Origin of the sequence: Mesonia ostreae, from assembly GCF_031845265.1 — a bacterium.
Classification (GTDB): domain Bacteria; phylum Bacteroidota; class Bacteroidia; order Flavobacteriales; family Flavobacteriaceae; genus Mesonia; species Mesonia ostreae.
Genome location: NZ_JAVRBG010000008.1, coordinates 1 through 115,343 on the forward strand (window position 1 = coordinate 1; position 115,343 = coordinate 115,343).

The window sequence follows — 115,343 nt, forward strand, 5'->3', positions numbered from 1 at the left end:
GCTGGGGTAGCATCTATAACTACTCCACTAATGTCACAAGTAGAAATATCACTTCCCAAATCTATAGAGGGGGTGTTATTATAACTCACTTCCACATCATCTGAAGCTACACAACCATCAATCGTTACCGTTACCGTGTACAAATCTGCTTGGGTTACTGTTATCGTTTCTGTACTCCCTACCGTATTTCCTGCAGAATCTACCCAGTCATAAGTTGCATTTGCAGTATCTGCTCCAGCTACTGCTGCCGTTAGAGTAATCTCTTCTGCATCACATGCAGATTGATCTGCTCCAGCATCAACGGTAAAGTCTGCTGTGGTAACTTCTATAGTCATAGAAGATTCACAGGTTTGACTTGTTGGATTCCCATCTTCATCTAATACCACTCCAGCAACGTCTACTGTATAGAATCCTGCTTCTGTTACGGTTAATGCAGCTTGAGTTTCTCCTGCTAAAGGACCGTTTTCATCTGACCATTGGTAAGTTACCGTGTCAAAAGCATTAGGGTTAGCTATGGTAGCGTCTAAAGTGGTAGATGTAGTACCACAGAACGAAACTGTATCGTCAACATTGGATAGATCTGGCTCTTCAGAATAAATTACCGTAAATATCTCTTGCTGTAATTCTCCTGTATTGTTAAACGTATCTAATCTATAGATACCTCCTTCAGTTACGGTTAAATCCATCGTGGTTTCTCCATCTATTTCGATATAATCACCATTTACATCTTGCATATACCATACGTAAGCCAATGCCGTTGGGTACTGAGAAGTCAAGGTAACTGGATCATCACCACAAGCATAGGTCGTGTTTTCATCTATAATACTACAATCTGTAGAACCATCTCCATCAATTTGATTAAGCGTTATAAAACCAGCATCACCATTAAAATTGGTAATTAACAGCACATATACGTCTCCTTCTTGCGCATTCTCAATTCCAAAAGTTTCTTCAGGAGCTGCAGAATAGCTACATCCATCTCCAGCATCACTATCTGGGACTTGATTTTGTACTGTTAAGCCATTACAAGCACTATCTACATCATCAAAAGGACCCCAAGCGATGAAATCTACATCCAACTCATCTCCAGTAGGATTTCCATTTTCGTCAAAGGATGTGTTTTGAACCATTTCTATGGATAAATCTCCCGGATCCTCAATTTGCAAAAAGTACCATACGGGATTAGGCTGCGAACCTAAACAACCGTAATCTATCCCTGGAGGTGCTGTGGTACCAGAAGTATCATCTACGTTGGCAAAGATTAGACCTTCATCTGAACAAAAAGGTTCTGCTTCTAAACAAGGGATTGGAGGACACTCATCTGAAGTAATTGGCGCACTAACTATTGTACAGTTAGCATCGTCTAAATTCTCTGTAGTAATCACTACCTCTGTATCATAAGCGAAAGGACCAAAAGAAACTATACCTACTGTAGTTAAAGTTTGAGAAGCACTTCCTTGATCATCACTAATTTCTACAGAACCAGCAGAACCTAAATCGGTTATCTCTACATCTATAGAAAACTCTTGATTTGTTGGGTCACAATCCTTAAAGTAGGTCACTTCAGGATTAACACACGTAGCACAAGCCACTGTAATATCTATTGGAGTATAATCATTAGACTCACAACTTGTAAAACCATTAGAAATTAATCGTACCGTGATGTTATCTCCTGTAGATTGAAAAGTAAGACCTGTAAGATCTCCATTATTACCTGTTCCATTATACAATTGGGTAGTACCATCACTATCTAAAATGATAAAGTCATCTCCAAAAGTTGACATTTGTCCAGCATTAATAGTAAGGTTTAACACCGTCCCATCATCACTGGTAAATACAATTTCATTGGTTTCGTCGTTACCATAACAAAAACTTGCGTTTTGTGGACCAGCAGCACATTCTACAGTTAATGCCGTACAATATTCTTGCGTAAGATCACCGCTGTTAATTTCACAGTTTATATCGTCTGCATTTAAGACAGAAATATTTATCAAGTCTCCATTCACATAAGGACCAAAAGTATAAGTACCTGTCGCAGCAATCGTTTGATCATTAGCTGTATCTCCGTCTGAAAGGATCAAATCTGTTGCACTTCCTAAATCTGTAATCTCCACATCAATTAAGAACTGAGGATCTACAGCACAATCTGCAACCACCTCAAAGTTAACTTGAGGATTTACACAAGTGGCACAAGCCACCGTATAATCTAAAGAATCATAAGTACTATTTGATTGACAAGAACCACTACCATCTGGTGTAATTTTTACTGTGATCTCTGCTCCTGTAGATTGAAAACTCAATCCAGCTAAATCTCCTGCATTACCATACCCATTGTACAACTCTGTCGTACCATCACTATCTATTACAATAAACTCATCCCAATTATTCTCTACATTTCCTGAGTTTACGTTTAAATTTAATGGGGTTGTTCCGTCTGTACTTATATAAGTAACTTCATAATCTTCACCACTATCATAACAGTAGACCGCATTAAAAGGACCATCTACAGCACAATCTAAGTAAGTCTCTATACATAATTCTTGCGTAAGAGAAGAACTGGTTTTTACACAATTGGCATCATCATCATTCGCTATGCTAATCACCACATCGGTTCCATTTACATAAGGACCTAATTGGTAAACTCCTGTTGCTGTAACCGTTTGTGTCTCTGCAGGAGTTTGATCATCAGTTAGCGTTATACTTGTTGCACTTCCCATATCAGTCAAATCTACTTCTACAAAAAACTCGGGTCCAACACTACAATTTCCTTCTACGGCAAAAGTAACTTGAGGATTCACACAGGTAGCACAAGAGATTGTATAGTCTATAGGATTAATAGTACCACTTGATTCACAAGAATTAATAGTATCTGGAGTTATGATAACCGTTATCTCTGCTCCTATAGATTGAAAACTCAATCCAGTTAAATCTCCAGCGTTTCCGTAACCGTTATAAAGCTCTGTACCATCAGTATCAAGTACAATAAATTCATCCCAGTTATTTTCTACATTACCCGAGTTTACCTCTAAATTTAATGGGGTACCATCTGTACTTACATACGTAATTTCATAATCTTCCCCATTATCATAGCAGTAAACTACATTAAAGGGGCTATCTACGTCACAATCTATATAAGTTTCTGTACAAAATTCTTGAGTAAGAGAAGGACTGGTCGCACTACATCCTGCATCAAGGTTGTTTTCTAAGGTAATAACTACATCGGTTCCATTATCATAAGGACCAAATTGGTAGACTCCTGTTGCTGATACCGTTTCTGTTTGTGCGGGAGTTTGATTGTCTGAGATGATAATATCATCTGTACCACTCATATTAGTTAAGTCTACTTCTACAAAAAATTCTGCTCCTACCATACAATTTCCAACCACTTCATAAGAAGCGATAGGGTTGGCACAGTCTGGCATTTGTATAAAAGTAACATCATCTAATAGAACATCATTATAATAGGTAGAACCTCCATTACTATTACCCGTAACAGTAAATCTAACCTGCACTGCACCTGTTATGGTATAAGGAGCTAAATCAATTACATATTGATTCCAACTACCACCCAATAGAGTACTTACATTTAAAACTGAGTTCCAATTGGCACCATCAAAAAATTCTACATCAATTAAGTTAACAGCAGCATCGTCAGTATTATTACTAAACAAAAAGAACTCCAAAGCAGGTTCAGTTAGTGTAGAAATATCAATTAAAGGGGAGGTTAACGAACTCACCTCTCCGTCTGTATTATCACCACCGTCCATCCAAGCGTAGTTGGTTCCTCCGCCAGGAGTGTTATCCAGAATATCTTGAGCAGCGTAATCTGCATTTAAACTATAGTCCCAAGAGTTATCACCCGTTTCTTCCCAGCAAAGCGGAGTTGTATCTGCAGCAAAATCTTCACTCCAAGGTAAAGAAATCACATCACAAGAGGTATTAAAAGAATACGGCCCAACCCATACACTTTCTTCTGAGGCTGAACAAATTGCTTTTACATAAACATCGTATGTTTCTACTGCCGTTAAAGAGGTAATCGTTTCTCCTAGCGTACCATCATTGTCTATTACTGAGGTTCCTTCGGTTTCAGGATCAAAACCTGCAAGACCGTACAGAATCTCCCACTCTGTCTCTGTTGCCCCAGCAGTCCAAGTTATATCTGCCGAATTAGGCCCAATATTATTGGCCACGATAGCTGACGGCATAGGACAAGTTACTTCTATAATCTCTACGTCGTCTAAAAACCATCCAGCTCTATTGGCCGAACTGTCTGAATCTAATCTAAATCTGATTACTACAGAGTCTGTCATATAATCAGACAAATCAAAAAACTCTCTTTTCCACCATGTGTTATCTGGGGTAACATTTGTAGTACCCCATAATGGATAAGAATCTTCATCAAAAATTCCTGGCCCTTCTAAAACACCCCCACCTTGATAGTCTTCTGCTAGAAAAGCATTCCAAGTAGTTCCTCCATCGGTAGAAATCTCTACAATTGCTTCATCCCAACCTCCTTCTGTTTTTGCAATATGCCAAAAAGAAAGTTGCGGGTTGGTTACGCCTGTTAAATCTACAGGCGTCGTTAAAAAAACTGAATTGTTATTAGTTTCTGTATAGGCATTAGATATAGATTGCATGCCACTTTGGAACAGTGAGGTGTTTACCAACCAATCTACGTTATTGCCTGTTGCATTTTCATAGGTCCCGAGACCCGATTCAAAATCTTCTGAAATGACCTGAGCGCTTAACTGATAGCTAAACAGCCCCATACATAACAAAAAGACTACAAAAGTAATTTTCTTCATATCTAAGGTTTACTAAAATTTGGATTCATCTATTAACAATTGGTTGCCAATAATGCGCTAAATATACAAATAATTAGGTATTCATTAACATAAATATGTTAAAATATTTTCATCAAAATATTTCTCGGCTATAAAAATGCTTTTCGTATTTTTGAATATAAATAAGAGAGAAATGATAGAAAAAGAAGAAATTGAATATGAAAAATCTGTCTTGATTGGGATTATCCATAAATTTCAAGATGAAGAAAAATCCGAAGAATATTTAGACGAATTAGAATTTCTTACCTATACCGCTGGAGGTGAAGTTTTAAAACGATTTACCCAAAAACTGGATGTTCCCAATCCAAAAACCTTCATAGGAACTGGAAAGATGGACGAGGTGAGAGTTTTTGTAGAAGAAAATGATATAGGAACGGCCATTTTTGATGATGAATTAAGCCCAGCACAGCAAAAAAATATTGAGAAAATATTAAAATGTAAGGTGATAGATCGTACGTATCTTATTCTCGATATTTTTGCACAACGTGCTAAAACCAGCTATGCCCGCACCCAAGTGGAACTGGCGCAATACGAATATTTACTACCTAGATTAACTGGTTTATGGACGCATCTAGAAAGACAACGTGGTGGTATTGGAATGCGTGGACCTGGAGAAACCGAAATCGAAACAGATAGACGTATTGTAAGAGATAAAGTCTCACAGCTTAAAAACAAGCTAAAAACCATCGATAAACAAATGGCAGTGCAGCGTGGAAATCGCGGCCAGCTAGTACGAGTTGCCTTGGTGGGTTACACCAATGTAGGGAAATCTACTTTGATGAACGTAATTAGTAAAAGTGAGGTTTTTGCAGAAAATAAGCTTTTTGCGACTTTAGACACTACTGTTAGAAAGGTGGTCATTAGAAATCTTCCTTTCTTATTAACAGATACTGTTGGATTTATTAGAAAATTGCCCACCCAATTGGTAGAATCTTTTAAGTCTACCTTGGACGAGGTGAGAGAAGCCGACTTACTTTTACACGTAGTTGATATTGCTCATCCCAATTTTGAAGATCATATTGCCTCGGTAAACCAGATTCTAGATGAAATTGAAAGTGCCGATAAACCTATACTCATGGTTTTTAATAAAATTGATGCTTATGAACCCGAAGTAATCGAAGAAGATGATTTAATTACTGAAAAAACTCCCGCACACAATACTTTGGAAGAGTGGAAACGAACTTGGATGAATCGTTTGGGTGATAATGTGTTGTTTATCTCTGCTATTAATAAAGAAAATATAGAAGAATTTAGAAAGAAAGTATACGAAGCCGTTAGAGAAATTCACATTACGCGTTTTCCTTATAACAACTTCTTATATCCCGAATATGATAAATATACTGGAGAAATAGAAGATGAGGAGTAGATGTTAGGTTGTAGGTCGTAGGTCATAGGTTGTAAGTTGTAGGTTTTAGAATAGCAGAAAAAACCTACAATTGAATTTAATTGAAACAAAAAATCCGCTTCAAATTTGAAGCGGATTTTTTGTTTCTAAGATTTTAAACTACTTAGTCTTCCGTAATACTAAGGTTATCAATTTGGTAAGTAGTCGTTATTCCGCTTGAAGCTCCAGAATACTCAAAACCAATATAAACTACCTGTCCAGCATAGGCTGATAAATCTACATCACCAGAAGGCAAGAAATTATCTGCATAACCTTCTGTATTTCCCGTAGAATAATTAATATCTGTTAACTCTACCCACGTAGCTGTGGTAGGATCTCCATCGAAATCTGTAGAGGCATAGGTTTTTAAAGCTTGCCCATTATAATAACCGTCTTTTGTTCCAAAAGAAAGTGTAGCCGAAGTTGACGTGGTCATATCTACGCCTGGAGTTACTAACCAAACCTCGTAAGGGTTCTCTTCAGAATTGAAAGCAGAGGTTTGCGTATATTTATTACCATCAAAATCTCTGATGTCAAAAACTCTTTCTCCACCGTTGATGTTTACATTTACCCAACCATCAATACTAAGTGGCACTCCTACTCCTGCAGTTTCCCCTTGAAAATCTTCACTATAAGGAAGTGATACCGTTCCAGTAGTATCTGGTTCACCGCCGTCACCACCATCTTCGCCACATCTTTCACCGTCAAAGTCTACATCATTCTCATTTCTTAAAGTTAACTGGTATGTCGTGTTAAAAATACTTAATACAGCAGTTAAAGAACCATTACCTTCTGGTAAATCTATATTTTTAAAATCAGAAAAACCACTTATTCTCATGGTTGCGGTTTGTCCATCACAATTTTCAATATCTCTATTTACGCTAAATGTATCGTCTATATTTCCAAAATATTGCCCTAAAAGAGCCTCAGGAAATTGCACATTTTCAAATTGTACTAAGGTATTTAAGTATTGTGGAGAGATATCAGCAATAGAAATTACGGTAGGAACAATTTCTGCTTTTTCTGTAGAACGTAAAATTCTTCCGTAGAAATCATCTACTCCTATTCTTCCTACATCTGCACCTTCATATGTTCCTATTGTGGGTAATCCTGCATATTCTCCTACATAAAGATCATTTACTCTAAAGTAGATTTTTCTTCCTATACCGTAGGTTAAATAGGTATCTGTAGCTTCCGTAGAAATAGAAATTCCTGCGGTTGGATTTTCAGGACTGTCTTGAATCACTATAGATTTGTATACATTACCAGATTCATCACTAGAAACCACATAGCCTTCTAAGTATAACTCTTGATCAGAACCCTCTCCTGCTTCAATCTTTACGGCATTAAATCCGCCAAACATAGCTTTAACAGAAGAAATGCTAGTATTTACCGTAACATCTGGCTCTTCATACGTAACATCGGGAGCACTAAAGTCATCATCTTGTACACAAGAAGTTATCGCTAAACCTGCAAGAAACAGGAAACTTACTGTAAAAAATTTATTGATATTTTTCATAATTCTATTTTTTTAAAATCTAACGTAAACATTTAAATAATAAGTAGTTCCATAACCGTACCAGTATTTAGGCCCAAATACTCTCTTTTCATTTCCCATATCCTCTGATACAGTTCTATAATTGGCACTTCTACCCTGCTCAAAACCACCAGTTTTATATTCTTTATCTAATACATTATTGATGGTAGCAAAAAAGCCTACAAAATAATCATCTATTTTCCATGATTTTCCTCCTACTACATTCACTAACATATAACTATCAAATTTCTCTTGCTTTAACAACTCTCTAGCCACCGCAGGATCGTAATCATTAAATGGCGCTCCATCAAAATCTGTATAGAAATTTTTAGTTCTTGTAATGGGAGAAACATCTAAATAAGCATTAGAGAAAAAGTTGGAAGTTGCTCCAAACCACCAGTAATCTGGATCTCTATATTCAAACCCTATTTGATACGCTTGCTGCGGTCCTCCGGCAATTTTATAATCTTTAAGGTAAGATTTTCCGAAAACTCTTCTACGCTGTTCATCTATTTCATTGTCACCCGTAAATTTAAAATCATCTGAAGTTAAATACACATCTGGGTTATTAGTATAGACATACTGTCCATAAGAAGCTGCTCCTTTTAATTTAATGGTTGGCGTTACTTGCGCTTCAATTCCTAGTTCTGCCCCTACGTGTCTTTTGTCGACGTTGGTTAATACTTCTTGCACAAAAGCAGTAGTTACATTCCTACCTATGCCAGAAATACCATCTGCATAATAAAACGAAATTTCACTAGCGTCATCCATTTCAGTATAATATCCTGTAAGTCTCGCTTTTACTTTAGGAGATCTAAATACATAACTTAAATCTACATTTTTAACGGTTTCTTCTTCTAACCCAGTAACTGTACTATTATTTTGTCTCGAGTTAGAAAACGAGTTTCTTAACGTTGGTGCATTGGTGAAATAAGCTCCATTAAGGGTTACTAAGTGACGTCCTGTAATTTTATACGTGGCACCCGCCTTTACACCATACGTAGTAAAATCTAATTCTTCGCTTTTACCTAAAGAATTTTCCTTAAAACTTCCGTTTTTATACAATCCATTTCTTTGATAGGTGGTTTTTTCTAAATTTGCGCCTACATAGAAATCTACCTTACTGTAAGAAAATTGGGCTTGCGCAAAACCATTATATTCCGAAGCATCTAATTCGTAGTTGTATTTAAAGGTATCATCTTCTCCAACAATTCTATTAGGATTCTCAAAGTTATTTTGAGCCGCATCCCCTTGATTAAACGTATCTATATCTAAGTATCCTGTTCCTCCCAATAAATCGATCATATTGGCAAAATTATGAGATTTTAATCTCTTATACCCCAAAGACCCGTTTATAGTAATGTTGTTGGTAATGTCTGATGTTAATATGGTATTGGCCGTCAACTGTTTATCATCGTTACGGTCTTCGTATAGGTAATACTTAGAAGTTCCTCCACTAAAAATATTTTTTTCGTACATATCATCCCAATCTATCTGTCCATCGTTCTGAAATTTCTGTGTCGCTAAATAAGCTCCAGCATAATCTGCTCCATTTGGATTGGCTAAAAAGTAGCTAGGCAGTTTTTGGTAATACGAAGGATCTGGATTAGGAGCATTATCGTAACCTAACCTACTATTTCCTGTCTTTCCAAATTGATAGGCTACATTGGTATTTAACCTTGTTTTTTCTGAAATATCCCAGTAATGGTTTAACATAATTACTGGCTCTTTAATCTCTTTAATTCTTGAGTTTCTAATTTCTCCATCTTGCTTTCCCCAATATGAGTTATAGCTAATGTCTTTTAAATCATAAATCTCTTGCGTATTAGGAGAAGATTTTCCTCTTCTATTGGCCGCATAAAAGGTAGTTAAGTTTAAGCTATGTTTATCATTGATTTTTTTCTCTACGGAAGCAAAAAATGAATTGGCATCATATAAAGAACCATCATTAAAACCTTCTTCTCCAAATCTTCTAGAAGCTAAAAAGCTATATGCCCAACCTCCTTCTGTAAGACCAGAGTTATAAGAAGCCATTACTCTTCCTGTGTAACTTCTATTGGAAGAAGCATAAGAAATACGACCTCCTTTTTGGTACTGAGAAGCTCTCATCACCATATTGGTTGTCCCAGCTAAACCACCAAACGTATTTTCGTTTGGAGAAAGCCCCATGGTAAAAACTTGGTTGCGCATCACGTCGTTTAAACCTCCCCAGTTTCCCCATTGCGGTCTGCCGTTGTACATTTTATTCATCTCAATTCCGTTAATGAGAACTTTTCCATGTTCAGAATCATATCCTCTAGGCTTAAAGAAAGTAGCACTAAAGTCGTATGAAGCTGCATTTAAAAAAACATCTTTGGAAGCTTGTAATAAACCAGATAAGTTATCTGAAGCACTTTCGTCACTACTCAACTCATTATCGGAAATACTAATCGTATTGATTCTAAAATTTTCTTCATTGATATCTACCTTCAGAGAAATTACATCTAAATCTAAGATTTGGTTTTCATTTACAATAATAGGATATCTCTTAGAAATATACCCATTCTTGCTGAAAGTTACAATTTGCTCCCCTAGCGGAACCTCAAAAGCACTAAAATCAAATTCACCAGATGCGTTGGTTTTTACAGATAAGTTACTACGTTCTATAGCAACTTCAACATCTGGTAGATTTTCATTAGTTGTTGCACCTACTACACTCCCTACAATGTTCGTTTGTGAAAAAGAAATTGTACAGAAAAGCAATAGAGCTAAAAGAATAAAACTCTTTCTCATTTCTAAAATATTGATTAATATAAATTTAACGTAAGAAATATAATTTTCTCTTAGCAAATGTACATTTTTTCTTAATAAAACCTAAATTTGTTATCTCTTTTGAGTGAGATTTGATGTTTAAATAATACTACTATGATGAATAAACTATTGTATTTAGCTGCCATTTTATTTTTAGTAAGCTGTGGCTCAACCCAACAAGCAAGCCCAGGGAGCACTAGTGAAGAAAAAACCTTTAAAGTAAACACCATTGCTTTCTACAACTTAGAAAACTTGTTTGATGCCGAAAATGATGAAACCATAAGTGATGAGTATTCTCCTATTATGGAAATGAGCGAAGGTTTAAGAGAAGGAGTTTATCAGAAAAAATTAAAAAAAATGGCTTTTGTAATTCCGCAGATTGGAGCTGATGTTTCCAAAAATGCTCCTGCCGTGATTGGAGTTTGCGAAGTGGAAAACAGAAGAGTGCTAGAAGATTTAGCCAATCAAGAAGAAATGCTTCCTTTTGATTATGGAATTGTACATTACGATTCTCCAGATAGAAGAGGAATTGATGTGGCCTTAATGTATCAAAAGGAATTATTTAAGCCTACCCATACTAATTCTCATGAATTGCTAATCTATGACAAAAATGATCCCGATAAAAGAATTTTTACCCGAGATCAATTGGTAGTTTCTGGAAAATTAGATGGAGATATGATTCACTTTATTGTGAACCACTGGCCTTCTAGAAGTGGCGGAGAAGCAAAAAGTAGATCAAAAAGAGAAAGCGCCGCAGCGCTTAACAAAAAAATAATAGACTCCTTACACGGCATAGACCCTTATGCGAAAATCATAACGATGGGAGATTTTAACGACGGTCCTTATAATACCAGTATTAAAGAGGTTTTAGGCGCTAAATCGGAATTGGAAGAAGTAGAGCTAAAAGGTTTATATAATCCTATGGAAAATATGCAGAAAAAAGGCATAGGAACTATTGCTTATAGAGATAGTTGGGATCTATTTGATCAAATGATTGTCACCAAACCCTTAATTGAAAAAGATTACTCCACATATCGTTTTTACAAAGCAGGGGTTTTTAATCCTAATTTTTTAAGCACTCCTAGAGGAAAGTACAAAGGCTACCCGTATAGAAGTTTTTCTGATGGCGGATTTTCTGGTGGATACAGTGATCACTTTCCCGTATATGTACACTTGATTAAAGAGGCAAAGTAATTTTTTCACACAATTACACGTAATCAAAAAAACCCGCTTTAAGGCGGGTTTTTTTGATTCTTATTTTTTTGCTTTAGAACCAAATAGACCAAGGAATCATATACAATATCGCTGCAAGAGCCAAAGTATAAAAGATAGCTAAAGTTTTAAATTTTGGGGCAGAAGACAACTTCTTCTTATGTTTAGAATACCCTATCGTAATTAAAATTACGGCAATAATCATAAGTAAAGGATGCTCTACATTGTAAAGTCGCATCATCTTATTCTTCATCACCAATGACATATCTACGTTTTCTGAAAACCAAACAATTTTATCAGATACGAAGAACAAAACCAGCCCTATCAATAGTTGAAGGTGTGTGCAAATTAAAGCAAATAAGGAGATTCTAAAATCTTTTGCCCCATAAGGTTTCTTAGTAAAAACGCCTATAAGTGCATTTATAGTCGCTAGAAAAACAATTAAGACTACTAAATATGCCCAATACGAATGTAAAAAAAAGACTGCTCTATACATTTTTTAAAATTTTTATTTAAGTGGTAAAGATACTTATTTGCATAAAAAAACCGCTACTTATCGTAGCGGTTTTTCAATTGGATTATTTCATTACTCTTGTAATACCCAAATACCATCTTGTTTGATTACATATTGAGTTTCGGTACCGCTGCTACCGTCATAGATATCATAAGTAACCGCATATTTTTGTCCTTCTTCTGCATTAGGATCTATATTGTCTAAAACAATATCAATCGCTTCTACAATCATTTCTACACTCCAGTACTTATTATTACCTTCTCTTCTATCAAAATTGGCATAGTTACCTGCACTATCTGCCGCATCTGGATAAGCATCGGCTAATCCCGCTGCTAATAATGTAAAATCACTAGAGGTTAATGTATATGCAATTGTGTTGTCTGGAACCCAAGTTTCTCCGTTATGACCAAACTGAAGTTCTGTCTCCATAACTTGATTGTGTCCTTCCCAAGTACCATTTGTATACGTGTAAGAATTACCGCTTAATACCGTTTCTTCTCCATTGTAAAACTTATAAATAATAAATATCTGATCCTCTTCTTGCGCATAAGGGTATTTATTATCTAAGAAAGTAGGGATGTAATTTTCTGGATCTATAGAACCGCTAAAATTATCATACTGCCCTGGAGCTCCCATCGCATCATAATCTGCCGGACTTAAAAGATAAGCATTATCTACTAACTCCCAGTTACCATCTGTATACATAAAATATTTAGCCTCTATAAGGTTAGCTCCTGTAATACCTACAGTTTTAACAAATACATTTTCAACTCTCCACCTTCCAGCATCTGTATCTGTAGATTTGTATTCTAAAGCTAAATGAATAGTTTCTCCTTCATACGCCGTAAAATCGTACTCTTCAGAAAGAATAAAATCATTGCTATCTCCTGCTGGAGTTGTCGTTAAATTAATTTCATCCCAAGTAGTAGAAGTTACGTCTCCTGTATAGTTTGTAGAAACATAAATTTTCATAAACGATACATCATTTGCATAATTGATCGCTTGACTAATTTGAAATTTCAAATCTGATTCATTGGTTAAGTCGATTTCTGGAGAAACCACCCAATCTTCATTTTCTACTTGTCCGTTGTCAAATCCACTCGCTTGAATGTAATCTGTTTGCGCTTCCCATTCTTGCGCTCCTAAAATATTTACAAATGTCCAACCTTCAAAACTATTTTGAAAGTTATATTCTACTAAATTGGCATAACCTACCGTTGGCTCTTCAGTATATTGCTTGTATTTTGTCAATACAATTTGTCCTTCCGTAGGGTTATTGATGTTAGCATCTAATACCGTTATTAAATCACTTTCTACATTCGTGTTTGGATAAAAACCATTGGCATTGTTTCCTAAACTAGCGTAGTCACTATTGTCTAACTCATACTGCTCACTATTTGTAAAGTCACTTAATCCTTCAGCCTCACCTACGTAAAGGTTATAGCCTACTAATGCGGTTGAACCTTTTCCCCAATACGGAAATTTTTCAGTTAGTAATCCAGGAATTAATTCTTTTGCCTGCTCGTTAGAGTCAAAGCTTCCAAAGCCTAAATCTAGAGCTTCATAATCCTCATCTGTCATTACAAATTCTGTAGTTCCTGCAATATCAGAAGACTCCGCATTTGCATCTAACTCCTCATATACATCGTCCATAGGTTCACAACTAAAGAAGGCGAAACCTAATACTAGTGTTAATAAATAAAATCTATTTTTCATTTTTTGAATTTTTTAAAATTTGATTTTAGCTCCGATAGTATATGTTCTTCCGAAACCGTAAAAAACTGTAGCATCCCCAGCAGAAGAAAGGGCTCCATCTCTAGCATCAGCAATATATTCTGTATCTAATATATTATTGATGTTACCTATAATTGTCGCGTTAAAAGCTCCAAATGAAAAGCCGTGGGTTAATCCTAAATCTAGTAATCCATATGCAGGAGTTTCCCAAGCTTGTGTACTGTTTATAGAGGTTCTACTGTTAGGCTCAAAATCTGCGAAAAACTTATCGTAATAATTGAAATCTAGCCTTAATGTAGTTCTTTCTAAAACGCTATAATCTAAACCTAAACCAAAAGTAGTTTGTGCAGCATCTCCTACTTTTAAATCTTCGATATAAATGTCTATTGTATTCACTAATTGCTGCTCGTCATCAAAAACCTGAACTCCCGTTACATCATCTTGCCAAGTCCAATCTCCTATAGAAACCATACCACGAAGTTTTAACTTATCAAACGGCTTGTAATCTACGTCTAACTCTATACCTTGGTGAAGAGCATTAATTCCTAATATGTTTGCACTACCAAAGGTACCGTCTGGATTTTGAAAACTTCTAGTTAAAGTTCTGTCGTTCCAACTGGTTCTATATACGTTAAAATTAACACGTAGGTTTTCTGCTCTAAAGCCGTATCCTAATTCTGCACTAAATATTTTCTGATTCTCTGCTTCGTCATTAACATCATTTTGGTAGTTCAAGAAAATAGCATTAAAGAAAGGAGCTCTTTCAAAGTACCCTACATTAGCAAAAACATTATGATGATTATTAATATTATAGTTAGCGCCTCCTTTTGCACTGTATCCAAAGAAATTTTCAAAATCTGTTTCCTGTTGATCGTCACTATCTAAATAGTTAAAGTAATCAATTCTTTTATAAGATGTGCTTGAAGCTGCAACCGAGATAAATGCAGATAAATCTTCTTTAGAATATTCTACTTGAGCAAAACCTCCACCTCTCAAAACAATACCATCATTGTTGAAGCTTACGTTATCTCCTACCTGTGCATTATTTATAGGATTGTTTACATCGCTATCATCGTAGTAAAATTGTCCTCCTAATAAATCTTTTACTTCTCTATAGTGTTCTCCTTTATAGTATCTAAGGTCTATCCCTGCAAGTAAATCTAGCTCTGAAGTTAACTCTGTAGTGATCGTAGATAATACTCCGTACCAGTTGTGGTTATTAATATCTTCTGTGATCACACTTTCAGATCCTAAAGCACCAAGCGCCACGTTTTCATCTACAATTTTATCAAAGTTGATGGGCTGAAATTCTCCACTACGGTAATCTGTTCCTAATCCAAATTTGTTTTCTCCAGAAGATCTGCTTCCTGCACCTCTACCAAATGAAGCATATAATGCTGTAGATAAACTAGTTTTATCACTAATACTCCAATAATGGTTTAAAGATATTTGAGGTTTGTGGTAACGGTTTTCGTTTATATTATAAACCTGACCGTTTTTATATCCCCAATCGCGATTAAATTTAAGCTCGCGATCATTGCGACGAAAATCTTCTATACTTTCTCTGTTTCTACGTTGACCGTGTACTTGCGGCGCTCCAAAAGCAGAAAATGAAAGTTGGTGATCGTCTCCAAAATCTTTAGATACATTTAAGAAGTAAGAATAGGCTTCAAAAGAAGTAGCATCAATAAAACCATTTCCTGTAGTTTTAGAACCAGAGGCAGTAATGGCAAATCCATTCTCTAATTTCCCAGTAGAGACGGTAGCTCCAAATTTTTGGTATCCGTCGTTACCAGTAGTTGCGAAGAAGCTTCCTCCTTCTTTAGTATCTGTAGTTTTAGTTACGATATTTACAGTACCTCCAATAGAAGGAACGGCAACTTTAGAAGCTCCTAGACCTCTTTGTACTTGCATTGTTCTGGTTACATCAGAAAGACCTGCCCAGTTACTCCAATATACACGACCATTTTCCATACCATTTACAGGTACTCCATTAATCATCACGGCAATATTTTCTGAATTAAAACCACGTAAACGAAGCTCTGCATCTCCAAATCCTCCTCCTTTTTTGGTAGCGTAAACTCCTGGAGTAGATTTTAAGATCTCAGGAAATTCTTGGTTTCCTAATCTCGTTTCAATGTCTTTTGCTTTAATCGTAGAGACTGCCACTGGAGTTTTACGATCTATTGCTAGAGAAAAGCTTGTAATTACAATTTCATCTAGCGCACTATCGTCTGCTTCTAATACGATTTCTCCTAAGTTGAGTGTTTCTCCATTAGAAACCGAGAATTGCATCTCTTTTTTAAGAAACCCTACATAAGAAATTACGATTTTACCAGATGCATCATCTACATTTAAGGAGAAATTCCCATCAAAATCTGTTGTTGTACCATTGTTGGTCCCAACAACCAATACGTTAGCTCCTGGCAAAGGTGTTTTCATTTCAGAATCAGTAATTGTACCTTTTACAATACCTTGAGCGAAAAGAAAAGACGTTGAGAGCAACATCAAAACTAAAAATACATTTTTCATTTCTAAGACTTTTATTTATTTTTTTTTCGGTGCAAAATTAGTAATAAAAAGTCTTTTCTATTAGGAAATACTTAACATTAATATTATTAAAATGTTAAGAGCCATTTGGAGCTATTAATGCTCATTTTTAGATGCTTTTAGATTTCACAGCATCCAACTCGGTTTTCAGTGAATCCATTTTTGCAAAATACATAGGCTTTAAAGATTGCTTCAGCGGTTCTGAGCTTGGTAAGTTTTGTTTATATGGATCTTCTTGTCTTCCATATACCCAAAAACGATAACACACATGAGGACCTGTAGCTAAACCTGTACTACCAACATAACCAATTACATCTCCTTGTTTTACACGCTGCCCTACTTTTGCATTTCGTTTGGACATATGCAAATACTGCGTGGTGTATTTATCATTGTGACGCACTTTTACGTAGTTCCCATTTCCTCGCGTGTAGCTAGATTTAATTACAACACCATCTGCCGTGGACCAAATTGGGGTTCCTGTTGGGGCTGCATAATCTGTACCCTTATGCGCTTTCCATCTTTTTTGAACCGGATGAAATCTTCGCTTGGTAAATCGCGACGAAATTCTAGAGAATTTTAAGGGAGCTTTTAAAAAGAAGCTTTGAAGTGAATTTGCTTCTTCATCATAAAACTTAGCAAATCCGCTAAGAGAATCTTGACCAAATTCAAATGCATAATAAGGATTGTTGTAATGCGTCAATACGGCAGCTTCAATATTATCTAAACCGGCGTAAATAGTATCATTGATATATTTTTCATTATAGATAATTTTAAACTGATCTCCTTTCTGAATTTTAAAAAAATCTATTTTCCACTGATAGATGTCGGCTAATTTATCTGCCAATAAAATGCTTAAACCTTCATTATCCATCGCTGCGGAAAGTGAGGAGGTAATTACACCCGTAGCAGTTCTCTTTTGAATCGTTACAGGCCTCTTATTTTTACTTATAGAAATACTATCTTTAAAATTGACCACCGTATAATTAATGCGGTTTTCTTCATAAATAAAAGCTTGCACCTGAGCCAGAGAGTCCTTAGACTTTAAAATGGTGTATGATTTACCAACATTGATTCTTGCAGGATTAAATTTAGCTTTCACCTTTTCTGCAATCTCAAAAACTTTCCCCCTACTTACACCGTGGGTATCCATAATAGCTCCAAAGCTATCTCCAGGCCTAACGGTATCTCTATAAACTTCATAATCATTTAACGTAAAGCCATACTCCGTTATAACAGGCTCTGGCTTTGGTTTAACTTCTTTTATCGCTTCTTTTGGAGCTTCATCCTGTTCACATCCAAAGCTTAGAAGCAATACAAGGAATAGAGTTAGGTAAGGTAATTTTTTCAAGGGTGGGCGTTTATTGTTCTCAATATTTTACCAAAAATATTTAATGCTATTCTTTTACACAACTATTAAGAGTCTTTATTTACGAGGAAAATTCTTTAGAAGCTTTTTTTAACCTAGGAAAAAATTATTTCATAATAATTTCAAAAGGATTTTTTAATCCTTTATAGGCATCCAAGTCAGCTTCTAACGCTCCTACTGCAAGTTCTGCCTTAATTTTAATAGGCATTTTATTATCATCATCGCTTACCCAAAAAGTAAGGCTTTCTTCTTCGTCAAAAACACGATCTGCTTGTACATAAGGTCTAAATTTTAGACAACGTACTTTTCCGAATTTAGTTTTTAACACTTCTCTTTTCAAGAATACAGTTTTAAAACGATAATTTTCATCATCAAAAAATAAATCTAAGACAATCTCATCTCCCTTTTTTATATTTTTACGGTCTATTTTATTCCGAAGAAAATAAAATACAGATAGCATGTCTTGTACATTATTCTTTGTCGTAAAACTCTTTACCGTTTGGTGTTTATTATCAATTACTTTGGCTTTATGATTCTTTTGGTCAAAAAGAATTTCTTTATCCTTAGTATGTCCGCCTTCATTAATTTTTCTCACAAATTTTAAAGGCTGCCCCGTTTTTTTATTAATATAGGTTTGGTAATCGTCATCTACTTCAAAAAACAAGTGCAACAATCCAGTAGATTTCCCTCTACCAAGTATGTGATGAACCTCCTTATTGTCATAAATTTCATCTTTCACTTCTAAGGTAGCAAAGCTGGCATTAAACCACCCGTAATGAATTCTAAATTTAAACCATTCTCCAGCATCATAAGCTTCTTTTGATTGCGCAAATGCGGAAACACTAAACAAACAAATGACTATAAGTATAACAGATTTTTTCATAGGACATACATTAAATGATTTCATAGCAATTAACCATTTACAATTTCTATTCCAAAAGTAATAAAAACAAAAAGCCCCATCAAATATAATGATGGGGCTTCATGCTTATTAACCAACTAAAACTTAAATTTATGAAAAAAAATTTCCAAATTTACAAATCTAGTAACCACTCCAGAAATGCTGCGCAAAAGTACCACAACTTACAAGAGTAAATACGCTAAAAATTAACTTTAACTCTTTTCTTTGTAAATCAATGTTTTTAATTAAGTTTTAATGATTAAAATATATCTATTTAATGATTAATTAAGGGTTCCTCGTAATTCTTGCTCTCTTTCAATAGACTGAAAAAGGGCTTTAAAGTTCCCTGCACCAAAACCTTTTGCTCCCATTCGCTGGATAATCTCAAAAAACAAGGTTGGTCTGTCTTGTAATGGCTTGGTAAAAATTTGCAATAGGTAACCTTCTTCATCGGCGTCTACCATAATTCCCAAACTTTTTAATCTGTCTAAGTCTTCATTTAACTCGTGACTAAACTCCTCTAATCTTCCTGGAATAGCATTGTAATATTCTTCTGGTGGAGTAGATAAAAACTCTACACCTCTAGATCTTAAATCTAAAACCGTTTTAAGAATATCATCTGTAGCTACAGCAACGTGTTGTACTCCAGGTCCTTCATAAAAATCTAAATATTCTTCAATCTGTGATTTTTTTGCTCCTTCCGCAGGTTCGTTTATAGGAAACTTAATTCTTCCGTTTCCATTACTCATCACCTTACTCATCAAAGCAGAATATTCTGTATGAATTTGCTTGTCATCAAAAGAAAGGAAGTTTACAAAGCCCATCACGTCTTCGTACCATTTCACCCAAACATTCATTTCATTCCAACCTACATTTCCTACCATATGGTCAATAAACTTAAGACCTACTGGCTCTGGATTATAATCTGATTCCCACTTCACATATCCTGGTAAAAAAGTTCCTTTAAAGTTTTTACGCTCTACAAACATATGTACCGTTTCTCCGTACGTATAAATACCTGCTCTCACCACCTCGCCATTTTCGTCTTTATCTACGGTTGGCTCCATATAAGATTTAGCACCACGTTTGGTAGTTTCTTCATAAGCAGATCTAGCATCGTCTACCCAAAGCGCCACTACTTTAACTCCGTCGCCGTGTTTTACAATATGCTCATTAATTTTTTCTTTAGAATTTAATGGAGACGTGAGCACCAATCTAATCTTATCTTGCTGCAATACATAAGAAACGGTATCTCTACTTCCTGTTTCTAGCCCTTTATAAGCCATCGACTTAAAGCCGAAAGCTGTTTTGTAAAAATGCGCTGCTTGTTTGGCATTTCCTACATATAACTCTATATAATCTGTTCCTAAAAGTGGCAAGAAATCTTGCGCGCCTTCAAATATTTTTTCTAATCCGTAGTTTACTGATTCTACTTTCTTCTTACTCATTATCTTTATTTTTTAAATCGTTCTAGTTTCCCTTTTAAGCGTCCATTTCACATCTAATTTACCACATCGCTCTCGCTTGCGCGGAAGTGTTTAGTTGTAATATTTCGTTAAGCATGATTTTCATCTAACCAAGATTTATGATAGGTTTCATCGGCAATTTTCATTCCTTCCTCTGTTACTTGTAAAGGTTTAAAAGTATCTACCATTACGGCAAGTTCTTCGGTTTCGGTTTGCCCGATGCTTCTTTCTACCGCTCCTGGATGTGGACCGTGAGGAATCCCGGCAGGATGTAAAGAAATATGCCCTGCTTCAATATCGTTTCTACTCATAAAATCGCCATCTACATAATACAAAACCTCATCACTATCTATATTACTGTGATTGTAAGGTGCTGGTATAGATTCTGGATGGTAGTCATATAATCTAGGACAAAAACTACACACCACAAACGTATCGGTTTCAAAAGTTTGGTGTACCGGTGGCGGTTGGTGAATTCTTCCAGTTATAGGTTCAAAATCGTGGATAGAAAACGCATAAGGATAATTGTAACCATCATAACCAACTACATCAAAAGGATGCGTTGCGTAAGTCACTTCAAAGATTTCTCCTTGTTTTTTGATTTTCATTAAAAACTCCCCCTTTTCATCGTGAGCCTCCAACTCATAAGGTCTTCTAAGGTCGCGTTCACAAAACGGAGAACTTTCTAACAACTGTCCAAACCAGTTTCTATACCTTTTAGGCGTATAAATGGGACTCTTAGATTCTACGATAAATAGCCTGTTATTTTCATCAGCAAATTCTATTTTATAAATCGTCCCTCTTGGGATAACAATATAATCCCCGTATTTAAAATCTAAATTCCCAAATTGAGTTCTTAACTTCCCTGTACCTTTATGTATAAAAAGAAGTTCGTCTTCATCGGCATTCTTATAAAAGTAATCGTCCATAGATTCTTGCGGAGCCGCAAGCGCAATGGAACAATCAGAATTCATTAAGACTACCTTTCTACTTTCTAAATAATCTGGTGCAGGAACGGTTTGAAATCCGCGAAAGCGATACGATTTTATATTATTTTCTACGGCAATCTTTGGTTTGATACTATACGGCTCCTTAACGCTTTTTATTTGCGTGGGCCTGTGCTCGTGATATAGATTGGTAGACATCCCATCAAAACCTACGGTTCCAAAAAGTTGTTCATAATATAAGTCTCCATTCGGTTTTTTAAAAATCGTATGGCGCTTGGGTGGTATTTTTCCTAATTTGTGATAAAATGGCATAATAAGGGTGCTTTTCACAAATATCGGAAATTTTTCTATTCTATTGATTTTTATAAGCTTGGTTTTTAGAAAATACGGTTTTTGACTGAAAAAATGCAAAAAAAGGTTGAAGTTGAAGCTGAAATCGAAGTTGAAGTTGAAGTTGAAGTAATACTCTTTACGCATCCCCCGCCCGAATGAATTCGTTCAGGCGGGCTAACCCCTTACTTCGACTACGCTCAGCACAGGCTTTATTAGAAGTCAAAATAATAATTAACTTAAAATGCTTCTGATAGAATTAAGAGCGTGAGCAGAAAGTGAAGTTGAAATTGAAAATCTCTAAAAATAATACCCTAAACTAAAAAACCACTCGCTTTCACCACGTTCTGGGGAGTAGGTGTATTTTATTTCTATGGGCCCTAAAATGGTTTCTAAACCATAACCAAGACCTAATCCCGTAAAATCTGGTGTAGAAAGCAAATTACCGCTTTTGTATAAATCGTCTCCTACATTCGCAATATTATAGCTGGCAATAAAGTGGTTCTTTTTTAAAAATTCATAATCTACATCTATCAATCCTTTTACATAACTATCTCCTGTAATACTTAGAAAATCGTAGCCGTAGAAAGGCATAATATTATTCATGGGCTGGCTGCCATATCCGCCAAGGGAAAAATTTAAAGCGCGCATATCATTGTTTCCAACTCTAAAACCTGCGTCGGTTTGCAATCGCATACTTAACTGGGAAAACGGACTAAAAGCATACCCCACTTTACCTTTTGCAATAGAAAATTCTGAAAAATTAAAACTTGATTTAGCCTCAAATAAATAAAGATGAAAATCTGCCCTAAAATAAATACCTTTACTGGGAAAGTAAGTATTGTCGTAGGTATCGTAAGCAACATATCCCATTGCGCTAAAGAGGTTACTTTGTTCTAAAATAGTAAATGGTAGTTGTTCTGTAGCTTCGTTATCTACTATGGTTTCAGTTTCAATTTTTGAGTATTTATGCTCTGCGCCCACACCAAATTTAAAAGACTTAAACAAAAAGGTTTCTGCATAAAATTGATTTGTAAAATCAAAGTTTTCTAATTCTACTTTATTCACATTAAAATCGCCAATATTAGAATTTTGTTTTAAAAAATCGAAATCTACGTCTATATTAAATTGATTCACACGAGACTTAAGACCAATACTCCAATACTTTCCCTTATCGATATAATATTGAAATTCATACCTAAAATTATCGCCGGCAATAAGGTCTAAAGAAATAATATCGTTAGTGACCAAAAAACTTTTCTTTGTAAGATTTACTAAAGCCGCGCTTCTATACAGGTCATCATAATGCAAGCCCAAGCGCAAAAACATATTGTTTTCATTTTCAGCTACCTTTACTCTTAAGTTGTACTTATTTTTAGAATTGGGCTCTAAGGTATATTCTACACGTTTAAAATTTCCTGTAGCCGAAAGCGTGTTTACGCCTGTATTTAAATCTTTATAAGAAGTTTTGGCTTCGGTCTCTAATTTTAATTTCCCCCGAATGTAGTTTCTGGGATAATCGTGATTTCCCGTAATTTCTATCTGATTGATATAAACCGAATCCTGAAGCCTTACCGGCATTCTTTCTTTAAAATTATTAGGGTGTTGCCATTTTGCCACAGCTTTTAGCTCTTCCAACTTTAAGTGAGCTGCCTCTTCTCCATTTTTTATAATTTTCTCTCCCTTCTGAAAAGAAAGTACAGAAAAATCTGCAATATTGGGTTTAATATATAAGTCTGTTTTCTCCCGTTTCTCTTTCATATCACTAATCGTTCTAAAATTATTGACCTGCGTCATAATTTCAAAAACCGATTGTAAATTTTCTCTGTCTACCAAGCTGTCTTGTACATCTACGCCAATTATAAAATCTGCACCTCTCGCTTTTAACTCCTCAATGGGATAGTTATTGGCAATACCGCCATCACTTACCAACCTGCCATCTATTTCTACGGGACTAAATATAGTAGGAATGGCTCCACTAGCCGAAACTGCTTGTGCCAAAGAGCCACTTTCTAAAATAATAGCTTCCCCAGTTTCAATATCGGTTCCCATACAGAAGAAAGGAATAGGAAGGTTTTTAAAATTTTGAATGTCATTTACATGAACCGTCAACTGAGAAATGAGATTATATAAATTTTGCCCTTTCGATAATCCCGAAGGAAAAGAAAGTTTAAAATCATCAAAGGGCAGGGTTAAAGTGTACCGCTCTGAGTCTTTTCTTTCATAAAAGGTTTTTACACTTCTTGGAAGATCATCCTGTATTAAAGTGTTGAAATTGGTTTCTTTAAAAATAGAATCTAATTGATTTGGTGTATATCCCGCAGCATAAAGCGAACCTACAATGGCTCCCATGCTGGTTCCTGCAATATAATCTACCCGAATCCCTGCTTCATCAATTTTTTTTAACGCCCCAATATGTGCTAAACCTTTAGCGCCTCCTCCGCTTAAAACCAGACCTACTTTCAAATCTTTTTGGACAAGAGAGTCTTGCTGCGCGAAAGCACTTCCTGTTAAAAATAAAAATAGGTAAAAGAGGATTCTCATTCGGTTTCCTTTTTCTTCTGATAAAACTGATGCACCAAATTTCCTTTAGAAACACCTACTACATCCACCAATTCTTTTTTACTGGCTTCGGCAATACGTTTGATAGATCTAAATTGCTTTAACAATTCTACCGCTGTTTTTTCTCCAATGCCCGTGATAGATTCCAATTCTGTTCCCAAAGCGGCATTGCTTCTTTTGTTTCTATGGAATGTAATCCCAAACCGGTGCGCCTCATTTCTTAATTGCTGAATGATTTTTAAAGTTTCAGATTTTTTATCTAGGTACAAAGGGTATTGATCTCCCGGATAAAACAATTCTTCTAATCGTTTGGCAATTCCGATTATGGCTATTTTTCCGCGTAAGCCTAAATCATCTAATGCCTTTAGAGAAGAAGATAACTGCCCTTTTCCTCCATCAATAATAATGAGTTGTGGCAAAGGCTGGTCTTCGTTAAGCAATCGTTTATATCTTCTAAATACCACTTCTTCCATCGAAGCAAAATCATCTGGGCCTTCTACGGTTTTAATGTTGAATTTACGGTAATCTCGTTTGCTTGGCTTTCCGTTTTTAAACACCACACAAGCAGCAACGGGATTGCTTCCTTGAATGTTGGAGTTGTCAAAACATTCTATATGCCTAGGTTCTTCTTGCAAACGTAAATCTTTTTTCATCTGCGCCATCAATCGGTTTACGTGACGGTCTGGATCTACAATTTTCATTTGTTTAAAACGATCTTGACGGAAGTACTTGGCATTCCGTAAAGAAAGATCTACAATTGCTTTTTTATCTCCTAGTTTAGGAACAGTAACTTTAATATCCCCGCCTAAATTGATAGGGAAAGGAACATAAATTTCTTTAGACTGCGAATTGAAACGTTGCCGTATTTCTATAACGCCCAATGCTAACAATTCTTTATCGCTTTCATCCAGCTTCTTCTTCATCTCAATGGTGTGCGATCTAATGATAGAGCCGTGGGAAAGTTGTAAGAAATTGACGTAACCATAACCTTCATCGCTGGTTACAGAAAACACATCTACATTATTAATTTTAGGATTCACCACCGTAGATTTAGATTGGTATTTCTCTAAAACATTAATTTTATCTTTAATGCGCTGGGCTTCTTCAAACTCCATCGCTTCGGCATGGGTTTTCATTTGTTCTTTAAACTTCAGCAAAGAATCTTTAAAGTCTCCCTTTACAATTTGCCGAATGTGTTCAATATTTTTGTGGTATTCTGCCTCTCCTTGAAAGCCTTCGCAAGGCCCTTTGCAGTTTCCCAAATGATATTCTAAACAAACTTTATATTTTCCTTGCTGAATTTTCTCTTCGGCAAGATCATAATTGCACGTTCTTAATTGATATAAACCTTTAATGAGATCTAATAAAGTATGGACGGTCTTAAAGCTGGTGTACGGACCGTAATATTCGCTCCCATCTTTTATTATTCTTCGCGTAGGAAAAACCCGCGGAAAGCGTTCGTTTTTAATGCAAATCCAAGGGTAGGTTTTATCGTCTTTCAGCATCACGTTAAAACGAGGCTGATATTTTTTTATGAGGTTATTTTCTAGAAGTAAAGCATCGGTTTCAGAATTTACTACAATATGTTTTATATCGCGTATCTTCTTCACCATAACCCCAATACGGTGGCTATCGTGCTGCTTATTAAAATAAGAAGTTACCCTTTTTTTAAGGTTCTTCGCTTTCCCTACGTATAAAATTCTTCCGTTTTTATCGTAATATTGGTAAACCCCCGGACTCGAAGGAAGGGTTTTTAATTGTACCTCTAAAGATGCCTGCTCCATGTCCTCAAAGATAAAGTATGTTTTATACTTTTAAAAGAAACTGCGACTATCCTTAAAAACTATTTATTTTAAAACATTTTAGTTTACATTTGACACCTTATTTCTTCTGAATCTTTTACAATTCCGAAGAAAATTTGCACTAGACTTTTTGCTTTATAGATTTTTAATTAAATTGAATGGTGGTTCGCTTGCTAAAAAAGTTAGTACTCTAACCGCTATAGTGTTACATTTACCCTATGTATAAAACAAATAAAAAGATTATTGGCCGAAGCGATATCGTCAATTTCCCCGATTTACAACTTGAGGAAATTGCCATAAAGATTGATACCGGTGCCTATACCTCTTCTATTCATTGTAAAGACATTAAAGAAGAGAAAGGGGTACTTACGTGTACTTTTTTAGATGAAGACCACCCGCAGTATAACTCTATGGTATTTACATTTAAAGATTATAAAAAAATAACCGTAAGAAGCAGTAATGGCTTGGCCCAAAAACGCTACGAAGTAAAGTCAACTATAGAATTATTTGGCAAGACCTATAAAATTTCGCTTTCGTTAAACGACCGACAAGAAATGAAGTTTCCTGTCTTAATTGGAAGAAAATTTCTAAATAATAAATTTATTGTAGATTCTCAATTAAAAGATATATCCTTTCATCAACAAGACCAATAACAAAACTATGAACATTAAAATACTATCTAGAAATAGCAACCTATATTCTACCAGACGTTTGGTAGAAGCGGCGAAGAAAAGAAAACATGACGTAGAGGTTATTGATCCGCTTAAATGCGATATCGTAATCGAAAAAAGAAATCCCAATGTATATTATAAAGGCGCATACATAGAAAACGTAGACGCTATTATACCAAGAATAGGATCATCGGTTACTTTTTACGGTACGGCTGTGGTACGTCAATTTGAAATGATGGGCGCTTTTACCACCACCGAGTCTGAAGCTTTGGTAAGAAGTAGAGATAAATTAAGAAGTTTACAGGTATTGTCTCGAGCAAAAATAGGTTTGCCTAAAACGGTTTTCACTAACTATTCTAGAGATGTGGAAGGAGTAATCAATCAAGTGGGAGGAACACCTTTGGTTATTAAACTTTTGGAAGGAACACAAGGTGTTGGCGTAGTATTGGCTGAAACTAAGAACGCAGCACAATCTGTAATTGAAGCTTTTAATGGTTTGCAAGCTCGTGTGATTGTTCAAGAATTTATTAAGGAGGCAAAAGGAGCAGATATTAGAGCTTTTGTAGTTGATGGGCACGTTGTGGGTGCGATGAAAAGACAAGGAAAAGAAGGAGAATTTAGATCTAATTTACACCGTGGCGGTTCTGCGGAAGTGATTCAACTTACAGATGAAGAAGAAATTGCAGCTGTTAAAGCTTGTAAAGCGATGGGATTAGGTGTTGCCGGAGTAGATTTATTACAAAGTACACGCGGCCCTTTAATTCTTGAAGTAAATTCTTCTCCAGGATTAGAAGGCATCGAAAAAGCTACCGGAAAAGACATCGCAAAAACCATTATTAGATACATCGAAAAAAATATTTAAAACCTATGGCTTACATCGACAAGAAAAATGTTCTTACCATTTTAGAGCAGCGGGTGAAGCCAGGCGAAAGCGCTAGAATCAATTTTAATACCGCTAAGCTTTTCACGACAAGTCCTGTAGAAGTGCCTATTATTATAGAGCGCTCCAAAAATCCAGGTCCTATTGTGTTACTCACTGCAGGCGTACACGGCGATGAGATTAATGGAATTGAAGTGGTGCGCCAAATTATTTCTAAAAAAATTAACAAACCCAAACGAGGTACAGTGATTTGTATCCCCGTGGTTAACATCTTTGGCTTTCTCAATTTAAAAAGGGAATTTCCTGATGGTCGCGATCTTAATCGCATGTTCCCTGGATCTCAAAAAGGAGCTTTAGCCAGTAGATTTGCCTATCAGTTTGTACAAGAAATTTTACCCGTGGCAGATGTTTGTATAGACTTTCATACTGGTGGTGCCAGCCGATTTAACGCAGCTCAAATTCGAATACGAAAAGACGATGAAGAGCTCATGAAGTATGCTCAAATTTTTAACGCTCCATTTACGGTTTATTCTGCAAATATTGCTAAATCATTTCGAGACGCTTGTACTAAAATGGGAAAACCTATTCTTTTGTTTGAAGGAGGAAAATCGTTAGATAGCAATAGAGATATCGCTAAAGAAGGCGTAGAAGGCACCATGCGTATTTTAGATCACCTAGAAATGCTTCAGGATTATATTGAAACCCCTAAAAAACAAGAACCAACGATATTGATTGAGCATAGTATTTGGGTGCGAGCCAAATATAGTGGTTTGCTTCACATTAAAGTTCCTATTGGGAAAGCGGTAGAAAAAGGAGAATACATTGCAATTATTACAGATCCTTACGGCGAGTTTAGACACAAAGTAAAAGCCAATACCACGGGGTATATCATCAATGCCAATCAAGCGCCCATAGTTTATCAAGGAGACGCCATTTTTCATATTTCTAAACATTCTTAAATTGACTAAAAATCAAATCCGTAAAGTTTATAAAGCAAAGCGAGCAAAACTATCTGCTGAAGAAATAGAAGAAAAAAGTATGGCTATCGCCAATCAACTTTTGGCTTTGCCTGTTTGGGAGTATCAATTTTATCATCTTTTTTTAAGCATTACCCAACACAAAGAGGTAGATACCGAGTTTGTTCTCCATATTCTTAGCGGAAAAGATAAAAACATCGTCGTTTCAAAAAGTGATTTTAAAACCTTAGAAATGCAGCATTTTTTACTTACAGATGCTACTCCCATAAAAATAAATGAGTGGGGAATCCCCGAGCCACAAAACGGAATCGAAATTAAAGCGCAACAAATAGAAGTGGTCTTTATTCCGCTTCTTGCTTTTGACCTTCACGGAAATAGAATTGGCTACGGAAAAGGTTTTTACGACCGGTTTTTAGAAAATTGCTCGCCAAAAGTTATCAAAATAGGCCTTTCTTTCTATGAAGCCGAAGCACAAAAAATTGAAGCTTCTTCATTAGATGTTCCGCTGGATTATTGCGTTATGCCGGAGAGGGTCTATAGGTTTTAAATCTTTTAGCAAATACTAAAAAAGACCTCGAGTTTGTTCGAGGTCTTTTTGAAGTTTGATTTATAATAATTTACAGATTAGTTAACACCATTATACTTGATGGCACAAAGATTACCGCCATTAATGTTAAAATAAAATTGTATTTAATTCCTTCTTTAAAATAATGATATATCATTAAAGCAAAAAGAACAATTCCAGTTACCAATAATATATTATAAAATAAACCTGAATCTTCCTCCATTAATATCAATATACCTGAAAATATTACTTGTATACTTATAATAAAATAAGTGAATATAGAGATTACAGATAATTTCTTTTCTTTTTTAATTAATATACCTAATAAAATTTTACCAGGAAAGAAGTAAAATGCTACAATTATACATAATAATAAATTTATTGAAGCTGGTATAAACTGTTTTAATGCAATAAAACCTATAATACCTATTAGTATTAGAATATAATAATCTTTTCTTAAGAATTTAAAAATATTCATAAACATAATTTTTAGTCTGTCATTAAACAATCCCAAGAACACGAAAGTAACATTTGAATCGTCTCAGTTGCAGCATCCAATACAAAAGCTAATTGATCTATCCAGTTAGATTGTTCTATTGCTTTTAATTTCCAATACATACAACAATCTAAACAATCTCTGTGACCACATTCCGAAATATTACCACCTGTTGGATCAACCCTTGCACCATAACTTGTAAGAACCATTAAATCATGATGAAAATCCATAAATTCTACCAACTTATTTTCCTGAATATCTATATTCTCAAGCGCTAGGATTTCACGTTTATATAATTCATTTATTAAAATGGGATCATTTTTTTCGTCATCAATTTGTAAAAGAGAAAAATATTGTTGAAAAATGGTTATTTCGTCTTCGGTGAGTTTGTCCCCGTTTTCCATATCATAACCTTGATATGCTTCAATTAATGAATTATATTCATCCTCTTTAGAACTTATATTGTTATTTGAAGTATTTATTATTAAATCATTATTTATTAATTCAGGTGAGAAATTGGAAGTATTTTGATTTAAAATATTTTGTTTTATTTGCGTAAGATTAGATTCTACGCTGCTAATATCATTTGAAAGTTCACTCTCATTACAACTAATCAGGTTAATAAAAAGTAAACAGAGTAAAAGTTTTAATGTTTCGTGTTTTCATAAATATTAAATTTTTGTTAAGATACAGACAAAAATAATTTTAAAATTTTACATATAAATATCCAAACGGATTTTTGTGTACCACTAGAAAAGATTTATTGATTTTAGTTTACTACTTTCTCTTCTTCCTTAGGGAAAGCCCTTTTATTAAAAACAATTAATAAAATTACGCCTAAAGTAATGGCAGAATCGGCTACGTTAAATACAGGATCAAAAAAGGAGAAGTGCTCTCCGCCCCAAAACGGAATCCATTCGGGTAGAATACCGCTCCATAACGGAAAGTAAAGCATATCAACTACTTTTCCGTGAAAAAGCGTACCATATCCGCCGTCTGCAGGCATAAAAGTCGCTAATTGATTAACGCTGTCGTTAAATATAAGTCCGTAGAAAACAGAATCGATGATGTTCCCCAAAGCTCCTGCAAAAATTAAAGAGATAGAAAAGATTAAAATCCTAGAGGCATTTTTTCTTACAGAATCCCACAGCCAATAGCCTATTCCTACAATCGCAACCAACCTAAATAAGGTTAAAAACAATTTACCATACTCACCTGGAATTTGAGCTCCCCAAGCCATTCCGTTGTTTTCAACAAAAAGAATTTTAAACCAATCGAAGACAGGAACATCTTCTCCCAATACAAAATTGGTTTTAATATAAAATTTAGAAATTTGATCTATCAATAAGATCAAGATGATAAGGAGTGTCGCTTTCTTAATGGACATGAATTTTGCATTTTAAGGCGGTAAAAATACATTTTTTATTTTTCATGCTTCACATTTATATCTCCATCTATGCTTTTTAAAGAAATATCATCTCCTTTCTTAAAATAAGTATCTATATGCACTTCGCCGTGATTAGAAATTGCTTCTACAGTTCTCTCTTTGGTCTGTACTTCAATATCTCCTTTAAAGGTGCATAGGATTGCTTTTCCTGAAAAATGTGTCAATTCACATCTTCCTGAATTTAATTCTGCTTCAAAAGACTTGTAATTTCCATTTCCGTAAACGGAAGCCAAATTAGATTGGATCACTACTATTTTATTTTCAGGGATTTCAATTTCTAAACGTACCGAAAATACCTTATGCGCACTTAATTTGTCATAACCACCGCTCAAGTTCTCAGGAAAAACAGCCTCAATACGCATTTCTTTATTTCCTTCCGTAAAGTGAAAGCCTATATTTTGTGCATATTCCCCTTCAGAAAATGACTTGATTTTTAAAGAATTTGTTTTCGGGTTGGTAGAAATATGCACCTTAAACACCTCATCTATTTTAAAATGGAATCGCTGTATATGACTCACTTCCATCTTTTTCGCTTCGACAGACTGTGCTTTCGTAGAAAAAGTGATTCCAAAAAGAAGAAAAATATACAAGTACCTCATCCCTAAACTACATCAAAAGAGGCTGTCTAAAAAGTTTTGAAAACTGCCATTCTCAACCTGCCGTACCATTCAGGCGGGTTTATTTCAGAATTTCATCATATTGATTCGCAAACCAGTATAAGAACCTAAATTAAGCTCGCCTGAATGAATTCACTTCAGGCAGGTTCAGGTTGACAGAAATCGACTTTTTAGACAACCTCTTAAAGACAAAATTTTATAAATTGCTATTGAAGATTTTTCGCTTCAATGCTCAAGGTGGCGTGAGGCACCAATAGCAATCTTTCTTTTTGAATAAGTTTACCTGTAACGCGACAAATCCCGTAAGACTTATTTTCTATGCGAATGAGCGCATTTTTAAGATCTCTAATAAACTTCTCTTGACGAATGGCCAACTGTGAATTCGCCTCTTTGTTCATCACCTCACTACCTTCATCAAAGGCTTTGAAGGTAGGAGAAGTGTCATCTGTACCATTAGAACTATCGTTCATGTAGGCACTTTGATACATTTCTAATTGGGTAGTTGCTTTAGAGATTTTTTCTAAAATTATACCTTTAAATTCGGCTAAATCAGCGTCACTATATCTTTCTACTTTATTTGTACTCATAATATTATTGTTTTTCTATGGCTAGTATGGTATTTACATCATCAAAAGCAACTTCCATACCCTTTTCCATAGTATCTGCTAGTTCGAGCTTTGCAGTGAGGGTTTCACTTTTTATATACTCTTCATTATCCAAGACTGCTTGCTCGACCACGCCATCTTTTTTTATGGTAACGAAAATTTTATCGGTAACTTCAAAACCAGAATCTTTTCTTAGGTTTTGAATTCTATTCACTAATTCCCGGGCAATTCCTTCTTTTCTAAGATCTTCATTAATGGTAGCATCTAAAGCAACTGTTATTCCTGCGTTGCTTGCAACCAACCAACCTTCTATATCTTCTGAAGAAATTTCTACATCAGTGAGCTGCAAAGTAGTCATTTTTCCATTGATATCTAAAGAAATTTCGCCATTCGTTTCTATGCTAGATATATCGCTAGCTTCCAGCTTATTTATCGCTGCTACCACCAACTTCATGTCCTTTCCAAAACGCGGACCTAAAGTCTTAAAGTTGGGCTTTATATTCTTAACTAAAATCCCAGAAGTATCATCGATTAGCTCAATTTCCTTTACATTTACTTCAGACATAATAAGATCTTTTACCGCTAGAATCTCTTCTTTTACTTGGTCATCCAGTACTGGAATCATAATACGTTGCAAAGGCTGACGTACTTTAATCATTTCTTTTTTACGCAAGGATAACACCAAAGAAGAAATAATTTGAGCTTTTTCCATTTTGCGTTCTAAAGCTTTATCGATAAAACTTTTGTCTTGCTCTGGGAAAGCTGCCAAATGCACACTTTCAAAACTTTCTTTTTGCGTCGTATGGGTCAAATCTTTGTATAACCTGTCCATATAAAACGGAGCGATAGGCGCACTTAATTTTGCTATAGTTTCCAAACAGGTGTATAAAGTTTGGTAGGCAGATATTTTATCTTGCTCGTAATCGCCTTTCCAAAATCTTCTTCTGCTTAAGCGTACAAACCAGTTGCTTAAATTCTCTTGAACATATTCAGAAATGGCTCTTGCGGCACGAGTGGGTTCATATTCTTCGTAAAATTTATCTACTTTCCCAATAAGCGTATGCAATTCAGATAAAATCCAACGATCTATTTCTGGTCTTTTTTCTAAAGCGATATCGTCTTCTTGGTAAGTAAACTCATCGATATTAGCATATAAGATAAAGAAAGAATAGGTATTATACAAGGTCCCAAAGAACTTTCTTCTTACTTCGGCGATTCCTTCAATATCAAATTTTAAATTATCCCAAGGGTTGGCATTAGAAATCATATACCAACGCGTCGCATCTGGACCAAAAGCGGCAATAGTCTCAAAAGGATCTGCTGCATTTCCTAAACGCTTAGACATTTTTTGGCCGTGTTTATCGAGTACCAATCCGTTTGAAACCACATTTTTATACGCCACATCATCAAAAATCATGGTTGCAATAGCGTGCAACGTATAAAACCAACCCCGGGTTTGATCTACACCCTCTGCAATAAAATCGGCTTTTCGATCTCCGTTTTCTACTTGTTCTTTATTTTCAAAAGGGTAATGCCATTGAGCGTAAGGCATAGAACCAGAATCAAACCAAACGTCTATCAAATCTGCTTCTCTTTTCATAGCTTTCCCAGAAGGAGAAACAAGAATGATTTTATCTACCACGTTTTTATGTAAATCTACTTTCTCGTAGTTCTCATCAGTCATATTACCTACTTCAAATTCCGCGAAAGCGTCCTTATCCATCAAACCTGCTTCTACAGATTTTTTCATTTCTTGTTTCAATTCGGCTATCGAACCTACAAGAATTTCTTCTTTTCCATCTTCGGTACGCCAAATAGGTAATGGAATTCCCCAATACCGAGAGCGCGAAAGATTCCAATCGTTAGCATTTGCCAACCAGTTTCCAAAACGTCCTTCTCCGGTAGATTTTGGTTTCCAGTTAATACCTTTGTTAAGCTCGTGCATGCGATCTTTCACCTCGGTTACTTTGATAAACCACGAATCTAGCGGATAGTACAAAATAGGTTTATCTGTACGCCAGCAGTTTGGGTAACTGTGCACGTACTTTTCTACTTTAAAAGCTTTATTTTCTTCTTTTAACTGAATAGCAATTTCTACATCTACAGATTTTTCTGGTACATTTTCTTCATCATAATATTCATTCTTGACATATTTCCCAGCATATTCACCCATTTGCGCTCTAAACCTCCCTTGTAAATCTACTAAGGGAACCAAATTATCGTTATCATCTTTCACCAACATTGGCGGAACTTCTGGCTTGGCTTGTTTAGCGACCAAGGCATCATCTGCTCCAAAAGTAGGCGCGGTATGTACGATTCCTGTACCATCTTCTGTAGTGACAAAATCTCCAGCAATGATTCTAAACGCATTTTCTGGATTTTCGTAAGGCAACGCAAACGGTAATAACTGCTCATATTTTATACCTACTAAATCTTTTCCTTTAAAGGTATCAAGGATCATATAAGGGATTTTTTTATCTCCTTGTTTGTAGGCGTCTACAAGTTCTTCGTTTTCGGTTTCAACGAATTTTTTATCAAATTGCTTGTGTACCAAATTCTTAGCCACCAGAATTTGTACGGGCTTAAACGTATATTGATTATAGGTTTTTACAAGCGCATAGTCAATTTTTGGTCCTACTGTTAATGCGGTGTTACTTGGCAACGTCCAAGGGGTGGTCGTCCAAGCAATAAAATGTATATCTCCATTTTCTGCTAGCGCATCTGGCAAGGAATGAGAAACTGCTTTAAATTGTGCTGTTACCGTAGTATCGGTTACATCTTGATATGTTCCGGGCTGGTTCAACTCGTGAGAGCTTAAACCTGTTCCTGCTTTTGGGGAGTACGGCTGTATGGTATAGCCTTTATAAATAAGTCCTTTTTTATAAATTTCTGAAAGCAACCACCACACCGTTTCCATGTACTTGGACTTGTAGGTAACGTAGGGATCGTCCATATTTACCCAATAGCCCATTTGTTCGGTAAGGTTTTTCCAAACATCAGTATAGCGCATTACGGCATTTTTACACGCCATATTATATTCTTCTACGCTTATTTTTTCACCGATGTCTTCTTTGGTAATTCCCAATTCTTTTTCTACACCCAATTCTACAGGAAGACCGTGTGTATCCCATCCTGCTTTACGCTTTACTAGATATCCTTTTTGGGTTTTATACCTACAAAAAATGTCTTTAATGCTACGCGCCATCACGTGATGAATCCCCGGAAGACCGTTGGCAGACGGAGGTCCTTCAAAAAAGACAAAAGGTTCTTGCCCTTCTCTTGTACTTACACTTTTATCAAATACCTTCTCTTCTTTCCAAAAATCTAAAATTTCTTTAGCTACAACAGGAAGGTTAAGTTCTTTATATTCAGGGAATTTTGTACTCATGGGTATGCGCTTTCTTAATGATTTGCGAAATTAAGGTTTTTTGACAAACCGAAGTAACTCAAACCAAAAAAACTAAAACGGATTTGTATCTTAATTAACAATCCAATATTTTTTTCTGCGGAAGCGAAATATTATCACAAAATATTAAAGCTTCGTATACCACGTTTTAAGTATATTTGTTTTTTATAAAATTAAAAAATTATGTCATTTTCAGATTTATTCGGAACAGGGGAACACACTCGTAATCTTGGGCACTTCGCTTCTATTGTAACTTTAGCGGCCGTAGATGGAGAAATTAACGACGAAGAGGAAAAAGTATTGAAGCGTTTGGCTAGGAAACTAGATGTTAATCAAGAAGATTATACCAAGATACTTAAAAACCCTTCTGGCTTTCCTATAAACCCACCCAATACTACAGAAAAAAGATTGGAACGTTTGTATGATTTACTTACCGTAATTTATGCGGACCACGTGATGGACGAGCAAGAAGCGTTCTTATTAAAGCGATTTGCCATTGGATTAGGATTCTCTACAGAAGACTCTGATAAGATTATTAAAAGATCTAACCAAATTTTAGGAGGCCGACTTCCTTTTGATGATTACATCTATCTTTTAAATAGAAAATAAAAAAAGCCTTTTCGGTAAAACGAAAAGACTTTTTTATTAAAGTAATACAATAGCTTTCTCTTCATGACATTTAAATGTCTGATGGAAAAAGCTATTTTTTATTTCATAAATTCTTCTGCTTTTTCTACCATATTTTTACTTCCGCAGAAAAAGGGTACTCTTTGGTGCAACTCGGTTGGTTTAAGATCCATAATTCTTTGGTAACCGTCACTTGCTTTTCCGCCAGCCTGCTCGGCTATAAAAGCCATAGGATTGCATTCATACAATAACCTCAACTTACCGTTAGAGGCTTTAGAGCTTTTGGGATAAATGTAAATTCCGCCTTTAATCATATTTCTATGAATGTCTGACACTAAGCTTCCTATGTAACGCGCCGTATAAGGACGATCACCTTCTTCTGTTTGGCAATATTTTATATAATCTTTTACACCTTGAGGAAAATGTACATAATTTCCTTCATTGATAGAATAGATATTTCCGTCTTCTGGGAATTTCATATCAGGATGTGACAAATAATAGGTTCCTATAGCTGGGTTTAAGGTAAATCCGTTTACTCCATGACCGGTAGTGTACACCAACATGGTAGAAGTTCCGTATACAATATATCCTGCCGCTACTTGTTGATTTCCTTCTTGAAGAAAATCATCTATCGTTACGGGGCTTCCCATAGGCGTTACTCTTCTGTAAATAGAAAAAATAGTCCCTACAGAAACATTTACATCGATGTTTGAACTTCCGTCAAGCGGATCAATTAACACCACATATTTATTGTTATGATCTTCTTTTTGACCACAAATGGTAATAAAATCATCGTTCTCTTCAGAAGCTATTCCGCAGACAATTTCTCTATTGGTAAGCGTCTGAATAAATTTATCATTAGCATAAACATCTAATTTTTGTTGGTCTTCACCTTGAATGTTAACTTCTCCCGCAGCTCCAGTAATATCTACCAACCCGGCCTTATTCACCTCGTGGTTTACCACTTTCGCAGCCAACCGAATAGAATTGATTAGTCTAGATAATTCTCCAGAAGAATATTGAAAATCTGCTTGGTTTTCAATGATAAATTCGCCTAAAGTTTGATTCTTTTTTGCCATTTCATTTTTGGTTTATGTCACAAAAATAGGCAAAAAGACATTCTAATCACTATTTTTGTAACAAAGCATTCAACTATGGAAATAAATGTAAGAGAATCGCGGCGAGAAGATATGCCGCAAGTACTAGAACTTATAAAGGAATTGGCTTCGTTTGAAAACAAACCAGAAGCGGTTACTACAAGTGTAGAGCAACTACAAAGAGATGGATTTGGTGAACAACCACAATTTAAATGCTTCGTTGCAGAAGTAGAAGAAACCATTCATGGGATGGCCTTAGTTTATTTTAGATATTCTACCTGGAAAGGAAAAACGGTTCATTTAGAAGATTTAGTAGTACGAGAGCGCTTTCGCGGAAAAGGATTGGGAATTGTTCTATACAAGAAAGTAATGTCTCATGCCTTAGAGCAAAATGTAAAACGTGTAGAATGGGTAGTTTCTGAAGGAAACACAGGCGCTATAGATTTTTACAAAAAAAGCGGTGCGACTATTATGAAAGATTGGAACACTGTACAGTTTGATGAAGAAGCCATCAAAAAGTTTCTAGATTCATGAGAATTTTCAAATTTGGTGGCGCTTCCATCAAAAATGCAGAAGGAGTAAAAAACCTAGCTTCTGTATTAGAAAAAACGGGCTGCGAAAATAAAGTGGTGGTGATCTCTGCTATGGGAAAAATTACCAACGCTTTAGAGAAAGTGATTGAAATTTACTTTGAAAAAGAAAAGATTGATCTCGATTACCTTAAGTCGTATCACTTAGAAATTTTAACCGACTTATTCGAATCCCGTTCTCATCGTGTTTACACGGAAGTAAATACGCTCTTTGGAGAACTAGAGTCTTTTCTAAAGCGTAATAAATCTCCCAATTACGATTATGTTTATGATCAAGTCATCTCTTTTGGGGAATTGATAAGCACCACCATTGTTAGCATATTTTTAAATGACAATCATATTAAAAATGAATTCTTAGATGCTAGAAATTTGGTGAAAACAAATCAAGTATACCGCGATGCGAAAGTAAATTGGGACGCTACGTGTAAGAAGATTAACACTGCCATACAAAGTGATAAATTATACATTACTCAGGGTTTTATAGCTTCAGATGTGCATAACTTCACTACCACCCTTGGCAGGGAAGGAAGTGATTATACCGCCGCTATTTTTGCGTATTGCTTAAAAGCCGAAGATGTTACTATTTGGAAAGATGTAGATGGCGTTTTTAATGGCGATCCTAGAGTATTTGAAAATACAACACTTTTAAATGAAGTCTCGTATACCGAAGCCATCGAACTCGCTTTTTACGGCGCTTCCATTATACATCCTAAAACTTTACAACCGCTGCAAAAGAGAGAGATTCCTCTTATTGTAAAGTCATTTTATCATCCAGAAAATGCAGGGACTCTTGTTTCAAATGGGAACAAAATCAATCCGCTTATTCCTTGCTTTATCGTCAAGAAAAATTTGGTTCTAATTTCACTTTCTGCTCTGGATTTTTCTTTTTTTGTGGAAGAAAACATCAGTGAGGTCTTTGCTCTTTTGCATCAATATCAGCTAAAAGTAGATGTAATACAAAACTCGGCCATTAGTTTTTCTGTAGTGGTAGACAATCGGTTTAACCAAGTGGATAAGCTAATTAATCACTTAAAAGGGAAGTTTAGAGTTTCTTTCAATAAAAATGTTTCCCTCTACACAATTCGGCATTTTACCGAAAGTGCTATAAATCAAATAGAAAAAGACAAAGAAGTTTTACTAAAGCAACTTACGCGAGAAACGGTTCAATTAGTTACCAAAGAATAAAAATTTGTAAAAGTCTTATTTTACTATATTTGTAGACAAACAAATCTATACATGGGAATTGTAACTGCTAAAGAAGTTGCTAAAGGACTAAACTTAAATAAGTTTGGTTTTATTGGCACCGCTTTAAGTGCTACTTTAATGAGTGTAACCAAAATAAATGCACTCAATAAAATTTATGATGACCGTAAACATCTTTCGGGTCCAGAATTTTTGGACTCTTGTTTGGAGCATTTGGAAATAGATTACGAAATCCCCGAAAAGGATTTAAAAAGAATTCCTAAAACGGGGCCTTTTATTACTATTTCCAACCATCCTCTAGGAGGAATTGATGGGATCATTCTCATGCAAACACTAATTAGACAACGAGACGACTTTAAAATTATCGCTAATTTTTTATTGCATCGGTTAGAGCCTCTAAAGCCTTATATCATGCCAGTTAATCCTTTTGAGAATAGAAAGGAAGTAAAGTCTAGCATGCTTGGTATTAAAGATTCTATACAACATTTAAAAGACGGTCATCCTCTAGGTATTTTTCCCGCTGGAGAGGTTTCTACAGATAAAGTAGATAAAACCATTGTGGATAGACCTTGGCTTCAAGAAGCGATGAAATTGATTCAGAAATCTAAAGTTCCTGTAGTTCCTATTTATTTTCATGCTAAAAACAGCAGTTCTTTTTACCGCTTGGCAAAACTTAACGAAACCATTAGAACCGCTAAGCTGCCTGGTGAAATGTTTACACAAAAACATCGAAAGATTAAAGTAAGAATTGGTAATCCAATATCTGTAGTAGATCAAGGTCAACACCAAAGTTTAGAGGAATACACACTTTTCTTGAGAAAGAAAACCTATATGCTTTCTAGCGGCTTTGATGGTAAAAAAAGTTTGCTTAGAAATATTCCCAAACAAATAAAATTTCCTAGTAAACCAAAAGAGATCGTAAAGGAAACCTCTGAGTTTTTAATGCAGAAGGAAATTGACTTTTGTAGAGAAAATGAAAAACGTCTTTTGGTAAGCAAGAATTACGAAGTCTTTTTAGCCGAAAGAAAAGAGATTCCTAATATCGTAAAAGAGATTGGCCGCCTACGCGAAATTACGTTTAGAGCTATTGGGGAAGGCACCAACAATCCTACAGATTTAGACGAATTTGATGATTTTTACCATCACTTATTTTTATATGACGCTGACGCGGATAAAATTGTAGGTGCTTATCGTATGGGATTTGGATTAAAAATTTTTCCGAAATATGGAATTGATGGTTTTTACTTGCAGCAACTCTTTAGGTTTGAACCCGAACTGCATAAGCTCATGAGCGAATCTATAGAAATGGGTCGTGCATTCATCGTAAAAGAATACCAACAAAAACCTATGCCACTTTTCTTACTGTGGAAAGGAATCGTGCATTGTACCTTGCGTTTTCCCGAACACAAATACCTTATTGGCGGAGTAAGCATCAGTAATAAATTTTCTGAGTTTTCTAAATCTATGATGATAGAATTTATGAAATCTCATTACTACGATCCTTATGTAGCACAATATGTAAGACCCAAGAAAGAGTATAAGGTAAAATTAAAAGACGCCGACAAAGATTTTGTCTTTGATGAAACCGAAGCCGATCTTAACAAATTTGATAAACTTATAGACGAGCTAGAGCCAGATAATATAAGAATGCCGGTTTTATTAAAAAAGTACATTAAACAAAACGCCAAGGTGATTGCTTTTAATGTAGACCCACTTTTTAATAACTCTGTAGACGGACTAATGTACATCAGAATTGCTGATCTTCCAGAGAGCACGGTAAAGCCCGTGATGGAAGAATTTCAAGAAGAGTTAGAGAAAAAAATAAATCAGCAAGATGACTAACAAGAAGCTACTTTTCTTTCTTTTACTTTTTAAAGGTATTTTTATCTATGCCCAACATAGTATTCGTGGAGTTATTGTAGACGAATCTCAACAACCTATTGAAAGTGCCAATATCTATTTTGACGGCACTACTTTTGGCACAGTCACCAACTCTCAGGGTGAATTTACGCTTCAATTAAGCAAGGCCATACAAGCACCACTTATCATTAGTTCTTTAGGTTATACTTCAGAGATAAAAAAAATCTCTTTTGAAACCTCTAGTATAAATATTGGAGTTATTGCTTTAAAGGAAGGCGTAAACGATCTAGAAGAGGTGTATTTAGAAAACGACCCTTGGCCAAGAAAGAGAAAGTTAAAGTACTTTAGAAAATGGTTTCTAGGAGCAGATTATAAAGATAAAAAGACTAAAATTTTAAACGAAGAAGAGGTACTACTTAGGTTTATTCCTTCTTCCAATACGCTAGTAGCCTCTAGTAAAATTCCTTTAAAAATTAAGAATAAGCACCTAAGTTATTTAATTGCCTATGATCTTGTGGAGTTTGAACTTCAATTTAAAAAAGTGATCTTTACTAAAGACGGGAAAAGACAAACTCATTATAACGAATATTCATCTTTTTATGCAGGAACTTCTTTTTTTAAAGAATTAAAAGAGAATACTAGAACAAAATTTCTAGAGCGAAGAGAGAAAGCCTATGAAGGTTCTATTCTTCATTTTATGCGAAGCCTTGCCTCAAAAAAATTAGAAGAAAACAAGTATAAAATTTTCCACAAAAGATTTCAAGTGCCCACTTACCAATTTCTTAAGGTGGTAGAAGGAAAAAATCGCGTTGCGATAGACTTTCTAAGTCCTAAAATTATTGTTTTATATGATGACTTTGAGCAATCCTTTATTCAGATCAATAAAAATCCTACTACAATTTATATTGATGCCTACGGAAACTTTTCTCCCATCAATTCTTTGTATTTTGGTGGTGATATGGGAAAACAAAAGATTTCTTCTTTACTTCCTTTAAACTATAAAATAAATTCATTTGAAGATGAGTAAAGCTCTTTTATACCTCAGTATTTTATGCTTTTACCTTGGTGGCGAAAATTGTTTTGCACAACAAATTGTGCGGGGTTTTGTGGTAGATTCATCGACGCAAAAACCTATTGAAGGAGCGGCTGTTTTCTTTGATAAAACCACTTATGGAACCATAACTAACAAAAATGGTTTTTTTGTTTTAAAAAGTAGAGAGCAAACCAAGAGCCCATTAATTATAAGGTATTTAGGGTATCAACCCGAAAAAATTATAGACCCACCACAACAAAAAAATGTAAAGTTTTTACTTAAAAAAAAAGAAGAAGGCCTTGAAGCTGTGTGGATCAACACCAAACATCAAAAAAAGGAAAAACCCAAAAAACTGTCAGATGAAAATGAAAAATATGAAGCATTATCCTTATTTAAATACTTTTTTCTTGGAACCAGATTTCATATCTATGACACAAAAATCCTGAATGAAGATGCTCTAGACTATTATATTACAGAGGATAAATTGCAAATAATCATTAGCGCAAAAGAGCCATTAGTAATTGAGAATGAGTATCTAGATTATAAAATTACTTACTTTTTAGAGGGTTTTGTTTTATATCGTAAAATGAGTGAAATTGTTTCTAAACCTGTTACCGACTATTATGAATATCATGGTACCGCATTATTTAAAGACTTACAAAAACCAGGTAGAATTAGAAAAAAATTCAGAAGAAGAAGAAATGAGATGTATTATGGCTCTAGATTACATTTTATGCGTGCTCTGGCAAATAATGAGCTAGAAAATCATGGTTTTAAGACCTTTAATATAGAAGCAGATTCCATAAACATTCAAACTATTACTAAAGAAGATTTTACCGAAGTTTTACCGCCAAAAGAGTCTCTTGTGATTCATAAAATAGATATGATTCATATTAAAAGAACAAAAAACCAAGATACTATTAAACACTATATTAAATCTGCTGCCTCTTCTATACATGCAAAACGTAATTTTGGAATCGACAAAATGGGAAACTTCTTCCCTTGGAATGCCCTAATTTTCGAAGGTAGATTTGGCAGAGAAGGAATGGCAAGAGCACTGCCTTTAGATTTTAATCCTTACCCCAATTAATCTTCACATCATTTGCCAAAACTGTAGAAACAACAATAGAATAGATAAGATTATAAATAACCAGCATATAGTTTTATACTTCGGAAGTGTTTTTGCGAATAAGAGAACAGCCAACACAAGTAAAATACTATTTAACCAGTTGCTTTGTAAAAAAGAAGGATAAGTAACTATAAACTTATTTTTTGCTTCCGTAAAGGAATTATTGCTATTAAAAAGCGCTATCCAATACACCCATGTTACGAAAGGAATTACAAACAAGATAATGCCTAGAATTAATTTTTTAGGTACATTCTTCATTAAGTTTTTTCATTTTAGTCTTGGTTAAGTTAGTAATTATATTCTTAAAGCTTACTCAATTCCGTTAAGGTTTTGTTATTTAAGGATTCTTTATTACTCTATCACCTCTAAGCTTATTATCTTCAAAGAAAAAATTATGGAAAAAGTATTGATAGCCGGAGCAAACGGAACCACAGGAAGAGAAATTGTAAAAAATTTACAAGATCATGCAAGCTATGAGCCAATTGCAATGATAAGAAAAGAAGAGCAACAAGCTACTTTTGATAATATGAACGTAAAAAGTATTATCGCTGACTTAGAAGGTGGTGTAGAGCCAGCAGTACAAGGTATTGATCGTGTAATTTTTGCTGCCGGATCTGGAGGAAAGAAAGTAAAAGAAGTAGACCGTGATGGAGCAATTAATCTTATTGACCGTTCTAAGGCGGCAGGAGTAAGAAAATTTGTAATGCTAAGCTCTATGGGAACAGATGATCCTTCACAAAACGAAGAACTACAAGAATACTTAGAAGCTAAAAAAGAAGCAGATGAGCATTTAAAATCTAGTTTTTTAGAATATAGCATTGTACGTCCTGGAGCATTAACTAACAATGAAAAAACAAATAAAATTAAAGCTGCCGAAAAATTAGGAGAATATGGAGAAATTCCAAGAAAAGACGTTGCGCAAGTTTTAGTAGATTGCCTACAGCCCAATATGCTTAAAAATAAAACTTTTGAAATTTTAAGTGGTGAAAGAGCAACTGAATTAGCCTTACAAGAAATCAATCAGGTTTCTTAGTAAAGAATCACTTAAAGAAAATAGCCTTGTAAATTTTACAAGGCTATTTTTTTATTTAAAAGCATCATCTTTAGGCTCCCATAACTCAATCTTATTGCCTTCAGGATCCAAGATCCAACCAAATTTTCCATATTCAAATTCTTGCATCTCTCCTACAATTTCTACACCTTCTTCTTTTAAAACCTTTAACAACTCTACTAAATTTTCTACACGAAAATTCATCATAAATTGCTTTTGCGAAGGCTCAAAATATTTGGTTTCTTCGCCCATTGGGCTCCATTGGGTAGTACAATCATTCCCTTTTTCATCTTTCCACCAAAAAGTTTTACCGTACTCATCGGTTCCTAAACCCAAATGTTTATCATACCATTCTTTGGTTTTCTTTGCATCTTTAGTTTTAAAGAAAAAACCTCCTAGACCTGTTACTCTATTTTTCATCTTAAATTATCGTTTTATGTTTTCTTCGTAGATAGAAATCCACTCTTCCATTGACATCTTTTGTACGAGTTCGGCTATTAAATCATAAGGGATATGCTCAACTTTCTTAAAACGCACACAGCTTTTCCCCATGTCTAATTTCGTTTTTACGTGTTTGGGATATTCATTTACAAACCAATCGTGTAATTTCTTATTTGCATAAATCCCCGAATGATACAAATTAACCGAGTTTTTTTGAGAAGCAAAACTCATAAAAGGTAAAGGTTCTTCTGGCTTGCAATGATAGCCTGCAGGATAAACCGAATGTGGTACATAATATCCTATCATCCCATATTGCATCCCTTCTTCAAAACCCTTTGGTAAATTTTGTTGAATCGTTTTTCTTAGCTTTTTTAAAGCCTCTTGGCGCTCTTCTGGAGCTTCTTGAATATATTCTTCTGGTGTAGTAGCTTTTGAGGTCATTTTATACTTTTTATTCAGTAATTGGCAGTGAAATACTTGTGGGTATTTCTCTAAATTACTTTTATATCTAATCTTTCGTTATTACGCTTCCGCGGAAGCGAAAACATAAATTTAAAAAACTTGCTTGATTTTATCGACGATAACTTGAGCCAATTTCTCTTTGCTCTCTATGGTCCATCCTGCAATATGCGGACTTAACAATACATTGTCTGCTTTAATCAGGTATTGAAAAGCCTTTGGAAGAGGCTTCTTCTCACTAAAAAGATGCTCGAAAGAAGATTTTTCGTATTCTAAGACATCTAAACCAGCACCCAAAATTTTACCAGATTTAAGTGCTTCTACCAAATCTTGTGTCACCACAGATTTTCCTCTAGCCGTATTAATCAACCAAAATGGCTTTTTAAAAGAAGCGATAAAATCGCTATCAATCATATTTTCGGTAAGGCTCGTTAGTGGAGTATGTAAGCTCAAGACTTCGGCTCTTTCTTGTAATTCTTGTAAACTTACTTGTTGAGCATCTTCATTGGCAATACCTTCTTTAAGGTCATAAAAAATCACTTCACAATCAAAACCTCTCAGCTTTTTGGCAAAGGCTTTCCCCATATTTCCGTAGCCAATGAGACCTAAAGTTTTACCTTCTAATTCTAATCCACGGTTTTCTTCTCGCTTCCAAATGCCGTTGCGCACTTCGTAATCTGCTCTTCGCAAATGGTTGAATAAACTCAACACCATACCTAAGGCGTGTTCTCCTACTGCATTGCGATTGCCTTCTGGTGCAGAGAATAATTGAATTCCTTTTTGTTTGGCATAATTAGTATCTATATTTTCTAATCCTGCGCCTAGCCTTCCAATAAATTTGAGATTTGTAGCGGCATCTAAAAAACGTTGATCTATAGTAAATCGGCTTCTAATAATGAGCCCGTCGTAGTTAGAAATCTTCTTCTCTATTTCATTTTTAGTGGAAGTATAATCTTCCTCATTTTGAAAACCATAATCCTGAAGCTGTTCTAGCATTAACGGATGATTGCGATCTACGTGTAAAACTTTCATACTTATAATTCAAAAAAAGGTTCTGAAATTTCTGGCTGAATGCGTTGAGGTTTTTGCTTATGCAAATCGATAAAGCACCAAAGTGTTTTGGCTTTAGCTACCAGTTTGTGATCTTTTTTACGGTAAATCTCTGTTTTTCGTTCACATTTTACTCCGCTATAACTTTCTATCCAAGTGGTTAAAGTTAACGTGTCCCCTTCGTAGGAAGGATGTTTGTATTCTATATAATGGTTAAGCACTACCCAGCCATATTTTTCTTGTATGTGTTGTGGTGCTTTCGCTTTCCAATGTTTTTCTCCCACATCTTGTACCCATTGCAAATAGGTAACATTATTAACATGGTTAAGATTATCGATGACTTCTGGGGGCACCACAAGCTCATCTCTATAAGAAATGGGTTTCATAACTGCTTTTTATTTTCAAATGTACAACAAATTATAATTTGAGTCCAGCTATGCCTTAAAGAGAGACGTCTAGGAGTTTTTTGTAGAAAATAATTTGTTATGCATTAGGGATTGAAGCGACATCCTTTTTTTGCTTTGATAAAAGCTAAAAAAGATATAGCGTAAAGCCCGACCCGCAGGGAAATGTACTAAAAACCTAAGACAATTTTGGCGATAGAAAAATAAATAAGAATTCCGCAAATATCGTTACTAGTGGTAATAAAAGGACCCGTTGCCATCGCGGGATCTATACCTTGCTTATCTAAAATAATAGGAACAAAAGTACCTATTAATGAGGCCGTAATAATTACCGAGATTAGAGATATACCTACGGTTAGACCAAATTCAAAATTAAGGTTTAACAAAAGCATACCGCCAACAATTAATAAAATAGCTAATACGGCACCGTTAAGTAAACTTAATAAAACCTCTTTAAGCAAGCGTTTAAACAGGGACCCTCTTAAACTTTGATTGGCCAAGCCTTGCAACACAATCGCCGAAGATTGCACACCCACATTCCCTGCCATCGCAGCAATAAGGGGTACAAAAAAGAAAAGCTCACCATGTTTTTCCATAGCGGCATCAAATGTTCCTAAAACTTTTACCGAAACAAAACCTCCTATAAGCGCCAAGATTAACCATGGTAAGCGCGCTCGAGTAAGTTGCCAAAGACTGTCATCTGCCTCTACATCTTCAGAAATACCAGCTGCCATTTGGTAATCTTTTTCGGCTTCTTCCTTTATAAAATCGATGATATCATCTACGGTAATTCTTCCTACCAAGCGACCCAATTCGTTGATGACAGGAATGGCTTCCAAATCATACTTTTGCATAATTCTCGCCACTTCTTCTCCTGGCGTATGCACCGTCACATAATCTACTTTGTCTATATAAATATCGCTTATTTGAGCATCGCTAGACGCAGTAAGCAAGTCTTTAAGCGAAAGTCTTCCCTTAAGCCGATCTTTGTTGTCTACCACATAAATGGAGTGAACGCGCGTCACCTCTTCGGCTTGCTCTCGCATCTCACTCATACAACCTGTAACACTCCAATTTTCATTTACTTTTACCAGCTCTTTTGCCATTAATCCCCCAGCAGAATCTTCGTCATATCGCAAAAGCTCTACAATATTGTCGGCGTGTTCTTCGTCTTCAATATGCGAGATTACACTATGTTTGAGATCGTCAGATAGTTCTGCCACAATATCGGCGGCATCATCGGTGTCCATTTCTTCAATCTCTAAGGCAATTTCTTTAGCAGAAAGATTGTTAAAAATTTTATCCCGATCTACTTCACTCAACTCCATTAAAACCTCAGCGGTTTTATGACTTCCTAGAAGTTTGATCACATAGGTAGCGTCATCTAGCGATATTTCATCTAAAATATCGGCAATATCGGCGTGGTGTAATTCTTCTAAATGCAGCTTTAACTCCGCGTTGTTTTTCTCTTCAACGAGTTGCTCAATACGTTCTATAAGTTTTTTACTTATCTGAAACTGCATCTTCTGCTATTTTTTGGGTGAGTTCTAAAAATTGTGCGACCGATAATTGCTCTGGGCGCTGGCCAAAGATACTATCTTCTTTTAAACTGTCTGATAATTGAAAGGTTTTTAAACTGTTTCTTAAGGTTTTTCGTCGCTGATTGAAAGCAGTTTTTACCACTTTAAAAAATAATTTCTCTTCTACCGGAAGCGAATAATCTTCTTTTCTAATAAGTCGCAACACGCCACTTTCTACTTTTGGCGGCGGATTAAATACCGTTGGCGGAACCGTAAATAAATAATCGGCTTCAAAATAGGCTTGCGTAAATACCGATAGGATTCCGTAGGTTTTACTGCCTTCTTTTTCACAAATACGCTTGGCTACTTCCTTTTGAAACATCCCAGTAAATTCAGGCACTAGATCTCTATTTTCTATCGCTTTAAAAACAATTTGTGTAGAAATATTGTATGGGAAATTTCCCGTAATTGCAAAAGGTTCTCCGTTAAAAAGCGTACTTAAATCTGCTTTAAGAAAATCGGCTTCTAAAATTTCAAAATCTTTTACAGGAACTTCTGGGTGTTCTAAAGCAAAGCTGTCTTGCAGGTAGTAAATAGATTCTCTATCCAAATCCATCACCTTTACCTTTTTACCTTTTTGCAAAATATACTTTGTAAGCACTCCCGTTCCCGGACCTATCTCTAGTACATTTTCATAGTTATTGAGCGTAAGCGTATCGCCAATGCGTTGCGCCACCTCTTCATCTTTTAAAAAATGCTGACCTAGATGTTTCTTTGCTCTAACGGCATCTTGCTGCGGTTTGCCCGAAGAAAAATCTTTGTTTTTGTAAGGTTTAAATTTCTTTTTCATTGTTCGCTTACCACTTCTAACTCGGTTCTAAAGGCCACAAATTTGTCTTTAAACCTTTTGGAAGCCGCTCTTAAATCCTTTGCGTTTTCTTGATAATACGCTTCTAAAGTCACTTTATCTTTTGTAGTGTATTGCACCGAATACGTAATACCACCCATCTCCTCTTCTACCAAAACCTTAGTCATTAAGGCCTTTATAAACTTACCCGTAGCTAACATTTGAGGAATATGTTCTTCTTTCATCCATTGCAGCCAATCGTCATGGGCTTCCTCCAACACATTAATGGTAACATTATATATGTACATAAAATCTTTTATTATAATTAATGAATCGCATCTCCCCGAAGCTGCCTATATTTTTTTCGGGCTTCGTTATAGTAAATACTATCTTCGTGTTCAAAAATAATTTTTTCATAATTATTTTTGGCGTTTTCGGGATCATTTAGTTCTTCCTCGTAGGTTTTAGCCAATAAAAAATACGTTCTAGCGGCATAAATACTAGGCGGAGTAATGCTTAAAATAGCATTTAAACTTTCTATTGCTGCTTCAAAATTTTTCTGCTCCAGCAAGATTTTCGACTTCCTAAATAACGCATCATCTTCTACAGATAAGCCTTTATTTTCGGCTAGAATCTTGTCTAAAATAGCAAGTGCTTCTACCTCTTTATTTTGATACGCTAACAAATCCGCTTTAGCGAACTGCTTTAAAGCCGTATGCGTAGAGTCGATGCCTTGCATATTGTCGTTAATCAATAAATGCAATTGCAGCGCATCATTGGCGATGAGTTTGGAAGTAGCTGTTTTTAATACTTTCAACTGCGTTTTTGCCCAATCAAAATCACCTTTATAAAAACTGGTTTTAGCAATTTTAAATGTGGCTTCTTGAGCAATGACCGAGTTTTGTAGTAATTTCTGAATTTGACTGTAGTAAATAAGCGCTTGGTTAAATTGCTCTTGCAGCACCAAAATATCTGCTTTTACAAGTTTAGTTTGTGCTTCTTCATAGCGGTTGATTCGTGAGTTTAATAGCGCTTCTAATTTCGCTAAAGCGGAAGTTTTATCGTCTTGCTGAAAAGCTAAAAACTTTACATATTGCAATTGAATAGGAAATATTTCCGTGGGAGTTGCTTGGGCAAATTCAGTAAACACTCGTTGAAATTTTTCGTCAATATTTTTATATTCTTTTGGTGTGGAATGGTCTATTTCTAACTGCAAAAGTGCTGCTTGGGCTTCTACTTTTCTAGATAAAATCTCTTCGTTTTCAATAAGGTAATCAAAGATTTCTCTGGCCGCATCCAATTGATTTTCTTCTTCGGCCAAATTAGCCAACTCAAACATAGGCCGCATATTTTTTTGTGGTGACCTTACGTAAATCGCTCGCTCTTGTACAAATGCTTTTTGATATTCTTTTTGCTGTGTAAACAACCAGCTTAGCAACGCATTATACATCACATCTGGTTTTTGCTGATTTTTTAATAGTAGAGTTTTCCGAAGTATTTGGTTGGCTTCATTGTCTTTATCTTCATTTACAAATTCGGCGAGATTCCGCTTAATCGCATAGAGGTATTTTGGTTCTTCTTCAATAAGCTTGAGGTAACTTTCAAACATTTTGTCCAACTTCCCTTTCTCTCCATAAATCCTTGCCAATTCTACAGAGAAGTTAGCATTGCTTTTATCTTTTAAAGCCGTTTCATAGGTAATAATGGCTTCATCTAATAAATTATATTGCTGAAAAGATCTTCCCACGGCATACGCGTACGCGGTCGTTTTTTTAACCGTTGCGATGGCTTCTTGATAATTCTCTTCTGCTTTATCTGACTTATTTTGCAGTTGGTAATTGTAACCTAAATCAATCCATAAATTGGGATAAATCACATTTCCTTTTAACTCCTTCAACAATATTTTTTCTGCAGCTTGGTATTCTTGAAGTTCTTGATACGTCGCCACTAATTGCTTAATATTTCTTACGTCTCGCGGATTTTTATCGTAGATTTTTTGATAAATCGCCTTTGCTTTTTCATATTCCCCTTGATCAAAATAATTATTCGCCAAGGCTGAAGACTGTGAAAAGCCTACAGAAACTATAAAAAAGAATAGGAGTGTAACTAAAAAACGCATCTTGCTAAGATAGCAAAATGCGTTTAAATATGGTTTTTTAATTTTTTATCTTTCCTAAAATAGAGATTAGAATTTCTTTAATCTATCATATCAAAACCTGTATAAGGTACTAAAACCTCTGGGATTTTAATTCCGTTTGGGGTTTGGTAGTTTTCTAGAATTCCTGCAATCACACGAGGTAGTGCTAATGAACTTCCGTTAAGGGTATGGATAAGCTCTTTTTTACCTTGGTCATTTTTGTACCTGACTTTTAATCGGTTGGCCTGAAAAGTTTCAAAATTAGAAACCGAAGAAATTTCTAACCAGCGATCTTGACCCGCAGAAAACAACTCAAAATCATAGGTTAAAGCTGAAGTAAATCCTAAATCTCCTCCGCATAAACGCAAAATTCTATAAGGCAATTTCAACTCTCTTAAAATACCTTGAATGTGTTCTGTCATCGCATCTAAGGTAGCATAAGAATCTTCTGGTTTTGTTAAATTTACCAATTCTACTTTATCAAATTGATGTAAACGGTTTAAACCTCTTACGTGCGCTCCATAAGAACCCGCTTCTCTTCTAAAACATGGCGTAAAAGCAGTACACGCGATTGGCAATTGGTTTGCTTCCAACAAATCTCCTCTAAACATATTAGTTATTGGCACTTCTGATGTCGGTATTAAATACAAATCATCTTCTTGCATGTGGTACATTTGCCCTTCTTTATCTGGCAATTGCCCTGTTCCAAAACCAGAATCAGCATTTACGGCTAGTGGCACTTGGTATTCTGTATAACCCGCAGCTATGTTTTTATCTAAGAAATAAGTAATCAACGCACGTTGAAGCCTGGCTCCTTTTCCTTTATATACGGGAAAACCTGCGCCGGTAATTTTATTACCCAATTCAAAGTTGATGATGTCGTATTTTTTTGCCAACTCCCAGTGTGGTAAAGCATCTTTCTCTAAAGTTGGGATTTCTCCTTCCTTAAAAATTTCTTCATTATCGTCTTCAGTCACTCCTGCCGGAACTGACTCATGCGGAACGTTGGGAATCGTATAAAGAATTTCGTTTAACGCATTAGAAACTTCTTGCAGCTTCTCTGTTAATTCTCTTGACGTCTCTTTTAAGTTTCCGGTTTGTTCTTTTACTTTATTGGCTTTTTGCTGCTCCCCGGATTTAAATAAAAGCCCTATTTCTTTGGATAAGCGGTTAGACTCTGCCAAAGTTTCGTCCAACTCGGTTTGAGTCGTTCTTCGGGTTTCATCTAGTTGCAAAACTTCTTCAAAAAGGGCTTCTGCCTTAAAATTTCTTTTTGCTAAAGCTTTGATATAAGCTTCTTTGTTCGCTCTAATTTGGGCTACTTGTAACATAGTATGTTCAATTTATATAACAATAACGTTTTTACTTCCGCTTGACGGAAATAAAATAAAGCGTCAAAGTTAAAGATTTGAATTAAGATTTACTGCTCTTCGGGAAGTAAAATCCACTCGTTGTGGAAGAAATAATCCCATTTTGCCGAACCTAGATCTACCGAACTGTCTGTAAGTTGTTCATAAGGACCGCGATTAACACTTATTTTAGCATCTACAAAAACAGAAACATCTTGGCCTTTTGCTGCATATTCTTTCTTTAAACGCTGAGCGAATTGCCAAATAGCATCGGGTTTAGCGCTTACCGTGCGCAATTGTTTTTTAGAAAGATAATCTGATTTTTTTATGATGGTACTTTCTCCCGTGTTTTTATCTACCACCTTAAATGTACTTATTCCGCTTTTGCTTCGTAACATCATACGCCAACTTAAACGGTGACCCTCTTCTGTATGCAACACATCTCCTCTAATAAACCAATGCCTTAACGGAAGACTTATTTGGATAACAAACCAAGCAACGAAAAAAGCTTTCATTAATCCTGCCCTAGAAGGCACTAAAACTTCTGCTTTATCGTAATATTCTTTTCTGATTTTGAAGCGCTTATGAATTATTTCTGTTGGAAAAAAGAATAAGCAGAATGCCAAGGATAAATACGGGAAAATTCCTATTCTAAATACAAAACTGTTAAACAAGTGAAAGAAAATCGCAAAGATAAACATGAGCGTTCTGGTTCTTTTCCATAATAATAGAGGAACTATCAATAAATCAAATAAAATCCCGAAATATATAATAGTTACGTGCGTCCATTTTTCTTGTAAAATATTTCCAACCAACCAATAATCTTTTTTGGAACGCATCAAGATTTCGGCTACGGTTCCATCCAACCAATCTGGATAAAATTTTGCAAAAGAAGCGTAAGTGTACACGATTAATAGCTGCAATATGATAAATAAATGCACCCATCGCGGAGTGGATATCGACCTTATTTTCTCGTTATTTTTGGCATCTAAAGACAAATTGGCATTTGCAGGCACCAAAAGCATAAAAAGACAAATGAGCACCAGTAAATAATAGTGATTGTTGTAACTGGATTTTTGCATGAGGTAAACGCAAGTCCACATCACGGTAAAGGCAGAAAGGCTCCAACGGTATTTATAACCCAAGGTCACCATCACGCCAAAGATACCCATGACAAAGTAATAGTAATACATTCCGTTGCCTGGAAGCGGCTGTAAAAAATCGAACCCAATGAAGTTGAAGGTTTGTTGTGGTGCCATTAACGTACGGTCAATCCAACCCGTAAATAATGCACCCCAAGCTTCTAGGGTGAGTAAAATTCCGAAGAAAATTCTAAATAAAACTAAAGCGCTGTTATCAATATGTTTAAAAAGCCACTTATTTATCATAATTAAGCTTCTTTTAATTGTTGAATGTAGGTTTTTGTTTTCTCTAGATCTTCTTGCATAGCTTCGACCAGTTGCGGTACTTCACAAAACTTTTTTTCGTCGCGTATTCTTTTTAACAACTGAATATTTAATTCTTGACCGTACAAATCTTGATCTATATCTAAGAAGTAAGTTTCTATAGTCTGTTCTTCTCCGCCAACGGTAGGATTGGTTCCTATATTCGTGATTCCGTAAACCCTAGTATTGTTTAATTGCGCTTGCACGATATAAACGCCATTTTTAGGAATAATTTTATAGTCTTCTTTTATTTCTAGATTGGCTGTAGGGAATCCTAAAGTTCTCCCTAGGCTTTTTCCTTTAATAACTTTTCCTTTCAGCGAAAAAAGACTTCCTAGAAAGGTGTTTGCTTTGTATATATCTCCGGTTTCAATGGCTTTTCTTATTTTGGTAGAACTCACCGCAACTTCTTCTATATCTTGTTTAGAAATTTCTTCTACGGTAAAGCCAAAAGTTTTTCCTAAAGCTTTAAGATCTTGAATATCGGCATTTCTATTTCTTCCGAAGCGATGATCGTAACCTATAATGATTTTTTTAGCGTTGAGTTGTTTGACTAAAATCTGCTCTACATATTCTTTGGCCGTAAGTCTAGAAAATTCTTTCGTAAAAGGATGAACGATTAGCCGGTCTATGCCTTTACTTTTAATAATTTCTTTACGTTCGTCAATCGTATTAATCAATTTTATTCCAGCCTCTTTTTGCAAAACCATTCTAGGATGCGGAAAAAAAGTAAGAATAGCAGCGTCTAGATGATTCTTCTTAGCTACATCCATTAACCGCTGAATGATTTTTTGATGACCTACATGAACCCCGTCAAATGTACCAATAGTAACGACTGAGGGCTTAATGATATCACTTAATATATTAGGCTTATTCATATTTTAACTTAATACTTTTTACTGAACCTTAAAATTACTTTATTTTTAAGGCTTAACTTAATCTACACAAAATATGAGAACAAATTTACGTCATGTTTTAGGTTTAGTAATATTTTTCTTGGCTTTTTCAGTTTCAGGACAAAATAATTATTGGACCAAAACTACAGACAAGGCATTAAGCCAATTAGAAAAAACCCGAAGAGCTTCTACACCTACTGCTTATCACCTATACCACCTAGATTTAGATGCTTTTAAAGCGGTAGTAGAACAAGCTCCTGAGAGAGGAAATTTTACTGGAGATTCTCCTGTTGTAATTGAACTTCCTATGGAAAATGGAAAATTCGAGAAATTTAAAATTGCTTCTTCTTCAATTATGGAAGAAGAATTACAAAACAAATTCCCAAATATTAGAACGTATAAGGCAGTTGGAGTAAATGATCCTACCGCTACCGTACGCTTGAGTATTACCCAATTTGGATTGCACAGTATGAGTCTTTCTGGAAAAAGAAGTGCGACTTACATTGATCCTTACACTACTAATAATGAAAATTACATTATTTATAACCGTAAGGATTTAACCAAGACTTCTACAGATTTTGAATGTCTTACGGAGAACGATATGGATCTTCCTTCCCTTAACGGAAATGCAGGAAAAATATTAGATACGGATGATAGCATTCATAGAACATACAGACTGGCACAATCTTGTAATGCAGAATACGGTAATATTTTTGCGAATGCTGGCACAGAAGTAGCCGATATACAAGCGCAAATGACTATTACGATTAATAGAGTAAATGAAATCTATGAAAGAGATCTTGCGATTACTTTAATTTTTGTGGCTAATAATGATGACATCATCTATTATGGCGCAACGAACAGTGATCCTTGGAACGGAGAATATAACAGTACCACCCAAACGGTTATTGATGCTGAAATAGGAGATGCAAACTATGATATTGGACACAATTTTAACACTTCTGGTGGTGGTAATGCAGGTTGTATAGGCTGTGTATGTACCTCTGGTAGTAAAGGAAGTGGTTTTACAGGAAGCTCTAACCCAACTGGTGATGCTTTTGATATTGATTATGTAGCGCACGAAATGGGTCACCAATTTGGTGGTTATCATACAATGAATACTTGTTCTAGAAGTGGTAGCGGACAAACGGAAGTAGAACCTGCTAGTGGAAGCTCTGTAATGGGGTATGCTGGAATATGTGCAACAAACGTACAGTCTAATAGTGATGCACATTTTAATTATGTAAATGTTAGAGACATAAGTCAAAACATACAAAACGGTGTTAGTAGCTCGTGTGATGTAGAAATTAGTATTCCTAATCAAGCTCCAGTTGCAGATGCAGGAGCAGATTTTACGATTCCTAAATCTACTGCTTACGTATTGAGAGGAAATGCTACAGATCCTGATGGAACTACAACACATACCTATAACTGGTCTCAAAATGATCCAGAAGTAGCTCCAGGAAGTGGTACGCCACAACCCACGTGGACGCAAGGTCCTTTGTACAGATCTATTTTGCCAACAGAATCTCCTAATAGATATATGCCAAAATTAGAAGATGTATTAAATGGTGATCTTACGCCAACTTGGGAAGTAACACCTTCAGTAACCAGAGAGATGAATTTTGCTTTTATGGTTAGAGATAATGGTAGTGGATTTGCCGAAGGAATTGGGCAAACAGATGCTGATTTAATGACCGTAAACGTGGATGCAACTGCAGGTCCTTTTGTAGTGACTTCACAAAATTCTACAGAAATCACTTGGAATGTTGGAGAAAACCAAACTATTACTTGGGACGTAGCGAATACAAACAGCGGATCTATTAACGCTGCCAACGTAAACATTCTTATGAGTATAGACGGCGGATTAAATTTTGATGTTATTGTTGCTGAAGATCTTCCAAATAATGGTTCGGCTTCTATAATTGTTCCTTCTGTTGGAACTATTGCAGATGCTAGAATTATGGTAGAGGCTGCCGATAATATTTTCTATGCGGTGAACGAAGAATCAATTTCAGTTCAAGAAGCAGAATTTGTGATTAATTTAGAGGAAACTACCGTTTCTGTTTGTCAACCAGATGATGCTGTCTATAATTTTACTTATAACACGTTCTTAGGGTTTACAGAAACTACAACTTTCTCTACAACAGGTCTTCCTAGCGGATTAACTGCTACGTTTACACCTGCTACTGCTACTGCAAACGATACAGATCTAAGTTTAAATATTACAGGTACAGCCGGCGTAGACGTTGGTACTTATGAGTTTGAAATTGTTGGAACCTCAACAGCGGTAACCAAATCTTTTGATGCGGTTTTAAAGGTTTTTGATGCTAGTATTGAAGCACCTAATTTATTAACCCCTACAGATGGAGAAACTGATGTTCCTGCAACTCCGGTTTTAACTTGGGAAAGCTCTGATAATGTAGAGTTTTACACGCTTCAAATCGCCACAGATACTGATTTTACTACGATTGTAGAAGAAGTAGAAGTAAACGATAACACCTATGCGTTTTCTTCGGCACAAAATGAAACCACCTACTACTGGAAAATTATGGCTAGCAATAGTTGTGATGACACTAGTTTTTCTGATGTGTTTAGTTTCACCACAACCTCTTGTGAGCTTTGCGAATCTAGTGGAACAACTCAATATGGTACGTCTATAACCTTAGTTAACTTTAATAACATCAACAATGCCTCTGGTAAACCATCGGGTTACAGTGATTATACAGATATTTCTACAGGGGTTGCATTTGGAGAATCTTATGGCTTAACGATTAATTTAAATACCGATGGAAATTATCCTCTAGGAGCTATGGTATGGATAGATTGGAATCAAAACTGTAGTTTTGATGATCCAGGAGAAGAGTACAATTTAGGTGTTGCCTCTAATGGCTCAGACATACCTACTAACAACTCTCCCATGTCTATTACTATTCCTACAGATGCGTTAGAAGGAAATACAATTATGAGAGTCTCTACTCAATTTAATGCTTATCCTACTTCATGTAATACAGGATTTGATGGAGAAGTAGAGGATTACACCTTAACTGTTGGAGAGCTTGCTACAGATGATGCTTCTCTAGCTTCTTCTTTTAGCATTTGGCCAAACCCAAATAATGGAGAGTTTAACATTAGTTTAAACGCTACCAACCCGCAACCTACAACCATACAAGTGTATGATGTGGCAGGAAGATTGGTACATAGCAGAAAAGTTGAAGCTCAACATAGGGTACAAGAAAGCATAAGCTTAGCTAAGGCTCAGGCTGGTGTTTACTTTGTGAGAGTAAGTGATAAAAACAATTCTATCACCAAAAAGATTATCGTTCAATAATAATATCAAATTAACAATGTAATGGCTCATTCAAACTCGTTCATTTTCCGTTCTATTTCCTTGTTCATAGTTTCCATAGCTACTGCTATGCAAACTAATCGCAGCGTCATGGAACAAAAATGCAACTTCGCTTTCTGTGTGACTTTACATAATTAAATTGATATAAGAACTCTAATTTTAGAATACAAAAAAGGGGAAGCAAAAGCTTCCCCTTTTTTATTTGATTTATTTTAAACTGCTAGTATTCAGCGGTTAGCTATGAATAAGTTTTGTTATCGGAAAACAAAATTTATTTACCATTAAACATATTCATGGTATTAGATAAGCCTGCGGTGCCAAAAGATTTAATCAAGTCCACCGATTTATCTAGGCGTTCTTTCATTTGTTTTTCTTCTTCCTCACCCCATTCTCCCAACACATAATCAATTTGTTTTCCTTTAGAAAACTCATCACTAATCCCAAACCTAAATCTATTGTATTTTGAAGTGTTAAGCTGCTGCTGAATATCCTTTAGGCCGTTGTGCCCGCCATCACTTCCTTTGGCTTTTAATCTTAAGGTTCCAAATGGAAGATTTAAGTCGTCTGTAATCACCAAAAGGTTTTCCAAATTTATCTTCTCTTTCTCTAACCAATACCTCACTGCTTTTCCGCTAAGGTTCATAAAGGTACTTGGCTTTATAAGAATAAACGTTCTTCCCTTAAACTTATAGGTAGCTTTATCTCCTAGCTTTACGGTTTCAAATGAAATTTCATTTTCGTTTGCTAGATGATCTAATACTTTAAAACCAATATTGTGTCTCGTGTTGTGGTATTTAGGACCTATATTACCTAGGCCTACTACTAGAAACTTTTTCATATCAGGTTCAACAGATTTAGGTTTTGCTAAAATTTTTCCGAAGAAAGAAAGCATAATTTTATAATTTCAGTAAAAATAAAAAAGCATTCCTTAAAGGAATGCTTTTCTAATTAATTTATTCTTAAAAGACTATGCATCATTAGATGCTGCCGCTGCTCCTTCGTCATCAACTTCAATTGCTGGCACATCTCCTGCGTCTACTTCATTTTCATCCTCATCTTCTTCAACAATATTTCTAGAAGTTTTCACTTGACAAATAACCGTGTTATCTGGGTGTAAAATTGTGTAGTCATCGTGTTGTACAGCGGTAACATACAATTTATTTCCAATTTTAAGCGGCGTTACATTTGCTACGATATAATCTGGAAGGTTTTTAGCTAATCCTCTTACTCTCATACGACGTAAGTTAAATCTTAAAACTCCACCATTTTTAACCCCTTTAGGCACACCCTCTGCGTGTACAGGAATCTCCATACTAATCTCTTGTTTCTCCCCGTACTCATAAAAATCCATATGTAGGATATTATCAGTTACTGGGTGAAACTGAATGTCTTGAAGTACAGCGTTAATAGCACCACCATCTTCCATTTCAATTACTACAGTATGCACATCTGGAGTATAAATTAATTTGTTAAACGACACTTCTGGTGCCGAAAAATGTAATGCTTTTTCCCCTCCGTATAACACGCAAGGAACCTGACCAGCATTACGTAAGGCTTTTGTTGCCTTCTTGCCTACGCTTTCTCTTTTAGATCCTTTGATCGTAATTGACTTCATTTTAAAAAAATATAAGTGTTAATAAATAAAATTTACATTAAAAATTTAGAACTAATAGATTTGTTCTCGTGTACCGCTTTCATTACATCTGCAAATAAATGTGCACAAGTAACTACCTTTATCTTGTCATTCTTTTCCTTAAGCGGAATAGAATCGGTTACGATTAACTCTTCTAGTTTTGAATTGTTGATTTTTTTATACGCATTTCCAGATAATACGGGGTGTGTACAAATGGCCCTTACACTCTTAGCTCCCTTCTCCATCATCAAGTCTGCGGCTTTAGTAAGTGTTCCTGCGGTATCTACCATATCATCTACCAAGACTACGTTCTTACCGGTAACCTCTCCAATCAATTCCATATGAGAAATTACATTTGCTTTGGCACGTTGCTTATAACAAATAACTACATCGCTTTCTAAGGCTCTAGAATATGCATAAGCTCTTTTAGAACCTCCCATATCTGGTGAGGCAATTGTTAAATTATCAAGATGTAAATTTCTCAAGTAAGGTAAAAAGACGGTAGAAGCGAATAAATGATCTACAGGCTTTTCGAAGAAACCTTGAATTTGATCTGCGTGCAAGTCCATCGTGATGATTCTCGTTGCTCCTGCAACTTCTAGCATTTTCGCAACCAATTTTGCTGCAATAGGAACTCTTGGCTTATCTTTTCTATCTTGTCTAGCCCAACCAAAATAAGGCATCACTGCGGTAATATGTCTTGCCGAAGCTCTTTTGGCTGCATCTAACATTAATAACATTTCCATAAGGTTATCGCTACTAGGATTGGTAGAACCAATAATAAAAACGCGTGTTCCTCTTACCGACTCTTCAAAGGAAGGCTGAAATTCGCCATCGCTATAGGTAGAAGTAATCACATTCCCTAAAGATATCCCATAATGCTTGGCAATATCTTGTGCTAAACTCATGCTCTGTGTACAAGGAAAAAGCTTAACATCGGTAACTGCTTGTGACATAATGATTTGTTATTTTGGACTTATCGTAATTTCTGATTATCAATAAGTTTGCAAATTTAAGAATTAAATTGAAGCTAAAAAGAAATATTATAATTTATTTCTTGTGATATAACCATTTTATTTTTTAATTTTGTCACCCTTACAAAGCTCAAACGCTAATTTCGATTTCAATTGGAATGGTTTAGTTTTTAGGTTAAGTCTTATTTAATGTGGCTTAAAGAGTATTATTAGCTCGAGTGGCGGAACTGGTAGACGCGCTGGATTCAAAATCCAGTTTCTTCGGAAGTGCGGGTTCGATTCCCGCCTTGAGTACAAAGGAAAAGCCGAGATTTATATCTCGGCTTTTTTATTTTAGGTACAACATAGGTACAACATTTTGCTGTTTTTATCGATTTATTTTTTATTGATGTTAGATGCTTTCATTTAATATCAAATAATAATCTATTCATTTCAGAATAGTAGTATTTATCGACATTTGTTTTTCGGGTAAGATTTTTACACAACATTTCTGAATGAGAAATTCAAAATGTACACAGCATTGTTTAAACAGAAATTACTTATTCAAACTTTCTTTTAAAAATTCTGAAACCTCTTCTAACTATTGACAGCGAAAATATAAAGCCCTCAGTTGAGTTGAGAGCTTTTATTTTGATTTAATATTCTAAATTAATACTTCCGTTTGTTAAACTCATATCCGCACCTTCGTTATTGGTAACAACATTGTAAAAAGAGCCTAACAAAACTCCATCGGAATTGGTTTCTATTTCTGAAGTGAAATCAAATTGTGTACCTTCGTTGTAGGGATAAAAAACAGAAGTCAGTTCTATCTGAAAATTTTGAATAACATCGGTTCCAGTAGTTCCTTCAGCAAGTTCAAAATAAATATTATAATTATTGGAAGCAGAGGTTTCTCCAGTAACTTTAACTAGCCCATCTTCCACCACAATATTGACTTCATCAAAATCAAGAGATAATGTTCCTGCTGTCACACTCAAATCCCCTTGAGTATTTTCATCAGTCTCTTGTGTGCAATCTCCTAGGTCATCTACAATAGCTTGTATTGCTCCATTAAGATCGCCACAAGCGTCTATTTGAGCTTCCAAAGCGGTTTTGTACGCGGTACATAAGTCCGTATAATTTTCATTGGTGGCGTCATTAAAATCTATTGCAGCCTCAAGGGAAGCCGAAGCAGCAGTTTCACAATTGTCTTCTGTGTTTGAACTATCATCATCACTACTACAAGCAAATAATGTAATAATCGTTAAAAAACTTAAAATAATTTTCTTCATTACGTCTATAAAATTTACGATTAAATAATAATACAGTTAATTAATATTATTATGCAAATGTCTATGATAAAACTGAATAAAACAATGCGTGTTTTTACGTATTTTTTGGGAAATTTTTACTTTCGAGAAGAAACAATAATTAATTATTAGCTGAAAGCGTTTTTTAGTACTTGGAGAAAATCAGCCTTTATTAAACAAGGGGTATTTTTCCAATGAATACGTTTTTCTATTATTATTTTTGATGATAAACACAATCGAATCTTTTTTCTGTGCAGCATTAAATTGATTGCACCATTCTTTGGTACTTATATCCTGAACATTTTTCCCATTTAAAGAAATTAGAGTGTCCCCGATTTTTAAACCTTCTTTTTTTGCTATTGAATTATCCCATAGTGAAACAACTTGAATGGAATTACCGATTTTGAAAGGCACAAAACCAAAAGTATTATTATTCTTGGTTATAGGTAATTTCTCAAAGGAAATCTCTTTATTCTTCCAATCAAAAAAAACTGCATCGGCAGATTTTAAAAACTTATTGCCTATCAATGATGTGGCAGGATTTGGAGAGATATTAATTTCCTGATTTGTTATAAAACTTAACGTATCTTTATCATCGGTTCTTTCTATAAAAAATAAGCTATCTAAAACAGCCTTATATTGATTCTGTGTTTTGTTACTTCCATATAATGTTGCTGTTGCCAAGCCTTTACCTTTTTCAAGTGGCAAGCTTTGATAGTCATCGGTATTGAAAAACAAACTATCAGGGATTTGAATTGAATTATTATAACCCGTATCCCAAGTTGCCCAGAAATCCCATTTTGACCATTTAAATTTAGTTTGTGGGTTGCCTCCAAAACTTTCCTTAAAAGCTACTTTTAATTCCGGGTTAGGAATTGTTACATTATTTTTTTTATCGGAAAAGTATATATTTTGAGAATTATAATCTATTTTCCAAAAACAGGTTCTCATTAAGTTTGCGCCAATAATTCCGTCAATAGAAACACAACGATTTTCAAAAACCGATAAATCAGTTACATTGACTCCAACATTTAAAAAGTCAATATGGCCAATAGTTATTTTGGGTAATATAGCAAAATCGGTATTAGATTTATTTCCTGAAGCATCAGTTATCTGACTGGTTTTATTGTTGTCAATTAATTTAAGTTCATCTTTAAATTCAGGAGAAACCATAGTGACAGAACCTGTATCAAATAAAAAGTCATATTTCTTGCCATTAACCTCAACAGGTATAATGATCATCTCTAAATTTTCAACAAAAGAAATGTTTTCAGTAAAATTGACCTTACCCAATTCTACTGAAAACATATACTTATTGCGAAATTCCGTTTCTTGGAACTTAGTTCCGCAAGAAAAAAATAACAACAATATTATTGTGATACAAAAAAGGTTCTTCATAATAAATAAAATTTGAATTAAACAAATGATTCAGTAATATGTATGGGTTAACAAATAGGAATTTTACCCTATACAGAATATATGATTCAAATTCCGGACATATAAAACAAAAATAATACGTCTTTTTACGTATTTATCACGCAGTGAGAATGTTACATACAGCCCTGACTAATCTGGAATGGTCAATATCTTTTCCTCTGTACTTAACATCCCGACCGTATTCTCCGTAATGACTTTAAAATGATGGTACCTCGGATTCCCTTCATTATTGGTCAGTTTTAACGTACCGGACTGTAAATCGGTATCGGCCAAGGGCAATGTAATATCATCATCGTTGGATTGTAGCTGATGGATTTTTGTCCAGTTTCCCTGGGCGTTCATTTTATACACGTGGTATTTGGCATTATAGGCTGTTTTGGGCCATTCCAATACCACTGAATGAATCTCATCATTCGTATCTGGAGGGGTCGCCGTATAGATTAAAACGGGGGAGGTTGGGGGGTTGGATTCTACCATCATACTCGCCACAATTTTTGAGGCTTGGGAAGGGGCGTATTCCGTAACCACCGTACCATCTTGCTCAGCATATTCCACTTTCCGGGATACCTTTACCCGGTAGAAAAGCCCATCGCCATATGGAATTTCCGGCAAATCACTAAAATCATCCGTGATCGTCCATACATGATTGTCAAGAATCCCTTCAGCCTCCAGGTCAACTACTTTTACCAATTGCATTGACAGCACCGATTGTGCTTTCAACATCGTAAGGGATCGGTAGATGGTTATTTTCCTAACCTGCTGTACTTCCGGGAAGGCATTTATCTCCAATTGTATTTTGGGTAAAATCCCCAGAACGATATTTTCCAAGACCGGGATGATGCGTTTTATCTCGGGGGCTTCTGGAGCATTGGTGTTGACGAGTTTTATCGGCCCGAGGAACGGGCTGAAATCGCTCATCCGCATTTGTGTGCTGAGTTCCTTTACCCCATAAAAGTACAGGTTATTGGAAGTCCCGTCCAGTTTGAAATCGGTAAACAAGGTTTTGTGGGGAGAAGTACCGGTAACCTTCATCATCGGGCCCATTTCAAAATCAGGGCTTCCCGGGGGCAAGGTATTTCCATTCCTGTCTTTGATGACCTGTGATTTATCCACCGGTTTGTAATTCCCTCCCTTGAGATATTGGTACAAAATGGGCATTTCGGTCAAGGATACAAAAGCATTATAAATTGCCCCCTTGACAAAACCGATGATTTTTGGATCCCCCACCGTTAATGAACCCGGTGGGTCGGTGATCGTGGGTTGTCCCAAATCGGCGAGGATCTGGTTGACCCAATCAAAAAAGGCTTGTTTGTCAGGGTTGGGGAACTTATACCCCTCTGGAGAAACCCCGGCAGGGGGATAGGTGGTAAAGTCGCCATCGCTGACCAGTTCACCAAAATTCAAGAAGTTCTGCCATCTATTGCTCAAATATTCTTCATCATTCCCGCCCAAAACTGCTAAGCTTTCCCTTATGCTGCGAACGGTCGTTTTTTTATAAAGTACATTTAAAAGTGCTTCATCGTTGGAACGGTAGAATACCACTCCGTGGGGCTTGTGTTGGTATTCGGTCGCCAACGAATAGGTAGAACGACCAAAAAAGTCTGGTCGGGTGGCGTAAAGTGCCCCTTCAGGTTGTTCTGGGGGAAGGGCCTCCACAATTTCTTGGGCAAACATTGGGGTCGGGACACCCATTTTAGACAAGTAGTCTTCAACCGTATCATGACTTCTAAAACCAAAGATACTGTAACGTACCCCTTCCCCTTCAGCAGGAAGTAAGTCCTGATTGGTCAACCCAAAAGCGGCATTTTCATAAAGATAGATTTTATACCCAGGGTAAAAATTAACACTAATACCCGTTCCAGTTTGGATACTATCATAACCTGTGTCGCTTGAATATGATGGATCCTGTACATATAATACCAAATCATTGGAGGTACCGATATTTTCAATTTTTACCACGGGAAGGACCTTCCTCGTTTTCTTGGGAACAATTCCGGATACTGTATTTTCCGTGAAAATCCTGACAATCCCTTTATACCACTCCGCTGAAACCCCATTGGAAGTATATTGCGGATGTTGGGCAAGTGAAAAATTGGCAAAGGTTATCTTATACACTCCTTCTTGTCCAGCCTGAGTATCAAGACTTATTGCTACGTTTTTCCAGATGCCTCTTGTTTTTTCAACCATCCTTTGTGCATCTCCGTTATCATCAATGGTTTTGATAACCTCACGGTGAATATTCCAGTTGTTTCCTACCTGTACCTTGAAGCTTAATGGATTGGGCGTTCCCCAACTGGCAGGGGTTTGCATATTTTCGATGGCCATAAACAGCCCGTCGGTAACCAATACTGGAAGCTCCAATTCCCCTATCGGAGGTGTTGAGGGTGTTCCTCCGCTGTTGACAATGGAATCGCTGATTTCTTTTTTATATACGGTAAATACCGGTCCTTGAGAACCTTGCGTTACTTCATGGATAATATATTGGTTGTTTCCCGAAACAAATACGCCTCCTACATAATTTGCTTCCGCTCCCGACGGGACGCTTGGAGTTATCGTTTCTCCCGTGGTGACTATTTCATAGTCCCCTGTAGTAATGATGGACAATATTTCATTGGAGTTGTGGTTGGAAACGGAGAGTGCCTTACCGGTGACGTTGTTGGGCATTTGGTTTCTAAAGAAAATATCCACTTCTTCCGCAAAGACCTCTTCGTCATCTGGGAAAAGAACCTGAGGGTTATTGATTTGGCTGACCAGTTGTTGATTGCTGTACGGGGAGTCAACAGGAACGTTATAATTCTTTAATTCGTGACCTGAATGATAATCATAGGTCAGCCTTATCAAGGTATTATCGTCACTGCTGATCGCATCCAAACGTTGTTGTTCTTCCTGTGAAGTCAAGAACAATGGGTTCTCTTCCCGAACCAACAAAGCATTGGTATTAGAAGGCGGAACTAGTGGGTTCTTTTGTTTGATGAGGGTTTCAATACTAAGCTCCAATTGGCTTATTTCGGCTCTTGAAAACCAATTGATACCATAGGATTTATAGCGATGTATTCCGCTTGCCGATTGTTTATGGACATAATATGACCGCTGGGGCTCAGGGATTAAAATAAACCGGGTTTCATAAAACTTTTCATTACCGGAAGGGAGCAGGTTGTAGTACCGGGGGTCGTTGGAGAGTTCCGGCTGTACCCAATCCCCACTGTTGATACGGTATTTTAGCCCTCCATAGACCGGAGTGGTAATGACGCTTAAATTCACTTCTGCATTGCTTACAAAAAAGGGAGAATTAATATCGTCTTCCAGTAATTCTTCTGCATATAGGCTCACATAGCGCGATATTCCGTCATAGGTATATCCATCATCGTCCGTCAGGGAAGTGTTGTTCCCATCTTCACCATCCAAAAATACCCCAGGAGCAATATGGTCAAGGTCTATGGCCCTAGGTAACCTAAAATCGGTGTTGGCAGTAGGAAGGCTCATAAACAGGTGCTGCACATCCCTTTCTCCCTGTCCATCTTCTAAGTTCGCTGTAGTATAATATTCGGCCACGTACATCCATTGGTTGGTGGAAGGGTCACTTTCCTTGTCCAATACTCCAAGCCCCAACATACGGGCGATATGGTAGTCATTGGCGGAAAAATTCAGCATATCCAGATTGGATATTTCCATATAGTCTTCCGGGTCGGAAGGGTTGTTGCCTAAAGAAACATCTTCAATGGCCGCAAAATTGTTAGCATTTTCACTCAGTTGAATGTATTTATCGACCACCTGTCTTATGTTCCGGTCGCCCTGTTCGGGGGTAGCATTCCATTTATCCTTATAATTATCGGTATTTACTAAACCCTCCGCATTAAAACGGTGCCAAACCCCATTCACATCTCCTGCTGATGGCTCCAATTGGTTAAAGGCCACTGCATCTTTCTTTGTCAGTGCAAAATCGCCCATTTCCATCCAGCCGGTCGTGTTATTGACCTCTTGTATAGTATCTTCATAAAACTCAAAGTCTATAAAGGCCAACCGGGCATTGGATATCTGCCACCTTACGGCTCTTCCGTTTTCCATAAGAAAATTCAAGGGATTATTCAGTTGCGTACCAGCAATGGTTTTTCTGTTGCTGACCACCTTAATGGCATTGATTTCAGTGGTACTGACCGACAAGGTTTCCACCTTGAACTGGGCGCTCGAACTTACCGAGGTAAATTTACAGCTTACCGCAAAAAACGGCTCCTTGATGTTTTCAACCTCAAGGGGTTCACTACCATAGCTTTCCATAAATTCAGCAGGGCTTTCCAGCGGATTGATGGACTGCCTTACCTGATTGTATTTTGTTGTATTGATAAAATGAATATAGAATTCCTTGTTCCCGGGACGATATATCCAAAGATGGTTGTTGTCATCGACTACGGCCGGGTATTGCTTCGCAAAATCAAACCTGATAACCTTTTTGGCGTAAGCTGCCTTGTAAATTTTTACATAGTCCTTGGGTTTATTGAAATTTACACTACTGACTGCATAATCTCCTTTTGGTAAATGCCTTTCTCCCAATATACCCCGAAGAGTCCAACGAAGATGTCTTCCCTTGGTGCTATCGGAACCATCAGAGCCTGCGGCCTGCAAATAAAGGTAGGGAGATTGAAGGCTGGTGAGTCCATCTTTAATGGGTATTGACACCCCTTCTCTGGTAAACTGGACGGCAGCGGTATGCGGGCTGGTACCTATCCCGCTCACGGAAAAACCTACAGAGGCAGTCTGCTGTGTTGTTGAGGAACGCAATTCCCTTTTGTATATCCCATTGCCGGTAGTGGTTATCCCACCTGTCCAAGTGCCTGCATTAGTATTGATTTGAACGGTATAGCTGCTAGGGTTGATAGTGTTCCCTTGGGCATCTTTTAAAGTTACCGTAATTTGTGAGGTTGCTGTCCCGTCAGCGGCTATCGATGTAGGATTGGCCGTAATGGTACTTTGTTTCAGGTCGGGCTGAGGAGCGGAAGCACACAATTCTTCCATTCCATTCTCGATGGTAACCACATCTATAGAGGGGGTAGCATATTCCCTTGGCGAAAATTCTTTTATGGGAATGTCAATACTTCGTATGGCAAAATTTTGAGGTGTCAGTTGAACGTTTTCATCTACTGGTTCCGATTTGCACGACTCATAGTCCAACCCTATTGAAGCTACCGCATATTTCCCTCCCGATCCCCTTAATGTATAAGCTTCAAAAGAATTTCCTATACTTTTATTGAGCAACAGGTATGGAGAACTCAACTCCGAAGCTTGGATATTTTTTACCCAATCAGTATCCGTTAATCCACTGTTACATTTATAAAGCTGGTGATAGACCCCAAAAAATAGGCCTTCGGTATTTTGGTGGATATTTTGATAAGTAGCGGTAAAATCCTTGTCTAGTAGTTTTTCATTCCCTACACTCTTGTGGTCTTCGGTAATTTCAGCCGTAAAAAAGCGAGTAAAACGACTGGGGAGGGGTTCAGTATAATCCTGTAGGAATTCAAGTACCAGACGGGGAATTCTTTGATCCTTCCCTTCATTTAGTATAAAACTCAACTTATCTTCTTTTTCTCTGGCAACTGTCTTTTTTTGAGAAGGATCATAATGATAAAAGGATCCTAATACAGAATAGCTTCCTTCAAAAACTGGGCTTGCCGCATAAATATGTAAATAATTATAACCCTGTAACTCTCCATTGTAATACAATGCTGAAGATTGAACAATATTTAAGTTCGCATTAAGGGTCAAGATGGAAGCTTCCCCATTACTATACCCGAACATAATCAGCGACCCTTCTCGCACTTCTTCATCGCGAATAATCAACAAGGGATTATTGGAAGAAATTTGTTTCGTATTGAGTAATTTTCCTTCGGGATTTATACTCATAAACTTATGGTCGATCTGTTGTACTCCGCCGTTTTGGGAATGGGTTTCCGTGATTTTTACGAGAAGGCGGGAATCATCCAACTTAAACAACCTGCCCCGCATAGACAAATGCGTGTAGAGTGGTCGGGTGTCCCGTTTATCATAAAGTTTTTTTACCCAAATCAAGCTCCCATCATCTTTTAGTTTTACCAACAAAAGGTTTTGGTCATCGGCTCCAAGGAGCATCAGTTCTCCAGTTTTTGTAAGCTCCACTAAATCGGTAAAATGTGTTTTTGTCCAAGTGCTGCCACTCACAACGGTATCCGGGAAAATATAGCGTTTTTGCCAGACCATCGTCCCATCCGAACCCAACTTGGCCATATAGAACTGGTTGCTTACCGTTTCGGAGGATACATATATCCAACCTATCACATAAGTAAAGGAGCCTATTCGTACCAATTGTCGTATCGATACAGTTGATGAAGGTGTGTATAAATTAACGTAAGCCATTGCTGTTTTTTTTAATCGTTGATAATAATGTTTTCTACTTGTACCGTGTCCTCAACCACATATGCATTCCCGTTCCAGTTCATATACCTGAATCTGAAGTTTAAAAGTGAAGCGGTAATCTCTAAATTGCTGTGCATAATGATGGCTTGAGAGTAGTCGTTGCTGTACAATACCTTATAAGCATTGTTCACACTTCCGGTATCAAACAAAATGGCAATCATTCCTTCGACTTCATTTAATGGTATTTTTGGATTGTTAAAAGGCTCCGGATTCCTTACCAACAGAGCGACCACTTCTCCAGTGCTCTTATTAATAATCTTTAAAAATTCTGTTCTTACCGGTGGATCCAAAGGACGCATTTCCCATACTCCCTCGATTATCCGGTCAAACAGATCCTGATATTGATTGGCCAAAGGATAATCATTTGTTTGACCACCAGGATTGGCAATAATGCCGTAGGTCTTTTGGATAGCTGCTGAAGTGAGTTCCACGCGGATATTAAACACCGCCTGTTTTTGGCTACCTGTTTTCTCATCTTCAATAACATAGCTGTTCACTTGCTCGGCAAAATTCAAATAGCGTGACGTTTGGAACACATATTCGTGTACGGGCTCACTTACTATATTATCAGTCGTTTTCTCAAAAGCATTATAAAACAAAGCAGTATAAAGTTTTTGAGGCTTTAGATTAGTCAAAGTAACCGTGAAATAAGTGCTGTTCGGTTTAATCGGGTTTCCTAAATCTATTTCACAGGGTAATTCTGCATTTTCAATCATATTGTTGATTGCTTCGATATGCGGGGGTAGTATAGGATCGGTATCCGCTTCCCATAAGTACCCAGCCTGGTCGGGGATGGGTACAGTATTTTCGTCATAATCTACAGGTAATGGGTAAGGCACCACAACATCGGTAACCGGATCTTTAATGGCGATGTGCATTTGCCCTTCCAGTTCCGGCATATTGAGGTAAGCATACCATTTTTGGAACATATGCTCGGTCAGTGGTTTATTGAAATAAAGGGAAATCCTGCATTGCTCATTGCCATAAAACAAAGGTTTTGACTTTAAAAGGTTCCCGTTGGCATTCGGGTACGAACGATTATAGTCAATATAAGAGCGTAGGGAGGTCAACGGATATTCCTCTGGTTTGGCTCCCGATGGTAAGTAACCCGATGCTGGGTTTTTATGGTAATGGCCCACCGGACCAACAGTCTTAAATCCGTAATAGAAATTATAATTTCCGGGGCTACTATCCCCATTGTCCACTTCATCTTTTAAGGTGTATTTAATATAATAGGGCGTATTGGGTCTCCAAATAGGTTGAGCTTCTTTTTGCAACGCATCGATCATTGACTCGAAATCTTCTTGTATAGCTTCCATTCCAGGAACAGTCTCGTTCCACTGGTGGTCTTCAAAACTTAGCCAACAGATTTGCTGTAAGGAAGTATTACATCTCAATTGGGGAGAGTCATTACAATCACATTCCCCTCTCTCTTTTATAAATTCCAGAATGTTAATAGTCGTTACCCTAAATTCATAGTAAAAGCTAATTAATGCTGAAGCGGAAATTTCTTCTGGATAACGGTTCATCAGTTCGTTTAGTTTGTTTAACTGTTCTTTGAAACGGATATATAACTCACGCATAGATTCGATGAGATGATAATCTGGGTTCGCCTTGTCAAAACTCAATAAGATGCTATGGAACTGGTTAAAGCAGTCTTGTTGCCTTAACAGGAGCTCAATTTCTTTTTCACTTACTGGATAGATAAAACAGCTTTCAAACAAAGCCAGCAACTGGTTGTATAGTTCACATAATTTTTCATCCTTTTGGCAGTCCCCATTTTGTTCAGTGCAGCCAGAGGTTTTTAACTTGTTTAATTCGTCCAATAGCTCGTAGTACCGTTCCCTGTCGTTGGGTTCGGTAATATTTACAATACCACTTGTTTCTTCGTAGGTCACTGCAAACAGTTGGTTAATTTGTTCTTCAATAGCCTGTATGGTCAGTGCATTGGGGTTTTCGGGTTGAATGATCACTTTGGTAATAGGTTTATCCTCATTGAGGTACTCCACCACGGAGTTGAGCTGTGAAGTCGTTTTGTATTCTTGGTGCACCAATTCGTATTGAACAAGACTAATGCTATCATTGATTATAGACCTGTAATATTTAATGGTCACCCCATGTCCCAAGGTTGTCAACAAAAGCTTGACTTTTACCGAAGCTTCTGGAAGATAAATAATTAGTCCATTATCATTATTGAAGGAAAGTGATTTAGCAAAACCGTGTACGTTGCCCTCAATGGTTACCTCCATATATTCATTATTTACTGGTACGGCATTGCCATTGATGATTTCATAACCTGTATAACCGGTCAGGGTATAATAGGCCCCGTTGATAAAGCTCCCATTGTATTGTGTTGGCGGATAATACTTTTGCCCTACATTTTTATTAAGTACATTGGAGCAATGCTCTTTCTTTAAGGTTTCTTGACAATATAAAGTGGAAGGTCCCAGTCCGTATTGTTCGGGAATATGCCAACCTGGTTCCCCTGCTTCCATATAAGTAAAAGGGGTGGTTGCCATCAACCTTATAGTATCGTACTGTTTTTCCTTAATCTGCCAATAGCCAAGACGTAAATCGGCCACATTGGGCCTGTTGTCCGAATCTACTACTGCTTCAAAAGGATGGTAATCTTTCCAGCTGCTGCCATTCCAGGCTTTAATTTCAATATCCTCAATGGAGTATCGGTGTCTTACCTGTCGAACTTCCCTACCGCCACGGACTGTTTTTTGCGGGGGGATCAAATCCACAGTATTTTCAGGAGCAAAGGTATAGCCTCCTATTTTCCCAGAAACCGCCCCAGGCACCAAGCCTTTTTGTGTTTTAAACTCGATATAGGTATCCAATGGAATAACCTTATTGATCTGTGAAGCAGAAGGTGCTGAAGTAAAGACATTAAGTTCAAAGGCTTCATTGGTCAGCATATGTACCCCTTTGACCAATTCACTCCTTCTGCTATTGGGTAAGGGGGATACAGGCAAGCGATCCACAGTATTACTCTTCTCCCATTTGAGCTTAATGGTAAAGGATTTACAAACTTTGGCAAAAATAATTTTTACACAAGCCCTGATCCTCACTTCTGCATAAATCAAGAAAGGTTTGGCTGCTTCCGCAGAGAAAAGGGCATTCAGCTCCAACGATATCCCTATGATCCAGATATCAATATCAATACCGCCACCAGCAGCAATATAGCCTCCAATTTGTGGACGCTCAAAACTTATGAACCCACCTACCTCTAAATATGCGTATAGGTGTACTTTTGCGGGACCGAAGCGTTTTCTCAAATCAAACTCTGCTCTTGCTCCAGCTTCAATACCCTGTGCTGAAAGCATCAAGTAGGTTTGTGCGGTCACGATGGTTAATACCCGGGCACTTATCGGATCTTGTTTTGTTCCAAAATTTACATACCAAGCCGAAGGAGCATCAAAGAAGAAACCGGATTGTACTTCGGCATAAAGATCTAATATCCAACCATTATTTGATGGAACTTTAAAATCTGCTCCCATACCCATTTCTATGGAATTGTCTCCCCAAGCAATAAATGCAAAGAATGGAGGCTCATTTGTACTGTCAAGACCAAGACGTGCACTAAGAATAGAAGCTCGACCATCAATCATAAACAACGTTGGCAGGGATAATACTAACATTACCCTTGCTGAAATAGTAGTTCCCCCATCAAAACTGGTACCCAATACTGCTCCTGCACCAAGGGCTACCGGTGCGGTATAGTCTAAACTTTCGGGCGGTCCTGAAAATTTGGAAACGTGAATTCCCCTAGGTGGATATGTATAATAATCATACCAAGTATCTTCACCAGACACCAATCCAACAGCCTCCTTTTCTGCTACATAGGTATAACCCAATAAGCCTCTAAACCCATAAATACCAAGGGGGCCAATAGGGATAGGTGCTGGTAAATCTAGAAATGCATCAATTATAAAAGCTGGATGTTTTGGCTGTAATTTCATTGCTGCCCCTCCCGCTATTTTTGCTTTAGGTAGTTTTAAAGAAATTTCACCCACGTACTCTGGCGATTCGCCTGGTTCGGGTAAGGATAACATTCCATGTATAATAGCTATAGCACTTTCTGGGCTGGCCGTACCAGGAATGACTAAGTCAATTTCTAAAGATTTTATATGAATAAAAGAGTCTCCATCGTCTCCAAAATCATCATTATCTGTAGTGTAGTAATATTTAATCCCGTCCCCACGGACATCAATGCCCAAGGGATCTAAGCTGATACCGCCGTCAAAGCCCCAGTAGTTGTACTTGCGCATATCGCCGTTGTATTCCAATTGGGTGGAACCGTAATGTACCCCTGTTACGGCCATTTCTATGGGCCCGAGGTTTAAAGATATACTGAGCGGGATAAAGCCGTTGCCCCCTACGATTTCAACGGTGCCGTTGTCATAAACCCGTAACTTGGGAATTTCTATGATTTGGTTGTCGATGAGTTTGGCCATTACCGGGTTTTCAAACCAGATTTGGCAGGAAGTACCGATATAGAAGTCATCGTTTTCCCTACCTAATTCTAAGGTCAGGAAGTTAAAGGTCACAAAGTTGAACAGGGTAAACGGGATGCCTTCGGGTTCGGAAGCTGTCAAATTAAAATCGCCTTCTTCATTGATATGCCCATTAAGATAGACCAAGGCATCATTTCCTTGTGCATCTTTGAGTTTGGGGATTTTTAACCGCCCGGCGATGTTGGACTCCACAACACTGTTTTGCTTAAAGGTCAAGGCAAAATGGTTAAAGCCCACTTCCCAATTGCCGATTTTCATATCCATATAGGCTGCCCCGTTATTGGGTTGCCCGCCTACGGTTTCCAGGGCAATGGTGCCTGATACCCCTCCGGTACCTATGAGCATATTGTATCCGGCTAGTTGGAGGGTGGAGTTGTCGATGTTGTTGAACCAATTTTTGGGAAGGGTTACCGCTACATATTGGGTATAGATTCCGATAAAATCCTGAGACCGACCATCCAGATCAGCTTCTATAATATTGGAATTTTTGCTTAAATCCAATTTGGCATTTACAATATCTATCCCCAGACCTGTATTTCCGATTTGTGAGGGATGATTAAGGCTTACTGCCATCTCTTCACGGAAATTGATCCCTCCTTGTGTACTAAATTCCAAGTCCCCTGCATCAAAAACAAGGATGCTTTGTTCCGGATCGGGGATCGGGTTTCCTGAAGCATCCACGGGAAGCAATATGTTTCGAGGGAAGGCAAAGCCTATTGCCAATGAGAGTGAGGCCTCTATTTTTGGTATGATTATCCGCTTTATATAATCTTGGATGCTTTCCCCGGTAAGGTTTTGTGCGAACTGGTTTAAATTGTTTTGATAGGTTGTATTGTCCGCATCTATAATATAAACCTGGTTGACGACCTCTTGAATACTATCTGAAATTACTGTACTGCCTTCAATCGCCCCCCGGATCTCCTCGGCCATATTTAACGACGTATCATCTTGCGGATAGGGGATTTCATTGCTTCCAGAAAGGCTATAGTGTTGATTGACCTTATCGACAAATCCTTCATAATTAGACAATTCATTACTGCCTTCAAAAACCTGAACCGCTGTTTGCAATAAATCCGTATCGCCCAGGCTTAACGTTTGGTTAAGTATGTTTTGTAAATCAGCAGGCAAATATGAAAACCCTCCCAGATTAAAGCTGCTGATGAGTGCCAAGACCGGCCAGTTGTAGTTAAGTGTAAGCGGGATAAGGGTTTCCCCGGCATTACCGGGATTAATGGCAATGGAAAAACCCGTGTTGAACAAATCTAACTTGAGCTGCTCCCCAGTAACCAGCACCAAGTTGTAATAGCCCTGTGCCCCATCATTGCTTTGGACATACTGGAGCTCTTTGTAATAGATTTTATCCAATGCATTCTGTAGACCTGTTTCCAAAAACTGTAATTCTTCCGGAAAGTCATCTAAGCTTACCAAGGTGCCGATATTGGGATAGAAGGATTGTGCCATAAGATTATTTTTTATCGTCAATAAACTGTTCCAGTTGTTCTTTATCAAATTTTAGCTCATTAGCTTTAGCAAAATCAATAAACTCTTTTATATCAGAATTTTTGTCAATAAAATATTTATAGTATTTAAGAGTTAAATCAAAATCTGACTCCAAAATCGAGAAGAATTCTGTTTCTTGAAAATCTTTGTATTCTTTGTAAGTATCATCAATACTCATTTCTCTGGACTCTTGTTCTTGTAATAATTTAAACTCTTCGTGTGTAACATTGCTTCTTAACAGACTCCAGATTTCAAATAAATTTCTATCACACTCTGTTTTGTTGCTTTTAAGCTTGATATCATCAACAGTAGATTTCAAAATACTATTTAATATCCTTGGATGATTTTTTGCAATTATTTCAACAGCCTGATTTTCTGTATAATATCCCGGAAATATTTTTGAGTATTCTGGTCCTACTTTTTCGTCAAAAAGTGATATAAAATGTACTTTTTCCTTCCAGTAATTCTTTGGGTTTTTGTAGTCATAAATATCTTTATCAGGGAAAAATTCTGTAACATCATTTCTTTCAAAAGATTTAATACCAAACCTTTTATCATAATCCTTAATAAAAAAGATGCCTTCTTTGAACTTGATATTTGAGATATACCTATTAGGGTTGTAATACGCTTTTTTGCCTTCTACAATATTTATTTTACCTATCGAATCTATTATTGTTCCAAAAAAGTAGTTATTTCCAATACTATTATGTGAAGGAAAGACAAGGTACATTTTCTGTTTTCCATTTTGGATTATAATTATCTCGTCTATTAATGGGTAAGAAAAATAAAACCTATTTTTTGTTTTGGATTTATAAATTAGGTTATCACAATATTTTGGAATTTTTACTTCGTATAGTTCTATATTTTTAACACTTAAAAAATCTTTTGTTATTATATTATTCCAACTATGATGATTATAATCAGGCTTTAACCTAATACTTCTCATATAGATATTAGTTTTATCAAAGGATATACCTTTTATATTCTCCATAATGCTTATAGATTTACCTGCACACGGAGAAGGCTGCCCCCAAATGTTAATGTGGATAACCAATAAGAATGTTATGAAAATTATTTTCTTCATATTATAGACTATTTATCATTTTTTCAATGATATATTTTATATCTGTAAGCATTTGATCCCTATCAGTAACTGGGTCTTCTTTTAAAAACCCTATATGGATATGGCCAGTTTTAAGATTAGGACGTAGTGTGTTTCTCAAATTGGATACACGATAGTGTATCTCATTTGAAAAATAAAATTGTCCAGATCCCATACGAGCTTTGATTTTGAAATTTTGAAAATTGCCAGTCCAAGGTTGAGAGTCAGGATAATTCATCCAAGAAGGAAATTTGATATAATCAGAATCACCAGAATCAACAAATTTTAAATCATTTGACACTTGAGAATTATTAAAAAAATTGTGGTCATCAAATTGAGGTTTACCAGGATCTAGAAGATGCATATCAATTGGAATTACTGAACGATTATTCCAAAATGTATATGGCGGCCGATATATTTGAAATGCTCTTGATAAAGAATGCAAATTAGTTACATTTTGATTAAGTATTTCAGGTGAAATTTGATCAGCATATATCTCCCAATACGCTCTATGGTTTAAACCTATTACGCAGGGACTTCCAGGTATTTCTAACACATTACCAACCGCTAATTCTCCATATGGCAATATATTCTCAATAAATGTCTCGCCAATATTCAGGTTAGTGTCTAAGCCTGTTTGGGCATTATTACCATCTAAGGTTCCATATCTAAAATCTGAAGCAAACCTATCAATTTGAAAATCATAGTTATCTATTCCATAACTAAATGTAATAATCATATCTACTAGTGGGATAAATGGTCTAAAGAATTTCTCTACTTGTTCATCATTAAATTCCTTGTACCGAACCGGGAAAATAGTAGAACGAATAACACCTACATCATTTCCACCAGAGTCTTCTATTAACTCACCGTCTAATGCTAATGCTATATTTCCACTTGAATTAGAATTATATCCTTCCCAATCAAACCCTGCTCCAAAAGGGTCAAAACCTGATATCAATACTTTTTTATAATTTGATGGATAACCGGAGAAGCTTGGTAGGGCACTACCGCTCCAACCTCTGCTTGTTTTTTCAAAAACATCTGAAAAGTATTGATATCCACTTGCACTATCTACAACAGTTTTATGATTCTTAAGTACTAATTGCATCATCAACCGAACAAGGTAAAAAATACCGTCCTTATTGGTATAAGGCTGGTTCGCCTCTCTTATTCTTTGCCTTGCTAAAACAATTAATTCAGCTCCTTTTTGGGATAAAAGGGTTTCAATTTCATCTACAGGAACTGAAGAATTCGAGTGATTTGAATATAAAATATCTAGCTCATTCCTTAATTCTAAAGGTAAAGTATTTAAAACTCCCGTCAATGTATATTGCCCATTATTTAGGGTGTGTCCATCTATCAGATAAAGTTCTCTATTACTTTTTCCTCCAGAAATATTACTCCACAAAGTTCCTAACTGTTTTATTTCTTCATTAGTTTTGTTAACTAATTTAGATAGACTTTGATTATTAATATCTAATAGTTCATCAAGAGCTTCATCTAAAACAATTGCAGATTGAGAAGAACCCGTTCTTGCATATTCCGGTGATGTAAAAATCAAACCGTCACGGGAATAGATTTCTTTATATACCGTAGTTTCAGCATAATCTCCCGAACTGTCTAACCCCGCTATTACAGCGTGATATTTGTAGTAAGGCTCATAGTCTTTATCCCGTAAGCGGTTGCCTTGCGGTTTTAGCTTTAGCATCTGCAAATGATAAGGAGAAAGGTCTGCTGCAGCTGCAGTCTTTAAATCTTCAAATTCCAGTTTTTTTAAGCCAAGAAGAAGTATATTTTCTTTTACTTTTACACTGCTTTCATAAGCAAGCGTAGCAATAAAGTTTCCGGTAGTAGGTTGGAGACTATATTTTTCTATTTTAAAATCTGGAGAAGTTTTCTGTAATGTTTCTATGAAGGATTTGTCGTTATGGGTTGCTCCTTTATAATTAAATAGATTGGAATTTTTACTCCCCGTTTTTTTAAAATAAAACTGAGGCACTGTATAAAATAAAATATTATCGTTGTCCGGTGGATTGGGGCTTGTCGAAAGATCTGTTTCGGAGACCATTCCTGTTTCCATTATACAGCCAAGCCCTTGTTTATCAATATCATTGTTAAAAATAATTTCTGTATTACCGCTTGCGTATGTATTAGATGCTACGGTATTAACCGTTTCCACTCCTTTCTTTAAAAATATCCTTATTTTCTGTCCTATGGCAAAAGCAGAAACACCAGAAAGGTCAATTGATTCCGCGATGACTTTTTTATTGCCATAATCAATAGATATAGCAGCTTCAATTGTGATTTTTAATTTATCTCCTATTTGTAATGCTCCCGGAAAACTTTCCAAAACCGTAATAGCAGTACTCGTAGAGGTTGGATTTTCTACTTTTATTACATTGTATTCACCTACATTTTGTGGGTTTGTGGAGTTAATAATATTAACTTTATTCGTGATTTGGGCATCAATTTTCTTATTAATGGTAATTGTCTTTAATGAAGAATCTAAATTGGTTATATCCTCCTCCATATCTCCTAATACAAAGCCATGGTTTAACCCATCAAAATACTTATGATGGCTACTTCCAATCCATTGTACCCCATCTTCACTGTCCCAAGGAATTTGAGTAGTTATAGGACCAAATAGATAATCGGTAGGGTTCTCCTGTGGAAAGGAATCTGCATTGTCATTTAATCTCAACTGCTTGATATAATCCAACTTTACCACAGTAGCCAGTTGTTCAGTTTCACTGGGTACGTTAGGTACTCTTAGGGTAATAGCATTGGTAAAAGCTGGTAAGGGATTGGGAATAGGGGTAGGTAATAAATGGGTTTCATCTGTAAAATAAACCCTATTGGAGGTATCATTGCTTAAAGGCGGGTCTATTTCAGAGTTGGGAGAAAGTTCTACACTCCACCCAGCAAGTAAGGGTTTTTCATTATCGTTAATCCTTAGAGCAATAGAAAATTCGTTTTCTTCATTACTTCCAGAGGTGATTACATCTACTACGTGTACCGCCCAATCGCTGGTGTAATATTCTTTAAAAGTATTATTATAATTGGGGTTATTGATATTTTCAATTTCATCTGAAGTTAGTGCAATTTTAAATTCTTTATTATCATTTGAGGTTCCCGTATCACCAATATAATTGTCATAATAATTGTAAGAATAGCCATTTTCGTTACGTATATCCAGATAGACGTTATTTTTTGTGCTGAAAGGAGTTAGAAGTGTATTGTAAATAACAACTTTTGTTTCAGCAGGAGGATCATTTACATCGCCATTACTATTACGGTATTCAATCCCTTCTTTTATATCATAATGCAAGCCATAAAAAGCGGCGGGATCGACAAAGTGACGAACAAGATCTCTTTGCCATTTCTTTTCGGCTGGACTCATATTACCACTAATCTCTATTTCAAATTTTTCTTTTTTAGCCAACTTCACATCCACAAAAAATTCTGGGTTTTCTAATATAACTTCTATTCCAATTTCCCCTATGGCAAAATTCCCAAGTTCAATTCCGCAATCAATCGTAAATAACTGAGAAGATGCAGCTAAGCTTTTAAAAAAGAATTCGTCTATATTTTTATCGTTTGCAGGTGCAAGAACATTACCAAATAAAGCTTCAAGGGGAATATCATCTCCCGGAGCCCTGTCTTGTTGGATTGTCTGCATTGCAGCCAATAATTCAGAGCCGGAAGTATTTACTTTGTTGTCAGGGTCGGTCAGGTCGTTATTATGTATAAAATCGGTTATGCTTAACCCTCGGTAGATAATGTGTTTTACGGGCAGTTTTAATTCTTTTTGATTATGGGGGCGAAGAATAAGGTTTACCTTATCTGCATTGGTAGCTTGTTGCTGCAATAGGATTGTTCCCTGTACCATCGCATAAGCTTTGGTATTAGAAGAAATGGTAAATGAACTGCTTACCCGGAACTTATCGGCAGATTCTACACCATAACTTTGGCTTGCTGATTGGGGTGCTATGGCTGTTGAGGTAAAAAAAGCTAATGCAGACATATAATAGTTATTTAAAGAAGTCAACTTATTTTTGATGTTCAATAGTTTAGTCTCTTTGCACTTATCACAGCTACCACCAACGTGCAATACAGGTCAATAAACAGGCTTGGTTTTATAGGGGAAGTAAAAAAACAAGACCATAAAAAATCCTTAAAAAGAATTAATACCTTTCAAAGGTTAACTAATAAAATAAGAAAAGCAATACGTAAAAACACGTATTTTTTATAAATAACGGTAAGATAATATCTACATAAAAATTAAGGCTATGGAAAATCCATAGCCTTAGAGCCTGTTTAAAATTTATTTAATAATTTGTATATGCTTCTTTTTGGCCAAAATTACGTTAAATTTTCAATTGACGGCCGTTAGTGTTCTAATCGAAAGGTTTATTCACTACAAATAGTCGCCGTATATTTTCCATTAATGTTATTATTTGTGGTACCAGACTCTACTTTTATTTTAAACTCTACAGCATCAGCTGTTAAGCTAATAACTTCCAAATCAAACCCACTGGAAACACTTAAAAAATCATCGGAATTGGGATCGTTAAAAGATGTATAGATGCCACTTTCATAATAACCTTCTGCATTGGGAGCAGTGATACTGATAGGAAAAGCTCCTGAAAATTCACCTTTTTCACAACCAAAACCCTCATTACTTAATTGAATTACAAGCATATTTTCTCCAAAGACTTCTCGCAAGTCTGCACGCGCTCCATCTACAATAAACTCCTCTCCATATAATATACCGCTTAGCGGATCATTTGAAATGCCATCATTGCCATTCCCGTTTCCGTCATCGTTGCTATCATCACTGCTACAAGAAAGAAGTGCGATAGAAATAAAAAAAGTAAAAAATAATCTTTTCATCATTATTTGTTTTTAAATTAATTTCTGCAAAAGTCTTGGATAATATACATATATGCAATACGTATTTTTACGTAATTTTCGGAAATAAAAATGCATTTTATACGTGTTTTCCCGCATTGCGAGTTAAAAATCTAAGTTGCATATTTGTTTATGAGTTAGAATTATTTAGCACATTAAGAATATGTTAGAAGAAGTAAAACAAGAATATTTGAGTAAATTAAAAAATAGTCTCACTAGTTTAAAGAAGAGTCCTTTTGGCTCTGGGTTAGCAGGACTGTCCAGTCTGCATAAAAATATGATGATAGTAAATAAAAATGTTAAAGAAATAGCAGAAAAAATTAATAACCAATTTGTTAATGCTATAAATAGGGATAACATTGCTTGTAAATTTTCTGACGATGAGCGTATGACTTGTTATCAAGAGTTTAGAAAAGAATCAACACAAATAGTCTCCGATTTTAATCAAAACTTTCTTAAAAAGTTTTAAATATTTATTATTATTTTTTCTTTTTTTAGACTTTTTAATAAAGGAAAATCTTTTTCAATTTTGTTATGCTTTATAATATTTAATAACTCTAGATAGACCTCTTCCGAGATAGGTATTAATTTTAACGTGTTCTTGTCCAGAATGTAAAAAATCCCTGACAATTTTCCTACACCGTAAAACCTATTATTAAATATTGAAGTACTCCCGTAGTTTCCTTTTGGTTTGTTTTGACTGAATTCTATAAAATTGTGATAGTAAAACCAGCCTTCCCACTGACCAGGGTCTTCACTTAGCCGCTTTTCTAGATTTTCGAAAATATTTATTGTACAAGCCTTTAAATCATTTTCATCTTTTCTATTTTCTGGAAAATCAATATCTTCTTCACAAAATATTTCTACAGAATCTGTGAGTATATTCCTTTTTAGGAGAATAACACAAATTGGCACTTTTAATAAGCTTGCAATTACAGCAATTCCTTTTCTAACATACAAAGAAGATTCTAAAAAAGGAATTTTTATAATATTTTTTTGATTTTTAGTCATTCCACCAATACCCGAGTTCCCATCAGCATAAAACACTAGGCTATAACCTTCATTAATAGCTTTTAGACATTTAAAAATGACTGTCCTTTCTTCCGCATTTATAATTTCAAAATCATATGCCTTTACACCTAATTCTTTAGCAATTTTGTTGTATGATTCTATTGTAGAATCACCTTGTTTTTTAATATAATTGTCATCAGCAACTAATTTAAAGGGGACTGACCAAGAAATTAATAAAGAATTTAATAGTCTATAGGATGAATAATGAAATGTCACTAATATTCTCTTTTTCAGATTAAAATCTATTTTCTTAATTTGCCGTATTAAATCATAATTTCTTTCATCTCTTGACGATAATATTTGATAAAAAGCACTTTTTTTGGCAATTTTTAGATGTTCATTAAAACTTAACTTAGGTAAAAGTGTCCCAATCGAAGCAGATATAAAATTAAAGTCGTGCAGCCACTTATCTGATTCAAATATGTTTATATTTTGTATTGAATTGTACAATTCATTTATTTCGTTATTTTTCATAAAAAAAATCTATAATTTGGATTAATAAATCTAAAAAAAAATGAGTATCTATAACATTATCAGATTTAAGATTTACTTCGACTATATCTAAACAAATAACATCTAAATCATAAAAAATAGCTTGAAGCCCTTCAATTAAGACCTCAGGAGAAATACCATTAGGCAATGGATCTGTTACACTTGCATAAAACCTTGGATCGAGAACATCAATATCTAATGTTATATATACCTTCTTATTCTTAACCTTAGTTATGACTGCATTAACTTGATTCATAAAATCTTCTTTAGAATTAGTAAAATGGAAAGAATAATTTTTCATATCCTTTAAATGCAAAGAGTCGATATTCACATAATCTCTTAACCCCAAACTGTAAACTTCATTCTCTTCATATAAAAGTTTGGCAATTACAGAACTATGACTTGGAACTAAATCATTAAAAAAGCATTCTGAACTTAGAAAAATATCATTATGTGCGTCTATATGGATGCAAACTATATCATTAAATTTTTTTTTAGCCCCTGTAAATAATGGATAGGTAATGGAGTGATCACCACCTATAGCAATAAACTTATTATCTTGATTTAAAATATTTTCAGAAAAATTAGATATTTTTTTAAATGATTGAGTATTAACCTCTCTCGTATTTATAAAAATATCTCCCATATCACAAACATTGCTATAATCATTTTTTCGGCTTTGTGTTTTTATTTCCTCTGAGTATTTAAATGAATGGATATTTAAATTATATTTATTACTATAATTTCTAGCTATAGTATTATTTTTGTTTAAGTTAGATTCGCTGTCATTTCCTAATTTGTACGGTACTCCAAAGAGAGCAATTTTATTATAAACCTCATCAATTTCCATATGTGGAAGTCCAAAGTATGTTACTTGAGGCCTTACAAAAAAAGAAGATATATTTTGGTAAGACGTGCCTTGTTCTAAAATTATATTCTCTTCAATGAAAACTTCTAATAATTCCTTTCTTATACTATTAATTACTTGTTTTTGAAGACCAAATAAACGGTTGTAAGGATCAGAGAATAGATTTACTAATTCATTTGGAATAACAATAATTTTTTTTGTAAATTTATGTTCCAAATAACATTTATTAAAAACTTTCTTCACATTATAAAAAGGTGATAAATAATAATTGTTCATATTATAAATGAAGTTCTCCTTCATACAATAATGAATGATGAAGAAGAACTTTTAAATTGCTAGTAATTACTTTATTTAGTTTCTACCCTCAGTACTGGCACTTCTAAATCAGTGTCGTTACCATTACAACGATTATTGCATCGTTTTGTCTCTTTTTCCACTTCTTCTCCATTTTCCCAATCCATTTTCATTAAAATGTTTTGCATTTCATCAACGGAAAGACCTCCAGGAAAAGTTGGTTTTTCATACTTAAGTTCTACTTTGGTAATTTTCATAATTAAAAGAATTAAATTAAACAATCGATTAAAAATTTTGTTTGGTTATAAGCTTTTTTACCTTTTTTAAGGTATCATCATTATCATCAATTAGTATTTCAGGTACAACGCCTTTTTGATCTATACTTTCTTTTTCTGTAGTAATGTAATTAGCATTTGGCACGAAAAGATAGAAGTCATCAATTAGCTCAACTTTCTTAGAGCTTAACATTTTACCTGCAGTCCTTTCTCCGACTAAAAAGATATTGCTTTGTTTTTTTAAAGCGTAAACAATAGGTTCGCAGGTACTTGCTGTATTTTTATTTACTATTATATAAATTGGCTTATCAAAAGTTACATTACCTGAAGAAACTTTAACTTCTACACATTTGTTTTTTTCAATTGCATTCATAAAAAGATTTAACCCTCCTTCAGAAAAAACAACGCAGGAATCATATTTAGTTGTTTTTGACTCATAAAATGATTTTGATAAAAAATATCCTCCACTTGTTTCTGACGTTACTAAGAATTTACTTAATTCTATAGCAGGCCCTATACTTCCTCCTGAATTATTTCTTAAGTCAATTATTAACCCCTCAGGATTATCTTTAAATATTTCTTCGAATTTTTCTTTTATTATTTTTTTGTCATATGTAAAAGAATTAATATCTAAAATTCCAATATTATCTTCTAAATGGTATGAAACTTCATTCTCATACTCAGTAGTTTCTTCTTTATTATTAATATCTCTCCATATTGCAATATGGGAATAAGGTAAGCTTCTTAAGTAATAAAATACTGAAAACACAAAATGTAAATCATCTATAGATTTAGTAGAGTATCTCAATAGCTTATCTTTAAAATTTAGATACTTTGATTTTTCAATAAAAACAGGGTTGAAGAAATTGTTTTCAAATGAGTAACAAAACTTCTTTACTATTTTATTGTAATCAGAAAGTTTGGGGAGTTTGTTCTCTGATAATTTTTTGCCTCGTATTGTTCCTTTCTTAACCCCCTTGTTCGTCGTAACCCCGCCTTCAATTGAATTCTTGTCTAATTTTCCTGTGAAATAATAATTTCCTAAAGGTGAATAAAAAGCTGTTTTAAAGTCACCATTATCCTTATAACTGCCATCCAAAAAAATTAATCTGTTATTCTTAATTCCAGAAAACCAGTTAATTTTAAGTCGGGATAAAAAATTGAAATTTTCTTTATATTTATTTTTTATGGATCCTCCATCAATCTTCCCATTATCATAGGTGTTTATTTCTAAATAGAATCTAATATCACCTATATCATCAGATTCAAAAACAATAAGATAAATATCTGTATTTTCTAATGTTGAGGGTTGCCCTTTACAAGATAGAGTAAGCATTAAAATAAAAGTTGTGATTAATATTTTCATAATTAAAAAAATAAATTTTCCCCTCTTTTTGGAAATACAATGTTCAAATTTAGATTAAACATGACTTGTAAACAATACGTGTTTTTACGTAATTTTCGGAAATAAAATGCATTTTATACGTGTTTTCCCGCATTGCGAGTTAAAAATCTAAGTTGCATATTTGTTTTTTAACTACTTAAATACTAAAGTTATGACATTAGACAACAACACAGGAACGGTAATTTCATTGGAAGAGGCAAAAGGGTACACCCACGCATTTCAAGAAGACAAGCCGGATGCTATCAAATCATTTTATGTAGGAGCAAAAAAGCTTCAACGCATTTTAGAACAAGAAGACTGTATGGGGGTTCGTATATACAATGGCCGCACAACTGATACAGATTATAGAAATAAAGCCAACTTGGTACTTGTTGGAGTTAACAAAAAAGGAGAAGATATGACCGATGGAATAATTTTGGAAGATTTAGCACCTTGCCCTCATTTTTGTCCTCAATCCAGTCCTTTGATAAAATTATAAATTTTGTATAATATCCTTTTTTATATGGCTCTTTTTATAGGGGTTGTACCTTTTTTGGTATTGACCTATAAAAACAAGGTCTTTGACTTTAAGCAGCCGATAGTTCCTTTTATATGGGTAACCGCTATCGCTACGCTATATGAATTTATTGGAACCGTATTATTACAAATCAATACAGCATATTGGTTTCAGTTCTACTCTTTATTGGAGCTCGGATCTCTATATTATTTCTTTTACAAGTTGATAAAGCCGCAATATAAAAGGTGGTATCAGATATTTTTAATATTGTTTATCCTTGTTTACATTTTCTCATTCTTTTATTGGGGCGAGTATAATGCACTTGTGTCTAAAACCATAAATAAAACCCTAATGACCTTATTTGTATTTCTTTCTTCTTTTTTATGGATCAAAAAATTATTTGAGAAAATGCATATCCCCATTTTGTGGAAAAATGCTGAATTTTATTTTATTTCCGGACTTATTATCTATTATTCTGGTACATTCTTATTATTTTTATTGAGTGATTTTATCTTTAACAGCAATCTTTATTTTTACGATTATTGGCTAATCAATGTATTGGCTACATTAATTTTACGGCTATTTTTGATTATCGGAGTATGGAATATGAATCGGGACTGAAATTATTTTTCTGGATAGGTACTGCTATTATGGTAGGTTTGACTCTTATGGTGTTGTTACTGACAGTCATTTATCAAAAAAAGGTACATAAAATCAAACAAAAAGAAGCGGAAAACCTCCTCAGGGTATCCTTGGAGTCCGAAAAAAGAGAACGAAAACGAGTCGCTTCTGACCTGCACGATAGCGTAATGGGCGATTTGAATGCCATCCGTAATTATATGACCGTGTTGAGTAATGAAGAACAACACTCAGCCTCACCCCAGAATCCACTTCTACAAGAAGTGGAAACCGCTCTGAGGAAGATGCAGGAAAACATCCAAGAGATAAGCTATAATTTGATGCCTCCTCTATTGGAAAGTTCCGGACTAACCTCCACTTTAGAAAATTATTTTGATAGGATAAAAAAGTGGAATAAGTTAAATATAACCGCTAAGTATCAGTCTAATGATATTGCTATCCCTTCTTCCATAGCTTATGAATTATACCGCATTGTACAAGAGTTAACGACCAATATGCTCAAATATGGAAAGATTAGGAATATTACTTTTTCTATAGAAAAAGATGAGAATATTCTTACTATTACCGTTATTGACGATGGCGTTCCGTTTGATTTCTATAAAAACTTAAAGAACTCTTCCGGGATGGGGTTAAAAAATATTATGTCACGGTTAAAACAAGTGGAAGCAAGCTTGGTACAAGTGTCGGTTGACAAAGGAAACAAAATAGTAATCTCTTTAAAAAATACCCTATAATGTTACGGATAGCCCTTAGCGACGATCATCAACTTTTTAGAAAGAGCCTTGTTCTTCTAGTGAACAGTTTTGAAGGTATGCAAGTAGTACTGGAAGCCGCAGACGGGAAAGAACTTTTGGAAAAATTAAAAACTACCCGGGTGGATATTCTGTTACTTGACCTGCAAATGTCTGGAATGGATGGTTTTGAAACCGCTCTTGAGATAAGCAAACACTATCCAGAAATAAAAATACTGGTACTTACCCTTTTAAATGAAAAGGACACCATAAAAAAAGTTATGAAACTGGGGGTACAAGGCTATTTTACCAAAAACACCAACCCCAACGAACTTAAAAATGCCATTTTAAAATTGAATGACCAGGGTTTTTATTTTGAGGAAAATCTGACTTCGATAGTTCAAGATATTATAGATAGCTCGGCAGCAGTAAAGAGATCACAGCCAGTAACTTTTACCGAAAGGGAAATGCAAATTGTTCATTTGATTTTGAAAGAATACAATGGTAATGAAATTGGAAAGAGACTAAACATTAGCCCTCGAACTGTAGAAAAACACAAACGAAACTTGATGGATAAAACCGGCTCAAAAAACTTTATTGGAGTGATTACCTATGCCTTACTTCACGATTTTTTATCTATTTAATGATTTTAGATCATTCAATCCTAAATAATAATTATATTTTATGTTAGTTAATATTTATCTAAATAATAGGGTTTTATAATTACTGAAACAATAAATTTCTCTCAGCATACTTCTTTGCTTCTGACAGTTATCGGAATCGCAGAAAAAATTCCATATTGGGAAAAGTATTCCTTATAAAAGGACTTAACTCCAAAGCTTTCGATTTCTATCTACACATTTGAAGTCAAGTCCGCTTTAAATACCATTTATATGTTAATTTTAGTTGGTTTTTAAAAAAAACAAAAACAAACAATTTCAAATAATTACCATTTTTTATATAAAGTGGCAATAATTAGTTTTCAAATGTTTACCACTTTTTCGTATATTTGGCAAAGTTTTGATAAAGAGGTTATGTCAAAAATTGTAGAAAATAAGATTATAGAAGCATTTAAGGAACGAAGTTCCTTTGATAGAGACGAGCTATTTCAATTCTATCTTGAATTTGAACCAGAATTGAAAGAAAGTACTTTTAGTTGGCGAATTTATGAGCTTAAGAAAAAGGACATTATTAAAACTATTGGACGTGGACTTTATGTTATATCCTATAAACCGAAGTTTAAGCCAGTACTATCGGATAATGTTCTAAAAATAGCAACTAAAACCAATGAAAGGTTTGAGGAAATCCAATATGCTATATGGGAAAACCAATGGCTTAATGAATTTACGCAACATCAAGTGTCCAATCAAATGATTGTGGTGGAAGTAGAAAAAGAATTTACCAACTCACTTTATTATTACCTAAATGAAAACTTGCCTATGGATTTTTTCCTAAATCCAGACGATAAAGAAATAGAATTCTACATTTCAGAAAGCAATGTACCGGTAGTTATAAAACGATTGGTAACCCGAGCACCTATCCAAAAAATAAAAAATAAAAAAGCAGCTGTACCTATTGCAACCCTTGAAAAGATAATGGTGGATTTATTCGCAGATGAAAACCTATATCATTTTTACCAAGGCTCAGAAATGATAAACATTTACCAAAATATTATAGATAGGTATAATATCAATTTTACAAAACTATTTAGCTATGCTAAACGACGTAAAAAAGAACAGGAAATAAAGCAATTTATAAGCAGGCATATCCCAAATTTCTTAGAAGACATCCAATATGATTAATAACAAAAGTTTTACCAGAGAATGGCTAGATAGCTTCCGTAGAAAAAGAGAACATAGAGGGATTAATGTAACCATCCTTGAAAAAATGGTACACGCATTATCGCTGTTGGAGCATCTTAAAATCGCAGGACTTGATTTTGTATTTAAGGGTGGAACATCGCTTATACTTTTGCTGAAAGAAGGCAACCGATTTTCAATTGATATAGATATTATTTCTAGCCTTGAGCGTAAGGAATTAGAAGAAACTTTATATAAAGTTGTCGAAAATTCACATTTCAAAACACACATACTTAACGAGCGACGCAGTTATAAAGAAGGCGTCCCAAAGGCACATTATACTTTTGAATTTGATTCGGTTTATAACCCGAACGTTCCTGGAACGATTCTGCTAGATATTCTTTTTGACAGCGCACACTATCCAGAGCTTATAGAGTCCGCAGTTGATATTTCGTGGCTATCGGTTGATGACCCTATAATATCAATTACCACACCTTCGGTAAATTCCATCTGTGGCGACAAGCTTACTGCTTTTGCACCAGAGACCATCGGTATTCCATATTATAAGGGCGACCAGTTATTTACAATGGAAATTTGTAAGCAGTTATTCGATTTAGGGAAGTTGTTTGAAAACATTACAGATATGTCTATTGTTAAGGCAAGTTTTTCCGCTTTCGCGAAAGCGGAACTATCCTATCGCAGTTCCGATAAAGATTTCGGCAAAAGAAACCTCAAAGAATCAGATGTTCTTTGGGATGCCATAGAAACCTGTGCCATCATCGCTAAAAGGGAACGCAACCCAACCAAGGAAACAAAAAAGAAGTTTGAGGAATTAAACCGTGGCATACGCAGTTTTGGAAGTGCGTTTTTGATGACAGGAAATTTCAGGATAGAGGAAGCTCTTGCAGCTTCGGCCAGAGTAGCTTATTTAAATGCCATCTTGTTACAAGATGAGATAACAGAAATTGAATATTACGAAGGACAGAACATAAGCGAACTTAACATTGAAAAAGCAGAGTGGGCATTTTTGAACAAACTGAAGCGACAGCCAGATAAATCTATATTTTATTATTGGTTTAAGACGGTTGAACTATTATAAATTTATGTAAATGGAGTTTAAATATATTATTGAAATATGCGTGGCAATAGATATTGCTATTCTGGGTATTGCTTATCCAATAATTATAGATAAGATATCTAATATTGGACATAAGTTTTCCTCTAATTACCTAGCCAATGCTTTCGAAAATGAGTTTCCGCAACAGAAATTCTTTTGGAAACTGCCAGGAAGATCAAGACGTATCACAGTTTTTGAATGGGTTTTGTTTTTTACAATAGGGTCTTTTATTTTTTTGATTCTTGACCTAAATCCTCTTTTTTGGGAGAATAGTTGGTTTATGCAAAATTCTGCCAAACTTTTAGTATTAGCCTTAACAATTACTTTAGTTATCATATTTATAATTTGGTTAGACAAAGTTGCACTATACAACGGTAAATCTACACGAATACTTACCTACATAATTTCAGAATATAAAAAGCTTAATGAACCCAAGGAGGACGAATTCTATTTCAAAATTATAAATGAGTTGGCCATATTTGCGATAAAGTCACAAGATAAAGGTTTAGAAGAAACTTTAATTACTTTCTACACTGAAGAATTTAATAATACACGCGCAAGTTTTATAAGACCAAAAGAAGATAAAAAGTTGGAAGGTTTTGAAAATTTCAAAGTTGATTTTAACCACGAATTTCATCACGGAATAAGAGAGATAATAAGAGAGGTTTCTAAAGGAAGGAATGAAGATTTGAGAAACCTTGAGCATTTTGCTGTTAGTGGAGTTTGGTTTATGGGACACGGAGTCTTTGAAACCCCAATCTCAAATGAAACATATAACCAACTTTGGAGAAATGTAGTACTTATATCAGAAAATAGTGATTTTGTTGGTAAATATTGGAGTACAGCACATCAGTATTTTGATTTTGGACTAAAACAAGTTTATGGAGCAAATTATAATTTTGAAGAAAAAATTTATGATAATCAAGAGCTCATAGATCGGAGAGACAAAGAGAGAAAAAGATTTTTCGAATTTCATCTAGCTTTAGGTGGATTATTGGTTTATCAAAAAAACTACGATGCCCTTAAAACTATTTTTACGTATACACAACAACAGCCACCAAAGTATGTTTTATTGCCGCAGAATATGACAGAGATATTCACTTGGTTTAGTAGTTTTAAGGATGAATTTGGAAGAGGATATTATCCAATCGATTTAACTTATCCTTTTCCTGGATTGGACAATCTTGGAACTAGGAGACAGGTTACTTTCTGGATTTGTCAATATCTAGTTTTACTTTTTTTGAGACAGTTTAAATTACACGAATATCTCACAAACGAAAATTTTATTGGTCAACCTACTTTACCTGCCAATCAAGTTTTAGAGTTATTAAGATGGAAAGAATCCACAGGGTATTTTAGATTTTGTTTGAAAAAAGTATTGAAAAATAAAGAGCTTTTAAACACCATTTGATATGAAAGACAAAAAGATAAAGAAATTAAAAACTACATCTTTAAAATTCTTAAATATTTTAGAGGAATCAATAGAAAAAAAAATCGATGATGTAAGGCTTAATGCGACTATTGATGATGAAAAAGAATTGCAATTTTATGAAAGCTCTAGAGATGCAATAGTCGAGGCCTTCAAAAAGTTTGAAATTATTCAAAACTCTCTGGAGAGTTTTGAAAAGGAACCTACAATTTCCTTTGGCGTAAATGGATCGATGAATCTGTTTCAAAAATCTGCATTTACAACTGGCGATATTCCGCATATGAATGCAGACTCAATATTATCAGAACAAATAATTTTTCAAAGTATCAACAACTATATACCAAATACTTTCCTATCGGCTAGAAAAAAAAGATACCTTCTTCGTAAAGATGATTTAGTTAAAGGTATAGATAAATTAGGTTTCAACGCTGACAACGATATTATAGTAGCAATGAACCTAAACATTTATGGAATTAAAGATTTTGAAAAATTTGAAAATAAAATTGTCAGAATCCCATCCACTGGTTTGAGAAATGTGCTTTATCTCCTTCCAAAGGTTGATTTGCCAATAATTAGACATAAGGATCTTGAGATTAAAGAACAAAAGGAACATCAACTTGGGATTTTAGATGATAATAAAAAAGTATATGCTTCTCTAATTGACCTAACAGTAGATGATAACTCAAAGCACAGGGAAAAATGGAATAAAACTGAAACTAATTTCACAAAAGACTTGCGAGTTCAGCTTACCATAGCTTTTATTGCGGAAGTTGTATGGAAAGCGAAAGCTAATGTTATTCAAATAAACATTGAAAACTCAATGGAAGAACAAGGAATCGTTAATGAGATTTCCGATTTAGAAAGATTTGAAAATAAGGAAGAAGTATAATGATGGTTGAATTTAGAAACCCATACCATATAGAACCACCAGGGGCTTTACGTGAAATATTATCACATCCAGCAAATGAAACTGAAGCAATTGAACTTGCAGTATTTCAAGAGCATCGTTACGCATTCTTTTATTGGAATAAATGGAGGTGTAAATATGTAGGTAATAAGGCACCTTGTTTAGTTTCGCTAGATTGGCACCAAGATTTATGCTACCCCTGTGCAACAGAAAGGGAATGGTTAGATAAATTGGATTTAGAAAGTGATGCGGAAGTATCTTTGTTTTCGTGGGCAAAACTTGCTGGCAATAATGATGGTCATATTTTATGTGCGGCTTATCTCAATTTGATTGGGGATATTTATGTGCATTGTAGACAAGAGCTTGGTCAGGACACTTGGAAAGATGAAGAACTGATTGATACCTATGGAAACAGCCACGCAATCAAAAAATTCAAAACGTATAAAGCCTTACAGGATGCACTATTGAATTCTTCAGAAACATCCGTGTTTTTTGATATTGATTTGGACTTCTTTTCAGTAAAGAATGGCTTAAGTGCTGGTTCATTTGAATTTACCTATTTACAGGAAGAAGAAATACGAAAAATGTTAGACAAGGATAATCCATTGATAAACTGGATTTTTGAACGTATAAAAGGTTTCACAATTGCTACCGAACCAGAACATTGCGGTGGTCTTTTAAAAAGTAATAAGTTTCTTGATTTAATTAGCGAAATCTATTTCAGTCCAGAATTGTTTGCACCTAAATGTAATTGGAAATGGAAATGGAAATGGAAACCTAAATATTAATTTGAGATAGAATGGAAAAACTGACAGAAAATAGAACTATTGAATTATTGATGCCTTATTTAGTTCAACAGGGATATCAAATAGAGAGTTTTTGTTTAGGTCAAACTAAAGGGTACGATATTGTGGCAAACAGAAAAAGTGAAAAGTTGCTTATTGAGGTCAAAGGCGCAAAAGCACATAAGGATTCGCCAACGAAGCGACGAGATTTTTTCAATTCTGGACAGATTAAGACTCATTTAGGTAAAGCAATCATTAAATGTTTAGAAACAAAAGTTGCTTACCCAAATGCGAAAATTGCCATTGCACATCCCGAAGATGAACAAATAAGAAAAGCAATTGCCAGTATTATTCGAGAACTAAATAAGATAGGCATACAACACTTTTGGGTTAATTCTAATGGAACAGTAATTCTCGAAAAATAATTCATTTTGAATACATCAACAAATTCTAAACTAAACACATTATTTCATTTCTTGAAGGAAAACAGGGGTTATAATAAAAAAGTTCAATCAAATTCTTATAATTTATTTTTAGCACCTTTTGATTCACTCGAAGATAGATTATATTCAGTTCTTCATCACGTAGCGAATACCCAAAGCCAACCTAAAATTGACATTCTTGCTTCTTTTTTTCAGAAAGTTTATTCAAATAAATCACAGTTGCACAGTTTTAAAACGTTTATCAATTTTTTAACAGATAATGACAGTTGTGTTCATAATTATGAATCATTTTATTATGGTATGTTGAGACAGGCTGGTTGGGGCAATAAAACTTCTGCATTATTTACCAAAACTATTTATCATTTGCATAATGGAAAGTATGGATTCCAAAATTCAATATGGGAAGACGCACCAAAAGTGATAAACCAAAAAGAAAAAATTTTCTTACCTGTCGATGCGGTAATTGAAGCAACTTTTCATCGTATTGAGCCATCCACTAAATGGAATTTCCATAAGATAAATAAACTTCTACAGGATAATTATTCTTCTGAACAAATGGAAGTTTGGGATGACCTTTGGTTCTGGGGCTTTATAAATCAACGTGGTTCTGGACTGAATAGAAAGTTTATTTGGAACGAAGCTAAATATTGGGCACTTATTGAAACTTCAAAAGATGAAAAATCAATAAATACAATAAGGGAGACCTCATTAGGGTTTCTAAAACTCTTTGATAACAAGTAACCTTAACCCATTCAGCCCATCCCCCTACATTCCACGAAAAGCTTCATTCCGGGAAAAGCACTTCATTGCAAAAGTCTTGGACACAACTCCAAAGCTTCCGATTTTCATTCCACTTGCCCGCTCATTCCCGATAAAATTCGGAAGCGGCCAAACTCCATTCCCATCTACACCTTTGAAGTCAAGTCCGCTTTAACTTCTACTCCAAGAGGATAATCCGTTTTCATAACCTGGTCAGCACACTGACTTTTCATTTTGCAAGCACACCTAGACCCTTTCCTTGATGGGCTTTACTATTTTATTGTGGCATTTTTTGTTTTTAAATCCCTTTATCGAATAGGCTGAACTTTTCAAGTTCATTAATTATTAGCTTTATTCCATTTGCGTGTTCAATAAAGTCAAATTCGACAGTTGTTAGAATTGATGGAAAAAATTCTCTTGAAATTGGATGATTCTGTTCCAGTTTTTCAAGCTTGACTGAAAGTGTATTGTGTGATATTTCTTTACCCTTATGGTCGAGCTCCTTGAACTTTTTAAAACTTTTTCTAATCTTTCTTCAATTTACTATAAACTTCTACATCGGTAAAACGACTTCCAGTTAATAGCTCTCCATCTCGCTCAATTCCCTCAAATTTAAATCCGAGTTTCTTGGGAATATTTATGCTTGGATTGTTGCCAACAGCACACTTTATTTTAACTCTGTTTAATCTTAAGTCATTAAAAGCAAAATCACATAGTTTTGCAACCGATTCGGTCATAATTCCTTCTTTCTGAAATTTCTCAGAAAGCCAATATCCTATTTCCGTCTTTTTGTTAGCTTTGTCGGTACCTTTCAATCCAATTAAACCTACAAATTCATTCTTTCTTCTGATTGTAAAAGTGAACTCAAAATTGTCTTTAGGAATATTTATAACCGACTTAACAAAATTTTCAGTGTCTTTAATTTCTTTTGTGAATTCTACAAAAGGCAACCATTTTCCTAAATATTCTCTCTGACTATTAATAGTATTGAAAATATCGACTGAGTCTAATAATTCTAGTTGTCTGAGTTCAATATTTGAATCTATTCTTATGATCATTATATTGGTGTTTAATGTATTGGAGCTGATTGGCTATAAAACTCAAAAATACATTTTTAACTAGCAAATCTATCTTTTAATTGTTATAATCCCACTCAGCCCATTCCTCTGCATTTCGCGAAAAGCTCCATTTCGGGAAAAGCGCTTCATTAAAAAGGTCTTGGACACAACTCCAAAGCTTCCGATTCCCATTGCGCTAATCCTGCTGAAATACGCAGGAACGCTCCATTTCCATCTACAGCTTTGAAGTTAAGTCTGTTTTGAATCCTACTACTTTACCCCAATAATTAATTTAAATAGTTGTCGTGATGAAAAATGAATCAATTCCTGCTTTGTTCCTCTTCGCTGGCACTGCCAAAAGAGGTGTTTTCTTTAAGTTCTTTTTGACCGAAACGGTAACTAAATCCAATTTTCATTAATCGGGTGTCGTTATGCCGCGTAAACCCTAAAGATTGAGATGGATATTCAATAGCCACTTTGCTGCGATTGGTGTACAAAACATCCGAAAGGCCAATATTTAAGTTTGCTTTGTCATCCAAAAAGGAATAGCTAAGACCAATATCTAAATCTGCCGAATTTCCTACGTGGTAAAATCCTTGTATGGTTTTGCTTTGATAATTCCCAGAGACTTCAGCTTGCAGTCTTTTGCTGAAGGGAATTTTTGCCGAGAACTGATACCTCCAAAAGAAGCCTTCTGGTTTTTCGGAAATCTCCGCGTACGAAATGTTATAATATTGGTATAATCCCAGTACTGTTTGCTGTAGCTGAATTTTATCTGTCAATTTCAGAGGAATTACTGCCTGGATTCCAAAATTTTGATTACTCCCTAAGTTACCAAAAGTGTAACGTGTTTCTGCTGAGCCTGAAATATTCATAGGAAATTCGGAATAGTAGTCGTTGGTGTAATTGTAAAATGGTGTAAGAATATATTTTTGATGAATCACGTGACTGAATTCAATGGAATGGGTAAATTCTGGTCGTAATAGCTGGTTTCCTTGATTGGAAAACAACGGACTTTGATACGCAATAAATGGGTTCAAATCGCTGTAATCAGGGCGGTTAATACGTCGGGAATACGAAAGGTTGAGCTGGTAATTTTTGCTTGCTTTGTATTGCAAATAAAAGGTGGGAAACAGTTTAAAATAATCGTATTTTGTCCTCTGCTCCAAGGTAGGTGAATAACCTTCCGTAGCAGAAAACTCGCCGCGCAAACCTGCCTTTATTTCCCAACTTTCAGAGAGTTCCTTTTTCACCGAAACATATACCGCTGCATTGTGTTCCTTATACCGAAAATCATTACTCAGGTCTGAATTTTTTAACCAAGTACCATTTTCCAAATTCTCAAATAGAAAGTTGTTCTTGGCAATGGTAAAACCATATTTTGCTCCGGTTTCCCATAAGATATTTTCATAGGGTAAGTTGAAGTCTAATTTAAGCGCTCGAATTTTAGTTTCGTTATCAAAATCGCTTCGCAATTGTTCTTCACTTGTGTTTTCTTGGAAATCAAAAATATTGGTAAAATTTTGATTGTCTTGCATTCCAAATTTTGCAGAACTGGCAGAAACCGAAAATTTCTTATTCAAAGAATCCAAGGTATATTCATAGTATAAATCTGTGCTGTAGTGGTTGAAATTTATATCTTCCTGCGTAAAAGTTTGAAAAGAATCCACGGGCAAATCTTCCCCATTCGTTTGAAAAGTTTGATTTGTTGAGGGTCGGTTGCTTTCATTGATCGATGTGCGTGAAGCTAAGCTTAAAATAGATTTTTCATTAAACTGAAAATCAATTTGACTTCGCAAAACATTATAAAATTGTTTTCTACGCTCGTCATTGTAAGATTGGTAACGCTGTTCACCTTCTGGTAAGCGCAAATTATTGTACTGTTCTATTTTTTCAAAAGAATTTACTTTTCCGCCACTGTAGGAAACTGAGGCGTTGAGTTGCTCTCCCTGATATTGAAAACCTGCTCTCCCTACAAGTCTTCCATAATCGCCTTGATAACCAGTCAAGGCAAAGTTTCCATTCCAACCTTTTGCAGTTTGGGTTTTAGTAATAATGTTGATGATTCCTGCATTTCCTTCAGCTTCATACTTAGCTGGTGGCGTAGTGATAATTTCTATGGTTTTAATATCTTCAGCAGGCAATGTTTTTAAAAAATTCGCGATTTCATCTTCATTTAAATTTTGTAAACGGCCATTAAGCATAAGTCTGATTCCCGATTTCCCCATTAAATGTAAGTGATCTCCGAGAGAAGTATAGATACCTGGCGCACTTTTTAGTAACTCGAAGGAATTACTACCGGCCAAAGCAGGACGATCTCCTACATTAATTATCATTCTATCCAGCTTTTTCTCTATCAGCGGTTTGGTTACGGTGATCATTACTTCCGAGAGTCCTTCTTCCTTTGGATGTAGAATGATTTGTTTCGGAATCATTCCTTCGGAAAGATGAATGGTATCCTTAAAACTACGGAAACCGAGGGAATGTACTTCCAGTAAATAAATATTCGGGAAAGCTTCCACACTAAACTTCCCTACGGAATCTGTAGCTGTGTAATTAATTATTTTTTCAGATTTGATTGATTTTAAAAACACGTCTGCTGAATAAACAGGGTAACCGTCTAAGGTTTGTACAGTTCCCGTAAACGACACTGTATTTTGGGCAAAAGAACGCTGTACACTTCCGCATAACAAGAGAAAAAAGAGAATTGATTTTGAAAGATTCATCGTGTAAATTTTGTTTCTGTAAAGGTGGGAAAGTGAAATAGAAAAGACGGTTAACACACGGTTAACGCAAGGTTAATAGGCGAAGGGTGTAAGGAATTTTAGATAAAGACAATTTTAAAGATGCCTGAAAAACTGAAGTAAATAGTATTTTCTCGGTTAACGATGGGTTAACGCAAAAAATTTTAGTTAAAAAATGATAGAACTATCTTAAGTTTGAATCAGATTTAAGGATATGAAAACGAAATTCTTTTGGTTGATTACGGTTTCGATTGTGGTATTTCTTGCCCTTTCCAGTATTCAAGGTTATTTGATCTACAATACCTATACGCTGAAGCGGAATGCTTTTATTGACAAGACCCGAGATAGGATTTTAAAAATTGATTATAACCAAGAATTGGATTCAATTGTGGATTCTTGGGGCGAGGAGCTGAAAAATCAAATTGCCGATTACAAAAATCACCGCATTAATAAAAAGGAATTGCTTTACCGCATCAAAATAAAAGCTGATACGCTGAACGATCAATATTATAAAGTTTACAAACGTGAGTTGCATAGCCGCAAACTTGGATATGAACTAAATTATAAGAAGAACATTAAGAGTATCGTCATTTTCGGAAAAGAAAACGACACCATTTTTCCGCTGAAGAAAGACGAAAGCTTTCGGTTGTTTGGTGCCGATTTCACCAATGATAAAGCAAATTCGGTAAGTGTATCTCGAACATTTTCCCAATTTGAATACATTGACCAGACCGGGAACGATATTATCACCCAACAATACAACTTGGAGGTGAAAGCGCAGGATATAATGCAAATTATTGATGAGAAAAGTATTGTATTTAGGCAAATGGCGGGTCTTTTGATTGGATCCCTAATCATTTTTTTAGCGATGGTAGGTTTGTTTTATTACTCTTTGAAAACCCTAATCAAACAGAAAAAAATTAATGCAATCAAAACAGATTTTATTAATAATATAACCCACGAGCTTAAAACGCCGCTGGCCACTTTGGGTATTGCGACCAAAGGATTGAAGGTTAAAGAAATTCAGGATGATCCGGAAGCAATTAAACATTCGTTGACCATCATCGACCGGCAGAATGACCGCATTCAAAAACTAATCGACCAAGTGATGAGCAATAGCCTGAATGCTGAAAACATCCCCTTGCAACGCACGCAAGTTCTGGCACGTCCTTATTTGGAAGAAGTACTGGAAGATTTTAAAATGGGCTTGCAACATCAGAATGTTCTCATAAAAACCGATTTTTTTCCGAAGAAAGTCTTTTTGCGCTTGGATAAATTTTATTTTACCACCGCTTTGTTCAATTTGCTGGACAATGCTGTAAAATACAGTGAAGATCCAATCGAAATTACGATAAAAACAACAGTTGATAGGAATCAATTTACTATTGCTATCCAAGATCACGGAATGGGAATTTCGAAAACGGCACAAAAGAACCTCTTCGATAAATTTTATCGCGTTCCGCAGGGCGATGTATATCAACAGAAGGGACTTGGTTTAGGACTGTATTATACCGAGCAAATTGTAAATGCACACGAAGGAGAAGTTTCAGTAGACAGTGAACCAGGAAAAGGCAGTACTTTTTTAATTAAAATTCCGCTGTACAGATGAAAAAAATACCCATTTTATTAGCAGAAGACGATGTGGATTTTGGAAGCATCCTCAAACAATATTTGGAAGTCCATAATTATCAAGTCACTTGGGCTAAAAATGGACGGGAAGCGTTGGAAATTTTTCAACAAGCACGAGAAATGCCTTTTGCAATAAGCGTGTTGGATGTGATGATGCCCAAACTGGACGGTTTTCAGTTAGCAGAAAAGATAATCGATATCGCTCCAGAGATGCCTTTTATATTCTTGACGGCGAGAAAGCTCAAGGAAGATAAAATTAAGGGACTCAAATTGGGAGCCGATGATTATATCGTGAAACCTTTTGATGCCGATATTTTGGTTTTACGGCTGAACAATATTTTACGGCGCACACAAAATAGAAATTATATAAAAAAACCTTCCAAAATTCAAATTGGTAGTTACATCCTTGATACTGAAAACTATCAGTTGCTACGGAAAGACAACGTTCAAAAGATCACGGAAAAAGAAGCTGCGCTAATTAGTTACTTGTTTCAACATAGAAATAAGTTGTTGAAAAGGGAAGAAATTTTGAATGCGATTTGGGAAAACGACGACTTTTTTTCTGGACGAAGTATGGATGTATTTATTAGCCGTATTCGGAAACATTTTAAGACTGATCCCTGTATTTGTATTGAAAGCACGAGAGGCATCGGACTTACATTTCGTATTGATGAATAAGCAGAAATTAAAAACAGAAAAAGTTAATCCAATTAAAACACAGAACCTATGAAAACTAATTTTTTTACCATTTTATTGATGAGCTTGGGCTCTTTAAGTTTCGCCCAGCAAACGCCAACTCCTCCTACACCACCGGCAACTTCGACTACGGTAAGCACATCTTCAAGTACCAGTAGTAATTATGTACGCTCGGTTTCTAAGGGTGACGAAGACCAAGACGGGAATCTTTCCATCGCTATTAGCGAATCGGATGACTCGTATAAATTACGAGCAAAATTTCCGTCAAAAAATGACAAGGCATTAAAGGATTTATTGCTGAATGAGTTTGGAGAAGAAAATTTTCAAAAAGATGGTAATGACCGGGAATGGACGTTGGCCAGCGATCACGATGAAGTTTACAGCATAAAATTTTCTTCCGGTAAATTAAGGATGAATTTAGACAAAGAACAAGCGGCAAATACATTGACTGAAAAATTTGTCCGAGTTGGACAAGATATCAAACAATTACTTTCTGGTGATGAAGACCGAAAAGCAGAAGCTTTACAACGCAAAGCAGAACATTTACAGCGAGAAGCGGAGCGGATGCAGCGAGAAGCGGAACGGTTAGAAAGAAGAAATGAACGAGTACGACCAGATAATGATGTTCACGCTTTGAAGATGAAGGCTGAAAAGTTGCAAAAAAAAGTAGATAGCTTGCAGCAAGAATTAAAAAAATTTAAAGAAAAGTAGGAGAATTTGAATTTGCCTTAGCCGTTTGTCTTTTTTTAGGCAGGCGGTTTTTATGTTTTAGAGTTCTTGAAAGGTTAAATCCCACTCAGCCCATTCCCCTACATTCCGCGAAAAGCTGCATTCCGAGCAAAGAACTTCCCTACAAAAATCTTGGACACAACTCCAGAGCTTCCGATTTCCATTCCACTTGCCCGCTTATTCCCGAGAAAAAATCGGGAAGCGGTCAAACTCTACTTCGATTAAACTCAGCACAGGCATTTCAATCTACAGCTTTGAAGTAAAGTCCGCTTTAAAACCTACTTAAAAAAATAATACGTCTTAATAACTCTTTAGGCACATTACCACCACATTTTGAGTAAAGACCCTTGCTAAGGGTAGTCTTTAATTTAGCTTTTGATGTATAAATTTTGTTTTTTAAATTCCAGTCCGTCATTCATTTTAAAAAGGATGGATTTTTTAGTTCTGTTTTATTAGCTCCAAAATCTAAATTCAATCAAAATTATATCTATAGTTTCAAATTCGTCCTTTTTCATCTTCATTTCCTGTGGCGTGCCTTTTTGCACTGATGTTTTTATTTCCAAATTTATAACTAATTGATAGTTGAAATGAACGGTTATCGAAGTAATATCTGGCTGTTTGAAATACATCATTAACAGTTGTGGTCCTTCTTATTGCTGCAGTTTTAAAGAGGTCGTTTCCTCTTAAAGTAATATTTAAATCTTTATTGAGCAATAAATATTGTAAGGATAATGATAATGAACTTGCAGATTTGGTGTCAAAAATACCATCTACACCGGGAAAGCTATACCAATAGTTAACTCCCATAAGCAATGTTTTGTCTGCATTCAAATTAAAATCGTTATAAGTATAAACAGTAGCGTTTATACCTTCTTGATCTTCATGGTCTTCTTCTAGATTAAATGTTGATTTAGAATAATTTATATCCAGACCATTATAGCTACTCCACCACTTAACTTTATTAAATGTATAGTTTTCTGAAAAACCAATTCGATTGGTAGTTATGAAGTTTTCAAAGGTAAAACGAATTATATTGGTTTCACTATCTGCTAATGGAACCCTTGAAAAAACATCATCCTCATAATTATAATAGAGTTTGGTAACAAAGTTTTTATAGGTGTTCGTTAATTCAAAATTATCAATGAAAGATGGCTGTAAAAATGCATTTCCAGCTATAGTTTGAAATGGGTTCATCCAATAATCATTTGGATTTATTTGAGAAAAACTAGGTCTTTTAATTCGTTTACTGTAATTAAATGAGAAATTAGAATTCTCTGTAGCATTATAGGATAGGTAAAACGTTGGGAATAGTTTGGCATAATCATCATTTACTGACAAATTCAAATTATTAGATTTAGAATCAGTTTGTGTTGCTTCCATTCGCAATCCTATTTGCATACTCCAAGTATCATTAAATTTTTTATTGGCGGAAATATATGCAGCCTGAATATCCTCTTTATATTCGAAATCATTTTGAGCTAAGGGCATATCAGTGACTGGATCATCAACCAAACCACTGTTGTAAAATAAAATATCATTTAATGATTTCGAGCTCGATATTTTCCCGCCAAAACTTAAATCTACCCAATGTAAAGGATATTCAATATCTAACTTAGCAGAGACATTGGTAACATCTTGTTTGTTTGTGTTGATACCTCTATAAAATTGCTCGGAATATGGGTCTTCAATAATTGAAACCCCGTTATAGGTTTTGATATCTGGATTGTTATACTTGAAATAATCCAAGTTCAATGTTATTTTTCTTCCTAGAGTGTCTAGTGTAAATCCATTATTATAGTTTACAGAATGAATTTCAGGACTTAAGTCCATTGCTCCATTAGATCGAAGTGATCTTATGATTTCATTTGTATTATTATCATATACAGCGGTGTATGGAGTGTCAGTGCTTAAGTAATCAGATTTATTATATAAATACTGCGCCCCCATTTCCCAATTAGATGTTATTTGATAATTGAGATCTATTCTTCCTGAAAGTCCTTTATTTGAAAATTTGACAGGTGTTGATGTAGCCCATAGACCATCAGGGAAGTAAGCATTATCTTGTTGATCATAGAAAAAATCTGCGTCAGTGTAATTAATTGAAGATGCTATACTCAACTTATCTTTATTGAAATTAAAATTTCCTCCAACAGAACCTGCAGGATAGCGTCGTTGCGTGTAGGAAGATTTTAATTGGGCATTCCATGAATCTTTCTTAGCTTGTTTTAAAGTAATATTTACTAAACCACTATTTCCAGAAGCTTCATATTTTGCTGGTGGTGTTGTAATAACCTCTATATTCTTAATATCTTCTGATGCAATAGACCTTAAAAAATTGGACAAATCTTCGCCAGATAGCTGCACAATCTTATCATTAATCATTACTTGAAGATTACTTTTCCCTATCATTGTAATTTGATTATTTTGCACACGTACTCCTGGTGTCACTCTTAAAACTTCTAATGCATCCCCTGCGGAAGCTTTCGAAGAATTTTCTACATTAAAAATTAAACGGTCTATCTTCCGTTGAATCAACTTCTTTTTTGCAGCAACAACCACTTCGTCTAATTCTTGAGCATTTACAATTTCTATAACACCTATGTCAATAGACTTTTCTGCGACAGTTATATTTTTAGTAAATAGTATTTCACCGGTATAAGTAACCTGCATTGTATATTCTCCTTTTTCTACATTTAATTCAAAAACGCCATTAGCATCAGTAACCGCACCTGTAATAATTGAAGACTTATTATTCAGCACAATTACTTCCGCAAATTCTAAAGGCTTTTGAGACTCTTTTTCTAAAACACTACCTGCTATTTCTGTTTGTGCGGTTACTGTTAAACTTGAGAGTATTATAAAAAAGGTAATAATTTTTTTCATATTTTATTTTTGATAAGTTGCAATTAAGGAATGCAGAATTGTTGTGTAAAGTTTATTTATGATTTTTTTGTTTAATTGATTTAGCCATAAAAAGTATTTCTTTATTGACTATTTCAGCATTTTCTTTTTTAGTAATTATCGTACCGTGATTTGCATCCATATAAAATTGTTTTCCTTTGGTAGACAAATTTTTAAGCTCTTTTTGCATCTTGAACCATATTTTAGGATCGCCGTACTGTTTTTTTGCGGTAAACACCAAAACTGGTAACGAATCTAAACTACTGGCTTGACCTGCTCGTAAAAGTATATCATCATTTATCGTATTTTCTTTTACATACCTGCGATAAACATCCCCTGAATATGAAGTCAGATCCAGTTTACGATCCCGGGCATCCTTTGGCAGATATTTATCTATAGATTTTGGATTAGTTATTTCATAATAGGCTCCGGTTATTCCCATATCGGAAAGTATTGCAACAGATTTTATTAAGACAACTTGATTTTCATCAAACATTTCATTTGCTGCTAATCGTTCCCATTGTTCGGGATAACTCGAATCCAGAAAAACCATACCTTTTACTTCATTTGGGTATAGATCTCTAAAAATTAGATTATAAGGGCCGCCCATAGAATGACCTGCCAATATATAAGGTGGTTTTTCACCATTTTTTTCTAGTAATTTATGCAATTGGCGAGCATAAAATTCTGGCGTAATATTGTCATTACTTGGTTCGCTAAACCATTTTCCTTCTCTGTCATACCGAATAACTCTCATATCTTTTTTCAGTCCTTCTGCAACCCAATGAAATACATCAGTATCACCTCCAGCACCTGATTCAAGAACAAGGGTTGGCAAATCATTTTTTTGGCCTTCTGCTCTTAGATGAAGTTTAGTTCCATCAACATCAACTAATTCTCCTGGTGGAACTGGTTTTGAACCAAATAGTCGGAAGCAAACTCCTGATATCAATAGTAGAATTATGATTCCAGCTAATATTCTACCAATCCACTTGAGTATTTTTAGAATTAATTTCATCGTAGTTTTTGTAAATTTTCAATTCGATATTTATTTACAAACATTGGAAAACTTTTCCCTAAATTATCATTTAGGTATTGGGATAAATTATGCGGTTGAATATTGAGTTCTTTAGAAACATCTGCAAGTTTGAGATTTGGATTTTCAAAAATTCTCTTTTCTTGCATTACAATGAATAAATCAATTGCAATTGATTTGGCTTCTTCAAAGTCAATTTTCTTATCAGCATATTTAATGTTCTCTTCAAAAAAAAGATTCTTTCTCTTCCGTTTTAGTATCCAAAACAAAATAACCAAATAGAAAACGAATAAAAATGACAGCATACCAACAATGTATGAGGTATAAGACCCTACCGTATAGCCCAACCAAATAACTGCTATTCCTAAATAGATGCTAAGCATCCATACTTCAATGTCCTTAAGTGTACTGTCTTTAGAAAAAAAGTTCTTAAAAACTATCTTTAGCTGAATACCTGCCAAAATAATATAAAGTAACCAAACCAAATGAATGACAGGAATAATAAACTTTGACCATAAAATATGATAGGACAGATATGGATATGTAATTCCTAAAACACAAACGATTAGAGATATTGGTAAAATATGAAGCAGCCACCGTAAACCTTTATTTTCTGCCATTAAAGATTTGGTATATAGGTATAGAAACGGACCTATTAAAGCACAAGCAGAAATGCCTATTTGTATGAATATTTCGGATAAATGAGGATTGAAATAAAAAAATACCGATTTTATAATCCGAATACTTAGAACAAATAATAATGCTGCTAAAAAATAATTTGATTTATTATTTCGTTTTGTGAAAAAAGCAAAATAGGCGCTTAGAAAAAGGCCGTTTATAGCACCTAATGCGCTAAATAAAAATATTAATTGGGTATCAAAATCCATAAACGGAGGCAAAGATATGGCGTTTGACTTACAATCACTATATTTTATTAACTATATGATATTTTTTGAACAGACACTCAGCCCATTCCCCCTACATTCCGCGAAGGGCTCCATTCCGGGAAAAGCGCTTCATTAAAAAAGTCTTGGACCCAACTTCAAAGCTTCCGACTTTCATTTCACTTGCCCACTCATTCCCGAGAAAATCGGGAAGTGGTCAAACTCTACTTCGATTAAACTCAGCACAGGCATTTTAATCTACAGCTTTGGAGTTAAGTCCGCTTTAAATTCTACTTCGAGAAGATAATTAGTTTTCATAGTCCGTTCAGCACATTGCCGCTTCATTGCGCGCCCACCTGCCGAAAGAGCAGGAATCGCTTCATTTCGGGCAAAGAGCTTCCCTGCAAATATCTTGGACACCATCCCCAATTTCTACTTTTCATTCCGCTTGCCCAATCCGCCCCGAATCCTCGGGACTGGAACGTGACGCTTCATTACAATCCGAAATTGTGAACGGAGTCCGCTTCATCGGAATTATCATTTTGCATTTAATCCCACTTCCTATGTTTTCATACTTCACATAAGCATTTAGACCTACTTCCGCACCACCACTGTCATAACCATGTTTTTGTAAGCAAAATACCAACATTCGGAAGTTAAACGGACTGCATAACCGGTCGCACACTCCCTTTTATAAGTCCTTATTAATTCCAAATATTGAAAATGTATCAGCAACAAAAAAAGGTGACAGCGAGGGCGCTATGGGAAGTAAATCTAAAATGAATCTTATGAAATCTTACAAAAACATCAAAAAGGAAGCGGCACCAAAAAAAACAAAAAAGGAAAACGCTCAAGATATAATAAGTAAATCACTTCAAAAAAATATAACAATAAACTGTCTGAATAGTTCAGATAGCAATTTTAATTAATTCTTAAATATTTTATTATGAGCACTTTAAAAAATCACGTACAGTTAATCGGAAACGTTGGACAAGAGCCAACCATTACAAACCTTGAAAGCGGTAAAAAAGTAGCCCGTTTTTCACTCGCCACCAATGAGTTTTATAAGAATGACAAAGGCAAAAAAACACAAACCACCGACTGGCACACGGTCGTAGCTTGGGGAAAGACTGCCGAAATCATTGAAAAATATGTTGATAAAGGCAAAGAAGTAGGTGTTGCGGGAAAATTGAAATCCCGAAGCTACGAGGACAAAGAGGGTATCAAGCGATATGTTACCGAAATCGAAGCAAATGAAATCCTTTTACTTGGTAGTAAAGACAAGTAGAATTTAAAATTAAAGAGGGCGTTCCTCTCGAAAGTTGCGCCCTCTTTTTCATTATTAACTCTTTAAAATCAAATTAAAATGAAAGCACAAGTTTACGAAATCAAAGAAGGATTGCAACATTTTCACGGTACGGAAATGTTCTATCAAATCCCATTATTAAGAACACGTTTTACGGATGGACTTAAATATTTATGTGAAGTTTCTGAATGTTTTTGGCTCATTACAGATACCTCGGTAATTGCAAAAAGTCTAATGAACCGAAGCGAATTTATAACCATAGACTTTAAAAGATTGTCCGAAGATAAGCAGGATTTTACAGGCTATGAAGCAGAGATAATATACAGCGATGGCAACGACAATATTTTGGAAAAACACGGCTATAGGGTAACTGATTTTCCGCTCGATGAACTGCGGTTATTTTTTGTAAATGATACGCTGATGTTACCAAGTGAATATTAAAATTTAAAGCTATGGTTTATCTCAATTTTACAGACTTGAGCGATGAGGCTCAAAACCGTCTTTTGGAAGATTCCAAAAAGGATGTGGAACGAAAATTTGGCGACGATATTCGCAAATACGTAAGAGAAAATTACACCTGTTTTGAAACGATGATAGAGGAAGAAGCATTGCGGAATTTATATTCCTATACTTTTATATTCAACGTATAATTTTCTAAACTTTATAGTCAAGCTCCTCTAGATTTTTGGAGGTGTTTTTGTATGCAATTAATTTCAAGTCGAGAAAAAAGCGTATCTTTATTTCGTTGAAATTCAGCACACATAAATTCATATAGTTATCCCATTTTTAACTTTCGCTGATAGCTGTATCCATCTATAATTTACATATAGGGATTTTCGAATTCCTAAAGGGCAATTGGCTTTTTAGCCAGATTGTATGAAATTTTTGTCACGCTTTGGCGTGACGAAAAGGAATAGCAAGAGGGTAACGGGCAGAGCCACGTTACATATTCCTTTTAGCGTATAAACCCTTGAATTTCAAGTATTTGAAAATTAACGGATTATATAAATTTCTTGGATTTGCGTCAAATGCCCCCAAAGAGCCTGTAAACAGGGATGGATTTACGTCAAACACAAAAAAAGCGAAAGAAAATGGATTCATTCATCACCATCAGGTTCAAAAGGAAAACTGCCAAACGTTTTCAGGAATTTTCAAAAAAGCACTGCAAGACACATACGGAAACGATGGAAGCCATTCTTGATTTTTTCTTCTACAATGAGATATCGCCAAAAGAAAAGTTAGGTCCGACAGGGCGAACCATCGAAGCTAAACTATTAAAAAGAATCAATGCAGTCATCGCTATAATGCGTGATGTTGAAAAGACACAAACCAAACCCACGGTCGCAATGATTCAATCCCTTTTTGAGACAGAACAGCCAAACAAAAAACCGCTGATTTTAGAAAAGAAATATGCCGAAGAAAAAAAGGAAGTACGCTTCCGTGAAAAACAAAACCCAAGTAACCAACTGTAAATTTTTGAGCTATGTATATTACAATCACACCTCAAAAAATAGGAGGTAATTATTCTAAAAGTTCGGCTGATTTTGTTGGCTATCTGGAGAAGGAAAACCAAGGATTGGAACAGCAGGATATGGAACATTTTTTTAACCAATACGGCGACGAGATTTCAGCAGAGGAAGTGGTCAGGGAAATTGATGGCAATACGGCAAAACTTGAAAAGCACGAGCCACGGTTTTATTCTATTACCGTAAGCCCTTCAAAACACGAACTGAAACGGTTGCAAAACCATAGTAAAGATTTGCAAAAATATACCCGTGAGATTATGAAGGATTATGTGGCTTCATTTAATCGCGAAATCAATGGGCGACCCATTACTATCGATGACATAAAATACTATGCAAAAATTGAACATCAAAGAACTTTCAAAGGCACGGACTTTCAGATAAAAGAAAACCAACCGTATGCTACAAAAATACTTCAACTAAAAACTGAAATCCGAAATGTGCAAGAAGGGCGCACAGAAGGAAATGTGAAAAAATTGGAAAAAGAAATAGGGAAACTCGAAAGAGAAGCACCACATCAATCCCGAGGCGTCGGGAGAAAACGAATTGTACAAGGAATGCCAAAGGCAGGAAACCAAAGTCATATACATATTATTTTGAGCCGTAAGGATGCTTCCAATAAATTCAGTTTGTCCCCAGGAAGTAAGTACAAAGCTTCCGATGTTGAATTAAATGGTAAAACGGTAAAACGGGGATTTGATAGAGATGGTTTTTTTACGAAAGCGGAAAAGACTTTTGACAAGGCTTTTGACTATAAAAGGAACTTCGCTGAAACCTATACCGCAAGAAAGGATTTCATCAAGAATCCGAAAATCTATTTTGCTTCACTAATGAAACTGCCCACCAACGAAAAAGCTTTAGCGTTCAAAATAATGGGAAAAAGTGGCATCCCGATGATGCCGAGTATTCCGGTCACACAGGCACAATTGGCAATGAAAATTTTTAGACGCGGTGCGGAAGTGGCCATTAAATCGAGTTCCATCGGAATCTAATCTAAAACTATGCAAATGGACAATCTCTTAACGGTACTTTTTATTATTGGTTTAGCCAGTAGTGTTTTCTATGGAATATTTCGGGTTAGCAGATATGCCTTTGTCGTCAATTTTCTATTGATTGGCGCTCTTGTGTATTATTTAAATGAACAATTACCATTGGTTCAAATAGCACTTTATTTTGTTTGTCCTCTGATATTAATTAATATAGGAATGTATGTTTTCTTGCATAAAACGGACACGCCTAAAAGTGGAAATGCCAAATATCAGGTCAACTTTGCAACTACAAAAGGAAACTTTAAACTGGACAACATCAAACGAGGTGCATCCATAATCGGTTCTGCGGGAAGTGGAAAGACAGAAAGTGTAGTCTATGGTTTTTTGAAACACTTCGAAAAAGAAGGGTTTTGCGGAATTATCCACGACTACAAGGATTTTGAGCTTACCGAAATGGCTTGTCCACTTTTTAAGGATGGCGATATCCCTTTTAAGGTCATTTCCTTTGATAAAATTATTCATAGGGTAAATCCTATTGCCCCACGCTATTTAGAGAACGAGGAAAGCGTAAACGAGGTTTCAAGGGTTTTAATTGAAAACCTTTTGGAACAAAGAGAAAGCGGAACTACGGGAACAACAAAATTCTTTAACGATGCTGCTGAAGGATTGATTGGTGGGTTGATTTGGAAACTAAAAACCACATATCCACAATTCTGTACACTTCCACATTTAATCGCCATTTATCAATATCTGGACACGGAAAGCCTTATCCAGTTTCTGGAAACCAATACGACATCGAGGGCAATGGCTGATGCTTTTATCAGTGGTAAGGATTCTGAAAGACAGACCGCAGGTGTTAAAAGTACTTTGGCCAATGCGCTGAAACGCATCAGTACCCAACGCATATTTATGGCATTATCTGCGGATGAAGTGCCACTCAATATAAACAGTCAAGATAATCCAACCGTGATTTCGGTCGTGAACAATCCCAAATTTGAAACTTCGTATTCGCCTGTGATTGCAACTATCATCCACACCATTACAAAACAAATGAGTGTTCGCAATGCAAACCCTTCATTTCTTATGATGGAAGAAGCACCTACCATTCGTTTATTGAATATGCATCGTATTCCTGCGACACTTCGAAGCTATGATATTTCTACGATTTACGTGATGCAGGACAAAATCCAAAACGATATGATGTATGGAGATAAAGCAAGCAAAGCCATTTTGAGCAATTTGTCCTACCAGTTTTTTGGTAAGGTAAATGACCCGGACACCGCAAAATATTACGAACGCTTTTTTGAAATAATCAAAGACCCGACAAAAAGTATAAGTCGTGGCCATAACCTCGATTTTGACACACGAATTACAACTGGAGAAAAGGAAATACCTAAAATTAGGGCAGATGTTTTCTTTCGATTGAAACAAGGCGAGTTTATTACGTATGCTGATGGGAAGGATAAAAAGATACAGTTCAAGTTAGCCAACATTCAAAGAGAGTTTCCACAAGAATCGAAGCCGTATTCTCAGGCTGGTTTAGCAGCTAATTTTGAGCGAGTTTATGAGGAGGCAAGGTCTATATTTGACTAACTACCATTAAATGTTAAAATTTAGATACGATAAGTCTTTAATCTTAGTAAAGATAATTATATATTATTCACCTGTATTGTAAAATGTTAAAATCATAGAATAGAATGATAGATGACCATAAAAATGAATTTCTTTTAAGATTGCAAAAAAGTTCATTGTATATAAGCTTAAAGGAAAAATGTTCTGATAAAGATGCTGAGGTCATTGCTCTTGTAGAAAAAATGACTTCCTATGCTTTCCAACGCACTAAAACGATATTGCGGCATATGGGTGAGTTTACACTACACGATGGTGACCATCTGTTTCGTGTCTTGCACCTTATGGAAAGGCTTATACCTAAAGAAAAAATTGAAAATCTTTCACCACCAGAATTATTACTTCTTATCGCAAGTGCTTTTTTTCACGATATAGGTATGGCACCAGATGAAAAAGAAGTTTTGGCTTGGAAAAAAATATGGGATTATGAACCCGATATAAATACTGACGAACAAGCTTTTTACGATGATTTCAAAAGATTTTACAACTCTCGACCCGAGGATGAAAAAAAATTGAGAGATTTAATTTCTAAAGGTCAATTTTCGCAAGTAGAACTTATAAAATCGTATTTAATAACGGAGTATATCAGACAAACTCACGCTGACAGAGCTAGAACTATCATAGAGAATGACTGGTCTAATAAAGTAATGTTTCGAGATACTGACCTTACAATAGAGTTGGCACAGATATGCTATAGTCATAACGAGGATCCTTTAAAGCTTTTAGACCTAGACAAAAATTTACTTTGTGGCCCAGGTATATATGCCTGTTTACCTCTAGTGGGTGTAGTTTTGAGGTTAGCGGATATTCTAGACTTTGATGGTAAAAGAACCCCAAAAATTTTATATTCTCATTTGTATGTAAGAAATCCAATATCTGTAAAAGAATGGAATAAGCACAGAGCTGTTGAAGCTTGGGAAATTAGCCCTGACTTAATCCAGTTTAGTGCAAAATGTTCTCATCCAGTCATTGAGGCTTCTATCCACGATTTCTGCTCAATGATAGACCACGAGCTTAGCTTAGGAAATAATATTATATCAACTTTAAATGATTTCCATTTTGCGAGGGAGAGAGATCTACATCTAAAATTGCCTTTGAAGGTGAATAGAGAAAAAATCAGGACTAAAACCGACATAAAAAATAATCCTTTATACATTTATAAGGACACCAAATTTAACCTTAGTAAAACTCAAGTTATTGAGCTTTTAATGGGAACTAAACTTTATGGTAATCCAGAAGTTGCCTTGCGGGAGTTATTACAAAATTCTATAGATGCTTGTTTGCTTAGAAAGGCACAAGAAATTAAATGGGGTAATTTATACGAGCCAGAGATTTTAGTGAAGTATTATACAGAGGGTGGAGATAATGTTCTGGAAATAATAGACAACGGAACAGGGATGGATGAGTATATAATAGATAACTACTATTCTAAAATAGGTTCATCATTTTATAAGTCCAAAGACTTTTATAATCTAAAAGCTGAATCAAATGCAGAATTTTACCCAACATCAAGATTTGGTATTGGTATACTGTCCTGCTTTATGATTTCTGATGTATTGATTGTGGACACAAAGAAAGTTTATGGCCCGCATAGGTCAAGTGACTCATATAATATTACCGTAGAGGGTCAGGAAAGTATATTTTGGATTAAAGAGGGAAAGCGAGACAAACCAGGTACTACCACAAAATTAATTTTAAGGAAAAATAAAAATCCTTGGGAGGATATGTCCGAGGATAAATTCATAGAAAATGTTGAAAGTGTTATTCCCAATCCCCCTTTCGATATCAAAATTGAAACCACTTCGCATAAAAAGACCAGAAATATTGATAGCTTCAAGGAAATTACGTCTTATGCATTGAAGGATTATTCTTGGGAAGAAAATGAGAATATTAGGCATATTGAAATTAACATTGACCGTGAAGATATTGGTATTCTCGGTTCTGCGACTGTGGCAATTTTAGAAAGTCATAATAAGCCGGTTAAGCATCTCGAGCTTAATTCTAGAGATATTGAGGTAGAGGGTGAAATGTTTACCCTTGAGAGAGATCTTAAAATAAGTGTTAACTCAATAGATGAGAGTTCAAAGTCAATTACAATCAGTGACGACGGTGATATTAGAACTGATGATTCTACGAGTGTTTTAACAAAGTCAAAATCGCGTCTGTCTCTGCACGGAATCGAAGTGCCAGCAAGTTTATTCCCTCAATCTTGGCGTATGAAAAACAACCAAGTGAAATTAAGTTGGCCATTTCCTTTGATTTTGGTCATAGATATATGTGGCGAAAGAGATTTAGACCTTAATTCACCCAGAACTGAAATTATTATTAGTGAGAAATGGACTGATTTTGAAGAGCAGTTAGCAAAAATAATTTGTCAAGGTATCAAAAATGAAGTTTCAGCTGAATATTGGTCTAATCTTATGGAAATTTTTGAAGCTTCATCGAGCAGTAGCGAAAATTTCAAAAGGGCTTTTAAAATTATCGTTTAAAAGGATTTATTCTGAGGCGTGGTCGATATTTGAACTAAAATATTTATTGTCTGCAAACATTGTAAGTTTATTTCTGTTAAATTATTAGGATAATATTATCTTTATTGTCTGGCCATAAATAGCTGCCAATAACCCAAAAAAAACATAATATTGAATCCAATTTACTTAGATACACATATCCATACATCTGCAAATCCTAATCAAGTAGATGACGATTACGATATTGAATTATTGGTTAAAAAAATTAACGAATTTAATGGAAATTCAGAATTCCTAATTTCGCTTACTGACCATAATATGGTTAACAAAAATGCTTA

Annotated in this window: 86 protein-coding genes, 1 tRNA gene and 1 pseudogene (1 of these 88 running past the window's edge); 38 read left to right on the forward strand and 50 right to left on the reverse strand. The window is 35.4% G+C overall.

Going from position 1 to position 115,343, the window contains the following annotated elements; all coding sequences use genetic code 11:
* Nucleotides 1-4,805 (reverse strand): annotated as a pseudogene (locus RLT85_RS09080) (hypothetical protein); the annotation flags it as partial.
* A gap of 172 nt (nt 4,806-4,977) precedes the next feature.
* Here RLT85_RS09080 and hflX point away from each other — a divergent pair.
* The gene (hflX, locus tag RLT85_RS09085) at nt 4,978-6,210 is read left to right on the forward strand and encodes a GTPase HflX (RefSeq protein ID WP_311401717.1); all 1,233 of its coding nucleotides are present in this window, start codon (nt 4,978-4,980) and stop codon (nt 6,208-6,210) included.
* Nucleotides 6,211-6,352: 142 nt separating this feature from the next.
* Here hflX and RLT85_RS09090 read toward each other — a convergent pair whose 3' ends face one another.
* Both RLT85_RS09090 and RLT85_RS09095 read right to left on the reverse strand, forming a co-directional pair.
* A complete protein-coding gene (locus RLT85_RS09090) occupies nt 6,353-7,747 on the reverse strand; it encodes a DUF5689 domain-containing protein (protein WP_311401718.1) in 1,395 nt (464 codons plus the stop codon).
* Nucleotides 7,748-7,759: 12 nt separating this feature from the next.
* Entirely contained in the window at nt 7,760-10,537 is a 2,778-nt protein-coding gene (locus tag RLT85_RS09095; RefSeq protein WP_311401719.1) for a carboxypeptidase-like regulatory domain-containing protein, read from the reverse strand.
* Nucleotides 10,538-10,669: 132 nt separating this feature from the next.
* Between RLT85_RS09095 and RLT85_RS09100 the strand changes: the two genes are divergently transcribed.
* Nucleotides 10,670-11,749, forward strand: a complete 1,080-nt coding sequence (locus tag RLT85_RS09100; protein ID WP_311401720.1) for an endonuclease/exonuclease/phosphatase family protein — start codon at nt 10,670-10,672, stop codon at nt 11,747-11,749.
* Between the two features lie 73 nt (nt 11,750-11,822).
* Here RLT85_RS09100 and RLT85_RS09105 read toward each other — a convergent pair whose 3' ends face one another.
* The 9 genes from RLT85_RS09105 to uvrC form a co-directional block, all read right to left on the reverse strand.
* Nucleotides 11,823-12,263, reverse strand: coding sequence for a hypothetical protein (locus tag RLT85_RS09105; RefSeq protein WP_311401721.1), 441 nt, complete (start codon nt 12,261-12,263; stop codon nt 11,823-11,825).
* Between the two features lie 90 nt (nt 12,264-12,353).
* Nucleotides 12,354-13,997 (reverse strand): choice-of-anchor J domain-containing protein, encoded by a 1,644-nt coding sequence (locus RLT85_RS09110; protein ID WP_311401722.1) that lies wholly within the window; start codon nt 13,995-13,997, stop codon nt 12,354-12,356.
* A 12-nt stretch (nt 13,998-14,009) separates the two neighbouring features.
* Nucleotides 14,010-16,547 carry a TonB-dependent receptor gene (locus RLT85_RS09115; protein WP_311401723.1) on the reverse strand — a complete coding sequence of 846 codons (2,538 nt, stop codon included), beginning with the start codon at nt 16,545-16,547 and terminating at the stop codon, nt 14,010-14,012.
* A gap of 127 nt (nt 16,548-16,674) precedes the next feature.
* Entirely contained in the window at nt 16,675-17,913 is a 1,239-nt protein-coding gene (locus tag RLT85_RS09120) for a M23 family metallopeptidase (protein ID WP_311401724.1), read from the reverse strand.
* 124 nt (nt 17,914-18,037) lie between these two features.
* On the reverse strand, nt 18,038-18,814 hold the full coding sequence (locus RLT85_RS09125) for a DUF3108 domain-containing protein (protein WP_311401725.1): 777 nt from the start codon (nt 18,812-18,814) through the stop codon (nt 18,038-18,040).
* Nucleotides 18,815-19,113: 299 nt separating this feature from the next.
* Entirely contained in the window at nt 19,114-20,280 is a 1,167-nt protein-coding gene (gene hppD / locus RLT85_RS09130) for a 4-hydroxyphenylpyruvate dioxygenase (RefSeq protein ID WP_311401726.1), read from the reverse strand.
* 107 nt (nt 20,281-20,387) lie between these two features.
* Nucleotides 20,388-21,557 (reverse strand): homogentisate 1,2-dioxygenase, encoded by a 1,170-nt coding sequence (locus tag RLT85_RS09135; protein WP_311401727.1) that lies wholly within the window; start codon nt 21,555-21,557, stop codon nt 20,388-20,390.
* A gap of 318 nt (nt 21,558-21,875) precedes the next feature.
* The gene (locus tag RLT85_RS09140; protein WP_311401728.1) at nt 21,876-24,119 is read right to left on the reverse strand and encodes a patatin-like phospholipase family protein; all 2,244 of its coding nucleotides are present in this window, start codon (nt 24,117-24,119) and stop codon (nt 21,876-21,878) included.
* On the reverse strand, nt 24,116-25,921 hold the full coding sequence (uvrC, locus tag RLT85_RS09145) for an excinuclease ABC subunit UvrC (RefSeq protein ID WP_311401729.1): 1,806 nt from the start codon (nt 25,919-25,921) through the stop codon (nt 24,116-24,118). The genes RLT85_RS09140 and uvrC overlap by 4 nt, the downstream gene beginning before the upstream one ends.
* 236 nt (nt 25,922-26,157) lie before the next feature.
* On the opposite strand from uvrC, the gene RLT85_RS09150 reads away from it, so the two are divergent.
* Genes RLT85_RS09150 through RLT85_RS09165 form a run of 4 tightly spaced genes read left to right on the forward strand, consistent with a single transcriptional unit; the run spans nt 26,158 to nt 29,014 of the window.
* Nucleotides 26,158-26,592 carry an ATP-dependent zinc protease family protein gene (locus RLT85_RS09150; RefSeq protein WP_311401730.1) on the forward strand — a complete coding sequence of 145 codons (435 nt, stop codon included), beginning with the start codon at nt 26,158-26,160 and terminating at the stop codon, nt 26,590-26,592.
* Nucleotides 26,593-26,599: 7 nt separating this feature from the next.
* Nucleotides 26,600-27,472 carry a 30S ribosomal protein S6--L-glutamate ligase gene (rimK, locus tag RLT85_RS09155; protein WP_311401731.1) on the forward strand — a complete coding sequence of 291 codons (873 nt, stop codon included), beginning with the start codon at nt 26,600-26,602 and terminating at the stop codon, nt 27,470-27,472.
* Between the two features lie 5 nt (nt 27,473-27,477).
* Nucleotides 27,478-28,449 carry a succinylglutamate desuccinylase/aspartoacylase family protein gene (locus RLT85_RS09160; RefSeq protein ID WP_311401732.1) on the forward strand — a complete coding sequence of 324 codons (972 nt, stop codon included), beginning with the start codon at nt 27,478-27,480 and terminating at the stop codon, nt 28,447-28,449.
* A gap of 1 nt (nt 28,450) precedes the next feature.
* Nucleotides 28,451-29,014 carry a 5-formyltetrahydrofolate cyclo-ligase gene (locus RLT85_RS09165; RefSeq protein WP_311401733.1) on the forward strand — a complete coding sequence of 188 codons (564 nt, stop codon included), beginning with the start codon at nt 28,451-28,453 and terminating at the stop codon, nt 29,012-29,014.
* A 70-nt stretch (nt 29,015-29,084) separates the two neighbouring features.
* On the opposite strand, the gene RLT85_RS09170 is transcribed toward RLT85_RS09165, so the two are convergent.
* The 6 genes from RLT85_RS09170 to ileS form a co-directional block, all read right to left on the reverse strand.
* Nucleotides 29,085-29,510: a hypothetical protein gene (locus RLT85_RS09170; protein WP_311401734.1), complete on the reverse strand. Its 426-nt coding sequence runs from the start codon at nt 29,508-29,510 to the stop codon at nt 29,085-29,087.
* A gap of 11 nt (nt 29,511-29,521) precedes the next feature.
* On the reverse strand, nt 29,522-29,932 hold the full coding sequence (locus RLT85_RS09175) for a hypothetical protein (protein ID WP_311401735.1): 411 nt from the start codon (nt 29,930-29,932) through the stop codon (nt 29,522-29,524).
* Between the two features lie 365 nt (nt 29,933-30,297).
* Entirely contained in the window at nt 30,298-30,915 is a 618-nt protein-coding gene (locus RLT85_RS09180; protein WP_311401736.1) for a lipoprotein signal peptidase, read from the reverse strand.
* Between the two features lie 35 nt (nt 30,916-30,950).
* Nucleotides 30,951-31,499: a DUF4097 family beta strand repeat-containing protein gene (locus tag RLT85_RS09185; protein WP_311401737.1), complete on the reverse strand. Its 549-nt coding sequence runs from the start codon at nt 31,497-31,499 to the stop codon at nt 30,951-30,953.
* Between the two features lie 299 nt (nt 31,500-31,798).
* Nucleotides 31,799-32,179, reverse strand: coding sequence for a TraR/DksA family transcriptional regulator (locus RLT85_RS09190; RefSeq protein ID WP_311401738.1), 381 nt, complete (start codon nt 32,177-32,179; stop codon nt 31,799-31,801).
* A 4-nt stretch (nt 32,180-32,183) separates the two neighbouring features.
* Entirely contained in the window at nt 32,184-35,585 is a 3,402-nt protein-coding gene (ileS, locus tag RLT85_RS09195) for an isoleucine--tRNA ligase (protein ID WP_311401739.1), read from the reverse strand.
* A gap of 201 nt (nt 35,586-35,786) precedes the next feature.
* Between ileS and RLT85_RS09200 the strand changes: the two genes are divergently transcribed.
* Nucleotides 35,787-36,212, forward strand: a complete 426-nt coding sequence (locus RLT85_RS09200) for a tellurite resistance TerB family protein (RefSeq protein WP_311401740.1) — start codon at nt 35,787-35,789, stop codon at nt 36,210-36,212.
* Between the two features lie 98 nt (nt 36,213-36,310).
* On the opposite strand, the gene fbp is transcribed toward RLT85_RS09200, so the two are convergent.
* A complete protein-coding gene (gene fbp / locus RLT85_RS09205) occupies nt 36,311-37,309 on the reverse strand; it encodes a class 1 fructose-bisphosphatase (protein WP_311401741.1) in 999 nt (332 codons plus the stop codon).
* A gap of 75 nt (nt 37,310-37,384) precedes the next feature.
* On the opposite strand from fbp, the gene RLT85_RS09210 reads away from it, so the two are divergent.
* The 6 genes from RLT85_RS09210 (at nt 37,385) to RLT85_RS09235 (ending at nt 44,175) form a co-directional block, all read left to right on the forward strand.
* Entirely contained in the window at nt 37,385-37,861 is a 477-nt protein-coding gene (locus RLT85_RS09210) for a GNAT family N-acetyltransferase (protein ID WP_311401742.1), read from the forward strand.
* The gene (locus RLT85_RS09215) at nt 37,858-39,102 is read left to right on the forward strand and encodes an aspartate kinase (RefSeq protein ID WP_311401743.1); all 1,245 of its coding nucleotides are present in this window, start codon (nt 37,858-37,860) and stop codon (nt 39,100-39,102) included. Before RLT85_RS09210 ends, RLT85_RS09215 begins: the two co-directional genes overlap by 4 nt.
* 51 nt (nt 39,103-39,153) lie before the next feature.
* Nucleotides 39,154-40,962, forward strand: a complete 1,809-nt coding sequence (locus RLT85_RS09220) for a lysophospholipid acyltransferase family protein (RefSeq protein WP_311401744.1) — start codon at nt 39,154-39,156, stop codon at nt 40,960-40,962.
* The gene (locus tag RLT85_RS09225; protein ID WP_311401745.1) at nt 40,955-42,007 is read left to right on the forward strand and encodes a carboxypeptidase-like regulatory domain-containing protein; all 1,053 of its coding nucleotides are present in this window, start codon (nt 40,955-40,957) and stop codon (nt 42,005-42,007) included. Before RLT85_RS09220 ends, RLT85_RS09225 begins: the two co-directional genes overlap by 8 nt.
* Complete coding sequence (locus RLT85_RS09230; RefSeq protein WP_311401746.1) at nt 42,000-43,103, forward strand: carboxypeptidase-like regulatory domain-containing protein; 1,104 nt, start codon at nt 42,000-42,002, stop codon at nt 43,101-43,103. The genes RLT85_RS09225 and RLT85_RS09230 overlap by 8 nt, the downstream gene beginning before the upstream one ends.
* Nucleotides 43,104-43,536: 433 nt before the next feature.
* The gene (locus tag RLT85_RS09235) at nt 43,537-44,175 is read left to right on the forward strand and encodes an SDR family oxidoreductase (protein WP_311401747.1); all 639 of its coding nucleotides are present in this window, start codon (nt 43,537-43,539) and stop codon (nt 44,173-44,175) included.
* 51 nt (nt 44,176-44,226) lie between these two features.
* Here the strand turns inward: RLT85_RS09235 and RLT85_RS09240 are convergent, their stop codons facing one another.
* The 11 genes from RLT85_RS09240 to RLT85_RS09290 all read right to left on the reverse strand — a co-directional run bounded on the left by RLT85_RS09240 (nt 44,227) and on the right by RLT85_RS09290 (nt 54,723).
* Nucleotides 44,227-44,613: a VOC family protein gene (locus RLT85_RS09240; RefSeq protein WP_311401748.1), complete on the reverse strand. Its 387-nt coding sequence runs from the start codon at nt 44,611-44,613 to the stop codon at nt 44,227-44,229.
* 6 nt (nt 44,614-44,619) lie between these two features.
* Nucleotides 44,620-45,075: a DUF1801 domain-containing protein gene (locus RLT85_RS09245; protein ID WP_311401749.1), complete on the reverse strand. Its 456-nt coding sequence runs from the start codon at nt 45,073-45,075 to the stop codon at nt 44,620-44,622.
* Nucleotides 45,076-45,186: 111 nt separating this feature from the next.
* Nucleotides 45,187-46,125 (reverse strand): 2-hydroxyacid dehydrogenase, encoded by a 939-nt coding sequence (locus tag RLT85_RS09250; protein ID WP_311401750.1) that lies wholly within the window; start codon nt 46,123-46,125, stop codon nt 45,187-45,189.
* 2 nt (nt 46,126-46,127) lie between these two features.
* Nucleotides 46,128-46,529, reverse strand: coding sequence for an acyl-CoA thioesterase (locus tag RLT85_RS09255; protein WP_311401751.1), 402 nt, complete (start codon nt 46,527-46,529; stop codon nt 46,128-46,130).
* Nucleotides 46,530-46,717: 188 nt separating this feature from the next.
* Entirely contained in the window at nt 46,718-48,070 is a 1,353-nt protein-coding gene (mgtE, locus tag RLT85_RS09260) for a magnesium transporter (protein ID WP_311401752.1), read from the reverse strand.
* Nucleotides 48,051-48,917: a 16S rRNA (adenine(1518)-N(6)/adenine(1519)-N(6))-dimethyltransferase RsmA gene (gene rsmA / locus RLT85_RS09265; protein WP_311401753.1), complete on the reverse strand. Its 867-nt coding sequence runs from the start codon at nt 48,915-48,917 to the stop codon at nt 48,051-48,053. Before rsmA ends, mgtE begins: the two co-directional genes overlap by 20 nt.
* Nucleotides 48,914-49,222, reverse strand: a complete 309-nt coding sequence (locus tag RLT85_RS09270; protein WP_311401754.1) for a DUF4286 family protein — start codon at nt 49,220-49,222, stop codon at nt 48,914-48,916. The genes rsmA and RLT85_RS09270 overlap by 4 nt, the downstream gene beginning before the upstream one ends.
* Nucleotides 49,223-49,239: 17 nt before the next feature.
* Nucleotides 49,240-51,033 (reverse strand): tetratricopeptide repeat protein, encoded by a 1,794-nt coding sequence (locus tag RLT85_RS09275; protein ID WP_311401755.1) that lies wholly within the window; start codon nt 51,031-51,033, stop codon nt 49,240-49,242.
* A gap of 77 nt (nt 51,034-51,110) precedes the next feature.
* Nucleotides 51,111-52,382, reverse strand: coding sequence for a serine--tRNA ligase (gene serS, locus RLT85_RS09280; RefSeq protein WP_311401756.1), 1,272 nt, complete (start codon nt 52,380-52,382; stop codon nt 51,111-51,113).
* A gap of 89 nt (nt 52,383-52,471) precedes the next feature.
* Nucleotides 52,472-53,788 (reverse strand): HTTM domain-containing protein, encoded by a 1,317-nt coding sequence (locus tag RLT85_RS09285; RefSeq protein WP_311401757.1) that lies wholly within the window; start codon nt 53,786-53,788, stop codon nt 52,472-52,474.
* Nucleotides 53,789-53,790: 2 nt separating this feature from the next.
* Nucleotides 53,791-54,723 (reverse strand): bifunctional riboflavin kinase/FAD synthetase, encoded by a 933-nt coding sequence (locus tag RLT85_RS09290; protein WP_311401758.1) that lies wholly within the window; start codon nt 54,721-54,723, stop codon nt 53,791-53,793.
* 73 nt (nt 54,724-54,796) lie between these two features.
* Between RLT85_RS09290 and RLT85_RS09295 the strand changes: the two genes are divergently transcribed.
* The gene (locus RLT85_RS09295; protein ID WP_311401759.1) at nt 54,797-58,072 is read left to right on the forward strand and encodes a zinc-dependent metalloprotease; all 3,276 of its coding nucleotides are present in this window, start codon (nt 54,797-54,799) and stop codon (nt 58,070-58,072) included.
* A gap of 289 nt (nt 58,073-58,361) precedes the next feature.
* Here the strand turns inward: RLT85_RS09295 and pth are convergent, their stop codons facing one another.
* The 3 genes from pth to RLT85_RS09310 form a co-directional block, all read right to left on the reverse strand.
* Complete coding sequence (pth, locus tag RLT85_RS09300; RefSeq protein WP_311401760.1) at nt 58,362-58,982, reverse strand: aminoacyl-tRNA hydrolase; 621 nt, start codon at nt 58,980-58,982, stop codon at nt 58,362-58,364.
* A gap of 75 nt (nt 58,983-59,057) precedes the next feature.
* The gene (locus RLT85_RS09305; protein ID WP_311401761.1) at nt 59,058-59,705 is read right to left on the reverse strand and encodes a 50S ribosomal protein L25/general stress protein Ctc; all 648 of its coding nucleotides are present in this window, start codon (nt 59,703-59,705) and stop codon (nt 59,058-59,060) included.
* A gap of 32 nt (nt 59,706-59,737) precedes the next feature.
* Entirely contained in the window at nt 59,738-60,679 is a 942-nt protein-coding gene (locus RLT85_RS09310) for a ribose-phosphate pyrophosphokinase (RefSeq protein WP_311401762.1), read from the reverse strand.
* A gap of 230 nt (nt 60,680-60,909) precedes the next feature.
* Between RLT85_RS09310 and RLT85_RS09315 the strand changes: the two genes are divergently transcribed.
* Nucleotides 60,910-60,991 (forward strand) — tRNA-Leu (locus tag RLT85_RS09315).
* A gap of 341 nt (nt 60,992-61,332) precedes the next feature.
* Here the strand turns inward: RLT85_RS09315 and RLT85_RS09320 are convergent.
* From RLT85_RS09320 to RLT85_RS09350, 7 genes are all read right to left on the reverse strand, one after another.
* Nucleotides 61,333-61,968: a hypothetical protein gene (locus tag RLT85_RS09320; protein ID WP_311401763.1), complete on the reverse strand. Its 636-nt coding sequence runs from the start codon at nt 61,966-61,968 to the stop codon at nt 61,333-61,335.
* A gap of 180 nt (nt 61,969-62,148) precedes the next feature.
* A complete protein-coding gene (locus RLT85_RS09325; RefSeq protein WP_311401764.1) occupies nt 62,149-63,384 on the reverse strand; it encodes an aspartyl protease family protein in 1,236 nt (411 codons plus the stop codon).
* 168 nt (nt 63,385-63,552) lie between these two features.
* Entirely contained in the window at nt 63,553-69,807 is a 6,255-nt protein-coding gene (locus RLT85_RS09330) for an Ig-like domain-containing protein (protein ID WP_311401765.1), read from the reverse strand.
* 11 nt (nt 69,808-69,818) lie between these two features.
* The gene (locus RLT85_RS09335; RefSeq protein WP_311401766.1) at nt 69,819-75,848 is read right to left on the reverse strand and encodes a hypothetical protein; all 6,030 of its coding nucleotides are present in this window, start codon (nt 75,846-75,848) and stop codon (nt 69,819-69,821) included.
* Between the two features lie 4 nt (nt 75,849-75,852).
* Nucleotides 75,853-76,971: a hypothetical protein gene (locus RLT85_RS09340; protein WP_311401767.1), complete on the reverse strand. Its 1,119-nt coding sequence runs from the start codon at nt 76,969-76,971 to the stop codon at nt 75,853-75,855.
* A 1-nt stretch (nt 76,972) separates the two neighbouring features.
* The gene (locus RLT85_RS09345) at nt 76,973-81,016 is read right to left on the reverse strand and encodes a PA0049 C-terminal domain-containing protein (RefSeq protein WP_311401768.1); all 4,044 of its coding nucleotides are present in this window, start codon (nt 81,014-81,016) and stop codon (nt 76,973-76,975) included.
* A 386-nt stretch (nt 81,017-81,402) separates the two neighbouring features.
* A complete protein-coding gene (locus tag RLT85_RS09350; RefSeq protein ID WP_311401769.1) occupies nt 81,403-81,885 on the reverse strand; it encodes a hypothetical protein in 483 nt (160 codons plus the stop codon).
* Between the two features lie 181 nt (nt 81,886-82,066).
* On the opposite strand from RLT85_RS09350, the gene RLT85_RS09355 reads away from it, so the two are divergent.
* Nucleotides 82,067-82,372, forward strand: coding sequence for a hypothetical protein (locus RLT85_RS09355; RefSeq protein ID WP_311401770.1), 306 nt, complete (start codon nt 82,067-82,069; stop codon nt 82,370-82,372).
* On the opposite strand, the gene RLT85_RS09360 is transcribed toward RLT85_RS09355, so the two are convergent.
* From RLT85_RS09360 to RLT85_RS09375, 4 genes are all read right to left on the reverse strand, one after another.
* The gene (locus RLT85_RS09360; RefSeq protein ID WP_311401771.1) at nt 82,369-83,448 is read right to left on the reverse strand and encodes a lysophospholipid acyltransferase family protein; all 1,080 of its coding nucleotides are present in this window, start codon (nt 83,446-83,448) and stop codon (nt 82,369-82,371) included. The genes RLT85_RS09355 and RLT85_RS09360 overlap by 4 nt on opposite strands.
* Nucleotides 83,438-84,550 (reverse strand): arginase family protein, encoded by a 1,113-nt coding sequence (locus RLT85_RS09365; RefSeq protein ID WP_311401772.1) that lies wholly within the window; start codon nt 84,548-84,550, stop codon nt 83,438-83,440. Before RLT85_RS09365 ends, RLT85_RS09360 begins: the two co-directional genes overlap by 11 nt.
* A 131-nt stretch (nt 84,551-84,681) precedes the next feature.
* Nucleotides 84,682-84,885, reverse strand: a complete 204-nt coding sequence (locus tag RLT85_RS09370) for a hypothetical protein (RefSeq protein ID WP_311401773.1) — start codon at nt 84,883-84,885, stop codon at nt 84,682-84,684.
* A 28-nt stretch (nt 84,886-84,913) separates the two neighbouring features.
* Complete coding sequence (locus RLT85_RS09375) at nt 84,914-86,269, reverse strand: S41 family peptidase (protein ID WP_311401774.1); 1,356 nt, start codon at nt 86,267-86,269, stop codon at nt 84,914-84,916.
* 190 nt (nt 86,270-86,459) lie between these two features.
* Between RLT85_RS09375 and RLT85_RS09380 the strand changes: the two genes are divergently transcribed.
* The 10 genes from RLT85_RS09380 (at nt 86,460) to RLT85_RS09425 (ending at nt 95,395) form a co-directional block, all read left to right on the forward strand.
* On the forward strand, nt 86,460-86,786 hold the full coding sequence (locus RLT85_RS09380) for a hypothetical protein (protein ID WP_311401775.1): 327 nt from the start codon (nt 86,460-86,462) through the stop codon (nt 86,784-86,786).
* A gap of 617 nt (nt 86,787-87,403) precedes the next feature.
* Complete coding sequence (locus RLT85_RS09385; RefSeq protein WP_311401776.1) at nt 87,404-88,177, forward strand: sensor histidine kinase; 774 nt, start codon at nt 87,404-87,406, stop codon at nt 88,175-88,177.
* Entirely contained in the window at nt 88,177-88,818 is a 642-nt protein-coding gene (locus RLT85_RS09390) for a response regulator transcription factor (RefSeq protein ID WP_311401777.1), read from the forward strand. The genes RLT85_RS09385 and RLT85_RS09390 overlap by 1 nt, the downstream gene beginning before the upstream one ends.
* A 390-nt stretch (nt 88,819-89,208) precedes the next feature.
* The gene (locus RLT85_RS09395; protein WP_311401778.1) at nt 89,209-89,976 is read left to right on the forward strand and encodes a DUF6577 family protein; all 768 of its coding nucleotides are present in this window, start codon (nt 89,209-89,211) and stop codon (nt 89,974-89,976) included.
* Nucleotides 89,969-91,072 (forward strand): nucleotidyl transferase AbiEii/AbiGii toxin family protein, encoded by a 1,104-nt coding sequence (locus RLT85_RS09400; RefSeq protein ID WP_311401779.1) that lies wholly within the window; start codon nt 89,969-89,971, stop codon nt 91,070-91,072. The genes RLT85_RS09395 and RLT85_RS09400 overlap by 8 nt, the downstream gene beginning before the upstream one ends.
* Before the next feature lie 40 nt (nt 91,073-91,112).
* Nucleotides 91,113-92,501, forward strand: a complete 1,389-nt coding sequence (locus RLT85_RS09405; protein ID WP_311401780.1) for a hypothetical protein — start codon at nt 91,113-91,115, stop codon at nt 92,499-92,501.
* A 1-nt stretch (nt 92,502) separates the two neighbouring features.
* Nucleotides 92,503-93,408, forward strand: coding sequence for a hypothetical protein (locus tag RLT85_RS09410; protein WP_311401781.1), 906 nt, complete (start codon nt 92,503-92,505; stop codon nt 93,406-93,408).
* Nucleotides 93,408-94,214 (forward strand): hypothetical protein, encoded by an 807-nt coding sequence (locus RLT85_RS09415; protein ID WP_311401782.1) that lies wholly within the window; start codon nt 93,408-93,410, stop codon nt 94,212-94,214. The genes RLT85_RS09410 and RLT85_RS09415 overlap by 1 nt, the downstream gene beginning before the upstream one ends.
* 11 nt (nt 94,215-94,225) lie before the next feature.
* Nucleotides 94,226-94,636 carry a hypothetical protein gene (locus RLT85_RS09420; protein ID WP_311401783.1) on the forward strand — a complete coding sequence of 137 codons (411 nt, stop codon included), beginning with the start codon at nt 94,226-94,228 and terminating at the stop codon, nt 94,634-94,636.
* A gap of 6 nt (nt 94,637-94,642) precedes the next feature.
* The gene (locus RLT85_RS09425; RefSeq protein WP_311401784.1) at nt 94,643-95,395 is read left to right on the forward strand and encodes a hypothetical protein; all 753 of its coding nucleotides are present in this window, start codon (nt 94,643-94,645) and stop codon (nt 95,393-95,395) included.
* Between the two features lie 316 nt (nt 95,396-95,711).
* Here the strand turns inward: RLT85_RS09425 and RLT85_RS15085 are convergent, their stop codons facing one another.
* The 3 genes from RLT85_RS15085 to RLT85_RS09435 all read right to left on the reverse strand — a co-directional run bounded on the left by RLT85_RS15085 (nt 95,712) and on the right by RLT85_RS09435 (nt 99,197).
* Nucleotides 95,712-95,942: a winged helix-turn-helix transcriptional regulator gene (locus RLT85_RS15085; protein ID WP_375712348.1), complete on the reverse strand. Its 231-nt coding sequence runs from the start codon at nt 95,940-95,942 to the stop codon at nt 95,712-95,714.
* Nucleotides 95,938-96,471, reverse strand: a complete 534-nt coding sequence (locus RLT85_RS09430) for a GNAT family N-acetyltransferase (RefSeq protein WP_311401785.1) — start codon at nt 96,469-96,471, stop codon at nt 95,938-95,940. The genes RLT85_RS15085 and RLT85_RS09430 overlap by 5 nt, the downstream gene beginning before the upstream one ends.
* Before the next feature lie 320 nt (nt 96,472-96,791).
* Nucleotides 96,792-99,197 carry a TonB-dependent receptor domain-containing protein gene (locus tag RLT85_RS09435; RefSeq protein ID WP_311401786.1) on the reverse strand — a complete coding sequence of 802 codons (2,406 nt, stop codon included), beginning with the start codon at nt 99,195-99,197 and terminating at the stop codon, nt 96,792-96,794.
* 232 nt (nt 99,198-99,429) lie between these two features.
* Here RLT85_RS09435 and RLT85_RS09440 point away from each other — a divergent pair, with 232 nt between their 5' ends.
* From RLT85_RS09440 to RLT85_RS09450, 3 genes are read left to right on the forward strand one after another with little or no spacing between them, the layout of a single operon-like run.
* A complete protein-coding gene (locus RLT85_RS09440; protein ID WP_311401787.1) occupies nt 99,430-100,824 on the forward strand; it encodes a sensor histidine kinase in 1,395 nt (464 codons plus the stop codon).
* Nucleotides 100,821-101,522: a response regulator transcription factor gene (locus tag RLT85_RS09445; RefSeq protein ID WP_311401788.1), complete on the forward strand. Its 702-nt coding sequence runs from the start codon at nt 100,821-100,823 to the stop codon at nt 101,520-101,522. The genes RLT85_RS09440 and RLT85_RS09445 overlap by 4 nt, the downstream gene beginning before the upstream one ends.
* A 48-nt stretch (nt 101,523-101,570) precedes the next feature.
* Complete coding sequence (locus RLT85_RS09450; protein WP_311401789.1) at nt 101,571-102,251, forward strand: hypothetical protein; 681 nt, start codon at nt 101,571-101,573, stop codon at nt 102,249-102,251.
* A 513-nt stretch (nt 102,252-102,764) separates the two neighbouring features.
* On the opposite strand, the gene RLT85_RS09455 is transcribed toward RLT85_RS09450, so the two are convergent.
* Genes RLT85_RS09455 through RLT85_RS09465 form a run of 3 tightly spaced genes read right to left on the reverse strand, consistent with a single transcriptional unit; the run spans nt 102,765 to nt 106,826 of the window.
* Nucleotides 102,765-105,152, reverse strand: coding sequence for a TonB-dependent receptor (locus RLT85_RS09455; RefSeq protein WP_311401790.1), 2,388 nt, complete (start codon nt 105,150-105,152; stop codon nt 102,765-102,767).
* A gap of 52 nt (nt 105,153-105,204) precedes the next feature.
* On the reverse strand, nt 105,205-106,188 hold the full coding sequence (locus RLT85_RS09460) for an alpha/beta fold hydrolase (protein ID WP_311401791.1): 984 nt from the start codon (nt 106,186-106,188) through the stop codon (nt 105,205-105,207).
* The gene (locus RLT85_RS09465) at nt 106,185-106,826 is read right to left on the reverse strand and encodes a helix-turn-helix domain-containing protein (protein WP_311401792.1); all 642 of its coding nucleotides are present in this window, start codon (nt 106,824-106,826) and stop codon (nt 106,185-106,187) included. The genes RLT85_RS09460 and RLT85_RS09465 overlap by 4 nt, the downstream gene beginning before the upstream one ends.
* A 1,052-nt stretch (nt 106,827-107,878) precedes the next feature.
* Between RLT85_RS09465 and RLT85_RS09470 the strand changes: the two genes are divergently transcribed.
* The 9 genes from RLT85_RS09470 to RLT85_RS09510 form a co-directional block, all read left to right on the forward strand.
* Nucleotides 107,879-108,019 carry a hypothetical protein gene (locus RLT85_RS09470; protein ID WP_169718955.1) on the forward strand — a complete coding sequence of 47 codons (141 nt, stop codon included), beginning with the start codon at nt 107,879-107,881 and terminating at the stop codon, nt 108,017-108,019.
* A gap of 17 nt (nt 108,020-108,036) precedes the next feature.
* Nucleotides 108,037-108,378 carry a single-stranded DNA-binding protein gene (locus RLT85_RS09475; RefSeq protein ID WP_311401793.1) on the forward strand — a complete coding sequence of 114 codons (342 nt, stop codon included), beginning with the start codon at nt 108,037-108,039 and terminating at the stop codon, nt 108,376-108,378.
* A gap of 78 nt (nt 108,379-108,456) precedes the next feature.
* A complete protein-coding gene (locus RLT85_RS09480; RefSeq protein WP_311401794.1) occupies nt 108,457-108,837 on the forward strand; it encodes a DUF6876 family protein in 381 nt (126 codons plus the stop codon).
* A gap of 11 nt (nt 108,838-108,848) precedes the next feature.
* Complete coding sequence (locus RLT85_RS09485) at nt 108,849-109,046, forward strand: hypothetical protein (protein WP_311401795.1); 198 nt, start codon at nt 108,849-108,851, stop codon at nt 109,044-109,046.
* A gap of 441 nt (nt 109,047-109,487) precedes the next feature.
* The gene (locus RLT85_RS09490) at nt 109,488-109,868 is read left to right on the forward strand and encodes a BfmA/BtgA family mobilization protein (RefSeq protein ID WP_311401853.1); all 381 of its coding nucleotides are present in this window, start codon (nt 109,488-109,490) and stop codon (nt 109,866-109,868) included.
* An 11-nt stretch (nt 109,869-109,879) separates the two neighbouring features.
* Nucleotides 109,880-110,911, forward strand: coding sequence for a MobB family relaxase (gene mobB / locus RLT85_RS09495; protein ID WP_311401796.1), 1,032 nt, complete (start codon nt 109,880-109,882; stop codon nt 110,909-110,911).
* A gap of 9 nt (nt 110,912-110,920) precedes the next feature.
* Nucleotides 110,921-112,501 (forward strand): type IV secretory system conjugative DNA transfer family protein, encoded by a 1,581-nt coding sequence (locus RLT85_RS09500; protein ID WP_311401797.1) that lies wholly within the window; start codon nt 110,921-110,923, stop codon nt 112,499-112,501.
* A gap of 104 nt (nt 112,502-112,605) precedes the next feature.
* Complete coding sequence (locus RLT85_RS09505) at nt 112,606-115,026, forward strand: HD domain-containing protein (protein ID WP_311401798.1); 2,421 nt, start codon at nt 112,606-112,608, stop codon at nt 115,024-115,026.
* Nucleotides 115,027-115,176: 150 nt separating this feature from the next.
* A protein-coding gene (locus tag RLT85_RS09510) for an ATPase (protein ID WP_311401799.1) crosses the window boundary here: on the forward strand, nt 115,177-115,343 show its 5' end (the start). It continues 2,137 nt past the right edge of the window; only the first 167 of its 2,304 coding nucleotides appear in the window; the start codon lies at nt 115,177-115,179; its stop codon lies beyond the right edge, outside the window.

Excerpts from the sequence above, each read along its gene's own strand:
- RLT85_RS09325 (WP_311401764.1), bottom strand. The coding sequence starts at position 63,384 with ATGAAGAACCTTTTTTGTATCACAATAATATTGTTGTTATTTTTTTCT.
- RLT85_RS09480 (WP_311401794.1), top strand. The coding sequence starts at position 108,457 with ATGAAAGCACAAGTTTACGAAATCAAAGAAGGATTGCAACATTTTCAC.
- RLT85_RS09230 (WP_311401746.1), top strand. The coding sequence starts at position 42,000 with ATGAGTAAAGCTCTTTTATACCTCAGTATTTTATGCTTTTACCTTGGT.
- RLT85_RS09135 (WP_311401727.1), bottom strand. The coding sequence starts at position 21,557 with ATGCCATTTTATCACAAATTAGGAAAAATACCACCCAAGCGCCATACG.
- RLT85_RS09420 (WP_311401783.1), top strand. The coding sequence starts at position 94,226 with ATGGAAAAACTGACAGAAAATAGAACTATTGAATTATTGATGCCTTAT.
- RLT85_RS09320 (WP_311401763.1), bottom strand. The coding sequence starts at position 61,968 with ATGAAGAAAATTATTTTAAGTTTTTTAACGATTATTACATTATTTGCT.
- RLT85_RS09220 (WP_311401744.1), top strand. The coding sequence starts at position 39,154 with ATGGGAATTGTAACTGCTAAAGAAGTTGCTAAAGGACTAAACTTAAAT.
- RLT85_RS09360 (WP_311401771.1), bottom strand. The coding sequence starts at position 83,448 with ATGAAAAATAACGAAATAAATGAATTGTACAATTCAATACAAAATATA.
- RLT85_RS09185 (WP_311401737.1), bottom strand. The coding sequence starts at position 31,499 with ATGGAAGTGAGTCATATACAGCGATTCCATTTTAAAATAGATGAGGTG.
- RLT85_RS09455 (WP_311401790.1), bottom strand. The coding sequence starts at position 105,152 with ATGAAAAAAATTATTACCTTTTTTATAATACTCTCAAGTTTAACAGTA.
- RLT85_RS09105 (WP_311401721.1), bottom strand. The coding sequence starts at position 12,263 with ATGTATAGAGCAGTCTTTTTTTTACATTCGTATTGGGCATATTTAGTA.
- RLT85_RS09380 (WP_311401775.1), top strand. The coding sequence starts at position 86,460 with ATGACATTAGACAACAACACAGGAACGGTAATTTCATTGGAAGAGGCA.
- RLT85_RS09395 (WP_311401778.1), top strand. The coding sequence starts at position 89,209 with ATGTCAAAAATTGTAGAAAATAAGATTATAGAAGCATTTAAGGAACGA.
- uvrC (WP_311401729.1), bottom strand. The coding sequence starts at position 25,921 with ATGGAGCAGGCATCTTTAGAGGTACAATTAAAAACCCTTCCTTCGAGT.
- RLT85_RS09415 (WP_311401782.1), top strand. The coding sequence starts at position 93,408 with ATGATGGTTGAATTTAGAAACCCATACCATATAGAACCACCAGGGGCT.
- RLT85_RS09160 (WP_311401732.1), top strand. The coding sequence starts at position 27,478 with ATGGCTTACATCGACAAGAAAAATGTTCTTACCATTTTAGAGCAGCGG.
- ileS (WP_311401739.1), bottom strand. The coding sequence starts at position 35,585 with ATGAGTACAAAATTCCCTGAATATAAAGAACTTAACCTTCCTGTTGTA.
- RLT85_RS09505 (WP_311401798.1), top strand. The coding sequence starts at position 112,606 with ATGATAGATGACCATAAAAATGAATTTCTTTTAAGATTGCAAAAAAGT.
- RLT85_RS09090 (WP_311401718.1), bottom strand. The coding sequence starts at position 7,747 with ATGAAAAATATCAATAAATTTTTTACAGTAAGTTTCCTGTTTCTTGCA.
- RLT85_RS09100 (WP_311401720.1), top strand. The coding sequence starts at position 10,670 with ATGATGAATAAACTATTGTATTTAGCTGCCATTTTATTTTTAGTAAGC.
- RLT85_RS09475 (WP_311401793.1), top strand. The coding sequence starts at position 108,037 with ATGAGCACTTTAAAAAATCACGTACAGTTAATCGGAAACGTTGGACAA.
- RLT85_RS09250 (WP_311401750.1), bottom strand. The coding sequence starts at position 46,125 with ATGAAAGTTTTACACGTAGATCGCAATCATCCGTTAATGCTAGAACAG.
- RLT85_RS09445 (WP_311401788.1), top strand. The coding sequence starts at position 100,821 with ATGAAAAAAATACCCATTTTATTAGCAGAAGACGATGTGGATTTTGGA.
- RLT85_RS09275 (WP_311401755.1), bottom strand. The coding sequence starts at position 51,033 with ATGCGTTTTTTAGTTACACTCCTATTCTTTTTTATAGTTTCTGTAGGC.
- RLT85_RS09340 (WP_311401767.1), bottom strand. The coding sequence starts at position 76,971 with ATGAAGAAAATAATTTTCATAACATTCTTATTGGTTATCCACATTAAC.
- hflX (WP_311401717.1), top strand. The coding sequence starts at position 4,978 with ATGATAGAAAAAGAAGAAATTGAATATGAAAAATCTGTCTTGATTGGG.
- RLT85_RS09490 (WP_311401853.1), top strand. The coding sequence starts at position 109,488 with ATGGATTCATTCATCACCATCAGGTTCAAAAGGAAAACTGCCAAACGT.
- RLT85_RS09470 (WP_169718955.1), top strand. The coding sequence starts at position 107,879 with ATGAAATCTTACAAAAACATCAAAAAGGAAGCGGCACCAAAAAAAACA.
- RLT85_RS09215 (WP_311401743.1), top strand. The coding sequence starts at position 37,858 with ATGAGAATTTTCAAATTTGGTGGCGCTTCCATCAAAAATGCAGAAGGA.
- RLT85_RS09115 (WP_311401723.1), bottom strand. The coding sequence starts at position 16,547 with ATGAAAAATGTATTTTTAGTTTTGATGTTGCTCTCAACGTCTTTTCTT.
- hppD (WP_311401726.1), bottom strand. The coding sequence starts at position 20,280 with ATGAGTAAGAAGAAAGTAGAATCAGTAAACTACGGATTAGAAAAAATA.
- RLT85_RS09465 (WP_311401792.1), bottom strand. The coding sequence starts at position 106,826 with ATGGCAGAAAATAAAGGTTTACGGTGGCTGCTTCATATTTTACCAATA.
- RLT85_RS09375 (WP_311401774.1), bottom strand. The coding sequence starts at position 86,269 with ATGAAAATATTAATCACAACTTTTATTTTAATGCTTACTCTATCTTGT.
- RLT85_RS09430 (WP_311401785.1), bottom strand. The coding sequence starts at position 96,471 with ATGATCATAAGAATAGATTCAAATATTGAACTCAGACAACTAGAATTA.
- RLT85_RS09270 (WP_311401754.1), bottom strand. The coding sequence starts at position 49,222 with ATGTACATATATAATGTTACCATTAATGTGTTGGAGGAAGCCCATGAC.
- RLT85_RS09170 (WP_311401734.1), bottom strand. The coding sequence starts at position 29,510 with ATGAATATTTTTAAATTCTTAAGAAAAGATTATTATATTCTAATACTA.
- rsmA (WP_311401753.1), bottom strand. The coding sequence starts at position 48,917 with ATGAAAAAGAAATTTAAACCTTACAAAAACAAAGATTTTTCTTCGGGC.
- RLT85_RS09240 (WP_311401748.1), bottom strand. The coding sequence starts at position 44,613 with ATGAAAAATAGAGTAACAGGTCTAGGAGGTTTTTTCTTTAAAACTAAA.
- RLT85_RS09330 (WP_311401765.1), bottom strand. The coding sequence starts at position 69,807 with ATGGCTTACGTTAATTTATACACACCTTCATCAACTGTATCGATACGA.
- RLT85_RS09175 (WP_311401735.1), bottom strand. The coding sequence starts at position 29,932 with ATGGAAAACGGGGACAAACTCACCGAAGACGAAATAACCATTTTTCAA.
- RLT85_RS09460 (WP_311401791.1), bottom strand. The coding sequence starts at position 106,188 with ATGAAATTAATTCTAAAAATACTCAAGTGGATTGGTAGAATATTAGCT.
- RLT85_RS09200 (WP_311401740.1), top strand. The coding sequence starts at position 35,787 with ATGTCATTTTCAGATTTATTCGGAACAGGGGAACACACTCGTAATCTT.
- RLT85_RS09385 (WP_311401776.1), top strand. The coding sequence starts at position 87,404 with ATGGAATATGAATCGGGACTGAAATTATTTTTCTGGATAGGTACTGCT.
- RLT85_RS09500 (WP_311401797.1), top strand. The coding sequence starts at position 110,921 with ATGCAAATGGACAATCTCTTAACGGTACTTTTTATTATTGGTTTAGCC.
- RLT85_RS09450 (WP_311401789.1), top strand. The coding sequence starts at position 101,571 with ATGAAAACTAATTTTTTTACCATTTTATTGATGAGCTTGGGCTCTTTA.
- RLT85_RS09190 (WP_311401738.1), bottom strand. The coding sequence starts at position 32,179 with ATGAGTACAAATAAAGTAGAAAGATATAGTGACGCTGATTTAGCCGAA.
- RLT85_RS09440 (WP_311401787.1), top strand. The coding sequence starts at position 99,430 with ATGAAAACGAAATTCTTTTGGTTGATTACGGTTTCGATTGTGGTATTT.
- RLT85_RS09355 (WP_311401770.1), top strand. The coding sequence starts at position 82,067 with ATGTTAGAAGAAGTAAAACAAGAATATTTGAGTAAATTAAAAAATAGT.
- serS (WP_311401756.1), bottom strand. The coding sequence starts at position 52,382 with ATGTTACAAGTAGCCCAAATTAGAGCGAACAAAGAAGCTTATATCAAA.
- RLT85_RS09225 (WP_311401745.1), top strand. The coding sequence starts at position 40,955 with ATGACTAACAAGAAGCTACTTTTCTTTCTTTTACTTTTTAAAGGTATT.
- RLT85_RS09140 (WP_311401728.1), bottom strand. The coding sequence starts at position 24,119 with ATGAGAATCCTCTTTTACCTATTTTTATTTTTAACAGGAAGTGCTTTC.
- fbp (WP_311401741.1), bottom strand. The coding sequence starts at position 37,309 with ATGGCAAAAAAGAATCAAACTTTAGGCGAATTTATCATTGAAAACCAA.
- RLT85_RS09370 (WP_311401773.1), bottom strand. The coding sequence starts at position 84,885 with ATGAAAATTACCAAAGTAGAACTTAAGTATGAAAAACCAACTTTTCCT.
- RLT85_RS09245 (WP_311401749.1), bottom strand. The coding sequence starts at position 45,075 with ATGACCTCAAAAGCTACTACACCAGAAGAATATATTCAAGAAGCTCCA.
- mgtE (WP_311401752.1), bottom strand. The coding sequence starts at position 48,070 with ATGCAGTTTCAGATAAGTAAAAAACTTATAGAACGTATTGAGCAACTC.
- rimK (WP_311401731.1), top strand. The coding sequence starts at position 26,600 with ATGAACATTAAAATACTATCTAGAAATAGCAACCTATATTCTACCAGA.
- RLT85_RS09285 (WP_311401757.1), bottom strand. The coding sequence starts at position 53,788 with ATGATAAATAAGTGGCTTTTTAAACATATTGATAACAGCGCTTTAGTT.
- RLT85_RS09390 (WP_311401777.1), top strand. The coding sequence starts at position 88,177 with ATGTTACGGATAGCCCTTAGCGACGATCATCAACTTTTTAGAAAGAGC.
- RLT85_RS09290 (WP_311401758.1), bottom strand. The coding sequence starts at position 54,723 with ATGAATAAGCCTAATATATTAAGTGATATCATTAAGCCCTCAGTCGTT.
- mobB (WP_311401796.1), top strand. The coding sequence starts at position 109,880 with ATGTATATTACAATCACACCTCAAAAAATAGGAGGTAATTATTCTAAA.
- RLT85_RS09150 (WP_311401730.1), top strand. The coding sequence starts at position 26,158 with ATGTATAAAACAAATAAAAAGATTATTGGCCGAAGCGATATCGTCAAT.
- RLT85_RS09410 (WP_311401781.1), top strand. The coding sequence starts at position 92,503 with ATGAAAGACAAAAAGATAAAGAAATTAAAAACTACATCTTTAAAATTC.
- RLT85_RS09295 (WP_311401759.1), top strand. The coding sequence starts at position 54,797 with ATGAGAACAAATTTACGTCATGTTTTAGGTTTAGTAATATTTTTCTTG.
- RLT85_RS09110 (WP_311401722.1), bottom strand. The coding sequence starts at position 13,997 with ATGAAAAATAGATTTTATTTATTAACACTAGTATTAGGTTTCGCCTTC.
- RLT85_RS09435 (WP_311401786.1), bottom strand. The coding sequence starts at position 99,197 with ATGAATCTTTCAAAATCAATTCTCTTTTTTCTCTTGTTATGCGGAAGT.
- RLT85_RS09255 (WP_311401751.1), bottom strand. The coding sequence starts at position 46,529 with ATGAAACCCATTTCTTATAGAGATGAGCTTGTGGTGCCCCCAGAAGTC.
- RLT85_RS09095 (WP_311401719.1), bottom strand. The coding sequence starts at position 10,537 with ATGAGAAAGAGTTTTATTCTTTTAGCTCTATTGCTTTTCTGTACAATT.
- RLT85_RS09350 (WP_311401769.1), bottom strand. The coding sequence starts at position 81,885 with ATGAAAAGATTATTTTTTACTTTTTTTATTTCTATCGCACTTCTTTCT.
- RLT85_RS09235 (WP_311401747.1), top strand. The coding sequence starts at position 43,537 with ATGGAAAAAGTATTGATAGCCGGAGCAAACGGAACCACAGGAAGAGAA.
- RLT85_RS09485 (WP_311401795.1), top strand. The coding sequence starts at position 108,849 with ATGGTTTATCTCAATTTTACAGACTTGAGCGATGAGGCTCAAAACCGT.
- RLT85_RS09345 (WP_311401768.1), bottom strand. The coding sequence starts at position 81,016 with ATGTCTGCATTAGCTTTTTTTACCTCAACAGCCATAGCACCCCAATCA.
- RLT85_RS09400 (WP_311401779.1), top strand. The coding sequence starts at position 89,969 with ATGATTAATAACAAAAGTTTTACCAGAGAATGGCTAGATAGCTTCCGT.
- RLT85_RS09125 (WP_311401725.1), bottom strand. The coding sequence starts at position 18,814 with ATGAAAAAATCTGTTATACTTATAGTCATTTGTTTGTTTAGTGTTTCC.
- RLT85_RS09335 (WP_311401766.1), bottom strand. The coding sequence starts at position 75,848 with ATGGCACAATCCTTCTATCCCAATATCGGCACCTTGGTAAGCTTAGAT.
- pth (WP_311401760.1), bottom strand. The coding sequence starts at position 58,982 with ATGCTTTCTTTCTTCGGAAAAATTTTAGCAAAACCTAAATCTGTTGAA.
- RLT85_RS09180 (WP_311401736.1), bottom strand. The coding sequence starts at position 30,915 with ATGTCCATTAAGAAAGCGACACTCCTTATCATCTTGATCTTATTGATA.
- RLT85_RS09210 (WP_311401742.1), top strand. The coding sequence starts at position 37,385 with ATGGAAATAAATGTAAGAGAATCGCGGCGAGAAGATATGCCGCAAGTA.
- RLT85_RS09310 (WP_311401762.1), bottom strand. The coding sequence starts at position 60,679 with ATGTCACAAGCAGTTACCGATGTTAAGCTTTTTCCTTGTACACAGAGC.
- RLT85_RS09305 (WP_311401761.1), bottom strand. The coding sequence starts at position 59,705 with ATGAAGTCAATTACGATCAAAGGATCTAAAAGAGAAAGCGTAGGCAAG.